Origin of the sequence: Pseudomonas sp. HOU2 (assembly GCF_040729435.1) — a bacterium.
In the GTDB taxonomy this organism is placed as follows: domain Bacteria; phylum Pseudomonadota; class Gammaproteobacteria; order Pseudomonadales; family Pseudomonadaceae; genus Aquipseudomonas.
Map to the genome: position 1 here is coordinate 2,984,727 of NZ_CP160398.1, position 112,643 is coordinate 3,097,369.

107 protein-coding genes and 1 pseudogene (1 of these 108 only partly in view) are annotated in these 112,643 nt (G+C 60.9%); 51 read left to right on the forward strand and 57 right to left on the reverse strand.

The window, feature by feature from the left end:
• Positions 1–116: 116 nt before the first annotated feature.
• Genes ABV589_RS13495 through ABV589_RS13505 form a run of 3 tightly spaced genes read left to right on the forward strand, consistent with a single transcriptional unit; the run spans position 117 to position 4,923 of the window.
• On the forward strand, positions 117–1,082 hold the full coding sequence (locus tag ABV589_RS13495; RefSeq protein ID WP_367086143.1) for an efflux RND transporter periplasmic adaptor subunit: 966 nt from the start codon (positions 117–119) through the stop codon (positions 1,080–1,082).
• Positions 1,079–3,805 (forward strand): ribosome-associated ATPase/putative transporter RbbA, encoded by a 2,727-nt coding sequence (gene rbbA / locus ABV589_RS13500; RefSeq protein WP_367086144.1) that lies wholly within the window; start codon positions 1,079–1,081, stop codon positions 3,803–3,805. Before ABV589_RS13495 ends, rbbA begins: the two co-directional genes overlap by 4 nt.
• A complete protein-coding gene (locus ABV589_RS13505) occupies positions 3,805–4,923 on the forward strand; it encodes an ABC transporter permease (protein ID WP_367086145.1) in 1,119 nt (372 codons plus the stop codon). The genes rbbA and ABV589_RS13505 overlap by 1 nt, the downstream gene beginning before the upstream one ends.
• A gap of 16 nt (positions 4,924–4,939) precedes the next feature.
• Here the strand turns inward: ABV589_RS13505 and ABV589_RS13510 are convergent, their stop codons facing one another.
• Positions 4,940–5,347, reverse strand: coding sequence for a flagellar basal body-associated protein FliL (locus tag ABV589_RS13510; RefSeq protein ID WP_027610485.1), 408 nt, complete (start codon positions 5,345–5,347; stop codon positions 4,940–4,942).
• Positions 5,348–5,497: 150 nt separating this feature from the next.
• Here ABV589_RS13510 and ABV589_RS13515 point away from each other — a divergent pair, with 150 nt between their 5' ends.
• Positions 5,498–6,475 carry an NADPH:quinone oxidoreductase family protein gene (locus tag ABV589_RS13515; protein ID WP_367086146.1) on the forward strand — a complete coding sequence of 326 codons (978 nt, stop codon included), beginning with the start codon at positions 5,498–5,500 and terminating at the stop codon, positions 6,473–6,475.
• A gap of 82 nt (positions 6,476–6,557) precedes the next feature.
• On the opposite strand, the gene ABV589_RS13520 is transcribed toward ABV589_RS13515, so the two are convergent.
• On the reverse strand, positions 6,558–7,172 hold the full coding sequence (locus ABV589_RS13520) for an energy transducer TonB (RefSeq protein ID WP_367086147.1): 615 nt from the start codon (positions 7,170–7,172) through the stop codon (positions 6,558–6,560).
• A 178-nt stretch (positions 7,173–7,350) separates the two neighbouring features.
• A complete protein-coding gene (locus ABV589_RS13525) occupies positions 7,351–7,980 on the reverse strand; it encodes a flagellar basal body-associated protein FliL (RefSeq protein WP_367086148.1) in 630 nt (209 codons plus the stop codon).
• A 225-nt stretch (positions 7,981–8,205) separates the two neighbouring features.
• On the opposite strand from ABV589_RS13525, the gene glpT reads away from it, so the two are divergent.
• Positions 8,206–9,555 (forward strand): glycerol-3-phosphate transporter, encoded by a 1,350-nt coding sequence (gene glpT / locus ABV589_RS13530; RefSeq protein ID WP_003229323.1) that lies wholly within the window; start codon positions 8,206–8,208, stop codon positions 9,553–9,555.
• On the opposite strand, the gene ABV589_RS13535 is transcribed toward glpT, so the two are convergent.
• A complete protein-coding gene (locus ABV589_RS13535) occupies positions 9,531–10,199 on the reverse strand; it encodes a gamma-glutamylcyclotransferase (protein ID WP_047596692.1) in 669 nt (222 codons plus the stop codon). The two genes, glpT and ABV589_RS13535, sit on opposite strands and share 25 nt — an antisense overlap.
• 353 nt (positions 10,200–10,552) lie before the next feature.
• On the opposite strand from ABV589_RS13535, the gene ABV589_RS13540 reads away from it, so the two are divergent.
• Positions 10,553–11,026: a sn-glycerol-3-phosphate transporter gene (locus tag ABV589_RS13540; RefSeq protein WP_367086149.1), complete on the forward strand. Its 474-nt coding sequence runs from the start codon at positions 10,553–10,555 to the stop codon at positions 11,024–11,026.
• A gap of 48 nt (positions 11,027–11,074) precedes the next feature.
• On the opposite strand, the gene ABV589_RS13545 is transcribed toward ABV589_RS13540, so the two are convergent.
• From ABV589_RS13545 to ABV589_RS13570, 6 genes are all read right to left on the reverse strand, one after another.
• Positions 11,075–12,043, reverse strand: coding sequence for a CDP-6-deoxy-delta-3,4-glucoseen reductase (locus ABV589_RS13545; protein ID WP_329697061.1), 969 nt, complete (start codon positions 12,041–12,043; stop codon positions 11,075–11,077).
• Positions 12,043–13,509, reverse strand: a complete 1,467-nt coding sequence (gene ubiD / locus ABV589_RS13550; RefSeq protein WP_003229330.1) for a 4-hydroxy-3-polyprenylbenzoate decarboxylase — start codon at positions 13,507–13,509, stop codon at positions 12,043–12,045. The genes ABV589_RS13545 and ubiD overlap by 1 nt, the downstream gene beginning before the upstream one ends.
• 69 nt (positions 13,510–13,578) lie before the next feature.
• Positions 13,579–15,579: an acyltransferase family protein gene (locus tag ABV589_RS13555; protein WP_367086150.1), complete on the reverse strand. Its 2,001-nt coding sequence runs from the start codon at positions 15,577–15,579 to the stop codon at positions 13,579–13,581.
• A gap of 194 nt (positions 15,580–15,773) precedes the next feature.
• Positions 15,774–17,033, reverse strand: coding sequence for a transcription termination factor Rho (rho, locus tag ABV589_RS13560; RefSeq protein ID WP_003229334.1), 1,260 nt, complete (start codon positions 17,031–17,033; stop codon positions 15,774–15,776).
• A gap of 248 nt (positions 17,034–17,281) precedes the next feature.
• A complete protein-coding gene (gene trxA / locus ABV589_RS13565) occupies positions 17,282–17,611 on the reverse strand; it encodes a thioredoxin TrxA (RefSeq protein ID WP_003206727.1) in 330 nt (109 codons plus the stop codon).
• Between the two features lie 120 nt (positions 17,612–17,731).
• Positions 17,732–18,439, reverse strand: a complete 708-nt coding sequence (locus tag ABV589_RS13570) for an FCD domain-containing protein (RefSeq protein ID WP_367086151.1) — start codon at positions 18,437–18,439, stop codon at positions 17,732–17,734.
• A gap of 256 nt (positions 18,440–18,695) precedes the next feature.
• Here ABV589_RS13570 and ABV589_RS13575 point away from each other — a divergent pair, with 256 nt between their 5' ends.
• The 5 genes from ABV589_RS13575 to ppx all read left to right on the forward strand — a co-directional run bounded on the left by ABV589_RS13575 (position 18,696) and on the right by ppx (position 23,288).
• Positions 18,696–19,481 carry a transporter substrate-binding domain-containing protein gene (locus tag ABV589_RS13575; RefSeq protein WP_367086152.1) on the forward strand — a complete coding sequence of 262 codons (786 nt, stop codon included), beginning with the start codon at positions 18,696–18,698 and terminating at the stop codon, positions 19,479–19,481.
• A 22-nt stretch (positions 19,482–19,503) separates the two neighbouring features.
• Positions 19,504–20,172: an amino acid ABC transporter permease gene (locus ABV589_RS13580; protein ID WP_007968436.1), complete on the forward strand. Its 669-nt coding sequence runs from the start codon at positions 19,504–19,506 to the stop codon at positions 20,170–20,172.
• Positions 20,169–20,819 (forward strand): amino acid ABC transporter permease, encoded by a 651-nt coding sequence (locus ABV589_RS13585; RefSeq protein WP_007968438.1) that lies wholly within the window; start codon positions 20,169–20,171, stop codon positions 20,817–20,819. The genes ABV589_RS13580 and ABV589_RS13585 overlap by 4 nt, the downstream gene beginning before the upstream one ends.
• The gene (locus tag ABV589_RS13590) at positions 20,806–21,543 is read left to right on the forward strand and encodes an amino acid ABC transporter ATP-binding protein (RefSeq protein WP_047596700.1); all 738 of its coding nucleotides are present in this window, start codon (positions 20,806–20,808) and stop codon (positions 21,541–21,543) included. Before ABV589_RS13585 ends, ABV589_RS13590 begins: the two co-directional genes overlap by 14 nt.
• A gap of 242 nt (positions 21,544–21,785) precedes the next feature.
• Positions 21,786–23,288 carry an exopolyphosphatase gene (gene ppx / locus ABV589_RS13595; RefSeq protein ID WP_027610472.1) on the forward strand — a complete coding sequence of 501 codons (1,503 nt, stop codon included), beginning with the start codon at positions 21,786–21,788 and terminating at the stop codon, positions 23,286–23,288.
• A gap of 171 nt (positions 23,289–23,459) precedes the next feature.
• On the opposite strand, the gene ppk1 is transcribed toward ppx, so the two are convergent.
• Both ppk1 and hemB read right to left on the reverse strand, forming a co-directional pair.
• A complete protein-coding gene (gene ppk1 / locus ABV589_RS13600) occupies positions 23,460–25,685 on the reverse strand; it encodes a polyphosphate kinase 1 (protein WP_204894057.1) in 2,226 nt (741 codons plus the stop codon).
• 18 nt (positions 25,686–25,703) lie between these two features.
• The gene (gene hemB / locus ABV589_RS13605; RefSeq protein ID WP_367086153.1) at positions 25,704–26,717 is read right to left on the reverse strand and encodes a porphobilinogen synthase; all 1,014 of its coding nucleotides are present in this window, start codon (positions 26,715–26,717) and stop codon (positions 25,704–25,706) included.
• 207 nt (positions 26,718–26,924) lie between these two features.
• On the opposite strand from hemB, the gene ABV589_RS13610 reads away from it, so the two are divergent.
• A complete protein-coding gene (locus tag ABV589_RS13610; RefSeq protein ID WP_007968447.1) occupies positions 26,925–27,575 on the forward strand; it encodes a DedA family protein in 651 nt (216 codons plus the stop codon).
• On the opposite strand, the gene ABV589_RS13615 is transcribed toward ABV589_RS13610, so the two are convergent.
• A complete protein-coding gene (locus tag ABV589_RS13615) occupies positions 27,556–28,791 on the reverse strand; it encodes a sterol desaturase family protein (protein ID WP_367086154.1) in 1,236 nt (411 codons plus the stop codon). The genes ABV589_RS13610 and ABV589_RS13615 overlap by 20 nt on opposite strands.
• 114 nt (positions 28,792–28,905) lie before the next feature.
• On the opposite strand from ABV589_RS13615, the gene elbB reads away from it, so the two are divergent.
• Entirely contained in the window at positions 28,906–29,574 is a 669-nt protein-coding gene (elbB, locus tag ABV589_RS13620; protein ID WP_367086155.1) for an isoprenoid biosynthesis glyoxalase ElbB, read from the forward strand.
• Positions 29,575–29,712: 138 nt separating this feature from the next.
• Here the strand turns inward: elbB and ABV589_RS13625 are convergent, their stop codons facing one another.
• From ABV589_RS13625 to ABV589_RS13635, 3 genes are all read right to left on the reverse strand, one after another.
• Complete coding sequence (locus ABV589_RS13625) at positions 29,713–30,168, reverse strand: YaiI/YqxD family protein (protein WP_367086156.1); 456 nt, start codon at positions 30,166–30,168, stop codon at positions 29,713–29,715.
• Positions 30,169–30,276: 108 nt separating this feature from the next.
• Complete coding sequence (locus ABV589_RS13630) at positions 30,277–32,172, reverse strand: FTR1 family protein (protein WP_367086157.1); 1,896 nt, start codon at positions 32,170–32,172, stop codon at positions 30,277–30,279.
• A gap of 86 nt (positions 32,173–32,258) precedes the next feature.
• A complete protein-coding gene (locus ABV589_RS13635) occupies positions 32,259–33,158 on the reverse strand; it encodes a LysR family transcriptional regulator (protein ID WP_367086158.1) in 900 nt (299 codons plus the stop codon).
• A gap of 182 nt (positions 33,159–33,340) precedes the next feature.
• On the opposite strand from ABV589_RS13635, the gene ABV589_RS13640 reads away from it, so the two are divergent.
• The 5 genes from ABV589_RS13640 to ABV589_RS13660 all read left to right on the forward strand — a co-directional run bounded on the left by ABV589_RS13640 (position 33,341) and on the right by ABV589_RS13660 (position 38,105).
• Positions 33,341–34,735: a hypothetical protein gene (locus ABV589_RS13640; RefSeq protein WP_367086159.1), complete on the forward strand. Its 1,395-nt coding sequence runs from the start codon at positions 33,341–33,343 to the stop codon at positions 34,733–34,735.
• A 214-nt stretch (positions 34,736–34,949) separates the two neighbouring features.
• Positions 34,950–36,344 carry a hypothetical protein gene (locus tag ABV589_RS13645; protein WP_367086160.1) on the forward strand — a complete coding sequence of 465 codons (1,395 nt, stop codon included), beginning with the start codon at positions 34,950–34,952 and terminating at the stop codon, positions 36,342–36,344.
• A 15-nt stretch (positions 36,345–36,359) separates the two neighbouring features.
• The gene (locus ABV589_RS13650) at positions 36,360–36,734 is read left to right on the forward strand and encodes a YcfL family protein (protein ID WP_367086161.1); all 375 of its coding nucleotides are present in this window, start codon (positions 36,360–36,362) and stop codon (positions 36,732–36,734) included.
• Between the two features lie 36 nt (positions 36,735–36,770).
• Complete coding sequence (lpoB, locus tag ABV589_RS13655) at positions 36,771–37,358, forward strand: penicillin-binding protein activator LpoB (RefSeq protein ID WP_003229365.1); 588 nt, start codon at positions 36,771–36,773, stop codon at positions 37,356–37,358.
• A gap of 3 nt (positions 37,359–37,361) precedes the next feature.
• On the forward strand, positions 37,362–38,105 hold the full coding sequence (locus tag ABV589_RS13660) for a hypothetical protein (RefSeq protein WP_027610462.1): 744 nt from the start codon (positions 37,362–37,364) through the stop codon (positions 38,103–38,105).
• Between the two features lie 188 nt (positions 38,106–38,293).
• Here ABV589_RS13660 and rhtB read toward each other — a convergent pair whose 3' ends face one another.
• The 3 genes from rhtB to ABV589_RS13675 form a co-directional block, all read right to left on the reverse strand.
• Positions 38,294–38,926: a homoserine/homoserine lactone efflux protein gene (rhtB, locus tag ABV589_RS13665; protein WP_007968471.1), complete on the reverse strand. Its 633-nt coding sequence runs from the start codon at positions 38,924–38,926 to the stop codon at positions 38,294–38,296.
• A gap of 167 nt (positions 38,927–39,093) precedes the next feature.
• Complete coding sequence (locus ABV589_RS13670; RefSeq protein WP_367081993.1) at positions 39,094–39,675, reverse strand: mechanosensitive ion channel family protein; 582 nt, start codon at positions 39,673–39,675, stop codon at positions 39,094–39,096.
• Positions 39,675–41,585 carry an ATP-binding cassette domain-containing protein gene (locus ABV589_RS13675; protein WP_367081994.1) on the reverse strand — a complete coding sequence of 637 codons (1,911 nt, stop codon included), beginning with the start codon at positions 41,583–41,585 and terminating at the stop codon, positions 39,675–39,677. Before ABV589_RS13675 ends, ABV589_RS13670 begins: the two co-directional genes overlap by 1 nt.
• 50 nt (positions 41,586–41,635) lie before the next feature.
• On the opposite strand from ABV589_RS13675, the gene ABV589_RS13680 reads away from it, so the two are divergent.
• Positions 41,636–42,100 carry a TIGR02444 family protein gene (locus tag ABV589_RS13680; protein WP_367081996.1) on the forward strand — a complete coding sequence of 155 codons (465 nt, stop codon included), beginning with the start codon at positions 41,636–41,638 and terminating at the stop codon, positions 42,098–42,100.
• Here the strand turns inward: ABV589_RS13680 and ABV589_RS13685 are convergent.
• The gene (locus tag ABV589_RS13685) at positions 42,097–43,245 is read right to left on the reverse strand and encodes an AlgP family protein (RefSeq protein WP_367081997.1); all 1,149 of its coding nucleotides are present in this window, start codon (positions 43,243–43,245) and stop codon (positions 42,097–42,099) included. The genes ABV589_RS13680 and ABV589_RS13685 overlap by 4 nt on opposite strands.
• Positions 43,246–43,437: 192 nt before the next feature.
• On the opposite strand from ABV589_RS13685, the gene ABV589_RS13690 reads away from it, so the two are divergent.
• On the forward strand, positions 43,438–44,103 hold the full coding sequence (locus ABV589_RS13690; RefSeq protein ID WP_367081999.1) for an FKBP-type peptidyl-prolyl cis-trans isomerase: 666 nt from the start codon (positions 43,438–43,440) through the stop codon (positions 44,101–44,103).
• 76 nt (positions 44,104–44,179) lie between these two features.
• Here ABV589_RS13690 and ABV589_RS13695 read toward each other — a convergent pair whose 3' ends face one another.
• From ABV589_RS13695 to ABV589_RS13725, 7 genes are all read right to left on the reverse strand, one after another.
• Positions 44,180–44,638, reverse strand: coding sequence for an Rsd/AlgQ family anti-sigma factor (locus ABV589_RS13695; protein ID WP_007964519.1), 459 nt, complete (start codon positions 44,636–44,638; stop codon positions 44,180–44,182).
• A gap of 186 nt (positions 44,639–44,824) precedes the next feature.
• Positions 44,825–45,376, reverse strand: coding sequence for a disulfide bond formation protein B (locus tag ABV589_RS13700; protein ID WP_367082000.1), 552 nt, complete (start codon positions 45,374–45,376; stop codon positions 44,825–44,827).
• A gap of 218 nt (positions 45,377–45,594) precedes the next feature.
• Entirely contained in the window at positions 45,595–46,833 is a 1,239-nt protein-coding gene (locus tag ABV589_RS13705) for a heme biosynthesis protein HemY (protein WP_367082001.1), read from the reverse strand.
• Positions 46,830–47,972 carry a uroporphyrinogen-III C-methyltransferase gene (locus tag ABV589_RS13710; protein ID WP_346649947.1) on the reverse strand — a complete coding sequence of 381 codons (1,143 nt, stop codon included), beginning with the start codon at positions 47,970–47,972 and terminating at the stop codon, positions 46,830–46,832. Before ABV589_RS13710 ends, ABV589_RS13705 begins: the two co-directional genes overlap by 4 nt.
• A gap of 16 nt (positions 47,973–47,988) precedes the next feature.
• Positions 47,989–48,756, reverse strand: coding sequence for a uroporphyrinogen-III synthase (locus ABV589_RS13715; RefSeq protein WP_367082002.1), 768 nt, complete (start codon positions 48,754–48,756; stop codon positions 47,989–47,991).
• On the reverse strand, positions 48,753–49,694 hold the full coding sequence (gene hemC / locus ABV589_RS13720; protein ID WP_367082003.1) for a hydroxymethylbilane synthase: 942 nt from the start codon (positions 49,692–49,694) through the stop codon (positions 48,753–48,755). The genes ABV589_RS13715 and hemC overlap by 4 nt, the downstream gene beginning before the upstream one ends.
• 137 nt (positions 49,695–49,831) lie before the next feature.
• The gene (locus ABV589_RS13725) at positions 49,832–50,578 is read right to left on the reverse strand and encodes a LytTR family DNA-binding domain-containing protein (RefSeq protein WP_003229385.1); all 747 of its coding nucleotides are present in this window, start codon (positions 50,576–50,578) and stop codon (positions 49,832–49,834) included.
• A gap of 472 nt (positions 50,579–51,050) precedes the next feature.
• Here ABV589_RS13725 and argH point away from each other — a divergent pair, with 472 nt between their 5' ends.
• A complete protein-coding gene (argH, locus tag ABV589_RS13730; RefSeq protein ID WP_027610449.1) occupies positions 51,051–52,445 on the forward strand; it encodes an argininosuccinate lyase in 1,395 nt (464 codons plus the stop codon).
• 120 nt (positions 52,446–52,565) lie between these two features.
• Here argH and ABV589_RS13735 read toward each other — a convergent pair whose 3' ends face one another.
• Entirely contained in the window at positions 52,566–53,225 is a 660-nt protein-coding gene (locus ABV589_RS13735) for a glutathione S-transferase (RefSeq protein ID WP_367082005.1), read from the reverse strand.
• Positions 53,226–53,348: 123 nt separating this feature from the next.
• On the opposite strand from ABV589_RS13735, the gene ABV589_RS13740 reads away from it, so the two are divergent.
• From ABV589_RS13740 to ABV589_RS13750, 3 genes are all read left to right on the forward strand, one after another.
• The gene (locus ABV589_RS13740) at positions 53,349–53,633 is read left to right on the forward strand and encodes a hypothetical protein (protein ID WP_367082007.1); all 285 of its coding nucleotides are present in this window, start codon (positions 53,349–53,351) and stop codon (positions 53,631–53,633) included.
• Between the two features lie 223 nt (positions 53,634–53,856).
• Positions 53,857–54,102 (forward strand): TIGR02647 family protein, encoded by a 246-nt coding sequence (locus tag ABV589_RS13745; protein ID WP_007964531.1) that lies wholly within the window; start codon positions 53,857–53,859, stop codon positions 54,100–54,102.
• Positions 54,103–54,283: 181 nt separating this feature from the next.
• Entirely contained in the window at positions 54,284–57,127 is a 2,844-nt protein-coding gene (locus tag ABV589_RS13750) for a class I adenylate cyclase (RefSeq protein WP_367082008.1), read from the forward strand.
• A gap of 7 nt (positions 57,128–57,134) precedes the next feature.
• Here ABV589_RS13750 and rnk read toward each other — a convergent pair whose 3' ends face one another.
• The 3 genes from rnk to cyaY form a co-directional block, all read right to left on the reverse strand.
• Complete coding sequence (gene rnk, locus ABV589_RS13755) at positions 57,135–57,554, reverse strand: nucleoside diphosphate kinase regulator (protein WP_003229397.1); 420 nt, start codon at positions 57,552–57,554, stop codon at positions 57,135–57,137.
• Between the two features lie 257 nt (positions 57,555–57,811).
• The gene (locus tag ABV589_RS13760) at positions 57,812–58,027 is read right to left on the reverse strand and encodes a DUF1289 domain-containing protein (RefSeq protein ID WP_367082010.1); all 216 of its coding nucleotides are present in this window, start codon (positions 58,025–58,027) and stop codon (positions 57,812–57,814) included.
• 2 nt (positions 58,028–58,029) lie between these two features.
• Positions 58,030–58,356 (reverse strand): iron donor protein CyaY, encoded by a 327-nt coding sequence (cyaY, locus tag ABV589_RS13765; RefSeq protein ID WP_007964535.1) that lies wholly within the window; start codon positions 58,354–58,356, stop codon positions 58,030–58,032.
• 317 nt (positions 58,357–58,673) lie between these two features.
• Between cyaY and ABV589_RS13770 the strand changes: the two genes are divergently transcribed.
• The 6 genes from ABV589_RS13770 to ABV589_RS13795 are packed head-to-tail and all read left to right on the forward strand — an operon-like array spanning position 58,674 to position 63,283.
• On the forward strand, positions 58,674–58,847 hold the full coding sequence (locus tag ABV589_RS13770; protein ID WP_007911098.1) for a lipoprotein: 174 nt from the start codon (positions 58,674–58,676) through the stop codon (positions 58,845–58,847).
• Between the two features lie 9 nt (positions 58,848–58,856).
• Positions 58,857–60,104 (forward strand): diaminopimelate decarboxylase, encoded by a 1,248-nt coding sequence (lysA, locus tag ABV589_RS13775; RefSeq protein ID WP_367082013.1) that lies wholly within the window; start codon positions 58,857–58,859, stop codon positions 60,102–60,104.
• Positions 60,105–60,107: 3 nt separating this feature from the next.
• Positions 60,108–60,938 carry a diaminopimelate epimerase gene (dapF, locus tag ABV589_RS13780; RefSeq protein ID WP_027610441.1) on the forward strand — a complete coding sequence of 277 codons (831 nt, stop codon included), beginning with the start codon at positions 60,108–60,110 and terminating at the stop codon, positions 60,936–60,938.
• A 13-nt stretch (positions 60,939–60,951) separates the two neighbouring features.
• Positions 60,952–61,677 carry a DUF484 family protein gene (locus ABV589_RS13785; RefSeq protein WP_097089519.1) on the forward strand — a complete coding sequence of 242 codons (726 nt, stop codon included), beginning with the start codon at positions 60,952–60,954 and terminating at the stop codon, positions 61,675–61,677.
• 2 nt (positions 61,678–61,679) lie between these two features.
• Positions 61,680–62,579 (forward strand): tyrosine recombinase XerC, encoded by a 900-nt coding sequence (gene xerC, locus ABV589_RS13790; protein ID WP_367082016.1) that lies wholly within the window; start codon positions 61,680–61,682, stop codon positions 62,577–62,579.
• A complete protein-coding gene (locus ABV589_RS13795) occupies positions 62,576–63,283 on the forward strand; it encodes an HAD-IA family hydrolase (protein ID WP_367082018.1) in 708 nt (235 codons plus the stop codon). The genes xerC and ABV589_RS13795 overlap by 4 nt, the downstream gene beginning before the upstream one ends.
• 233 nt (positions 63,284–63,516) lie before the next feature.
• Here the strand turns inward: ABV589_RS13795 and sutA are convergent, their stop codons facing one another.
• The 4 genes from sutA to glnK all read right to left on the reverse strand — a co-directional run bounded on the left by sutA (position 63,517) and on the right by glnK (position 66,301).
• A complete protein-coding gene (gene sutA, locus ABV589_RS13800) occupies positions 63,517–63,843 on the reverse strand; it encodes a transcriptional regulator SutA (RefSeq protein ID WP_007964546.1) in 327 nt (108 codons plus the stop codon).
• Positions 63,844–63,945: 102 nt separating this feature from the next.
• Positions 63,946–64,371, reverse strand: a complete 426-nt coding sequence (locus ABV589_RS13805; protein ID WP_367082020.1) for a secondary thiamine-phosphate synthase enzyme YjbQ — start codon at positions 64,369–64,371, stop codon at positions 63,946–63,948.
• A gap of 216 nt (positions 64,372–64,587) precedes the next feature.
• A complete protein-coding gene (locus tag ABV589_RS13810) occupies positions 64,588–65,925 on the reverse strand; it encodes an ammonium transporter (RefSeq protein ID WP_367082022.1) in 1,338 nt (445 codons plus the stop codon).
• Positions 65,926–65,962: 37 nt separating this feature from the next.
• Complete coding sequence (gene glnK, locus ABV589_RS13815) at positions 65,963–66,301, reverse strand: P-II family nitrogen regulator (RefSeq protein ID WP_002555808.1); 339 nt, start codon at positions 66,299–66,301, stop codon at positions 65,963–65,965.
• Positions 66,302–66,714: 413 nt separating this feature from the next.
• Here glnK and ABV589_RS13820 point away from each other — a divergent pair, with 413 nt between their 5' ends.
• Together ABV589_RS13820 and ABV589_RS13825 are read left to right on the forward strand one after the other, a co-directional pair.
• Positions 66,715–66,975 (forward strand): accessory factor UbiK family protein, encoded by a 261-nt coding sequence (locus ABV589_RS13820; RefSeq protein ID WP_011336527.1) that lies wholly within the window; start codon positions 66,715–66,717, stop codon positions 66,973–66,975.
• Positions 66,976–67,738: 763 nt separating this feature from the next.
• Positions 67,739–69,232 (forward strand): YifB family Mg chelatase-like AAA ATPase, encoded by a 1,494-nt coding sequence (locus ABV589_RS13825; protein ID WP_367082024.1) that lies wholly within the window; start codon positions 67,739–67,741, stop codon positions 69,230–69,232.
• Here ABV589_RS13825 and ABV589_RS13830 read toward each other — a convergent pair.
• The 3 genes from ABV589_RS13830 to ABV589_RS13840 all read right to left on the reverse strand — a co-directional run bounded on the left by ABV589_RS13830 (position 69,229) and on the right by ABV589_RS13840 (position 73,746).
• On the reverse strand, positions 69,229–70,443 hold the full coding sequence (locus tag ABV589_RS13830; RefSeq protein ID WP_367082026.1) for an aldose 1-epimerase family protein: 1,215 nt from the start codon (positions 70,441–70,443) through the stop codon (positions 69,229–69,231). The two genes, ABV589_RS13825 and ABV589_RS13830, sit on opposite strands and share 4 nt — an antisense overlap.
• A 219-nt stretch (positions 70,444–70,662) precedes the next feature.
• On the reverse strand, positions 70,663–72,639 hold the full coding sequence (locus tag ABV589_RS13835) for a methyl-accepting chemotaxis protein (protein ID WP_367082028.1): 1,977 nt from the start codon (positions 72,637–72,639) through the stop codon (positions 70,663–70,665).
• Positions 72,640–72,825: 186 nt separating this feature from the next.
• The gene (locus ABV589_RS13840; RefSeq protein WP_202369178.1) at positions 72,826–73,746 is read right to left on the reverse strand and encodes a LysR substrate-binding domain-containing protein; all 921 of its coding nucleotides are present in this window, start codon (positions 73,744–73,746) and stop codon (positions 72,826–72,828) included.
• A gap of 158 nt (positions 73,747–73,904) precedes the next feature.
• Between ABV589_RS13840 and ABV589_RS13845 the strand changes: the two genes are divergently transcribed.
• Positions 73,905–75,299, forward strand: coding sequence for a NorM family multidrug efflux MATE transporter (locus ABV589_RS13845; RefSeq protein ID WP_367082030.1), 1,395 nt, complete (start codon positions 73,905–73,907; stop codon positions 75,297–75,299).
• A 45-nt stretch (positions 75,300–75,344) separates the two neighbouring features.
• Here the strand turns inward: ABV589_RS13845 and ABV589_RS13850 are convergent, their stop codons facing one another.
• Positions 75,345–76,280, reverse strand: a complete 936-nt coding sequence (locus ABV589_RS13850; protein WP_367082032.1) for a transposase — start codon at positions 76,278–76,280, stop codon at positions 75,345–75,347.
• A gap of 295 nt (positions 76,281–76,575) precedes the next feature.
• Entirely contained in the window at positions 76,576–78,249 is a 1,674-nt protein-coding gene (locus ABV589_RS13855) for a bifunctional diguanylate cyclase/phosphodiesterase (protein ID WP_367082034.1), read from the reverse strand.
• Between the two features lie 262 nt (positions 78,250–78,511).
• Between ABV589_RS13855 and rep the strand changes: the two genes are divergently transcribed.
• On the forward strand, positions 78,512–80,521 hold the full coding sequence (gene rep / locus ABV589_RS13860; protein ID WP_367082036.1) for a DNA helicase Rep: 2,010 nt from the start codon (positions 78,512–78,514) through the stop codon (positions 80,519–80,521).
• A gap of 55 nt (positions 80,522–80,576) precedes the next feature.
• Positions 80,577–81,149: a xanthine phosphoribosyltransferase gene (locus tag ABV589_RS13865; protein ID WP_025113230.1), complete on the forward strand. Its 573-nt coding sequence runs from the start codon at positions 80,577–80,579 to the stop codon at positions 81,147–81,149.
• A 128-nt stretch (positions 81,150–81,277) separates the two neighbouring features.
• Here ABV589_RS13865 and ABV589_RS13870 read toward each other — a convergent pair whose 3' ends face one another.
• From ABV589_RS13870 to dadA, 6 genes are all read right to left on the reverse strand, one after another.
• On the reverse strand, positions 81,278–83,200 hold the full coding sequence (locus tag ABV589_RS13870) for an acetyl-CoA hydrolase/transferase C-terminal domain-containing protein (protein WP_367082037.1): 1,923 nt from the start codon (positions 83,198–83,200) through the stop codon (positions 81,278–81,280).
• Between the two features lie 135 nt (positions 83,201–83,335).
• Positions 83,336–83,752 carry a c-type cytochrome gene (locus tag ABV589_RS13875; protein WP_108588940.1) on the reverse strand — a complete coding sequence of 139 codons (417 nt, stop codon included), beginning with the start codon at positions 83,750–83,752 and terminating at the stop codon, positions 83,336–83,338.
• A 181-nt stretch (positions 83,753–83,933) separates the two neighbouring features.
• Positions 83,934–84,482, reverse strand: coding sequence for a cupin domain-containing protein (locus ABV589_RS13880; protein ID WP_007920393.1), 549 nt, complete (start codon positions 84,480–84,482; stop codon positions 83,934–83,936).
• Positions 84,483–84,570: 88 nt separating this feature from the next.
• The gene (gene alr, locus ABV589_RS13885) at positions 84,571–85,644 is read right to left on the reverse strand and encodes an alanine racemase (protein ID WP_367082039.1); all 1,074 of its coding nucleotides are present in this window, start codon (positions 85,642–85,644) and stop codon (positions 84,571–84,573) included.
• 96 nt (positions 85,645–85,740) lie between these two features.
• Positions 85,741–86,094, reverse strand: a complete 354-nt coding sequence (locus ABV589_RS13890) for a RidA family protein (protein ID WP_047596766.1) — start codon at positions 86,092–86,094, stop codon at positions 85,741–85,743.
• Positions 86,066–87,370, reverse strand: coding sequence for a D-amino acid dehydrogenase (dadA, locus tag ABV589_RS13895; protein WP_025112723.1), 1,305 nt, complete (start codon positions 87,368–87,370; stop codon positions 86,066–86,068). Before dadA ends, ABV589_RS13890 begins: the two co-directional genes overlap by 29 nt.
• A gap of 157 nt (positions 87,371–87,527) precedes the next feature.
• Here dadA and ABV589_RS13900 point away from each other — a divergent pair, with 157 nt between their 5' ends.
• Positions 87,528–88,016 carry an Lrp/AsnC ligand binding domain-containing protein gene (locus ABV589_RS13900; protein WP_003177284.1) on the forward strand — a complete coding sequence of 163 codons (489 nt, stop codon included), beginning with the start codon at positions 87,528–87,530 and terminating at the stop codon, positions 88,014–88,016.
• A 143-nt stretch (positions 88,017–88,159) separates the two neighbouring features.
• On the opposite strand, the gene ABV589_RS13905 is transcribed toward ABV589_RS13900, so the two are convergent.
• Entirely contained in the window at positions 88,160–88,513 is a 354-nt protein-coding gene (locus ABV589_RS13905; RefSeq protein WP_367082042.1) for a YkgJ family cysteine cluster protein, read from the reverse strand.
• A 147-nt stretch (positions 88,514–88,660) separates the two neighbouring features.
• Here ABV589_RS13905 and ABV589_RS13910 point away from each other — a divergent pair, with 147 nt between their 5' ends.
• A complete protein-coding gene (locus ABV589_RS13910; RefSeq protein ID WP_367082044.1) occupies positions 88,661–89,971 on the forward strand; it encodes an FAD-binding oxidoreductase in 1,311 nt (436 codons plus the stop codon).
• Positions 89,972–90,113: 142 nt separating this feature from the next.
• Here ABV589_RS13910 and ABV589_RS13915 read toward each other — a convergent pair whose 3' ends face one another.
• Positions 90,114–90,359 (reverse strand): DUF1127 domain-containing protein, encoded by a 246-nt coding sequence (locus tag ABV589_RS13915; protein WP_115985830.1) that lies wholly within the window; start codon positions 90,357–90,359, stop codon positions 90,114–90,116.
• Positions 90,360–90,538: 179 nt separating this feature from the next.
• Here ABV589_RS13915 and ABV589_RS13920 point away from each other — a divergent pair, with 179 nt between their 5' ends.
• Both ABV589_RS13920 and ABV589_RS13925 read left to right on the forward strand, forming a co-directional pair.
• On the forward strand, positions 90,539–91,960 hold the full coding sequence (locus tag ABV589_RS13920) for a PLP-dependent aminotransferase family protein (RefSeq protein ID WP_367082045.1): 1,422 nt from the start codon (positions 90,539–90,541) through the stop codon (positions 91,958–91,960).
• Positions 91,961–92,020: 60 nt separating this feature from the next.
• Positions 92,021–93,589 carry a phospholipase D family protein gene (locus ABV589_RS13925; RefSeq protein ID WP_367082047.1) on the forward strand — a complete coding sequence of 523 codons (1,569 nt, stop codon included), beginning with the start codon at positions 92,021–92,023 and terminating at the stop codon, positions 93,587–93,589.
• Positions 93,590–93,676: 87 nt separating this feature from the next.
• On the opposite strand, the gene ABV589_RS13930 is transcribed toward ABV589_RS13925, so the two are convergent.
• Both ABV589_RS13930 and ABV589_RS13935 read right to left on the reverse strand, forming a co-directional pair.
• Positions 93,677–94,819: an MFS transporter gene (locus ABV589_RS13930; RefSeq protein WP_367082048.1), complete on the reverse strand. Its 1,143-nt coding sequence runs from the start codon at positions 94,817–94,819 to the stop codon at positions 93,677–93,679.
• A gap of 243 nt (positions 94,820–95,062) precedes the next feature.
• Positions 95,063–96,556 (reverse strand): aldehyde dehydrogenase, encoded by a 1,494-nt coding sequence (locus tag ABV589_RS13935; protein WP_007962373.1) that lies wholly within the window; start codon positions 96,554–96,556, stop codon positions 95,063–95,065.
• A 234-nt stretch (positions 96,557–96,790) separates the two neighbouring features.
• Here ABV589_RS13935 and ABV589_RS13940 point away from each other — a divergent pair, with 234 nt between their 5' ends.
• A complete protein-coding gene (locus ABV589_RS13940) occupies positions 96,791–97,153 on the forward strand; it encodes a cupin domain-containing protein (RefSeq protein ID WP_097089496.1) in 363 nt (120 codons plus the stop codon).
• Positions 97,154–97,359: 206 nt separating this feature from the next.
• Here the strand turns inward: ABV589_RS13940 and rpmG are convergent, their stop codons facing one another.
• Both rpmG and rpmB read right to left on the reverse strand, forming a co-directional pair.
• Positions 97,360–97,515 (reverse strand): 50S ribosomal protein L33, encoded by a 156-nt coding sequence (gene rpmG / locus ABV589_RS13945; protein ID WP_003177274.1) that lies wholly within the window; start codon positions 97,513–97,515, stop codon positions 97,360–97,362.
• Between the two features lie 11 nt (positions 97,516–97,526).
• Positions 97,527–97,760, reverse strand: a complete 234-nt coding sequence (gene rpmB, locus ABV589_RS13950) for a 50S ribosomal protein L28 (protein ID WP_003229474.1) — start codon at positions 97,758–97,760, stop codon at positions 97,527–97,529.
• 445 nt (positions 97,761–98,205) lie between these two features.
• Here rpmB and ABV589_RS13955 point away from each other — a divergent pair, with 445 nt between their 5' ends.
• Positions 98,206–99,792, forward strand: a complete 1,587-nt coding sequence (locus ABV589_RS13955; protein ID WP_367082051.1) for an ABC transporter substrate-binding protein — start codon at positions 98,206–98,208, stop codon at positions 99,790–99,792.
• 138 nt (positions 99,793–99,930) lie between these two features.
• On the opposite strand, the gene radC is transcribed toward ABV589_RS13955, so the two are convergent.
• A complete protein-coding gene (radC, locus tag ABV589_RS13960; RefSeq protein ID WP_367082053.1) occupies positions 99,931–100,605 on the reverse strand; it encodes a DNA repair protein RadC in 675 nt (224 codons plus the stop codon).
• A gap of 135 nt (positions 100,606–100,740) precedes the next feature.
• On the opposite strand from radC, the gene coaBC reads away from it, so the two are divergent.
• From coaBC to ABV589_RS13995, 7 genes and pseudogenes are all read left to right on the forward strand, one after another.
• Entirely contained in the window at positions 100,741–101,949 is a 1,209-nt protein-coding gene (gene coaBC, locus ABV589_RS13965) for a bifunctional phosphopantothenoylcysteine decarboxylase/phosphopantothenate--cysteine ligase CoaBC (RefSeq protein ID WP_003229480.1), read from the forward strand.
• Between the two features lie 5 nt (positions 101,950–101,954).
• The gene (gene dut / locus ABV589_RS13970) at positions 101,955–102,410 is read left to right on the forward strand and encodes a dUTP diphosphatase (protein ID WP_047596787.1); all 456 of its coding nucleotides are present in this window, start codon (positions 101,955–101,957) and stop codon (positions 102,408–102,410) included.
• 309 nt (positions 102,411–102,719) lie between these two features.
• A pseudogene (locus ABV589_RS13975) lies at positions 102,720–104,117 on the forward strand (phosphomannomutase/phosphoglucomutase); the annotation flags it as partial.
• A 17-nt stretch (positions 104,118–104,134) separates the two neighbouring features.
• Positions 104,135–105,040, forward strand: a complete 906-nt coding sequence (argB, locus tag ABV589_RS13980; RefSeq protein WP_007962366.1) for an acetylglutamate kinase — start codon at positions 104,135–104,137, stop codon at positions 105,038–105,040.
• A 203-nt stretch (positions 105,041–105,243) separates the two neighbouring features.
• Complete coding sequence (locus tag ABV589_RS13985) at positions 105,244–105,456, forward strand: hypothetical protein (RefSeq protein ID WP_367082056.1); 213 nt, start codon at positions 105,244–105,246, stop codon at positions 105,454–105,456.
• Positions 105,386–106,045 carry a hypothetical protein gene (locus ABV589_RS13990; protein WP_367082057.1) on the forward strand — a complete coding sequence of 220 codons (660 nt, stop codon included), beginning with the start codon at positions 105,386–105,388 and terminating at the stop codon, positions 106,043–106,045. Before ABV589_RS13985 ends, ABV589_RS13990 begins: the two co-directional genes overlap by 71 nt.
• A complete protein-coding gene (locus ABV589_RS13995; RefSeq protein WP_367082059.1) occupies positions 106,032–106,415 on the forward strand; it encodes a hypothetical protein in 384 nt (127 codons plus the stop codon). The genes ABV589_RS13990 and ABV589_RS13995 overlap by 14 nt, the downstream gene beginning before the upstream one ends.
• 168 nt (positions 106,416–106,583) lie before the next feature.
• On the opposite strand, the gene pyrE is transcribed toward ABV589_RS13995, so the two are convergent.
• Positions 106,584–107,228, reverse strand: coding sequence for an orotate phosphoribosyltransferase (pyrE, locus tag ABV589_RS14000; RefSeq protein ID WP_008078597.1), 645 nt, complete (start codon positions 107,226–107,228; stop codon positions 106,584–106,586).
• Positions 107,229–107,310: 82 nt separating this feature from the next.
• Here pyrE and ABV589_RS14005 point away from each other — a divergent pair, with 82 nt between their 5' ends.
• On the forward strand, positions 107,311–108,090 hold the full coding sequence (locus tag ABV589_RS14005; protein WP_003229491.1) for an exodeoxyribonuclease III: 780 nt from the start codon (positions 107,311–107,313) through the stop codon (positions 108,088–108,090).
• A gap of 81 nt (positions 108,091–108,171) precedes the next feature.
• Here ABV589_RS14005 and gltS read toward each other — a convergent pair whose 3' ends face one another.
• From gltS to rph, 3 genes are all read right to left on the reverse strand, one after another.
• On the reverse strand, positions 108,172–109,380 hold the full coding sequence (gene gltS, locus ABV589_RS14010; RefSeq protein ID WP_367082060.1) for a sodium/glutamate symporter: 1,209 nt from the start codon (positions 109,378–109,380) through the stop codon (positions 108,172–108,174).
• Positions 109,381–109,770: 390 nt separating this feature from the next.
• Entirely contained in the window at positions 109,771–110,139 is a 369-nt protein-coding gene (locus ABV589_RS14015; protein WP_367082061.1) for a DUF4870 domain-containing protein, read from the reverse strand.
• Between the two features lie 29 nt (positions 110,140–110,168).
• Positions 110,169–110,891 carry a ribonuclease PH gene (rph, locus tag ABV589_RS14020; RefSeq protein ID WP_027610407.1) on the reverse strand — a complete coding sequence of 241 codons (723 nt, stop codon included), beginning with the start codon at positions 110,889–110,891 and terminating at the stop codon, positions 110,169–110,171.
• A 270-nt stretch (positions 110,892–111,161) separates the two neighbouring features.
• Here rph and ABV589_RS14025 point away from each other — a divergent pair, with 270 nt between their 5' ends.
• Positions 111,162–112,025, forward strand: a complete 864-nt coding sequence (locus ABV589_RS14025; protein WP_102356281.1) for a YicC/YloC family endoribonuclease — start codon at positions 111,162–111,164, stop codon at positions 112,023–112,025.
• A 10-nt stretch (positions 112,026–112,035) separates the two neighbouring features.
• On the forward strand, positions 112,036–112,643 hold the 5' portion of the coding sequence (gene gmk, locus ABV589_RS14030; protein WP_003229498.1) for a guanylate kinase. The gene runs 13 nt beyond the window's last position; 608 of the gene's 621 nt are visible here — the first part of the coding sequence; its start codon is at positions 112,036–112,038; its stop codon lies beyond the right edge, outside the window.

Here is a 112,643-nt window from a genome sequence, read left to right on the forward strand (position 1 = left end):
TGCCGGTCACGGTTTTTACCGACAAAAGGGGCTAGGCTTGACGCTCATTTGACTGACATCAAGCGAACGGAACGCTTGAACAGTCAGACTGGAAGCCACTGCCGCAGGATGCCCCCATGTCGACGCACAGCCGCTCTTCACTTCTATACGCCGGTTCGCTCCTGGTGTTACTCGCCGCCGCTGGCGGATTGGGTTACTGGATGTCCATCAGCAGCCGCCTGGTCGAAGGACTGTCGATGGGCAACGGGCGGCTGGAAGCCACTGAAGTGCAGATCGCCAGCAAGACCCCCGGGCGCCTCGCCGAGGTACTGGTCGACGAAGGCGACAAGGTCAACAAGGGCCAACTGCTGGCACGCATGGACACCCGTACCCTCGAAGCCCAGCGTCATGAGGCCGAAGCCGAAGTGTTGCGCGCCCGGGAAAATCTCAACGCCGCTCAGGCCAATGTGCAATTGCGCCAGAGTGAGCTGCTGCTGGCCCAACAGGAGCTCGGTCGCTCGCAATCACTGTTCAAGCACGGTTACGTCAGCGCGCAGATCATCGATCAGTTGCAGTCACGCATCGGCACTGGCAACGCTGCCGTTGTCGCTGCCCGGGCCCAGGTGTCTGCTGTCAGTGCGGCGATTGGCGCGGCACAGGCTCAAGTCGCACAGTTGACCAGCGAAATTGACGACAGCAGTCTGCGTGCGCCGATTGATGGTGTGATCCAGCTGCGCATGGCCGAGCCGGGGGAAGTGCTGGGCGCCGGTGGCCGGGTCTTGCTGCTGATCGATCCCAACGACCAATACATGAATCTCTATCTGTCAGCCGCAGTGGCCGGACGCCTGGCGGTGGGCGATGAGGCGCGCGTGCTGCTCGATGCCTTGCCCGATAACCCGCTGCCGGCAAAAATCAGCTTCGTCGCGGCCAAATCGCAGTTCACCCCCAAAGAGGTCGAGACCCGCGACGAGCGGCAAAAACTGGTGTTCCGCGTCAAGCTGCGCCTGGTTCAGCCCAGCGCCGTGCCGCAAGCCAAACCCGGCATGCCCGGGGCCGGCTACGTGCGGATCGCGCCCGTCGAATGGCCGGCCAATCTGCAATGAGCGGCCTTGCGGTTCAAGCGACCGGTATCGCCCACCGCTACGGTAAACAGCAAGCGCTGAGCGACATCGTCTTCAGCCTGCCCGCCGGCACCCGCTGCGGACTGATCGGCCCCGATGGCGCGGGCAAGTCGAGCCTGCTGGGATTGATTGCCGGCGTGAAGACCTTGCAGCAAGGGCAACTGGAGGTGCTCGGTGGCGCGATCGAGGATCGCCGGCATCGCGACACACTCTATGCGCGCATCGCCTTCATGCCGCAGGGGCTGGGCGGCAATCTGTACCCGGAGCTGTCGATCCGCGAGAACATCCAGTTCTTTTCGACGCTGTTCGGCCTGTCGAAGGCTGAAAGCGAGCAACGCATGCACAACCTGCTGCTCGCCACGGATCTGCTGAAGTTCGCCGAACGCCCCGCCGGCAAGCTGTCCGGCGGCATGAAACAGAAACTCGGGCTGTGTTGCGCGCTGATCCATGAACCGGATCTGCTGATCCTCGACGAGCCGACCACCGGCGTCGACCCACTCTCGCGCCGGCGCTTCTGGGAGTTGGTCGACGACGTGCGACGCCAGCGCCCGCAACTGACGCTGCTGGTCGCCACGGCCTATATGGAAGAAGCCGAGCAGTTCGAGCATTGCCTGATGCTCGACGCCGGCCAGTTGATTGCCACCGGCCTGAGCCGTGAACTGGCCACCGTCACCCCCAGCGGCAAACTCGATGACGCCTTCACCCACTTCCAGGGCGACAGCCAGCATGACGCTCAGCCGCTGGTGATTCCACCGCGCACCGGCAACAGCAGCGACATCGCCATCGAAGCCCACGACCTGACGCTGCGCTTCGGCGATTTCACCGCTGTGGATCACGTCAGTTTTGCCATTGGGCGTGGCGAGATTTTCGGCTTTCTTGGCTCCAACGGCTGCGGCAAGACCACCACCATGAAAGTCCTGACCGGGCTGATGCCGGCCAGTGAAGGCAGTGCGACGCTGCTCGGCAACCCGGTTAATGCCAAGGATCTGGCCACGCGCAAGCGGGTTGGCTTCATGTCGCAGAGTTTTTCGCTGTACGGCGAACTCAGTGTGCGGCAGAACCTCGAACTGCACGCGCGGCTGTTCGACCTGCCCAAAACCGAGAGCGCGCAACGCATCGAAGCGTTGATCGAGCGCTTCAATCTGCGCGGCGTCGCTGATCAGCCGTCAGGTGCCCTGCCCCTTGGGCTGCGCCAGCGTCTGTCATTGGCGGTGGCCGTGTTGCATCGCCCTGAAGTGCTGATTCTCGACGAGCCGACTTCCGGCGTTGATCCGGCAGCTCGCGATGACTTCTGGCGACTGTTGATCGAGTTGTCCCGCGAACAGGGCGTGACGATCTTCCTCTCCACGCATTTCATGAACGAAGCGCAGCGCTGCGACCGCATCTCGTTGATGCACGCGGGCAAGGTCCTCGCATGCGACACCCCGGCGGCGCTGCAACGCCAGTTTGCGGGGGAGACGCTGGAAGCGGCCTTTGTCACTTGCCTGGAACAGGCTCAGGGCGCTCAACCATCAGCGCCTGTGGCCGAGCCGCAAATGGCACCGCCGAGCGCTGCGGCAACACCAGTGCCCCAGCACGGTTTCAGCCTCGGTCGCCTGTTGGCCGTGGCCAGTCGCGAAGGCAAGGAGCTGCTGCGCGACAAAGTGCGCATGGCGTTCGCCTTGGCCGGGGCGATTTTCATGATGGTGATCTTCGGTTACGGCATCTCGCTGGACGTGGAAAACCTCGCGTTCGCCGTGTACGACCAGGATCAGACACCGCAAAGCCGGGCTTATCTGGAGGCGTTTCGCGGCTCCCGGTACTTCGACGAACAGCCGGCCATTCATGATCCGCAGCAACTGCACCGGCGCCTGCAACGCTCGGAAATCAAACTGGCGCTGGAGATTCCCCCCGGATTCGGCCGCGATCTGTACGCCGGGCGCCAACCCGCTGTGGCGGCGTGGCTGGATGGCGGCATGCCGTTTCGCGCCGAAACCAGCCGTAACTATGTCGAAGCCGTGCACCTGGGCAATCTGCAACAGCTGGCCGAGCAGAGCAGCCCCGCGCTGGCCCACCCGGCGGCGGCCAGTCTGGAAACCCGCTTTCGCTACAACCAGGACGTGGTCAGCGTCAACGCCATCGGCCCCGGGGTCATGGCGCTGATCCTCGCCTTCATTCCAGCGATGCTCACGGCGCTCGGCATCGTCCGCGAAAAGGAGCTGGGTTCGATCACCAACTTCTACGCCACACCCCTGACCCGTCTGGAGTTTCTGCTGGGCAAACAGACGCCGTATCTGTTGATCAGCCTGGTCAACCTGGCGCTGCTGGTGGCGATGAACCGCTGGTTGTTCGGCGTACCGTTCAAGGGCAGCCTGCTGACGCTGGCGTTCGGCGGTCTGCTGTACGTGTTGGCGACCACCAGCATGGGCCTGCTGATCTCGGCGTTCACCCGCACGCAAATCGCCGCAATCCTCGGCACCATGATCATCACCAGCCTGCCGACTATCCAGTTCTCCGGGCTGATCGTGCCGCGCTCTTCACTGGAAGGTGCGGCAGCAGTGATGGGCATGCTGTTTCCGGCGGGGCACTTCCTCGACATCGCGGTGGGTACGTTCACCAAAGCGCTGGACTTGCGTCAGCTGTGGCCACAGTGCCTGGCGCTGTTCGGGTTCTTTGTCGGGTTCACCGGGCTGAGCCTGATCATGCTGAAAAAGCAGGAGGCCTGATGCACAAGTTCGCGCACATCCTGCGCCTGGGACTCAAGGAACTGACCAGCCTGCGCCACGACAGCGTGTTGCTGCTGTTCCTGTTCTACGCCTTCACCGTGGCGATCTACATGCCCGCCGCCGGCTCGGTGATCGGCGTGCACAACGCCAGTGTGGCGATCGTCGACGAAGATCACAGCGCCCTCTCGCGCCAGTTGGCCCAGGCCCTGCAGCCGCCGGAATTCCAGACGCCGGTGCTGTTGCCTTATGCGCAACTGGATCAGGTCATGGACAGCGGTCAGTACACCTTCGTCATCAACATCCCGGCGGGCTTTCAAACCGACTTGCTCGCCGCGCGGCAACCGGCGATTCAGGTCAACGTCGATGCCACCGCCATGAGCCAGGCATTCATGGGCGCCGGCTACATCGGCCGGATCTTCCAGCGCGAATTGCTCGACTATGCCGGTCAGGGCGATGCAGCCGCCAAGGCGCCTGTGCTACTGACCACCCGCGCCCTGTTCAACACCAATCTGGAGGGTGGCTGGTTTCTGGCAGTCATTCAGATCGTCAACAACATCACCATTCTGGCGATCATCCTCACCGGCACGGCGCTGCTGCGCGAACGCGAACACGGTACGCTCGACCATTTGCTGGTGCTGCCACTGACGGCGCTGGAAATCATGCTGGCGAAAATCTGGAGCAACCTGCTGGTGGTGGTGCTGTGCACCTGGCTGTCGCTGGAAGTGGTGGTCAAAGGCCTGCTGGATGTGCCGTTGGCCGGCTCGATGAGCCTGTTTTTGCTGGTGACTGCGGTTTATCTGTTTGCCAGTACCGCGCTGGGCATCTTTCTGGCGACGCTCGCGCGTTCGACGCCGCAGTTCGGCCTGCTGGCGATTCCGGTGATCATCCCGATGTTGCTGCTGTCCGGCGGCAGCACGCCATTGGACAGCATGCCGCAGTGGCTGCAGTGGGTTATGCAGGGCTCGCCGTCCACACACTTTGTCAGCCTCAGCGCCGCGATTCTGTTTCGCGACGCCGGGCTGAGCGTAGTCTGGCCGGACTTGTTGGCGCTGACGGCCATCGGCCTGCTGTTCTTTCTCATCGCGCTGGCGCGCTTTCGCAAAAGCCTGGCGTCCTGAACAGCGGCCAGCGTGGTTACTGAATGATCAGGTTGTTGAACAACAGATCTTCCACCACCGGTTTGCCGGTCTCGTCATTCATCACTTGCTGGGTCTGCTTCAGGGCTTCCTGACGCAGTTTTTCCTTGCCTTCGATGCTGCCCATCGCCTCGGTGGTCTGCTGAGTGAACAGCGCCACCAGTTGATTGCGGATCAGCGGCTCGTTGGCCTTGACCAGTTTGGTCGCCTCTTCGCCGGTCACACGCAGCGCCACGTCGGCCTTGTAGACCTTCAGCTTCGGTGTGCCGTCCAGCCCGTAGTTGCCCACGAACGGCGGGCTCAGGGTGATGTAGTTGACCTTCGGCGCCTCGCCTTCTTTGGCTTCTTCGGCCAGCGCTGCCACAGGCAGAGACAGGGCCAGCAACAACATGATCCACGCTTTCACAATTCGCTCCTTATCCGGTTTGCGGCCTAGCATAACGACCCGCCGCGCAAGCACAAGCTTATGGCTGACTATCAGGGCCGGGCATGCTCGTTGACCCGTTGACTGACACACCTACACTTATCGGCCATCACTCCCAAAGGAATAGCCCTGATGAAAGCCGTGCTGTGCAAAGCCTTCGGCCCTGCCGAATCGCTGGTGCTGGAAGACGTCGCCAGTCCTGTCGCGAAGAAGAACGAAATCCTCCTGGAGGTGCACGCCGCCGGGGTCAACTTCCCGGACACGCTGATCATCGAGGGCAAATACCAGTTCAAGCCGCCCTTCCCGTTTTCGCCGGGGGGCGAAGCGGCCGGCGTGGTCAGCGCCGTCGGTGAGAAAGTCAGCCATCTGAAAGTCGGCGACCGGGTCATGGCCCTGACCGGCTGGGGCAGCTTCGCCGAACAGGTCGCGGTGCCGGGCTACAACGTACTGCCGATCCCGCCGTCGATGGACTTCAACAGCGCCGCCGCGTTCAGCATGACCTACGGCACTTCGATGCACGCCCTCAAACAACGGGCCAATCTGCAACCGGGCGAGACCTTGCTGGTGCTCGGCGCTTCCGGTGGCGTCGGCCTCGCGGCAGTGGAAATCGGCAAGGCCATGGGTGCCCGGGTCATCGCCGCCGCCAGCAGCGCGGAAAAACTCGCCGTGGCCAAGGCCGCCGGCGCCGATGAACTGATCAACTACAGCGAAACCAGCCTCAAGGATGAAATCAAACGCCTCACCGACGGCCAGGGCGCCGACGTGATCTACGACCCGGTCGGCGGCGACCTGTTTGACCAGGCCATCCGCGCCATCGCCTGGAACGGACGGCTGCTGGTGGTCGGCTTCGCCAGCGGACGCATCCCCGAACTGCCGGTCAACCTCGCGCTGCTCAAGGGCGCAGCGGTACTCGGCGTATTCTGGGGCTCCTTCGCCCAGCGCCAGCCGCAGGACAACGCGGCGAACTTCCAGCAGTTGTTCGGCTGGTTCGCCGAGGGCAAGTTGAAACCGCTGGTGTCGCAGGTGTACCCACTGAGCAATGCGGCGCAGGCAATCAATGATCTGGGGCAGCGCAAGGCGGTGGGCAAGGTGGTGGTGCAGGTGCGCTGAGTTTTTTCAGGCCGGTGACTCTCGGCGCCGGCCTGATCCGCGCCAGGCAGCAACGCAGTGTCACTTTCGGCGGCGCTGGTTTTCAAAGCAACTCACGAACCTCTCCCGGCAGAAAACTCATGTATCTACGCATAGGGGCTTCCCGGCAGCCTCTGACGATCATCGGTACGCGTCGGTTCATCTTGGCGATTATTGCCAGACGTTGTTCATCGGCCATTTGACTCTTGTGGATCACGTTCGAAACGTAAGCACGGGTGTAATTAAACACTTCTGCGTCGACCCAGGCGTGCTCAGGCATGTTCCTGAAACCGTCATTGATGACCCGACACTTTACTGACTTCAGCCACTGGTTGATGTCGATCGGCTGATCCCTGGCCAATCGAAAGAGCATCGGCGCCACGACAGACTGCTGCGCAGGCCGACCGTCTTCAACCGTCCAGGGTCTGAAGCGCCACTGTGTTATTGCGTCTTTGACCGCCTCAGCCAGATCGGGGTGATCACTTCGCACAATCTCGATCGCGCCGACCGATCCATCCGCCTTGACGATAAAGCTGACCCTGACCTCGCCTTCGACCCCAGCCCTGGACAACATCTTTGGGTAAATCGGCTGGGGATTGTTTTCAGGTATCAGTAAACCTTCTGCCGCCAGTGCAAGACTGAAGATCGTCAATAAAAGCCCCGCAAAAAACCACCGCATGATCGCGCCCCTTCCCGAGTGAGATGCCTTATCCGGCAACAGCACAAAGGTTACGGAGCGCGGCCTTTTAACTGAATGGCGCAGCTTCGCTTTTGGATGCAGGACATTTCCTGATCCCGACGGGAAATCTGACGAAATCGCTGGGTAAATGGGAGTAGGTACATTTTCTGACGGACGTTTAGCCGCCGCTCGGCCCGGCCGAGTCACCTGGCAACAGGTGCTCCTGCACCTTCAGGCTGCGGGACGGAATCAACCGTCCCTTGTCATCGAAGCGCAGGACGATCAGCCAGTCGAAGACCTCATCCGGCCATTTTTCCTGGCCCATCAGCGCCGTGGGGTCGCCGCCAAAGGCTTTGAGCAGTTTATTGATATGGCCGTGATGCCAGGCGATCAGCACCGTCTGCGCCTGATTGCTCTTGCGCAACAGTTTGACCAGTTGATGCAGGTCGCCATTGACGTAGGGCTGCTCGATCACAAGGTTCAGGCGCTGGGCCAGCGGGGTCAGGGTCAGGCGTGAGCGCGAACTCTCCGGGGTGTCGCCAGCAGCGATCAAACGCTGCGGGACCAGTGCCTGGCCGTCGACCTGCAGCGGATTGAAATAGTCGACATAGGCAGCGGCGCGCTGTTCGCCTCGGGCATTGAGCACCGATCCCGTATCCGGTTTTTCCGCATGTCGAATGATCAGCACCGTGGCATTGCGCAGACCGGAATGGGCGGGATGATCGGTGACAATCAATGTCAGCAACACGACGGCAAGTCCCGCTGCCACCAAAAATCTCGGCACCAACATGCGAACCTTCAGTGACATTGCTTATCTCGGCTGATCAATCGGCTGGACGGGCCGCGAGTCTAAGTCACTCCATGTTCATAAGTGGTGAAAACGCCCTGTTCTTACAGCTGAGCGACAGGTTCGTAAAAGAACGCGCGAATTCCAACATTTCCACTGTTTTGCCAATGCGAACTGGTGCTATTTTCGGTAACGAAACTGTAACATTCGCATCCGCAGTCAAAACAAGAAATCTGGAGCTCTTGAATGTTTGCTTTCTTTCGTCCTGCCGCACATCAGGCTCCATTGCCTGAAGAAAAAATAGACAGCACTTACCGACGCCTGCGCTGGCAGATCTTCGCCGGTATCTTCTTTGGCTACGCGGGTTATTACCTGCTGCGCAAAAACTTCTCGCTGGCCATGCCGTACCTGATCGACGAAGGCTACAGCCGTGGCGATCTGGGTCTGGCAATGTCGGCCATCGCCATAGCCTACGGTCTGTCGAAGTTCCTGATGGGCCTGGTGTCCGACCGTTCCAACCCGCGCTACTTCCTGCCATTCGGCCTGCTGGTGTCGGCCGGGGTGATGTTCATTTTCGGTTTCGCGCCATGGGCAACGTCCAGCGTGACCATGATGTTCATCCTGCTGTTCATCAACGGCTGGGCCCAGGGCATGGGCTGGCCGCCGAGCGGACGCACCATGGTGCACTGGTGGTCGCAGAAGGAACGTGGCGGCGTGGTCTCGGTGTGGAACGTGGCGCATAACGTCGGCGGCGGCCTGATCGGCCCGCTGTTCCTGATCGGCATGGGCCTGTTCAATGACTGGCACGCAGCCTTCTACGTTCCGGCAGCGGTGGCGCTGGGCGTGGCGGTGTTTGCCTTCATCACCATGCGCGACACCCCGCAATCGGTCGGCCTGCCGCCGATCGAAAAGTACAAGAACGACTACCCGGAAGGCTACGACGCCAGCCACGAAGACGAATTCAGTGCCAAGGAAATCTTCGTCAAATACGTGCTGCGCAACAAAATGCTCTGGTACATCGCCATGGCCAACGTCTTCGTCTACCTGCTGCGTTACGGCGTACTGGACTGGGCGCCGACCTACCTCAAAGAAGCCAAGCACTTCGACGTCGACAAGACTTCGTGGGCCTACTTCTTCTACGAATGGGCGGGCATTCCGGGCACGCTGCTGTGCGGCTGGATGTCGGACAAGATCTTCCGTGGCAACCGTGGCCTGACCGGCATGGTGTTCATGGCGCTGGTGACCGTGGCGACCCTGGTGTACTGGCTGAACCCGGCCGGCAACCCGACCGTGGACATGATCGCGCTGTTCTCCATCGGCTTCCTGATCTACGGCCCGGTGATGCTGATCGGCCTGCAGGCGCTGGAACTGGCACCGAAGAAAGCCGCCGGTACGGCAGCGGGCTTCACCGGTCTGTTCGGCTATCTGGGTGGTTCGGTCGCGGCAAGTGCGGCGATGGGCTACACCGTTGACCACTTCGGCTGGGACGGTGGTTTCGTGCTGCTGGTGGGCGCTTGTCTGCTGTCGATGGCCTTCCTGGCCCCGACGCTATGGCACAAACAAGTCGCCAGTCAGAGCCGTGAAGCCGTCGCCTGATCGGCTTTTGACTGACAGCGCTTGAGCCGCGCCTCCAGATTCCGGTCTGGCATGGCGTGGCTGCGCAGGGCGTGGGCGGTCTGCTCGACATAATCGCGAGTGGTGCCGTAGCGCCCGCAAGCGCTTTCAAACACCTGGCTCAGCACATGATCCGGCAGGTTGCCGGCGTAGCTGGGCAGGTGTCGCTCCAGAACAAACCCTAGCGCCTGAACCTGACTGCCATCTTCGAGCCGGCAGTTGAGCCAGTGCGGGCGATAGGACGGGAACGGCATCTCGCGTTTCCACAGCGCGTACAGCGCAGCGTCGAGGTTCTCTTCCGGCAGCCGATAGGCGAAGCCGCTGCATGAACCGCCGCGATCCAGACCAAATACCAGCCCGGGCATTTCCGGCGTCCCGCGATGCTCATGCGACCACAGGTACAAGCCTCGGTGGTAGCCATGGACGCGCCCGCGCACCCGCTCCACCGCCGTACATTCCGGACGCCAGATCAGCGAACCGTAGGCGAACAGCCACACCGGCCCGCCCTTGTGGCGCGCCATGGTCGATTGCATCGAGACGAGAAGTTGTTCGTGGGTCAGCTGCGGCCCCAGATCGAGCCGCGGAGGATAAGCCAGATTCACAAAAGCAGATTCAATGGCTGTCATGACGGAAGTGTTCGGCCCCGCAAGTATTACAAGATGTAAGCACAATTCGCTTGATAGAACATATAGCAGTAACTGTAAAACGAAAAGTGCTAAAGGATGTATGACCTGCCGATAGCGTTAATTGGGGATTATCAGCCCCGGCCATGCGGTTTTATATAGCCTAATACCATTGCAGAAATATCTTAAATACCCGAATGAAATATGCATAAGCCTTCGCTCGTTCAGGTTTCGTTCATGAAGGCGCGGGAAACTTCCTACTAAAATATCGGACTTTCTTTCTTCTCCGTCGCTGAACGCCTACGTATAACGGCCTTCCTCTGGCGCAAGCCATTCCGTTTAACCGAGGCTGAACAATGAAAATCCCAAAACTTCTGGCCGCATTGCTGATGACTCAGGCCGGCCATGCATTGGCCGAGGACGATGCACAGGACAAAGGCTTCTGGTATGCCCAGACCAGCGTCTACACCCGACATTATTCGCCCGACCCCGAACACAATAATCATCAGGACCTGATCGGCATCGAACGTAATCAGGCTTCCGGCTGGGTCTTTGGCGGGGCAACTTTCCGCAACTCGTTCCGCCAGCGCTCGAACTACGCCTATGTCGGCAAGCGCTATGACAGCAGCGAATATCCGCTGTATCTGAAAGTCACCGGTGGGCTGTTGCAGGGTTATCGCGGTGACTACAAGGACAAGATCCCGTTGAACCACTACGGCGTTGCGCCGGTGATCATTCCGTCCGTCGGGACTCACTATGGCCCGCTGGCTGCCGAGCTGGTATTTCTCGGCGCCAACGCAGCAATGGTGACTAGCGGCGTGCGTTTCTAGGGGCGGGACTCAAACGCGCAGCTCAAACGCACGGTTCAAACGCGCGGGTCAAGACCGAGGCGCATACGCAAATACATCAGCGCGCATCTGGTGCGCATCCATGCCGGCTTCCACCAGCGCATCCAGCGTGCCATAGACCATCGCCGGCGAGCCGCTGGCGTAGACGTGCAGGGACTTCAGATCCGGGAAGTCTTCGCACACGGCCTGGTGCAACATCCCGCAGCGCCCTTCCCAACCGCACTGGTCGCTGACGACTTTGTGCAGGAACAGGTTGGGCAGCTTCAGCCATTCGTCCCAATGCTCGATCTGGTAGAAGTCTTCCGGACGGCGCACGCCCCAGTACAGATGCACCGGGTGTTTGAAACCGTTGGCGCGGCAGTGTTCGATCAGGCTGTGGATCTGGCCCATGCCGGTGCCAGCGGCGATCAGCACCAGCGGACCGTCGGGCAGTTCGGCAAGGTGCGTGTCGCCGAACGGCAGTTCGACGCGCACCAACGGGTTGCGTTGCAGTTGCTCGATCAGGCTCAGCGCACTGGCTTCGCGGGCCAGCACGTGGATTTCCAGATCGCGCCCGCCGTGCGGCGCCGAGGCCATGGAGAACGCCGATTTTTCGCCGTTCTCGCGCTCGATCATCAGGTACTGCCCGGCGTGATAACGCGGCGGCTTGCCGGCCGGCGCCCGCAGGCGCACGCGCCAGGTGTCGCCGCCGACATCCCGGCATTCGATGACCTGACACGACAGGCTGCGCACCGGCAGTTCTCCCAGCGCGAGCACGCCATCCCACAACAGGACGCAGTCTTCCAGCGGCTCGGCTATGCAAGTGTAGAACTCGCCGTGGTCGTGCACCTTGCCGGCCTGTTCGACCCGGCCTTCCACCAGCAGCGCCGCACACACGTGGCAATTGCCATTGCGACAGCTTTGCGGGCATTCGTAGCCCAGGCGCCGCGCACCATCGAGAATCCGCTCGCCGGGCCGTATCTCGAGCACCGCTCCGGAGGGCTGCAGGGTTACACGCATCAATCTATTCCTAACTGATTCCAGATGGCATCGATCCGTTGGGTAACGGCGTCGTCCTTGACGATCACGCGGCCCCACTCGCGAGTGGTTTCGCCCGGCCATTTGTGGGTGGCATCCAGGCCCATTTTCGAGCCCAGGCCGGAGACCGGCGAGGCGAAGTCGAGGTAGTCGATCGGCGTATTGTCGATCATCACCGTGTCGCGCTTGGGATCCATGCGCGTGGTGATGGCCCAGATCACGTCGTTCCAGTCCCGAGCGTTGATATCGTCGTCAGTGACGATAACGAACTTGGTGTACATGAACTGTCGCAAAAACGACCAGACACCGAGCATCACGCGCTTGGCATGCCCCGGATACGACTTCTTCATCGTCACCACAGCCATGCGGTACGAGCAGCCTTCCGGCGGCAGGTAGAAGTCGGTGATTTCCGGGAACTGCTTCTGCAGGATCGGCACGAACACTTCGTTCAGCGCCACGCCGAGAATTGCCGGTTCATCCGGCGGACGGCCGGTGTAGGTGCTGTGGTAAATCGGCTTGATCCGGTGGGTGATGCGTTCGACGGTGAACACCGGGAAGCTGTCGACTTCGTTGTAGTAACCGGTGTGGTCGCCGTACGGGCCTTCGTCGGCCATCTCGCCCGGATGGATCACGCCTTCGAGGATGATCTCGGCAGTGGCCGGCACTTGCAGATCGTTGCCCCGGCACTTGACCAGCTCGGTACGGTTACCGCGCAGCAGACCGGCGAAAGCGTATTCGGAAAGGCTGTCCGGCACCGGCGTCACGGCACCGAGGATGGTCGCAGGGTCCGCGCCCAGCGCCACGGAGACCGGGAACGGCTGACCCGGATGCTTCTCGCACCACTCGCGGAAGTCCAGCGCACCGCCACGATGGCTGAGCCAGCGCATGATCACCTTATTGCGGCCGATCACTTGCTGACGGTAGATACCGAGGTTCTGGCGGTCCTTGTTCGGGCCTTTGGTGACAGTCAGGCCCCAGGTGATCAGCGGGCCGACGTCGCCGGGCCAGCAGGTCTGCACCGGCAGCATCGCCAGGTCGACGTCGTCGCCTTCGATGACCACTTCCTGGCACACCGCGTCTTTGACGACTTTCGGCGCCATCGAAATGATCTTGCGGAAGATCGGCAGTTTCGACCACGCATCCTTCAAGCCCTTCGGCGGCTCCGGCTCCTTGAGGAAGGCCAGCAGCTTGCCGATCTCGCGCAGTTCGCTGACCGACTCGGCGCCCATGCCCATCGCCACCCGCTCAGGGGTGCCGAACAGGTTGCCGAGCACCGGAATGTCGTAGCCGGTGGGTTTCTCGAACAGCAGCGCCGGCCCTTTGGCCCGCAGTGTGCGGTCGCACACCTCGGTCATTTCCAGCACCGGCGAGACGGGAATCTGGATGCGTTTCAACTCTCCGCGCTGCTCAAGCTGCTGCACGAAATCCCGAAGATCCTTGAATTTCATTGACGATGGCACCCTCAAAATAGGCGTACATCCTACCTGCTATGCAGCCCTGTGGCAGCCTGTCGCTGCTTACTTGGCTGCATTCGTCTGCGCTTTGCCAAGGTTTTCCCGGCCTTGCAGGCCGATAAACAGCGGCTCAAGGATCGGCGCCACAAACCGCGCACCGACTTCGGACAGGTGATTGTCATCGGTGTACAGCGAATACCCACCGAGTTCGGCGTGACACAGGCCGTTTTCATCACACAGTCGCGGCGCCGGATCGACCACGCGCACTGCCGGATCATTCTGCGCCAACTGCGCGAACAACTGACTGATGAACACCTGACGCTTGTGGTGCGCCTCAACGGCCAGACCGACGTCATCCACCGGACGATCAAGCATCGCCAGCCGCGTCAGCCGATACGGCGGGCTGAACGCCTGCAACGGTGCCTCTTTTACCAGCCATACGCGATGCCCGGCCACCCGCAATTGTGTGACCCGCGCATGCAGCCCCTCGGCAAAGCGCCGCTCGGCATCGGCACGATCATAGCGGCCATCGGGCGTTCGCAGCACATGGCCCAGATCGCCCTTGGCGTCACCGTACAGGTACAGGCTCCAGCGAGCGACCAGCACCACATCGCTGATCGCCTGGGTTTTCAGCCCCTGTTCGACCCGCTTGTTGAAGCGCGCACAGACACCGTCATGCTCCAGCCCGTCGACCGGAATACAACCCGGAGAACTGGCCAGAATCACGCTGACACCGTGGGCTTTGGCACCGTCATCGAACACCGGGATCAGCGCCGTGGCATGGCTGTCGCCCCAGACCAGCGCACGGGTCGGCAGATCCTTCACGCCGTACTGGCAGAACAGCTTGTCGTCAGGGGTCTTGTCATCCGCCAGACACGCCATCAGCTCCGGCCGCCACTCGCGGCCCTTGGCGTATTGCAGCGCTTGCTCGGACAAGCGCCATGGCAGGCCATCGGTCCAGCGCAGCGATTGCCCGGCCAGACCAAGCAGCAGAATCCCGCAGAAACCGGCCAGCAGAATCTGCCGCCGCCCGGCGAGCAAGCGCCGTTCACGAAACGGCGTTTCGACGAACTTCCACGACAGATACCCCAGCACCAGGGTCAGCAGAATCAGTCCGGCCGTGTCGAGTGCGCCCGGTTCATCGACACTGGCGTAGCTGGAGAACACGAATACCGGCCAGTGCCACAAGTACCAGGAATAGGAGATCAGCCCGAGGCCGACCATCACCCGGCTGCTCAACAATTGCCCTACCAGCGTTTCGCGATGACCGTTGGCCAGAATCAGCAGCACCACGCCCAGCACCGGCAGCAACGCCGTGACACCCGGGAACGGCGTCGACTTGTCATAGGCAAACACCGCCAGCAGGATCAACCCCATGCCGAGCAGGCTCAAGGCCTGGGCGGCCAGCGGCTTCAAGCGCCAGGCGTGTTTCGGCGCGACCGCCAGCATCGCTCCGGCGAGCAACTCCCAGGCGCGCATCGGCAGCAGGAAGAAAGCCTTTTCCGGATGATGCTGGATCGCCCACACACTCAGACCGAACGACACCAGCAGCACGCCGAACAGCGCCAGCCGCCAGTGTTTCAGGCGGCTCGAGAGCAACGTCAGCAGCAGCGGGAAGAAGATGTAGAACTGCTCCTCCACCGCCAGTGACCAGGTGTGCAGCAGCGGTTTGAGGTCAGAGGCGACGTCGAAGTAGCCGTCCTGGCGCATGAACAGGATGTTTGAGACGAACGTCACCTGATAGCGCACCGAGCGCCCGAGCTCTTCATAGTCTTTGGGCGCCAGCAGGAACCAGCCCACCGCCAGCACCGCAATGATCATCGCGAACAGCGCCGGCAGAATCCGCCGCGCACGCCGCGCCCAGAACTCGACGAAGCTGAAACGCCCGGCCTGACGCTGATTCCAGATGATCGAGGTGATGAGGTAGCCGGAAATCACGAAGAACACGTCCACGCCGACAAAACCGCCGGTAAACCCCGGGACGCCAAAATGGAACAGCACTACGGCGATCACTGCGACTGCGCGCAGGCCGTCGATATCCCTTCGATAAGCGAGTGTGCTCATAAAATCTTTAATGCCAATCAGATGGTTGTTTTTTGTACAGCACGAGCCTTATCACAGAGGCTCCGAGCGCTGTTTGTGGGTTGCCCGATCACAGACCTTACCAGATCAGGAACCTCCCATTGCCGGGGTAAATTTCATGCAAAAAAAAGGCGCCCCCCAAAGGGGCGCCCTTTTTATCGGTTCAACCGGCGATGTTACTTGCGCTTCATCGACAGGAAGAACTCGTCGTTGGTCTTGGTCGTTTTCAGCTTGTCGACCAGGAACTCGATGGCAGCCACTTCGTCCATCGGGTGCAGCAGTTTGCGCAGAATCCACATGCGCTGCAGTTCGTCGTCGGCGGTCAGCAACTCTTCGCGGCGGGTGCCGGAACGGTTGATGTTGATCGCCGGGAAGACGCGCTTTTCCGCAATCTTGCGGTCCAGCGGCAGCTCCATGTTGCCGGTACCCTTGAACTCTTCGTAGATCACTTCGTCCATCTTCGAGCCGGTTTCAACCAGCGCGGTGGCGATGATGGTCAGCGAGCCGCCTTCTTCGATGTTGCGCGCCGCACCGAAGAAACGCTTCGGTTTCTCCAGGGCGTGAGCATCGACACCACCGGTCAGCACCTTGCCGGAGCTCGGGATCACGGTGTTGTAGGCACGGGCCAGACGGGTGATGGAGTCGAGCAGGATCACCACGTCCTTCTTGTGTTCGACCAGGCGCTTGGCCTTCTCGATCACCATTTCGGCAACCTGCACGTGACGGGTTGGCGGCTCGTCGAAGGTCGAGGCAACCACTTCGCCGCGCACGGTGCGCTGCATTTCGGTCACTTCTTCCGGACGTTCGTCGATCAACAGCACGATCAGGTGAACTTCAGGATTGTTACGTGCGATGTTCGCGGCGATGTTCTGCAGCATGATCGTTTTACCGGCTTTCGGCGGTGCAACGATCAGACCACGCTGGCCTTTGCCGATCGGGGCGCACAGGTCGATCACTCGACCGGTCAGGTCTTCGGTGGAACCGTTACCGGCTTCCATCTTCATGCGCACGGTCGGGAACAGCGGGGTCAGGTTCTCGAAGAGAATCTTGTTCTTCGCGTTCTCCGGACGATCGAAGTTGATCGTGTCGACCTTGAGCAGAGCGAAGTAACGCTCGCCTTCCTTCGGAGGGCGGATCTTGCCAACGATGGTGTCACCGGTGCGCAAGTTGAAACGACGGATCTGGCTCGGCGAGACGTAGATATCGTCCGGGCCGGCCAGGTAGGAAGCGTCAGCGGAGCGCAGGAAGCCGAAGCCGTCCTGGAGAATCTCCAGCACGCCATCACCGGAGATTTCCTCGCCGCTTTTCGCGTGCTTTTTCAGCAGGGAGAAAATCACGTCCTGCTTGCGCGAACGGGCCATATTTTCTATGCCCATCTGTTCGGCCAATTCGAGCAGTTCGGTAATCGGCTTTTGCTTGAGTTCAGTCAGATTCATATAGGAATGACGTAATCATTTATGGAGGGGGGGAAATTAAGCTTTTGGCTTAATGAGGCCGCGCCGCGGAGAAGGCGACAGGATCGCGAACTTGTTCGAAAAGGAGTGCGTCGGCGACGGCTAGCAGGGGGCAGTGGAGAAACCAGTGCGGGGCCGAATGTACCACCTGAGTTTCGGAGCGTCTAGCCCTGAATACGCAAAAAGCCCCGCAAATTGCGAGGCTTTTTTTCGGCGATTTACTGCGACGCTTAGATGTTGGCGTCGAGGAAAGCAGCCAGTTGCGACTTCGACAGGGCGCCGACTTTGGTCGCTTCAACGTTGCCGTTCTTGAACAGCATCAGCGTCGGGATACCACGCACGCCATGCTTGGCCGGGGTTTCCTGGTTTTCGTCGATGTTCAGTTTGGCAACGGTCAGCTTGCCTTTGTAAGTCTCGGCAATCTCGTCCAGAACCGGAGCGATCATTTTGCAAGGGCCGCACCATTCAGCCCAGTAGTCGACCAGTACAGCGCCTTCGGCCTTGAGTACGTCGGCTTCGAAGCTGGCGTCGCTAACGTGTTTGATAAGATCGCTGCTCATGGAATTCTCCAGGTTGTAAGCAAAAAAACGTGGCCCATCATAGCCGCCCTTCCCTTGTTCAGGAAGCTGCAGTTGATTGAGTCTTGCTATGGCACTCGATGAGTTTGGGTATAGCCCAAGTCACGCCGTGGCGGGGGCAATGAAGGAAATTCCGGTGCGCAGGGCGGCGTTGCGCACGTGTTCCTGCATGGCCTTCTGGGCCGCAGCGGATGCCCGGCGTGCCAGCGCACGAAGGATCTTGCGATGCTCCTGCCAGGTTTCCAGTGCCCGTTCGGCGCGGATGAACGGTAGCTTCTGGCTCTCCAGAAAGATCTCGGCGCTGGCGGTGAGGATGCTCAGCATCGCCTGATTGCCGCTGGCCAGCAGAATGCGCCGGTGAAATTCGAAGTCGAGTTTCGCCGCCGCCTCGAAATCGCCGGCCTTCAACTGCTCGCGCATCGCCGCGACATTGTCCTCAAGCGCATCCAGGTCGAACGTGCTCAGGGTCACCGCTGCCAGCCCGGCGGCAAAACCCTCCAGCGCATAGCGCAACTGAAAGATGTCCAGCGGGGAAGCCTGCGCCGCAAACGGCCAGCCCGGCGCATTGTCACCCTGCGTGATCTCCACCGGTGTTTGCACGAATACGCCTTTGCCCGGCTGGATGCTGACCACGCCCAGCGCACTGAGCGACGACAGCGCCTCCCGCAACGACGCCCGGCTGACCCCCAGTTGCACCGCCAGATCCCGTTGCGACGGCAACGCATCACCCGCACCAAAGCCCTGTTCGGTGATCAGTTTGCGGATGGCTTGCAGCGCCACTTCGGGTACGGCGCGAGAGATCGAGTTCATGGTTTTTCAGACGAGCCAAGCCAAGGTGCGGCTAGTTGTAAAGCTATTCGCCGGATCCGGCAAGTCGTGCCCCAGCAGGGTTCGGTGCCCGCTGCCGATGCGCTATCGGAGTGCGAAAAACAACCTGACTGTTCAGACCAGTAAGACCGAAGAAACCCGGCAAACCCGCGGCCTGCCGGGGATAAATCCGGGTATTGGCACGGCGCATGCTCTATCCGATCGCAGAAATCACTTCCCGCCGATCCGGAGATTTGCCATGAGCCTGCGTTACAGCGCCCTCCTCACCGCCCTGTTTGCCAGCCTGCTGCTGAGCCAGGCCCCCGCCCACGCCGACGGTCTGGACGACGTGATCAAACGCGGCACACTGAAAGTCGCCGTGCCTCAGGACTTCCCGCCGTTCGGCTCGGTCGGCCCGGACATGAAACCCCGTGGTCTGGACATCGACACGGCAAAACTGCTGGCCGAGCAACTCAAGGTCAAACTCGAGCTGACCCCGGTCAACAGCACCAACCGCATTCCGTTCCTCACCACCGGCAAGGTCGATCTGGTGATCTCCAGCCTGGGCAAGAACCCGGAGCGCGAGAAAGTCATCGACTTCTCCCACGCCTACGCGCCGTTCTACCTCGCGGTGTTCGGCCCGCCTGACGCAGCGATCAGCAGCCTTGACGACCTCAAGGGCAAAACCATCAGCGTCACCCGTGGTGCGATCGAAGACATCGAGCTGACCAAGGTCGCCCCCGAAGGCGTGACCATCAAACGTTTCGAAGACAACAACTCGACCATCGCCGCCTACCTCGCCGGGCAAGTGGACCTGATCGCCAGCGGCAACGTGGTGATGGTGGCGATCAGCGAGAAGAACCCGAAACGCGTGCCGGCGCTGAAAGTGAAGCTCAAGGATTCGCCGGTCTACGTCGGCGTGAACAAGAACGAGCCGGCGCTGCTGGGCAAGGTCAACGAGATCCTCGCCACCGCCAAGGCTGATGGTGCGCTGGAGAAAAACTCGCAGACCTGGCTCAAGGAGCCACTGCCGGCCGATCTCTGATCGGGCGCGCGGGAGACAATCGATGGCTTATCAGTTCGATTTCATGCCGGTGCTGCAAAACACCGACCTGCTGTTGCGCGGCGCCCTGTTCACCCTGGAACTGACGGCCATTGGTGCGCTGTTCGGGGTTGGCGTGGGCATCGTCGGCGCGCTGGTGCGGGCGTGGAACATCCGCCCGTTCTCGGCACTCTTCGGCGTCTACGTCGAGTTGATCCGCAACACGCCGTTTCTGGTGCAGCTGTTCTTCATCTTCTTCGGCCTGCCGTCGCTTGGGGTGCAGATTTCCGAGTGGCAGGCAGCGGTGCTGGCGATGGTGATCAACCTCGGTGCGTACTCGACCGAGATCATTCGCGCCGGCATCCAGGCGATTCCGCGCGGCCAACTGGAAGCCGCCGCCGCACTGGCGATGAGCCGTTTCGAAGCGTTCCGCCACGTGATCCTGCTGCCGGCACTGGGCAAGGTCTGGCCGGCCCTGAGCAGCCAGATCATCATCGTCATGCTCGGCTCGGCGGTGTGTTCGCAGATCGCCACCGAAGAGCTGAGCTTCGCTGCCAACTTCATTCAATCGCGCAACTTCCGCGCCTTTGAAACCTACGCGCTGACCACGCTGATCTACCTGTGCATGGCGCTGCTGATCCGCCAGTTGCTGAACTGGGTCGGTCGCCGCTATATCGCAAGGAGCAGCCGATGAGCGACTTCACCTTCTGGGACATCCTGCGCAACCTGCTCACCGGCCTGCAATGGACGCTGGCGCTGTCGCTGGTGGCGTTCATCGGTGGCGGGATCGTCGGGCTGCTGATTCTGGTCATGCGCATCTCGAAGAACCCGTTGCCGAGCAACATCGCTCGCACCTGGATCGAGCTGTTCCAGGGCACACCGCTGCTGATGCAGCTGTTTCTGGTGTTCTTCGGCGTGGCGCTGGCCGGGATTGAAATCTCGCCGTGGATGGCGGCGGCGATTGCCCTGACATTATTCACCAGCGCCTATCTGGCGGAGATCTGGCGCGGTTGCGTCGAAGCGATCCCCAATGGCCAGTGGGAGGCCTCGTCGAGCCTGGCACTGAATCCACTGGAGCAGTTGCGCTACGTGATCCTGCCGCAGGCGCTGCGCATCGCGGTGGCGCCGACCGTGGGTTTCTCGGTGCAAGTGGTGAAAGGCACGGCGGTGACCTCGATCATCGGCTTCACCGAGCTGACCAAGACCGGCGGCATGCTCGCCAACGCCACCTTCGAACCGTTCATGGTCTACGGCCTCGTCGCCCTCGGCTACTTCCTGCTCTGCTACCCCTTGTCGCTCAGTGCGCGCTACCTGGAAAGGAGACTGCATGCCTCTGCTTAGAATTTCCGCCCTGCATAAATACTACGGCGATCACCACGTGCTCAAAGGCATCGACCTGAGCGTCGAGGAAGGCCAGGTGGTGGCGATCATCGGCCGCAGCGGCTCGGGCAAATCGACCCTGCTGCGCACCCTCAACGGCCTGGAGTCGATCAACGACGGCGTGATCGAAGTCGATGGCGAATACCTCGACGCCGCCCGCGCCGACCTGCGCAGCCTGCGGCAGAAAGTCGGCATGGTGTTCCAGCAGTTCAACCTGTTCCCGCATCTGACCGTGGGCGAAAACGTGATGCTCGCCCCGCAAGTGGTGCAGAAAGTACCGAAGGCCAAGGCGGCCGAACTGGCGCGCAAGATGTTGGAGCGCGTCGGGCTGGGGGAGAAATTCGACGCCTTCCCGGATCGTTTGTCCGGTGGGCAGCAACAGCGGGTGGCGATTGCCCGGGCGCTGGCGATGTCGCCGAAAGTGCTGCTGTGCGACGAAATCACCTCGGCGCTGGACCCGGAACTGGTCAACGAAGTGCTCGCCGTGGTGCGCCAACTGGCCAAGGAAGGCATGACCTTGATCATGGTCACCCACGAAATGCGTTTTGCCCGGGAAGTCGGCGACAAGCTGGTGTTCATGCACCATGGCAAGGTGCATGAAGTGGGGGATCCGAAGGTGTTGTTTGCCAATCCGCAGACGGCGGAGCTGGCGAATTTCATTGGCACCGTGGAAGCCGCCAACTGAGCCGGCACATCCTCTGTGGCGAGGGAGCTTGCTCCCGCTCGGCTGCGCAGCAGTCGTGAAACCTGTCGACCGCGATTTGCCTGAATCGCAAGGTGAATGGCTTCAGGACCGCTTCGCAGCCCAGCGGGAGCAAGCTCCCTCGCCACAGAAGCTGTGTTGGATCAACGGTTTGAGCCATGCGCGTTGGCGTCAGCGTTTGATCGTGGCACGATGGCGGGGTTATCGACCGAGACCCCCTGACCATGCCGCAATCCAAAGCCAAGAATCTGTCCTTGATCGCCGCAATCGACCTGGGCTCCAACAGCTTCCACATGGTCGTGGCCAAGGCCCAGAACGGTGAAATCCGCATTCTGGAGCGCCTCGGAGAGAAAGTGCAGCTCGCCGCCGGTATCGACGATGAGCGCCATCTCAACGAAGAATCGATGCAGCGCGGCCTCGACTGCCTCAAGCGCTTTGCCCAACTGATCAACGGCATGCCACTGGGCGCCGTGCGGATCGTCGGCACCAACGCCCTGCGCGAAGCGCGCAACCGCCTGGAATTTATCCACCGCGCCGAAGAAATCCTCGGCCACCCGGTGGAAGTCATCTCCGGCCGTGAAGAAGCGCGGCTGATTTATCTGGGCGTTTCGCACACCCTCGCCGACACCCCGGGCAAGCGTCTGGTGGCGGACATCGGCGGCGGCAGTACCGAATTCATCATCGGGCAGCGTTTTGAACCGCTGCTGCGCGAAAGCCTGCAAATGGGCTGCGTCAGCTTCACTCAACGCTACTTCAAGGACGGCAAGATCACCCCGGCCCGTTACGCCCAGGCGTACACCGCGGCACGGCTGGAGATCATGAGCATCGAGCACGCCCTGCACCGCCTGACTTGGGATGAGGCCATCGGCTCCTCGGGCACCATCCGCGCCATCGGCCTGGCGCTGAAGGCCGGCGGGCATGGCACCGGCGAAGTCAACGCCGAAGGCCTGGCCTGGCTCAAACGTCGTCTGTTCAAACTGGGGGATGTCGACAAGATCGACTTCGAAGGCATCAAGCCTGACCGTCGGGCGATCTTCCCGGCGGGCCTGGCGATTCTCGAAGCAATCTTCGACGCCCTCGAACTGCAACGCATGGATCATTGCGAAGGCGCGCTGCGTGAAGGCGTGCTCTACGACCTGCTCGGCCGCCATCATCACGAAGACGTGCGCGAACGCACCCTGACTTCGCTGATGGAGCGTTATCACGTTGACCTGGAACAAGCCGCGCGAGTCGAACGTAAAGCCTTGCACGCCTTCGATCAGGTCGCCGCGGACTGGGAGCTGGATGACGGCATCTGGCGTGAACTGCTGGGCTGGGCGGCGAAAGTCCACGAAGTCGGCCTCGACATCGCGCACTATCACTACCACAAGCACGGCGCCTACCTGATCGAGCACTCTGACCTCGCCGGTTTCTCCCGCGAAGACCAGCAAATGCTCGCCCTGCTGGTGCGCGGCCATCGCCGCAACATCCCCAAGGACAAGTTCGCCGAGTTCGGTGACGACGGCGACAAGCTGATCCGCCTGTGCGTGCTGCTGCGCTTCGCGATCCTGTTCCACCACATCCGTGGCACCCAGGCGATGCCGCAAGTGACGCTGCACGCCAAAGGCAACACCCTTGACGTGGAATTCCCGGAGAACTGGCTGGATGAGAATCAGCTGACCCAGGCCGACTTTGGCCTTGAGGCCGACTGGCTGACGCGGGTTGGCATCGTGCTAACAGTCCACTGATAACCTTGTGGCGAGGGAGCTTGCTCCCGCTGGGGCGCGAAGCGGCCCTTTCTTTAAAAGCATGGGCCTGCTGCACAGTCCAGCGGGAGCAAGCTCCCTCGCCACAGGTGGGTGAACGACAGCCACAAAAAAGGCGATCCGTGGGGATCGCCTTTTTTATTGGGCTGAAGGTCAGCTGCTCACCGGCAGAATCGGGCTGCCCAGCCGCTCCAGCAGCGTCGCCTGCGCACTGCGCGGGTTCTGGTTGCCGGTTGGCGTGTTGCGGATGTAACGGCCATCCGACTGCAGGCTCCAGCTATGGGTGTTGTCGGTCAGGTACAGCTCCAGCTCTTTCTTGACGCGGGTCAGCAGCTTCTTGCCTTCCACCGGGAAGCAAGTCTCGACGCGCTTGTCGAGGTTGCGCTCCATCCAGTCGGCGCTGGAGAGGAACATCTGCTCCTCGCCGCCGTTGAGGAAGTAGAACACTCGGGTGTGTTCAAGGAAGCGACCGATGATCGAGCGCACATGGATGTTGTGCGAAACCCCGGCAATCCCCGGACGCAGGCAGCACATGCCACGCACCACCAGATCGATGCGCACGCCGGACTGGCTGGCCTTGTACAGCGCGCGAATGATCTTCGGATCGGTTAGCGAGTTGAACTTGGCAATGATGTGCGCCGGTTTGCCGTCGAGGGCGAACTGGGTTTCCCGGGCAATCATGTCGAGCATGCCCTTCTTCAGGGTGAACGGCGCATGCAGCAGTTTCTTCATGCGCAGGGTTTTACCCATGCCGATCAACTGGCTGAACAGTTTGCCGACGTCTTCGCACAACGCGTCGTCGGAAGTCAGCAGGCTGTAGTCGGTGTACAGACGGGCGTTGCCGGCGTGGTAGTTACCGGTGCCGAGGTGCGCGTAACGCACGATCTCGCCGGCCTCACGCCGCAGGATCAGCATCATCTTGGCGTGGGTCTTGAAGCCGACCACACCATAAATCACCACCGCACCGGCCGCTTGCAGACGGCTGGCCAGTTGCAGGTTGGACTCTTCGTCAAAGCGTGCACGCAGTTCGATGACTGCGGTGACTTCCTTGCCGTTACGCGCGGCGTCCACCAGTGCATCGACGATCTCGGAGTTGGCGCCGGACCGGTACAGGGTCTGGCGCACCGCCAGAACATGCGGGTCTTTCGCCGCTTGGCGCAGCAGATCGACCACCGGGGTGAACGACTCGAACGGGTGCAGCAGCAGGATGTCCTGCTTGCTGACGACGCTGAAAATGTTCTCGCTGTTCTGCAGCAGTTTCGGGATCTGCGGGGTGAACGGCGTGTATTGCAGCTCCGGGTGGCTGTCCAGACCGGTGATGCTGAACAGACGGGTCAGGTTGACCGGGCCGTTGACCTGATACAGCTCGGTCTCGCTCAGGTTGAACTGCTTGAGCAGATAGTCCGAGAGGTGTTTCGGGCAGGTGTCGGCGACTTCCAGACGCACCGCATCACCGTAGCGCCGCGAGAACAGCTCGCCACGCAGGGCGCGCGCTAGGTCTTCGACATCTTCGGAATCGAGCGCCAGGTCGGCGTTTCGGGTCAGACGGAACTGATAGCAGCCTTTTACCTTCATGCCCTGGAACAGGTCATCGGCGTGGGCATGGATCATCGACGACAGGAACACGTAGTTGTCGCCCGGGCCGCCGACTTCTTCCGGAACCTTGATGATCCGCGGCAGCAGGCGCGGTGCCGGGATGATCGCCAGACCGGAATCGCGACCGAAGGCGTCGATGCCTTCCAGTTCGACGATGAAGTTCAGGCTCTTGTTCACCAGCAACGGGAACGGGTGCGTCGGGTCGAGGCCGATCGGGGTGATGATCGGCGCGATCTCGTCGCGGAAGTAGCGGCGCACCCAAGTCTTGATCTTGGTCGTCCAGTGACGGCGACGGATGAAGCGCACTTGATGCTTTTCCAGCTCCGGCAGCAGGATGTCGTTGAGGATCGCGTACTGGCGGTCAACGTGACCGTGCACCAACTCGCTGATCCGCGCCAGCGCCTGATGCGGTTGCAAACCGTCGGCACCGGCCTGTTCGCGAGCGAAGGTAATCTGCTTTTTCAGGCCGGCGACGCGGATTTCAAAGAATTCGTCGAGGTTGCTGGAGAAGATCAGCAGGAACTTCAGCCGCTCCAGCAACGGATAGGACTCGTCCAGCGCCTGTTCCAGCACGCGGATGTTGAACTGCAGTTGCGAGAGCTCGCGGTGGATGTACAGGCTGCTGTCATCCAGGCCCGGGATCGCAATCACTGGCGCCGCCGCGACGGCTTCGGTGACCGGCGCGGGTGGCGCAGGCTCGAGTTCCGGCGGAGTTTCGGTGATTTGCTCCACCACCGGTTGAGCTTCTTTTACTGCAACTTCAGTGAGTCCTTCGGTATTCATCGAATGTTCCTGGGAGGGCTATTTCTGCTCTCGTAACAATTGAGCGGCACGGACAGCAAAGTAAGTCAGGATGCCATCAGCGCCGGCACGTTTAAAGGCGGTCAGTGATTCAAGAATTACCGCCTCGCTCAACCAGCCATTCTGGATCGCCGCCATGTGCATGGCGTATTCGCCGCTAACCTGATAGACGAAGGTCGGCACTTTGAAGGCATCTTTTACCCGGAAAAGAATGTCCAGGTACGGCATGCCGGGTTTGACCATGACCATGTCCGCGCCTTCAGACAAGTCCGCGCCGACTTCGTGCAGCGCTTCGTCGCTGTTGGCCGGGTCCATCTGATAAGAGGCCTTGTTGGCCTTGCCCAGATTCGCCGCCGACCCCACCGCATCGCGGAACGGCCCGTAATAGGCGCTGGCGTACTTGGCCGAATAGGCCATGATCCGCACGTTGACGTGGCCGGCAATCTCCAGTGCTTCGCGGATCGCCTGGATACGCCCGTCCATCATGTCCGACGGCGCCACGACCTGAGCACCGGCTTCAGCGTGGGACAGTGCCTGCTTGACCAGTGCGTCGACGGTGATGTCGTTCTGCACATAGCCTTCTTCATCGAGAATGCCGTCCTGACCGTGGGTGGTGAACGGATCGAGGGCGACGTCAGTGATCACGCCCAATTCCGGGAAACGCTCACGCAAGGCGCGAGTGGCGCGCTGGGCAATGCCCTCGGGGTTCCAGGCTTCGGCAGCATCAAGGGATTTCAATTCGACAGGCGTGACCGGGAACAGCGCCAACGCCGGAATCCCCAATTCGACCCATTGCGCCGCTTCTTCAAGCAGCAGGTCGATGGTCAGGCGTTCGACACCGGGCATCGAGGCCACGGCTTCGCGACGGTTTTCACCCTCAAGCACGAACACCGGCAGGATCAGGTCATCGACCGTCAGCACATTTTCCCGCACCAGCCGACGCGAAAAATCATCACGACGGTTGCGACGCAAGCGAGTGGCGGGGAACAGACGATTGGCAGGGGTAAAGCTCACGGCGGACTCCTGAGCCCGCGCAAACGGGCGAGCGTGACAGTTATAGACGGCCATTATGACCAACAGATTACAGTTGTGCGTACCCCGTGACATGTAGCCGCATTCCATTGTTAGCGTAGGAATTGTTCACGTCGAGACACATTTGGACACTTTCATGAATGTGTCCGAAGGGTTAGGCTGCGCGTTCATTTCGCCAGCACCCAGACAATGCTCCAACAATTTCTGCATGACTTTGGCTACTTTGCCTTGTTCCTCGGCACGTTCTTCGAAGGCGAAACCATCCTGGTGCTCGCAGGCTTCCTCGCGTTCCGTGGATACATGGACATCAACCTGGTGGTGGTCGTGGCGTTCTTCGGCAGCTATGCCGGCGATCAGCTGTGGTACTTCCTGGGGCGCAAGCACGGGCGCAAATTGCTCGCGCGCAAACCGCGCTGGCAGATGATGGGCGACCGCGCGCTGGAGCACATCCGCAAGCACCCGGACATCTGGGTCCTGAGCTTCCGCTTCGTTTATGGCCTGCGCACGGTGATGCCGGTGGCGATCGGCCTGTCGGGTTATCCGCCGGGACGTTATCTGCTGCTCAACGGCATCGGCGCCGCAATCTGGGCCACCGCGCTGGCGGCCGCCGCCTACCACTTCGGCGCGGTCCTCGAGGGCATGCTCGGCAGCATCAAGAAGTACGAGCTGTGGGTGCTCGGTGCGCTGCTGATTCTAGGCGTTGGTCTGTGGCTGCGCCGCCGCTTCAAGAATGCGCGCCTGGCCAAGCAGGTCTATGCCGACGAGCAAGCCGCAAAAGCGGCGCACCTGCTTCAAGCGGAGCAAACCAAACCCGCCGAACCTAAGACGCCAGCCGAGTAACGCGCTGGCGACAGCCATACAGCCCGATGCCGCTGAGCAGGCTGTAACCGAGCAAACCAGCCCAGGCCAACGGGCTGGCCGGCCATAGCCCCACCAGCGGCGCCAGCCACACCAGCGGCAGGTTCGACCCCAGCCGCAGCAGCTCGACCGTCAACGCCCACGGGCGATTCTCCAGGGCCACGCCCAGCGCAAACAAACCCCACGCCACCGCGCCCCAACCCAGCACCAACGCTGCGACTGGCAAATGCTGCGCCTGACCCATCAGGTAACTGCCCAGCGCGATATAGACGCAGAACTGCAACGCCACATACCACTGGCGGCGGCTGTCGAGCGGGACTTCGAATTTGCGGAAGCGGCTCAGGTCCGGCTTGTTCAGCGGGTACTTCGCCGCGACGTCTGCCGGGCGCCAACCGGTGCGCATGAACCAGATTCGCAGCTTGTCCCACGGGCGTTCGGCGCGGCGCGCGTCGTCCCACAACTGCGCATAAAACTGCACATTGGCCCACAGCGGATTCCAGCTCGCCAGCGGCGTGGTCACACCGAATATCACTGGCTCGTTGTCGTCTTCTTCCTGAAACGTACCGAACAGCCGATCCCAAAGAATGAACACCCCGCCGTAGTTGCGATCCATGTAGAGAGCGTTCTGCGCATGGTGGGCACGATGATTGGATGGCGTAACGAAGAACCACTCGAACCAGCCGAGCTTGGGAATGTGCCGGGTGTGAACCCAAAACTGATACAGCAGATTCATCGCCGCGACACTGACGAACACCAGCAGCGGCACGCCGAGCACGGCCATCGGCAAATAGAAGATCCAGCCCAGCAGAAACCCGGTACTGGTCTGGCGCAACGCCGTGGAGAGGTTGTACTCCTCGCTCTGGTGATGCACCGAGTGCGCGGCCCAGAGGATGTTGCGCTCGTGCCCCAAGCGGTGCAGCCAGTAATAGCAGAAGTCATAGAAGATGAAGGCCAACACCCAGACCCAGAGGCCGTTCGCCGGCAGCCTGAGCAGCGACAGATGTTCCAGGGCAAACGCATACGTCAGCAGTCCGACGCTTTTAGTCAGCAGTCCGGTAGTGGTCGACAACACCCCGGCGCTGAGGCTGTTGACCGAGTCGGCGAGGCGATAGTGACTGACCCCGCGCCAGCGATCGGCGAGCAGTTCGGCGGCGATCAGCACGAAGAAAAATGGCACTGCGTACAGAATGAAGTCCATGGCGCGCCCCGGTCGGATTCTATGGACAGATCCTAGGTGTAGCCGCCCTTTCCCCCTATGGCAACGCGCGACAAATTAGTGGACATTTAGCGCCATGAATCTGGAGAGAAACCCATGAGCAAAAAAGTTGCAGTGATCCTGTCCGGCAGCGGCGTGTATGACGGCGCCGAGATCCACGAGAGTGTCATTACCCTGTTGCGTCTCGATCAACGCGGCGCGCAGGTACAGTGCTTCGCGCCGAACATCGCGCAATTGCATGTGATCAATCACCTGACCGGTGAAGAAATGCCCGAGACGCGCAACGTGCTGGTGGAGTCGGCGCGCATTGCCCGTGGCAATATCAAGGACATCCGCGAAGCCAACGTCGATGACTTCGACGCACTGATCGTGCCCGGCGGTTTCGGTGCGGCGAAGAACCTCTCGAACTTCGCCGTCGAAGGCGCCGGCTGCACCGTGCAGCCTGAAGTGCTGGCCTTGGCGGAAGCGTTCGCTGAAGCGGGCAAACCGGTGGGGCTGATGTGCATCTCGCCGGCGCTGGCAGCGAAAATCTACGGCCCGGGCGTGACCTGCACCATCGGCAATGACGCCGATACCGCCACTGCGATGAACAAGATGGGCGCCACCCACGAAGACTGCGCGGTGAGCGACATCATCGAAGACAAGGCGCGCAAACTGGTGACCACCCCGGCTTACATGCTGGCGCAGAACATCAGTGAGGCGGCTTCGGGGATCAACAAACTGGTTGACCGCGTTCTGGAACTGACCCACGAGAACGACGCCTGACACGACCTTTCTGAAGGGTTTTTGTGGTGAGGGGATTTATCCCCGATGGCTGCGCAGCAGCCCCTTGCATCTTGAAGCACTGGACCTGCTGCGCAGGCCATCGGGGATAAATCCCCTCACCACAGGTATACGGTTGAATCAGGGTTTGCGGGTAAGGCGCGTGAGGATCCGGTCCAGCGCATTGGCAAACGCCTGCTTCTCGCGTTCGCCGAACGGCGCCGGGCCGCCGCTGATCTGACCCTGTTCACGCAGGTCGGTGAACAGATTGCGCACCGCCAGCCGCTCACCCATGTTCTGCGCATCGAATTCCTTGCCCCGTGGGTCCAGCGCTGCCACGCCCTTCTTCACCAGGCGATCGGCCAGCGGAATATCGCTGCAGATCACCAGCTCTCCGGGCACCGCGCGCTCGACCAGATAATCGTCCGCCGCATCCGGGCCGCTGGGCACCACGATCAGTTTGACGATGGCCAGCCCCGGCTTGGTCTGCGGCTGCCCGGCCACCAGCACTACTTCGAACCGGCGCTTGAGGGCGAACTTCACCACCAGATCCTTGGCCGCCCGAGGGCAGGCATCGGCATCGATCCATACACGCATGATTTTTTCCTTTTCTTAAAAGCATCGCGGGCAAGCCCGCTCCCACAAGGTTAACGCTAAACCTGTGGGAGCGTGGCTTGCCCGCGAATGTGAGCGCAGCGAATGCTGTTAAGCAGTGACCCGCTTCTTCTCCGCGATCCGACTCCGCCCGTACAGCACAACAATCGCCAGAATCGCCACCGCTTGCGCCGTCAACGAATACGCATCGGCATGAATTCCAAGCCAGTCAAACTCGAAGAACGCCACCGGTCGCGTGCCGAAGATCCCCGCTTCCTGCAGCGCTTTCACGCCGTGCCCGGCAAACACCACCGACAAGGCACAGAGCAGCCCGGCGTTGATGCTGAAAAACAGCGCCAGCGGCAGTTTCGCCGAGCCACGCAGGATCACCCAGGCCAGACCGATCAGCAGCACCAGTGCGGTCGCACCACCGGCCAGCACCGCGTCATGCCCGGCGGGGCCGGCCTGCAGCCACAGGGTTTCGTAGAACAGGATCACTTCGAACAGCTCGCGGTACACCGAGAAGAACGCGAGGATCGCGAAGCCGAAACGCCCGCCGCCGCCCACCAGACTCTGCTTGATGTAATCCTGCCAGGCCGCCGCGTGGCGCCGGTCGTGCATCCACACGCCGAGCCACAGCACCATGACACTGGCGAACAGCGCCGTGGCGCCCTCGAGCAGTTCACGCTGCGAGCCGCTGACGTCGATCACATACGCCGCCAGCGCCCAGGTGCCAAGACCGGCGAGCAGCGCCAGACCCCAACCGATGTTGACGCTGCGCACCGCCGACTGCTGGCCGGTATTACGCAGAAACGCGAGGATCGCCGCCAGCACCAGAATCGCTTCGAGGCCTTCGCGCAGCAGAATCAGCAGGCCGGAGATAAAGCTCAGTGACCAGCTCAGGCCATCGCTGCCGAGCAGTTCGGCAGACTCTTTCAACTTGCCCTTGGCTACGTCCAGACGCTGTTCGGCCTGCTCCACCGGCAAGCCGTCCTGCAACGACTGACGGTAGGCCATCAGCGATTTTTCGGTGTCCTTGCGCACGTTGGCGTCGACGTTATCCAGCGAGCTTTCGACCAGTTCGAAACCTTCCAGATACGCCGCCACCGACAGGTCATAGGCCTGATCGTGATCACCGGCACGATACGCCGCCAGGCTCTTGTCCAGCGTGGCGGCGGTGTAATCGAGCAACTGCGCCGGGCCGCGCTTCACCTGCGGCGGCTGCGCGCGTTGGGCACGGAAGCTTGCGGCGACCTGCGGGCCTTCGGCGGCCTGCACTTCGGCCGGCGTCTGGCGCGCCAGATCGGCGATATTGAAGGTCTTGTCGGACTTTGCTGAGGCCGGGTCGGCACTGAAACCGGCGATGTAGGTCGCCAGATCCCAACGCTGACGGTCGTCCAGTTGATCGGCGAAGGCCGGCATGTCGGTGCCTTCGACGCCCTGGCCGAGGGTGCTGTAGATCGCGTACAGGCTCAGATGATCGATGCGTGCGGCATCGCGCAGATTGGCCGGTGGTGGCGTCATGCCGAGGCCTGCCGGACCGTCGCCGACACCGGTGTCGCCATGACAGACCGAACAGTTCTGCGCGTACAGCGGCGCGCCCCGGGTCGGATCGGGAGTGATGATCGGCGCCTGGCTGACTTCATACGCCACCGCCAGTTTCGCCCCCAGCTGCCGGGCCTGACGGGCGACTTCGGAACCCTCCTGCTTCGCGCTGATGGCCGCGTGCAACGCTTCGACGCCCTGCTCCAGCGCAGCCTTCTCCGGTTTGGCCGGCAGACCTGCGATCAGCCCTTGCAGCACCTGGGTGAACTCCAGTTGCTCACGGTATTCGCCGTCATCGACGACCTTGCCCGCCTCGACTGTCGGCGGGTAATCGGCGCTGATGTAATCGAGCAGGTGCAGCGCCTGCGGGGCGCCCTCCACGGTGTCGGCCAGCAGGTTGAAGCTGCTCAGGGCGCACAGAGGGAACACCAGCCAGGCCAGGAATCGGGACGCGGCAGTCATGAATGAGTCTCAAATGGAAATGCGAAGTTACATATTGTTCACTTCGAACGCCTGTCACTCAAGCTTTGTCGACGTCTCGTGGCGTTTTAGCGCAACGCTGTGGCGGTGTTGCGGTAGTGCTCAAGCATGAACTCGACGAACACCTGCACCTTCAGCGCCACATGCCGGGCATGCGGATAGAGCGCGTAATAGTGACGCTGGCCGAGGCTGTAGTTAGGCAGGATCTGCACCAGTCGGCCACTGAGCAGATCGTCCTGCACGGTGGCTCGGGTGAACGCGGCAATGCCGACTCCGGCCAACGCGGCGGCGTGCAGCGAACTGATCGAATCGGCCTTGAACCGCCCCTGCACGCGCACGCTGGTGGCGAGCCCGCGCGCGTCGGTCAGCACCCAGTCACTGCCACCGGCAAACGCCAGCAACTGCTGCTCGGCGAGTTCGCGCACCTGTCGCACCAGACCATTACGCGCCACATACACAGGCGAAGCCACCAGCAGCAAATCCGAAACGGTCAGCAACCGCGCCACCATGGACGAATCGGCCAATGGACCGCAGATGCGCAGCGCCACATCGAAGCCCTCGGCGATCAGATCGACGAAACGGTCATCGCAGGACAGGTCCACCTCGATCTCGGGATAGCGCTGCTGAAACGCCGGCAGCCAGCTTGCCAGCTCCAGCGTGCCGATGACCATCGGCGCGCTGATTCGCAGCACACCGCTGGGGCGCTCATGCGCCTGACCCACCGCCAGCGCGGCCTGATCGAGGCGTTCGAGAATGTCCACACACGCCGCATAATACTGCTGCCCCGCCGTGGTCAGGCTGAACCCACGAGTGTTGCGATTGATCAGCCGCGTGCCCAGCTCGCTTTCCAGCTGCTGCAACTGCCGGGAGATGGTCGAGTGAGTGGTGTCGAGGCGCTCGGCGGCGGCGCTGAACCCGCGACACTCGACGATGCAACGAAACGCGCGCATTGCCAGCAGTTGATTCATTGATGTTCCGCAGTGGGTTAAGTCTCAGGCCGGCAAGGCTAGCTCAATCCCGTCGCTCATCCCACCGGTCAGTCCACACTCGACGGGTGCGATTGACGACGAAAAATGACGCATCACTTAGCCACTATCGCCCCCTATAATGCGCCACCTGCCGTATTACCCGCTCAAGGATGAACCTCTTCATGCGCCATCGCTTGCTGCTGCCGCTGTTGATTGCCGCCGTTTTGCAACTCAACGGCTGTGGTGCATATCGCAATTACGACCTGGAACTGCAACAGACCACTGACCAGTTCAAGGCCGGCAACATCGACGGTGCTCTGACGCTGATCGAAGCGCACAACCCGGACCCGGAAAAAGACCTGCTCTACTACTTCGAAAAAGGCGCCGTACTCAGCGCTGGCGGCGCGCTGCCGCAGAGCCAGACAACCTGGCGCAGCGCCGAGCAGATGATCATCGAACGTCAGGACACGATCGAGACCACCGGCGACAAGTTGCTCGCGGCGATGGGCAACCAATGGGGCAGCATCATCAATGACAAGCTGCGGCGCTACGATGGCTACGACTATGAAAAAGTCATGCTGACCACGCAAATGGCTCTCAACCAGTTGGCGGTGAATGACTTCGACGGCGCCCGTGCCGACATCAAAAAAACCCACGAACGCGAAGCGTTGATCGCCCGGCAACGGGAACTGGAATACGAAAAGGTCGAGGAAGCCGCCAAGGCCCAGGGCGCGCGCGTGCACTACAAGGATCTGCAGGGTTATCCGGTGGTGATGTTCGAATCCCCGGCAGTGATCGCCCTGAAAAACGGTTACCAGAGCGCCTTCAGTCACTATCTCGCCGGCTTCACCTATGAGGCGCTCGGCGAAAAAGACCTGGCGGCGCCCGGTTATCGTCAGGCCATCGAACTGCGCCCGGACCTGCCGTTTTTCCAACAGGCATTGCGCGACCTCGACAGCCCCGGACTCAAGGCCGACGAAAGCGATGTGCTGATCATCGTGCAAAGTGGGCTGGCGCCGGCCCGCAGTTCGGTGCGGGTACCGTATCCGGTGCAACTCAAGGACGGCCAGGTGATCGTCGCCAACATTTCCTTCCCGGTGATGGTGCCGGATAACTCCACCGCGCCGTTCAATCAGGTCCGCATCGACGGTCGCGAGAAAAAGCTGATCGCGGTCAACAGCATCACCGATATGTCTTTGCGCACACTGCGTGACGACATGCCCGGGATTATCCAGCGCACCACCTACCGGGCGTTCCTCGCGGCGGACGTTCAAGGTACCGACAATCGCCGCAATCCGTCCAAGGCCTCGTACGTCACCCAGTGGGATGGTTTCGAGCAGGCCGACACCCGCACCTGGCGCACCCTGCCCAACCTGACACAGGTCGTGCGCCTGCGTCTGAAAAAGGGCGAACACCAGATCAGCCTGCCGAACACGTCAGGCGCTCCACTGAACATCCGCATCGACCAGAAGCGCCAGATGATCGGCCTGCGCGTGCTGGGCGAGCGGATTTACGCGAACGGCAGCGCATTTCAATCCGCAACGTCGCTGGGAAGTCGCGTATCCGCTCTGAAATAAGTAATGGCACCAAACTAACAAGTGCGATTAAAAAGCTATTACATGGCCAGCATCGCCTGCTTATAATGCCGCGCCCGCGCTATCGCGACGCGGCATAAAAGCTCCTCTGGTTATGAGGAATTGGCAGGAGGCCAGCGCCACTGTCGATGGGTCACACCAGCCCGACCAGCACCGGCGGCTGATGCAGTTACTAGCTCAGGGAAGAAGTACCCCCATGGCATTGCGCACTCCCACCTTGATCGCGCTCAGCGCTGTCACCCTGCTGTCCGGCTGTTCGGCGTTTCGCAACTACGATTCGGAACTGGCCCAGACCAACCAGCAACTGGCATCCGGCAACGTCGACGCCGCGCTGATCCTGCTGGAAAAGAACAACACCGGCCCCGACAAAGACCTGCTCTATTACTTCGAGAAAGGTGAGTTGCTGCGCGCCAAGGGCGACCTGTCCGGCAGCCAGAATGCCTGGACCAGCGCTGATCAGGTGGTTGGCCAGTGGGAAGATTCGGTCAAGCTCGATACCGGTAAATACCTGGCGCAGTTCGGCAGCTTCCTGGTCAACGACAAGGTGCGTCGCTACGAAGGCTACGACTACGAAAAAGTCATGCTGACCACGCAGATGGCCCTCAACCTGCTGGCCGTCAACGACTTCGACGGCGCCCGCACCGCGATCAAGAAAACTCACGAACGTGAAGCGGTGATCGCTGACCTGCGCGACAAGGAATACCTCAAGAGCGAGGAAGAGGCCGAGAAAGAAGGGATCAAGACCCAGTACAAGGATCTGCAGGGCTACCCGGTCGCCAGCCTCGACGCGCCGGAAGTGGTCGGCCTGAAAAACAGCTACCAGAGTGCGTTCAGCCATTACCTGGCCGGTTTCGTCTACGAAGCCCTGGGCGAGAAAGACCTGGCTGCACCGGGCTACCGCAAGGCGGCCGAACTGCGTCCGAACACCCCGCTGCTGGAACAGGCGCTGGTCAACCTCGACAAGCCGAGCAAGTCCGACGACAGCGACATCCTGATCGTGGTGCAAAGCGGTCTGGCACCCTCGCGTGATTCGATCCGCGTGCCGCTGCCATTGCCGATCTCCAACAATGTGGTGATCACTCCACTGTCGTTCCCGATCATCAAGCCTGACACCTCCACTGCGCCGTTCGCGCAGATTGGCGTCGATGGCCAGCAAGTCAACCTGACCGCCCTCAACAGCACCACCGCCATGTCGCGCCGCGCCCTGCGCGATGACATGCCGGGGATCATTGTGCGCACCACCGTGCGCGCAATCACCAAAGGCGTGGCGCAGAAGAAGATCAACGAAACCAACCCGCTGGCCGGCCTCGCCGTGGGTATTTCTTCAGCTGTGCTGGAAGGTGCCGATACCCGTACGTGGCGCACCCTGCCGGACAACACCCAGGTGGTGCGTCTGCGCTTGAAGAAAGGCGAGCACCAAGTCAGTCTGCCGAGCGCCGTCGGCGGTTCGCTGGTCAAGGTCACCGTCGATCAGCGTTATCAAGTGATCAGCCTGCGTGCCGTGGGCAATCAAGTGTTTGCCGGTGGCGTCGCCGCCCATGTCATCCCGAGCGCCGGCGCGACTAACGTCGCCAGCCTCAAACAACCTTAAGAACGGAGTCTTTGCATGCGCTTCAAACTCTTCGCCGTTGCCGCTCTCGCCGTGCTGGCCAGCGGCTGCGCCACCCCGCCACCACCGGAGCCGGGCAGCGCCGCGAGCAAGGTCGTGGCCATGGGCCCGCAGAAACACATTGCGGTCGGCGCCATGCGCGTCGCCCGTGAGAACAGCTTCATGACCGTCAATGTGCAGTTGACCAACACCCTCAACAGCAACAAGACGTTCTACTACCGCTTCGCCTGGCTCGGTGCGGAAGGTTTCCCGATCGCCGAGGAAGAGGTCTGGAAGAGCCAGATGATGTACGGCGCCCAGACCAGCTTTATCCAGGGCATCGCCCCGACCCCGAAAGCCGTGGATTTCCGTCTCGAACTGAAGACACCTTAAGTCCGCCACCCTTTTCCTGTTTTAGAGAGCATTCCCATGTTTGCACGCTTTTCCCTGATCGCTGTCCTCGCCCTGCTGGCTTCCGGTTGCGCCAACACCTCGCCGACCCTGGGTAGCAAGAACATCAGCTACGGCGACACCAAAGCGGTTGAAACCGTGACCAACGAATTCGGCTCGACCGACCTGCAAATGATCGCCGAATCGATGACTCGCTCGCTGGCCCAGTCCGGCATTCTGCAGGGCCGCCCGGTGGTGCAGGTTTACGACGTGAAGAACAAGACCAGCGAGTACATCGATACCCGCGAAATCACCACCAGCATCAAGACTCAGTTGATGAAGTCCGGCACCGCCCGCTTCGCCAGCGACAACACCGCGATGCAGAGCCAGGTCGACCAGCTCAAGCTGCAGAACCAGAGCGGCCTGTACAAGAAGAGCACTGTGGCCAAGACCGGCAACATGATCGCCGCCAAGTACCGTCTGGAAGGTTCGATCAGCTCGATCGTCAAGCGCAGCAGCGATTACAAGGACGTCTTCTATAAATTCAGCCTGCAACTGATCGACGTCGAAAGCGGTCTGGCCGAATGGATGGACGAAAAAGAGATCCGCAAAACCACGGAGCGTTAATTGATGCGCGCATGGATTGGCATGATGGCCCTGGCTTGCGCGTTCAGCGTGCAAGCGGCCCCGAAAGTCGCGGTGACGGATCTGGCGTATCAGGAGCGTGTGGAGCAATACATCCACATCGTTTCGGCGCAGAACAATTACCGCGAGGGTTACTACAGCTCCAGTGGTTCCTCGAACTACAACGAGCTGGAAGCGACCACCAGCTACATCGAACAGGGTGAACTGCGTAAATTCACCGGCGACATCAAGGGTGAGATTCTGCGCACCGGGATGTTCCAGCTGGTGCAGGGCACGCCCTACACCGCGTCGTCCAAGGGTGACGTCTATGACGTGATCAAGCGGATCAAGGCCGGCAACTTCAAGGGTGCCGACTATGTGCTGTTCGGCACCGTGTCGGACATCGACTTCACCCAGGACATGAACGAGCTGGCGCACACCGACAGCTATTCGGCGGTTTTGGGCCTGACGCTGGTGGCGGATTTCAGCCTGATCAACACCAAGACCTACGAGATCACTTCGGCCTTCACGGCGATGGGCGAAGCGCAGGACACCAAACTGGTGAACGGCCGCGACATCAAGATCTCGCTGAACCGCCCTCGGGTGGTGCGTGAAGTGTCAAAAGCGCTGGGTGAGGACGTGGCCGGACAACTGAGCATGCAGCTCGGTGGCGGCGGTTACGAGCAGCCGCGTGAGGCGCAGCAGCGCAACAATCTGCCGCGTGATACCGCGCCGGTGATTTTGCACTGACTCTTGGCTGAACGCGTTCTGTGGCGAGGGAGCTTGCTCCCGCTGGGCTGCGAAGCAGACCCAAAAGCTTGTGAGCGCTGCGCACTCAAGCGGGAGCAAGCTCCCTCGCCACAATTGAGCGTCACTCCAAAGTCTTGGCGGATAAAAAAGGCGACCTCATCAGGTCGCCTTTTTATTGCCTGCGGGTTTTACACCACCGCTTTACGCAACGTCGCCATGAACGCCGCCGCACCGATGAACAGCCCGGCAAATGTGCGGTTCATGCGTTTCTGCTGCTTCGGCGTACGCAACAGGCGCAGCACCTTGGACGCCAGTCCGGTGTAGCCGGCCATGACGATCAGATCAACGCAGATCATGGTCACGCCGATCACCAGGTACTGCATCAGCAGCGGTGCGTGCGGATTGATGAACTGCGGCAGCACCGCGAGCATGAACACCAGTGCCTTGGGGTTGCTGATGTTCACCAGAAAGCCACGGAACACCAGCGCCAGCGGCTTGCCGATCGGCCGTACCGCCGCGTCGTCGCTCATGTCCATGGGCAACGCACGCCACTGCTTGATCGCCAGATAGACCAGATAGGCCACGCCAAACCATTTGATCGCATAGAACGCGGTGGCCGAGGCGGTGAGGATCGCGCCAACACCGGCGCCAACGATCGCAATCTGCACTGCCAGGCCGATCTGCAGGCCGAGGGCGTTCCAGTAACCGCGCCAGAAACCGTATTGCAGACCGCTGGACATCGACGCAATGGCGCCGGCGCCCGGGGACAGACTGATCACCCAGCAGGCGGCAAAGAATGCCAGCCATGTTTGAAGCTCCATCGCACACCTCGACTCTGAATCGTGACAGACGTCAAAGCTAATGCGGTTTGGGCCTAAAAGCAAAAGATCGTCCGATCGCGGCCCGAGCCTGCGGCAGCTCCCACAGGGATCGCATTTCAATGTAGGAGCTGCCGCAGGCTGCGATCTTTTGATCTTGCTTGGAAAATCTACTTCTCGAACCCGCTGGAAGGAAACACATCACTCCCGCGCCAACGCCGCACCGAACGCTGAAAGAACAAACTGTTCGGCACCTGCACCATGGCGCTGCCAGTCCCCAGCTCCTCGGCTTCGATCAACGTGGTGTAAAGCAGATTGATCGCCACCACCCGGCCTTTGACGCCGGGCTTGTCGGTGGTATCCACCAGCTCCACCACATCGCCGAGACGGAACGGGCCGACGGTGAAGATCAGAATCGCGCAAAGCAGGTTCGACAGCACACTCCACATGGCGAAGAACGCCACCGCCGCCACCGCGACGAACCCCGACAGCGCCGTCCACAACACCGTGGCCGACACGCCTAGCCGCTCCAGCACAAAGATCACCGCGCTGCCCATGATCAGCCAGCGCAATACGCCACGCAGCGGCATCAACAGCTGCGGCGGAAACGGATAGCGCTCACCCAGGCGGGTGAGGAATCGAGCGACGACACGCTGAGCGAAATAACCGGCCAGCAGGATCAGCAGAATCTGCACACCGAGCCAGATCGGCTCGACCCACACCGCCGGCAGCGGCCACTGAAACGCATCCATCAGGACAACGCCTCCAGCTCCGCCTGCATGCTTTCCAGCGTTTCGAGTGCCTCCATCCACGCCTCTTCCAGCTCGGCTTCGCGCACCTTCAATTTGGCTTGCTCGGCCAGTAGATCGCGCAACTCGTTCTTGCGCGCCGGCTCGTAGATGTCGCTGTCAGCGAGGCTGGCGTCGACCTTGGCGAGTTTTTCGTGGAGCTTGCCCAGTTCGGCTTCGAGCTTGTCGGCTTCACGCTTGTGCGGTGCCAGTTGCTGACGCAGCGCAGCAGCGGCCTGCCGCTGGGCCTTCTTGTCGGTCTTGTCCGGGTTGACCGGGGTGTTGCTGACCGGGGCGTTGCGCTGACGGTATTCCACCAGCCAGCGCGCGTAGTCTTCGAGGTCGCCATCGAACTCTTCGACCTTGCCGTCCGCGACCAGGTAGAAGTTGTCGGTGGTGCTCTTGAGCAAGTGCCGATCGTGAGACACCACCAGTACCGCGCCGCTGAACTCCTGCAGCGCCATGGTCAGCGCCAGGCGCATTTCCAGGTCGAGGTGGTTGGTCGGTTCGTCGAGCAGCAACAGGTTCGGCCGTTCCCAGGCGATCAACGCCAGCGCCAGACGCGCTTTCTCGCCACCGGAGAAATTCAGCACCGGTTCGTCGATACGCGCGCCACGGAAGTCGAAACCACCGAGGAAGTCACGCAGCGTTTGTTCACGTTCGGTCGGTGCCAGACGCTGCAGGTGCAGCAGCGGGCTGGCCTTGGCATCCAGCGAGTCAAGCTGATGCTGGGCGAAGTAGCCAACCACCGTGTTCTCGCCACGGGTCAGACGCCCGGCCAGCGGCTCGAGCTCACCGGCGAGGTTCTTGATCAGGGTCGATTTACCGGCACCGTTCGGCCCGAGCAGACCGATTCGCGCACCCGGGGTCAGTTGCAGCTTGACCTTCTCCAGGATGGTTTTATCGCCATACCCCAGACGTGCATCGGACAGGTCGATCAGCGGGCTGGAGATCTTGGTCGACTCGCGGAAGACGAAGTCGAACGGCGAATCGACGTGGGCCGCCGACAGCTCTTCCATGCGTTCCAGGGCCTTGATCCGGCTCTGTGCCTGACGGGCCTTGGTGGCCTGGGCCTTGAAGCGGGCGATGTAGCTTTCCATGTGCGCACGTTGCGCCTGCTGCTTCTCGTAGGCCTGTTGCTGCTGGGCCAGACGTTCGGCACGGGCACGTTCGAACGCGGTGTAGCCGCCACGGTACAGGGTCAGTTTGCGCTGATCGACATGCGCCACGTGATCGACCACTTCATCGAGGAAGTCGCGGTCGTGGGAAATCAGCAGCAGGGTGCCCGGGTAGCTTTTCAGCCACTCTTCGAGCCAGATGATCGCGTCGAGATCCAGGTGGTTGGTCGGTTCGTCGAGCAGCAACAGGTCCGACGGACACATCAAGGCCTGCGCCAAATTCAGACGCATTCGCCAGCCACCGGAGAAATCGCCTACCTGACGATCCATCTGCTCATTGGTGAAACCCAGGCCGGCGAGCAACTTGCGCGCCCGCGCATCGGCGGTATAACCGTCGGCGCTGTCGAGTTCGGCGTGCAAACGGGCCAGAGCCGTGCCATCGTGGGCCGCCTCGGCCACCGCGAGATCACGTTGCACCTCGCGCAGACGCAGGTCGCCATCGAGCACATAGTCGACCGCCAGGCGCTCGAGCGTGTCGACCTCCTGGCGCATGTGCGCGATCCGCCAGTCAGCCGGCAGCAGGCAATCGCCCGAGTCCGGGTGCAACTCGCCACGCAGCAAGGCGAACAGGCTGGATTTGCCGGCGCCGTTGGCACCGATGAGGCCGGCTTTGTGGCCGGCGTGCAGGGTCAGCTCGGCGTCTTCTAGCAGACGTTGCGGGCCACGCTGTAAAGTCAGGTTCTGAAGTCGGATCATAATGGCGGCGGAGTCTACCAGCTTCGCTCACAACTGGCGCGAGTAGCACGATGTCCTCTGACCTGTGGAGCTTTTCCCTTGCCATCTACGCCCGACCTGGCGTGGAGCCTGCCTGCCTGCAACTGCAAACGGCGGGGGCCAATGTCTGCCTGCTGCTATGTGGTTTGTGGCTTGAGCAACGGGGCACTGCCTGTAACGAACAGCGCGTAGAGCAGCTGAAAAAGCTGGTGGGGCCTTGGGATCGGGAGGTGGTGCAGCCACTGCGTGCGTTACGCACTCAATGGAAAACCCTGGCCGAAGACGATCCGGTACTCAAGGGCCTGCGAGAACAAATGAAAGCGCTGGAGCTGGAAGCCGAACGGCATCTGCTGTGGCAACTGGAACAGGTTGCGCAGGATTGGCCGCGCGATGACGCATCAGCGTCGGGGGAGTGGCTGGAGAGTCTGACGGGATCGGCCGCCAGCCCGAACCGCGACGCGCTGCAAGTGCTGCGCGTCGCGGCAACCGGCACTTAGGAAGCGCTGGTCGGGTTGTTGCTGACGCTCGACGCAGCGGCTGGCGTTGGCGCAGTCGTGGTGGTCGAGGTGGAAGCGGCTGGAGCAGGCGCGGCGGCGGCCGGCGCCGGAGCGGCTGGCTTGGCGGCAGGTGCAGTCGCCGGCTTGGCGGCAGCTGGTTTGGCAACGGCCGGTTTTTTCGCGGCAGGTTTGGCAGCTGGCTTGGCGGCTGGCTTTGCGGCTGGCTTTGCGGCTACTGGTTTGGCGGCAGGCTTGGCTGCAGCGGTCGCAGGTTTTGCTGCTGCAGGTTTGGCAGCGGTTTTAGCGGCAGGCTTGGCCGCTGGTTTGGCAGCAACCTTGGCAGCAGGTTTTGCCGCGACTGGTTTGGCCGCAGTCTTGGCTACCGGTTTTGCAGCGGCGGTTTTCGCGGCAGGTTTGGCAGCCGGTTTTACCGCTACTTTGGCAGCTGGTTTAGCAGCAGCGGTTTTTGCCGGAGCGACTTTGCGCGCAGCAGGTTTTGCTGCTGGCTTGGCAGCCGGTTTGGCCGCTGCAGGTTTGGCAGCGGCAGTACGTGCGGCCGGTTTCGCAGCGCTCGCCGCAGCCGGTTTTTTCACTGCGGTTTTTGCAGCAGGTTTGGCGGCGGTTTTAGCCGGTGCCTTGGCTGCTGGTTTGGCTGCCGGTTTTGCCGCAGCGGTTTTCGCCGGGGCTTTCGCCGCAGCAGGTTTGGCTGCCGCTTTTTTCGCAGGCGCTGCTGCTGGTTTAGCGGCGCGGGAGGACAGCGCTTTGCCGGCGGCCTCTTGCACCCGGCCGACACCCTGGGCCAGTTTCAGGCTTTCCTGGGCATCGCGCTTGAGTTGCAGAATGTAGCCGCGAGTGTCGGACTGACGATCCTTCAACGCATCGAGCAGGTCTTCAAGTTCCTTGACGGCAGCCTTGGCCTTGTTCTGTGCCTTGGCTTTACCGGCAGTGGCTGCGTCCTGCAGTTTGGTGCGGGATTTGTGCAGTTTTTCTTGCGCCTTGCCGCGTTGCTTTTCCAGTTTGGCGAGCAGTTTTTCAGCATCAGCCAAGGCTTGGGAGCAAGCGTTTTCCAAATGCTCGAGCAGGCTGCCCGAGAGTTGTTGGAGTAAGTGCAACGGAGTGTTTACAGGCTTCTTGGTGGCCGACATGGTTTACCTCCTGGCTGACGTGAGTGCGGCTCATACTAGACCTCTGCAGTTACCGCCGCTAGGTCATCTTGACAGTAACGAAACCGTTGCGTTGCAACGCAGCGAAAATGTTCTGCACAAAGACAAAAGCAGTTCACCGTTGCAGACCTTCGCGCTGGCATAATCGCCCGCATCTCAGGACGGAGAGTGCCCATGTCGCGCTACCTTTTTTTATCCCTCTGGATGATTTTTTCCGTGGCCCACGCCGACGAAAAAACCACCGCGAACGATGCTCACGATCTGGCCTATAGCCTCGGCGCCAGCCTCGGTGAACGCTTGCGCCAAGAAGTGCCGCAACTGCAGATTCAAGCACTGGTCGACGGTTTGCAGCAGGCCTATCAAGGCAAGCCACTGGCACTGAGCGAAGCACGGATCGAGCAGATCCTCGCCGATCATGAATCGCAGAACGCCGAACACTCATCGCAACCGTCGAGCGATGCCGCGATGGAAAACGAACAGCGTTTTCTCACCGCCGAAAAAGCCAAGCCGGGCGTGAAGGAACTGGCCGACGGCATCCTGCTGACCGAGCTGACACCGGGCACCGGTGCCAAGGCCGGCCCCGATGGAAAAGTCCAGGTGCTGTATGTCGGTCGTCTGCCGGACGGCACAGTGTTCGATCAGAACACTGTGCCGCAATGGTTCAGCCTCGACAGCGTGATTGCCGGTTGGCGCACCGCACTGCAGAACATGCCGGTGGGTGCCAAGTGGCGACTGGTGATTCCATCGGATCAGGCCTATGGCGCCGATGGGGCTGGAGATCTGATCGCACCGTTTACCCCGCTGGTATTTGAAGTCGAGTTGCGCGGCGCAACGAGCTGACCGACGCCGACTCGCCGGCATAAAAAAACGCGGTGCGCTTTCGGCGCACCGCGTTTTTTATGCTTTCGAAAACCAATCAGGCCTGAACCGGATCTTCCTGCTTGTGTGCCGTGTGCAGCACTTCGATCAGGCAGTCTTCCAGTTCGAAGCGTTCGTGCAGCAGACCACCCAGTTCCTTGAACTTCTCGGCGACGCATTTGCCTTCATCGCAAAGGTCGTTGAACGCGAGGAGTTTTTCGGTGATGACGTCGATACGCGGGTAGAGGGTTTCGGCGAGTTCCAGACCGCGCTTGTCGTTGAAGGCCTTGGCTTCACCGGTCAGCTGTTCGTAGATCTCGAAATGCCCGGCCGAGACGTAATCGACCAGCACGCCGCAGAATTCCAGCAAGGGTTTACGGTTCTCGGACAGAGCCTGTGGTTTGTCACCCAACTTGTCGTAGGCACCGATCAGATCTTCACGCTCTTGCAACCAGCGGTCGATCAGCAGATGAACTCCACCCCAGCGTTCCTGAGCATTCTGACAACTTTCGAGCATGGCGATCTCTCTTCCCTTGTGGGTCATGCTGCTCTACACCCGCGCCCCTCTTCTGGCTTTTATCGCTTGGAGGCCGACCGGGCAGAGCGTCATCGAGCAACATAAATCCAATCACACGTGCGGGCCAGATTATGCCCGCACGCCTATGGCTTCAAGGTACGCAGGAGATAAAGTTCATACAAGTGTTTAATCCCCGACCGGCACCCGGTGCGACGCTTCGCCGCTGAGCGGTCGTTGCAGGGCGCTCCAGACCAGACGCAGCAATTGGTACACCGCCAGGATCGACATCGCCACAAAGAACAGCAGACTCCATTCCGGGATGCTCAAATCGAACAGCGTCCAGGAAATTTCCGCGCAATCGACACCACCCTTGAACATCCGCATCGTTGCACACAACCACGGCAGGTTGCTGAACAGCGCTTCGGAATCGGGCGCGCAGCGGGTCATTTGCACCAGCGGATCACTCTGCAGCAGCACCTGCCGCCAGGCCGCCGTGGTACCAGCCAGGCTCAGGCCAAGCGCGGCAGCCCAATAGAGCGACAGGCCGACACGCCGTGGGCCATGGATCGCCGCCAGCCCGCAACAGGCTGCCAGCAACGCCATGAAGAAGCGTTGGGCCAGGCACAGGCTGCAGGGCGTCAGCCCCACCGCGTATTCGAGATAATAGGAAGCTCCCAGGGCCATGGCCCCTGCAGTGAAAGCCGTGAAAAACAAGGAGCGTGAACAGGCCAACGACATGGCTTTTCCGTAACAGTGGAGACAGGCAGTTACGGTAGAGGAAAGCTTGTCAGCCTTTCAAGGCAGGTGCATGGCGACAGTTCACCAGAAGTGTAGGGAAAACCCGACAGGCGCGAGAAGAAAAGGTGTATCCCGTTGTAGGACTTTGCCCAAGACGCCCGCCACAGGTAATTTTTCGCTCACTGCACGTTGACGAGGGAGCATGCTCCCTCGCGATATCAGGCGTGAACCGGCACCGGCAACGGCGCGGCCAGCAGACGCTCATCCAGCAATCCGAGACCTTCCTGGAACAGCTGATTACTGCGCTCGGTGTCACCCAGCTGCGCAAGCAGACGCGCCAACTCGGCGCAGGCTTCCGGGTTGCGCTGCACGCGCAGACTGCTTTCCAGATAATCCCGTGCCTTGCCCCACAAGCTGGTTTGCAGACACAGCCGACCGAGGGTCAGCAACAGGCTCGGATCCGCCGGATGCTCCTTAAGCCAGCCTTCAGCGGCCTGCAACTGACGCGCCGGATCACTGCCGCGCACCAGGCCATACTGACGCGCGAGATGGCTGTCGTACTTGCGTTTGAGGGCGCTGCGCAGGACTTCCTCCGCTTCCACCTGAGCACCCAGCTGACGCAGTTGCTCGGCGTATGCCAGCACCAGCGCCGGCTCCTGACGCTGCGCAGAAGTCAGCTGTTCCCAGGCACGGGTGAGTGACTGCAGACCGACCTTGCCATCCTCGTCCCGATGCGCCGCCAGGGACAGGTTGTTACCCCAGGCACGACGTTCCAGTTCAGCCAGTTCGGCTGGCGGCAAAGCCTTGTCCTTGCGCAATTCCGGCAACAGGCGAATCACCGCCGACCAGTCGCCGCGCTGCTGATGCAGACGCTGCAACTGTCGCAAAGTCTGCACGTTATGCGGATGCCGCTCGTGCATCGCTTGCAGGGTCACCAGGGCGCCATCGGTGTCACCACGATCGGTCTGCAACTGCGCATGACTCAAGGCAATCGCCAACTCGGCCTGCGGCTGGCGCTCCAGCGCACGTTCAAGCAACTGATCGCACTCTTCGTACTTGCCTTGTTCGTTCGCCGCGCGTGCCGCGCCGAGGTAATACAACAGCGGCTGGCGCTCGGCCTCGGCGGCGCGAGACAGGTGACGTTGCGCGCTGGCCCAGCGACCCTCGGCCAGATCCAGCTGCCCGTGTTCGATGGCCACCTGCACCCGCCGGCTACGGTTACGGCGCGACCACGGATTGACCACGCCACTGGAGGCCATGACCAGCTCGACCAGGGCCTTGATGCCCCAGATCAGCAGCCACAACACTGCGATCAGCGCCAGCGCCGCCCACAGGCTCGATTCATAGCGAAAGCTCTTGTAGGCAACCAGTACGTAACCGGAATGCTCGGCAATCGCCAGGCCCAGCGCCGCTGTCGCCGCGATCACCAGAAACACGATCACATACAGGCGCTTCATGGCGTGGTCTCCTGCGCGGTGTTGGCGGCAGGTTTGGCGAACGGTTTGACCGATTCTTCAGCGTTGACGTTGCGGCGTTCCAGATAAGCCTGCACCGCGCTCAGCGTGCCAGTCAGGTCCGGGGTCTTGACCGTGACCGGTTGCTGGCTCAGCTCGGCAACCTGTTCGAGCATGATTTTGCTCTGCGGATTATCCGGATTAAAATTGCCCTTGAGCACGTCCCGCGCCTCGGTCAGTGCCTGGGTGTAGACCGGCGCCTGGCCATTGAGCGCCGCCCATTGCGCCTGCTCCAGCGCGAGGCTGAGGGCCAGACGCACCTGGCTCAGACTTTGCCCGGCAAGCAGTGGCTTCACATTCTTGTCGGCATTGAAATCGATGCGGATGTAGCGCGACACCTGATCCCACCACTGCGCCCAACGACTGGCGCCATCGCCGTCAGCGGTCAGGCCCAGCAGTGATTCGCCGCGATCCTTGTACTCCGGCGCCAGCTCGGTCAGTTCGATGACCTGATCACGCAAGGCACCGATGCGCAGGAACAGACCGGTGCGATCCGGCTGCTCGGTGCTGCGCAGGGCGACAAGGGTTTTCGCCACTTGCTCGCGGGCGGCGAACGAACCCGGGTCGTTTTGTTCACGCAGAATCTCGTCGGCGCCCTGCACCAGCGCCTGGGCGCTGCTGATGTCCTGCAAGGCCGAAAGACGCAGACTCGCCAGACGCAGCAGATGCTCGGCCTCGGCCAGACGCCAGTCCTTGCGACTGGCGCCAAGAACGGTTTCCAGACGCTGGTTGAGGCGCTGCTGATCCCCCTGCAGTTGCGTCACCAGACGCTGACGCTCGGCGAGTTCATCGGCACCAGGCAGTTGCGCGAGGCGCTCGGTCAGGCGCTGTTCGTTGAGCTTGAGGCTTTGTGCCTGATCGTTCAGTGCCTGCACCTGGCCTGACTGTTGTGCAGTGTTGCTCTGCAGGTGACGCACCTGCCAGACACCCCAGCCACCGATCGCTACGCCGGCAGCGCCGAGCAACAGGGCGACAATGGCCAGTCCGTTGCCTCGGCGCGGCTCTTTGGCCGGCGGTGGAGTTTCAACCTGGGCATCAATCACAGGCTGGACATCATCTTTAGGCAAGGCTGTTTCGCTCACGTATCCATCCTTTGCATTAGAGAACGGGCACGGGATGCTCCCGTAACGCCGTCAGCAAAGCCGCGGCACTCGCGCCGCGGCAATCCACAACTGTTCGGGCCCCGGCGGCATGTGCCAGCTCGGCGACCCTTGGGCTTGGCACAAACAACGGCAGCTGCGCAATCGCAGGCCAGGCATCGCCGGCCATCTGGCGCAGGTGCTCGAAACCCTGTCCACTGCTGACCACCAGCCCGTTCAAGCGTTCCGCAGCAATGCGCCGCGGCAGCTCTTGCGGTGGGTAAGCCGGCAGGTCACGCCGATACAACTCCAGATACTCGACACTAGCACCAAGCGCGCGCAGGCGCTCGGCGAGCAGCTCGCGACCACCCTCGCCACGCAGGATCAGCACCTGCGCGCCGGGCCCGGTGACCGCCTCGCGCAGACGCGACAATTGCAGCAGGGCTTCACTGTCATCGCCGTCGGCGGGGAAGTGTACGTCGAGACCGTGATCGCGAAGAATCTGCGCGGTCGCCGCACCGACGCTGAACCACGGCATCGACAACGACCGAAGCCCATGAGCGTCCAGCAGATCAAGCGCAATCCGCGCCGCCGATTTGCTGACCACAATGACCGCGCTGCAACCCGGCAGCTGCGCCAGCGCCTGACGTATCTTGTCAGAGACCGGCAGCGGCGCTATGTCCAGAAGCGGCAGGCAACTGCTGAAAATCCCCTGCCCGGCCAACACCGCGGCCAGCGCCGCGCAGTCATCCGCAGGGCGCGTCAGCAGCAGGCGCCAGCCAGTCACTCGTGACCTGCCTCGCCATACACCGCTTTGAGAATGTCGTCGGCACCCTGACCGAGCAAGGCTTCAGCGACCTGCACGCCCAACGCTTCGGCATTGGCACGCGGCGCACGCGCTTCGGCGCTGAGCAGCTTGCCACCGCTCGGCTCGCCCACCAGACCACGCAACCATAACTGCTCACCCTCAAGCACGGCGTAGCAGGCGATCGGCACCTGGCAGCCACCATTCAGGTGTTTGTTGAGGGCACGTTCAGCGGTCACGCGCGAAGCAGTGTCGGCGTGGTGCAACGGTGCGAGCAAGGCGTGGATTGGCGTGTCGGCGCTGCGGCATTCGATGCCGACAGCGCCCTGGCCACCGGCCGGCAGACTGTCGTCAACACTGATGGCTGAGGTGATGCGATCTTCGAAACCGAGACGGATCAGGCCGGCTGCCGCGAGGATGATCGCGTCGTACTCGCCGGCATCGAGTTTGGCCAGGCGAGTATTGACGTTGCCGCGCAGGAAGCGGATTTCCAGATCAGGACGACGGGTCAGCAGTTGCGCCTGACGCCGCAGGCTGGAAGTGCCAACGATGGCGCCGGCAGGCAGCGCATCCAGGCTTTGATAGGTATTGGAAACGAAGGCATCACGCGGGTCTTCGCGTTCGCAAATGCAGAACAGACCAAGGCCTTCGGGGAAGTCCATCGGCACGTCTTTCATCGAGTGCACGGCGATGTCGGCTTCATTTTCCAGCAGCGCGGTTTCCAGTTCCTTGACGAACAGGCCCTTGCCGCCGATTTTCGACAGTGGCGAATCGAGCAGCTTGTCGCCGCGACTGACCATGGGCACCAGCGTCACCAGCAGGCCCGGGTGGGCCGCTTCCAGACGGGCTTTGACGTATTCGGCCTGCCAGAGGGCCAGCGCACTTTTACGGGTGGCGATGCGGATTTCGCGAGAGGACATGGATCAATCCGTACTGAATAGATACGGCGGATAATAACAGCTCAGCCAAATCCACTTTGACTTGAATCAGAAACGGCGTGGCCTCCCTGGCCTGCGATGCCCGGCAAAAGAAAGTGAAACCGTGCGCGAAGACCGGGTCAGAGGCCCTGCATCATCTTGCGCACACCGGCCACATGCCGACGGCTGACGATCAGCGCATCACCATTGAGGCCTTTGAGGAACAGCTGGAAATGCCCCAGCGGTGTGCGTTGCAGACGCTCGATGCGGTCGCGGGCGACCAGCGCGTTGCGGTGGATGCGCACAAAACGCTCGCCGAATTCATCTTCGAGGGCTTTTAGCGGTTCGTCCAGCAGCACTTCGCCGCTTTCATGGCGCAAGGTCACGTACTTGTGGTCGGCAATGAAATAGACCACCTGATCCAGCGGGATCAGCTCGATCCCTTTGCGGGTACGGGCGCTAATATGACTGCGCGGGCCGTTACCGCTTTCGGCGGCGGGACGGGTCAGGGCCGAGAGTTGCGCCCGGTTGGGACGTTCAGCCCGTTTCAGGGCGTCATGCAGATGTTCGGTTCGCACGGGTTTCACCACATAGCCCACGGCGCTGGCCTGCAGGGCTTCCACGGCAAATTCATCGGGGCCGGTGCAAAACACCACGGCCGGTGGCGTTTCGCGCTCGCACAGACGGGCAGCGACCTGCAGGCCATCGAGGCCCGGCATGCGGATATCGAGCAGCACGATATCCGGCTTGTGGCTGTCGATCAGCGCCAACGCCTCTTCGCCATTCGTGGCGCTGGGCTCCAGGACTGTATAACCCTCGAGCTCGCTTACCATTCGGCTTAGGCGCTCGCGAGCCAGTGGTTCGTCATCAACGATCAGGACATTCATATTGCGCTGGATTCCTGCGTGAGTCTCGCACAAGGATAGCGTAGACAGGTGAAGTGACGTCCGTCACCGCGATCCACGCTAAGACTAGCCCGAGCGCCAAAAAGTGCCGTACGTCGGCCAGCAATATTTGCCAGTGTCCGGGTCGTACTGCTCAAAGCCCGCTGTTTCCTGCGTTTTTCACGGGGTATGCCAAAGGACAAAACCACCCACCCCCTCTTCTTATAGTCGGCGTCAAGACCTTTGCGCGATCCGCAGTCGCGCCGACCCTTATGTCCAACTGTAGACGCTTGCCGGGCCGATATTGCTCAATCGAAAAATATCCTTGCGCAAATCCCCCGCAGACAGCGCCGACTATGAATGAGCAGATGAGAAAAAAACGTATCGACCGGTGTCAGCGACAGGATTGGCAACCCTGTTATTATCCGCGCCAGCGTTTCACGCCTTCTTTCTTCAAGCCGATACGAGCGAATTCATGAGCACTGACAAGACCAATCAGTCCTGGGGCGGCCGCTTCAGTGAACCCGTCGACGCCTTCGTCGCCCGCTTCACCGCCTCCGTCACTTTCGACCAGCGCCTGTATCGCCACGACATCATGGGCTCGATCGCCCACGCCACCATGCTGGCCAAGGTCGGCGTGCTGACCGATGCCGAGCGCGACAGCATCATCGACGGCCTGAAAACCATTCAGGGCGAAATCGAGGCCGGCCAGTTCGACTGGCGCGTCGACCTCGAAGACGTGCACATGAACATCGAAGCGCGCCTGACCGATCGCATCGGCATCACCGGCAAGAAACTGCACACCGGGCGCAGCCGCAACGACCAGGTCGCCACCGACATCCGTCTGTGGCTGCGTGACGAAATCGACCTGATCCTGGCCGAGATCACCCGCCTGCAAAAAGGCCTGCTGGAGCAGGCCGAGCGCGAAGCCGCGAGCATCATGCCCGGCTTCACTCACCTGCAAACTGCTCAGCCAGTGACCTTCGGCCACCACATGCTGGCGTGGTTCGAAATGCTCAGCCGCGACTACGAGCGTCTGGTCGACTGCCGCAAGCGCACCAACCGCATGCCACTGGGCAGCGCCGCGCTGGCCGGCACCACCTACCCGATCGACCGCGAATACACCGCACAACTGCTGGGCTTCGACGCCGTCGGCGGCAACTCGCTGGACAATGTTTCCGATCGCGACTTCGCCATCGAATTCTGCTCGGCCGCGAGCATCGCGATGATGCACCTGTCGCGCTTCTCCGAAGAGCTGGTGCTGTGGACCAGCGCGCAGTTCCAGTTCATCGATCTGCCGGACCGCTTCTGCACCGGCAGCTCGATCATGCCGCAAAAGAAAAACCCGGATGTGCCGGAGCTGGTACGCGGCAAGACCGGCCGCGTATTCGGCGCACTGATGGGCCTGCTGACCCTGATGAAGGGCCAGCCACTGGCCTACAACAAGGACAACCAGGAAGACAAAGAGCCGCTGTTCGACGCCGCCGACACCCTGCGCGATTCGCTGCGGGCGTTTGCCGACATGATCCCGGCGATCAAACCGAAACACGCGATCATGCGTGAAGCGGCGCTGCGCGGTTTCTCCACCGCGACCGACCTGGCGGACTACCTGGTACGCCGTGGCCTGCCGTTCCGTGACTGCCACGAAATCGTCGGTCACGCGGTGAAATACGGCGTGGACACTGGCAAGGATCTGGCCGAGATGAGCCTGGAAGAACTGCGTCAGTTCAGCGACCAGATCGAGCAGGACGTGTTTGCCGTGCTGACCCTGGAAGGATCGGTGAACGCCCGTGACCACATCGGCGGGACTGCGCCGGCGCAGGTCAAGGCCGCTGTGGTTCGCGGTCAGGCCCTGATCGCCAGCCGCTAAAAGCATCGCTGGCAAGCCAGCTCCCACAGGGTTCTTTGTTGGAACACAATTTTGCGTTCGACCCAAAGACCTGTGGGAGCTGGCTTGCCAGCGATTACCTATTTACAAACGCCACAATACTCACTTCTTGGCAGCGATCATCGCCAAAAACGCCGGCATCGCCGCCTCTTTGTCCGCTGCAATCTTCTGCACATGCGGATTCTGCTCAAGCCGCTCCAGCAGCGCCTTGGCTTTCGGCATCTCTGCCAGCAAGTCGATCCCGAACAGCTTCTGCCCGACCGCACAGGCCAGCGGCACGCTGTACAGGAAGTACAGATCCGCGATGCTCAGGCTGTCGCCCGCCACGTACGGGGCGAATCTGCCGTGGCGACCCAGTGCCGCGAAACCCAGCAGCAGCTCGGCTTTGGTTTTCTCCTTGATCGCCTCCGGTACAGGCGAGCCAAAGAACGCTTCGCCATAACAGGCGCGCCCCGGCAGCTCAATGTACAACTCGATTTCCTTGGCAATCGCCAATACCTGCGCACGCTCGAATGGATCGCTCGGCAGCAGCGGTGTGCCTTTCTGGGTCTGTTCGAGGTATTCGAGGATGATCGCGGTTTCGTTGATGAACCCCGCTTCGACGCCCAGCACCGGCACTTTGCCGCGCGGGCTGATCGCCAGCGATTCCGGGGTCGGCGTCGGGTAGAAGGTGACCTCTTCGAACGCCAGGCCCTTCTCCAGCAGCGCGAGTTTGACCATGTTGTAGTAGTTGCTGACAGCGAATCCGTAGAGTTTGAACATCACATAGCCTCCAGGCCGTGCGGGGTGGGCAGTCACTGTTTATAGATCGCCCGCCACGATCCTGCCAGCAGCATCACGCCGCTGAATGCGGGTAAACTGGCGCCTTTCCTTGAGGAGCCTGCCATGAGCGAGCCGACAGACATCGACAACGACGAAGAAGAGTTCACCGAGGCGACGTTGATCGAAGCCATCGAGAACCAGATCGAAAGCGACAACCCGCCAGCGGCCAAGGCGACCTTCAACAAGCTGACCCTGGTGGGTGTCGAGCGTGAAGAGATCCTCAATCTGATGGCGCACGTGCTCGCCTACGAGATTGACGCGATGCTCGATGAAGACCGGGCGTTCGATACCCAGTGGTATGAAACCGCGCTGCGTGCGTTGCCTGAGTTGCCACCGGAAAAGCAGTAACGCAAATTTTCCAGACTAGACTCTGTGGCGAGGGAGCTTGCTCCCGCTCGGCTGCGTAGCAGTCGTCAAGATTTTGGGGCCGCTACGCGCCCCAACGGGAGCAAGCTCCCTCGCCACAGACAGCATTCCAAGGCAAAAGCCTGTTTCCGGCACTGGACATGCCGCAAAAGCGGGTTCACCTTAGGGGCGCTGTCGTCCAATTCCTAGAAAGTCTGGAGTCCTTATGTCGCTTACCCCTGAGTTGGTTGCCGAACTGGAAGTCCTCGCACTCTTCAACCTGGACAGTTCCCAGGAAGGTTTGAAAATTCATCAGACCGCTGCCCCGAAACATATCGCCGCCGCCAAACGCCTCTTCGAGAAAGAACTCACCGACCAGCCTGATGGCGGGTACCTGACCAGCCTGGGTCGCGATGCCGCGCAAAATGTGCAAACCGTGCTGACCATTCTGAGAGAGCAGGCAACCGCCTGATTTTTCCCGTCTTTGCCCACGGGAACTCCTGCCACGGGATTTCCGCGGGCCCACCTGGCACCACTGCTAAAAATCTGACGTCAAAAAACAAATTCAGCTTAAAAGTCCCGCTGCGCAAAGGCTAAACTGCCTCCCATTCCGAGACCTTATTCGTCCGGCCTGCGAGCCGGTTTGAGCTGACATGACGCGCACCCACGAAATCCGCCCCGACCTGGATGAAGGCATCGACCGCAAGGTACTCAGCCAGTTGCGTGCGCGTTTTCTCAAACTCAATGAAGGCCGGCTCGGCCGGGCACTTGAAGGCTTGTCGACCCGCCAGCAAGGCGTATTGACCCTGCTGCCACTGTTCTTCCACGTCAATCACCCGCTGCTGCCGGGTTATGTCTCGGGCAGCACGCCAGCCGGGCTGTCCAATTACGAACCGGACGCCAATGCGCTGGCCGAAGCGCAGCGCCTGACCCGCTCGTTCTCCTACAAGCCACGCCACGGCAGCAACCCGCCACGGCCGATTCACGGTTTGTTCCTGATGGGCAGCCTTGGCACCCTGGCTCAGGCCGATCAGAGCGACATGGACGTGTGGGTCTGCCATGCGCCAGACCTGACGGACAGCGAACTGGCGGAACTGAGCAAGAAATGTCAGCTGCTCGAGGCCTGGGCCGCGACCCAAGGCGCCGAGGCGCATTTCTTTCTGATCGACCCGGTGCGCTTCGTCAAAGGCGAACGCGACACCCAGCTCAGTTCCGAAAACTGCGGCAGCACTCAGCACTATCTGTTGCTGGACGAGTTTTATCGCACCGCGATCTGGCTGGCCGGGCGCACGCCGATCTGGTGGCTGGTGCCGGTCTACGAAGAACGCGCTTACGACCTGTACACCCACACCTTGTTGTCCAAGCGCTTCATTCGAGCCGACGAGACGCTTGATCTCGGGCATCTGGCGACGATTCCGCCGGGCGAGTTCATCGGCGCCGGCCTGTGGCAGCTGTTCAAGGGCATCGAGTCGCCCTACAAGTCGGTGCTCAAGCTGTTGCTGACCGAGGTCTACGCCAGCGAACACCCGAACGTGCAGTGCCTGAGCCTGCGCTACAAGCAGGCTGTGTTCGCCAATCAGCTGGATCTGGATGAGCTCGATCCGTACATGGTGGTGTACCGACGCATCGAGGAATACCTCAGCGCCCGCAACGAGCCGGAGCGCCTGGAGCTGGTGCGTCGCGCGCTGTACCTGAAGGTCAACCGCAAGCTCACCGGCAACAGCCGCAGCCAGGGCTGGCAGCGTTCGCTATTGGAACGTCTGGCCAGCGAATGGCATTGGGATCAGCGCCAACTGGCTTTGCTCGACAGTCGCAGTCAGTGGAAAGTCCGTCAGGTCAGTGCCGAACGCCGCGCCTTGGTCAACGAACTCAATTACAGCTATCGCTTCCTGACCCAGTTTGCCCGCAGCGAACAGACCGTCAGCCTGATCAACAAGCGTGATCTGAACGTACTCGGTCGACGGTTATACGCCGCGTTCGAGCGCAAGGCCGACAAGGTCGAATTCATCAATCCCGGCATCGCCCCGGATCTGGCCGAAGACACCCTGACCCTGGTGCAGTCGCCGAACAAGAAAGAGCCCGGGCAAACCCAGTGGGGTTTGTATAACGGCAGCCTCAACGCGCTGGAGTGGGAGCACTTCGCGCCGATCAAGCGCAGCCGCGAGCTGCTCGAACTGCTGACCTGGTGCCATCGCAACGGTGTGATCGACAGCAGCACCCGTCTGGCGCTGCATCCCGGCACCAGCGACATGAGCGAGTTCGAGCTGTTCAACCTGCTCGGCAGCCTGCAGCAATGCATCGCCCTGCCCTTGCCGACCGTCGCCGAAGAACCGCTGCTGCGCGCCGCCGTGCCGAGCGAAGTGCTGATGCTGGTCAACGTTGGCGTCGATCCGCTCAAGCATCACCGCGACCTGAATATCCTGATGACCACCGAGCGTACTGACTCGCTGAGTTACGCCGGGGTGCGCGAAAACCTTGTGCTGACCCTCGATCAGGTCACGCTCAACAGCTGGAACGAGGTGCTGGTCAACCGTTTCGATGGCCCCCACGCATTGCTCGATTGCCTGCGCGACTACCTCAACAACCTGCCGCGCGGCCCGCAGCAGCCGTCATTGAAAGTGCGCTGCTTCTGCCACAACCGCGCACAGTTCATTGCCCGGCGCGTCGAAGAAATCGTCGACACGGCGCAGAACCTGCTGCTCAGCGAGCTCAATCACCGCTACCTGATTCAGGTGCAACAGCACTATCACGTGCTGGAACTGGTGCCGGGACAGGTCAACCATGTCGCTCTCGCCACGCTGCCGGCATTGCTCGATTATCTGGGCGAAGAACAGCCGCGCTACAGTCCGCTGCACCTGGATCCGATGGCACTGGAGGATCACGATCTCGCGCTGATCCTGCCGATGGGCCAGCCGGAATCGATTCAGGTGTTCTACCGGATCAGCGAGCAGCAGGCCGAACTGTACGTGCTGGATGAGTTCAACGCGCTGTGGCAACAGCATCTGCCGTATCACGACGAACAGAGCCTGCTGGTGCCGCTGCAACGTTTCCTGCAATCGATCCAGTACCGACGTGAAGCGCTGTTGCCGATGGACGGCAGCCCGGCGGTCAGCCTCGACACCTTGTATTACCAGTTATTGCCTTCTGGCCCGGGGCGCGCGCGACGGGTCGAAGCACGGCCGGCGCCGCAGACACCGGTCAACAAACCGTTCTACGACGTGCAAGCGATCGTCGGCAAAGCGGCACCGGGCGAGGTGCAAGTCACCTTGTATTGCAATCAACGAGAATTCAGCGAGCTGGAACATGGCGATCAGCTGTTCCACGTGGTCGCCCGGGAAATCGTCGAGCAGCGCCGCGAGACCGAGCGCTATCGCTGCTACATCACCGACCTGGACCTCTCGGGCCTGCTCGGTGATGGTCAGAGTTCAAGCAATTTGTATCTGCGCTACAAGGCCGACCTGGAGCGCGCCCTGAACGAGGCGCTCGAACAGGTCTGAGGCGGGGTCACTCGCGGAATTCACCGCCGTTGGCCGGCTGCGATTCGACTTCCAGCAAGGTCAGTTTCAGGGTCTTGCCGCCGGGCGCCGGCCAGTCGATGTGCTGACCGACCTTCAGGCCCAGCAGCGCGCTGCCGACCGGTGCGAGGATCGAGATCTTGCCCTCGTCGGCGTTGGCGTCCTTGGGATAGACCAGCGTCAGGTGGTAATCCTTGCCACTGCCTTCTTCGCGGCAGTGCACGCGAGAATTCATGGTCACGACATCGGCGGGCACTTCATCGTGGCCGACCAGTGTATCGGCGCGGTCCAGTTCGGTTTGCAGCGCGATCACGCCCGGCGCAGCCTGGTCTTTCTCATTCAGGTTGTCGATCAAGCGCTCCAGACGTTGCACGTCCAGACGGGTAAGGGTGATGGAAGGTGCGGTCATGATCCGGGCAGACTCCTTTCTTCTGCACACAAAAAAAGCAAAACCCCGCCAAAAAAGACGGGGTTTTCACCAGGCCTCGATGGGTTGAGGCGTGTTCGGACACTATCACAGCTCAAAAAATATACAAGTCACCTTCCAGACCGGAGGAGACGCCTTGTGGCGAGGGAGCTTGCTCCCGCTGGGGCGCGTAGCGGCCCTGAAATTCCTACGACTGCTGCGCAGCCGAGCGGGAGCAAGCTCCCTCGCCACTAATCGGATCAGGCATGTGATTTTCGTGCGGCAGCCTGCTGGCAGATGATCCGGCGGCGTTGATCGTCCGCCGAGCGCCACTCGCGAATATCCTCGACATGCCGCGCACAACCGAGGCAGACCTTCTGCTCGTCCAGCCGACACACGCCGGTGCACGGCGACGGCACCGCGGGGCTGACGTTGCTGTAGAGCGGTTTGGGTGGGCGCGGGGCAACCTCGGTCACGATCAGATCTCTTCGAAATCCAGCTCGAGGCCGGCCTGGTCCTGGACACAACGAGCCAGCACTTCACCGAGCAACTCTTCGGACTTCTCGCAACTCCATTTGCCCGACTCTTCGTCGTAGTCGAAATGGAATCCACCGGAACGCGCTGCCAGCCACAGCTGACGCAGCGGCTCCTGGCGACTGATGATCAACTGGCTGCCGTTATCGAACTTGATGGTCATCATGCCGGCCGTGATCTCGATATCGTCGGCATGATCCTCCAGCAACTCTTCCAACGCCTGCTGGGTGGCATCGACCAGATCGTGGAAACGCGCTTCGGACAAACTCATTGTGGCAACCTCAAAAAATGTCTGATCAGGCTCAAGCGCCGCAAGATACGGACGCTGCCGGCCGATTGCAAAGGATAACGACCAAGGGCCTGCCCGCCCATCAACACCGAACCCTGTGGGAGCGAGCCTGCTCGCGAATAGCGGTGTGTCTGGCAGTAAACATATCGGATGTGCCGGCCTCTTCGCGAGCAGGCTCGCTCCCACAAGGCTCCAGGCGTATTCAGGGAGCCCCGCCGGACGGAAACCCCCTCGCATAGGCAAGCTGCCGGGTGGCCGGTATACTCCGGCGCAATTAACGCATTTTCAAGGATTTCGCCATGAAGCGCCTGATCTCTTCCCTTGCTGCGCTCGTCGCGGTTGCCTGCCTCGTTTCGGCCTGTGGTCAAAAAGGCCCGCTGTACCTGCCGGATGACGATCAGGACCCGGCCGAGCAAGCCCAGTCTTCGCAGAAGCAGCCGTCCAAAGCTCACAAGCACGACGTTTACCAATAAGGGATCGCCATGGACGCTTTTAACTACCGTGGCGGGGAGCTGTTCGCGGAAGGTGTGGCGCTGTCCGCCATCGCCGACCGCTTCGGCACGCCCACCTATGTTTATTCGCGCGCACACATCGAAGCCCAGTATCTGGCCTACGCCGATGCCCTGGCCGGCATGCCGCACCTGGTCTGCTACGCCGTCAAGGCCAACTCCAACCTCGGCGTGCTGAATGTCCTGGCCCGTCTCGGCGCCGGTTTCGATATCGTTTCCCGTGGCGAACTGGAACGTGTACTGGCCGCTGGCGGCAGTGCCGACAAGATCGTGTTCTCCGGCGTCGGCAAGACCCGTGACGACATGCGTCGCGCGCTGGAAGTCGGCGTGCACTGCTTCAACGTCGAATCCACTGACGAACTCGAGCGCCTGCAAGTCGTGGCTGCCGAGCTGGGCGTTCGCGCGCCGATCTCGTTGCGCGTGAACCCGGACGTCGACGCCGGCACCCACCCGTACATTTCCACCGGTCTCAAAGAGAACAAGTTCGGCATCGCCATTGCCGACGCCGAAGACGTGTATGTGCGTGCCGCGCACCTGCCGAACCTCGAAGTGATTGGTGTCGACTGCCACATCGGCTCGCAACTGACCAGCCTGCCACCATTCCTCGACGCCCTCGACCGTCTGCTGGATCTGGTCGACCGCCTCGGCGATTGCGGCATCCACCTGCGCCACATCGATCTCGGTGGTGGCCTGGGCGTGCGCTATCGCGATGAAGAGCCGCCATTGGCCGGCGACTACATCAAGGCCGTGCGTGAGCGTCTGAACGGGCGTGACCTGGCGCTGGTGTTCGAACCGGGCCGCTTCATCGTCGCCAACGCCGGCGTGCTGCTGACCCAGGTCGAGTACCTCAAGCACACCGAACACAAGGATTTCGCCATCGTCGACGCGGCGATGAACGACCTGATCCGCCCGGCGCTGTATCAGGCCTGGATGGACGTCACTGCGATCAAACCGCGTGACTCCGCTGCGCGCAAATACGACATCGTCGGCCCGATCTGCGAAACCGGCGATTTCCTCGCCAAGGATCGTGAGCTGGCGCTGGAAGAAGGCGACCTGCTGGCCGTGCATTCGGCCGGTGCCTACGGCTTCGTGATGAGTTCCAACTACAACACCCGTGGCCGTGCCGCTGAAGTGTTGGTAGACGGTGATCAGGTTTTTGAAGTGCGCCGCCGCGAAACCGTGGCCGAGCTGTTTGCCGGCGAAAGCCTGCTGCCGGAGTAACCCATGCTGCTGCGTTTTACCAAAATGCACGGCCTGGGCAATGACTTCATGGTTCTCGACCTGGTCAGCCAGCACGCGCATATTCAGCCCAAGCACGCCAAGCAATGGGGCGACCGGCACACCGGTATCGGTTTCGACCAGTTGCTGATTGTCGAAGCGCCGAGCAACCCGGACGTGGATTTCCGCTACCGGATCTTCAACTCCGATGGCTCGGAAGTGGAACAGTGCGGCAACGGTGCACGCTGCTTCGCCCGCTTCGTTCTGGACAAGCGCCTGACCGCCAAGCGGCAGATTCGCGTCGAGACCAAGGGCGGCATCATCGAGCTGGACGTGCGTAACGACGGCCAGATCGGGGTGAACATGGGCGCGCCGCGTCTGGTGCCGGCGGACATTCCGTTCGACGCGCCGGCGCAGGCCAGCAGCTATCAGTTGGAAGTCGACGGCACCACGGTCGAACTGGCCGCCGTGTCCATGGGCAACCCGCACGCCGTATTGCGCGTGCAGGACATCAACAACGCACCGGTGCATGAACTGGGGCCGAAAATCGAACACCACCCGCGCTTCCCGGCACGGGTCAATGTCGGTTTCATCCAGGTCATCGACCGCAACCGCGCGCAGTTGCGCGTCTGGGAACGCGGCGCCGGGGAAACCCAGGCCTGCGGCACCGGCGCTTGCGCCGCGGCTGTCGCGGCCATCAGCCAGGGGTGGATGGATTCGCCGCTGTTGATCGACCTGCCCGGCGGGCGTCTGTCCATTGAATGGGCAGGCCCTGGCCACCCGGTGCTGATGACCGGCCCGGCAGTGCGTGTATACGAAGGACAAGTGCGTCTTTGAGTGAGCAGAAGCCATGACCGATAAGCCTCAGGTACCCGCCCGACAGTCCGACGAATCCGCGTCCGAGAGCCTGGAGGCGGCAGCGGTTGCCGCATACCTGGAGGCTCATCCGGACTTCTTCGTCGAGCACGAAGAACTGCTGCCTGCCATGCGCATTCCTCATCAGCGCGGTGACACCGTATCGCTGGTCGAGCGGCAGATGAGCATCCTGCGCGACCGCAACATCGAGATGCGTCATCGTCTCTCGCAGTTGATGGACGTCGCCCGCGACAACGACCGGCTGTTCGACAAGACCCGTCGCCTGATCCTGTCCCTGATGGATGCCGCCAGTCTGGAAGATGTGGTGATCAGCGTCGAAGACAGCCTGCGCCAGGACTTTCAGGTGCCTTTTGTCAGCCTGATCCTGCTCGGCGACAACCCGGCACCGGTCGGCCGCTGGGTCACCCACGCCGACGCGCAAACCGCGATCGGCGGGCTGCTCACCGAAGGCAAGAGCGTCAGCGGCACTCTGCGTGAACATGAACTGGACTTCCTGTTCGGCGAAGAGCAGCGCAAGCAGATCGGCTCCACAGCGGTGGTCGCGGTCAGCCATCAAGGCATCCACGGCATTCTCGCAATCGCCAGCCGTGATCCGCAGCATTACAAGAGTTCGGTCGGTACGCTGTTCCTCAGCTACATCGCCGAAGTCATGGGCCGCGTGCTGCCACGGGTCAACAGCTCCCTGCGCTCGGTACGCTGAACATGGAACGGCAACTGGACGCTTACTGCGAACACTTGCGCAGTGAGCGACAGGTGTCGCCGCACACCCTGTCGGCCTACCGCCGCGACCTCGATAAAGTCCTCGGCTGGTGCATCAAGCAGAATATCGGCAGTTGGGCGGCGCTGGATATTCAGCGTCTACGCAGCCTGATCGCCCGACTGCATGCGCAGGGTCAGTCGTCACGCAGTCTCGCCCGATTGCTTTCGGCGGTGCGCGGGCTCTATCACTATCTGAATCGCGAAGGTCTGTGCGACCACGACCCGGCGACCGGTCTGGCGCCGCCAAAAGGTGAACGGCGCCTGCCAAAAACCCTCGACACTGACCGTGCGTTGCAACTGCTGGAAGGTGCGGTCGAGGACGACTTTCTCGCTCGTCGTGATCAGGCGATTCTCGAACTGTTCTATTCCTCGGGCCTGCGCCTGTCCGAGCTGACCGGGCTCAATCTCGATCAGCTGGATCTGGCCGACGGCATGGTTCAGGTGCTCGGCAAGGGCAGCAAGACCCGCCTGCTGCCGGTCGGCAAAAAGGCGCGCGAAGCACTGGAGCAATGGCTGCCGCTGCGAGCCATGACCAACCCGGCCGACGACGCCGTATTCGTCAGCCAGCGAGGTCGGCGCCTCGGCCCACGGGCGATTCAGGTGCGGGTGAAACTGGCCGGCGAGCGCGAGCTGGGGCAGAACTTGCACCCGCACATGCTGCGGCACTCTTTCGCCAGCCACTTGCTGGAGTCCTCGCAGGACCTGCGCGCGGTGCAGGAACTGCTCGGCCACTCGGACATCAAGACCACGCAGATCTACACCCACCTGGACTTCCAGCACCTGGCGGCGGTCTACGACAGCGCCCACCCACGGGCCAAACGCAGCAAAGGCGACGATTCATGAACATCCAGTTGATCACCTTCGACCTCGACGACACCCTGTGGGACACCGCCCCGGTGATCGTCAGCGCCGAAGCGGTATTGCGCCAATGGCTGAGCGAACATGCACCGAACCTGGGTGCGGTGCCGGTGGAACACTTGTGGGCGATTCGCGAGCGGGTGCTGGCGAGCGAACCGGGCCTCAAGCATCGCATCAGCGCTTTGCGCCGACGGGTGTTGTTCCACGCACTGGAAGACGCTGGCTATGCCCATGGCGAAGCTTCCGAGCTGGCGGACAAGAGTTTTGAGGTGTTTTTGCATGCACGGCATCAGATCGAAGTGTTCCCGGAGGTCGAACCGACCCTGGAAATCCTCGCCAATCATTACGCCCTCGGCGTGGTCACCAACGGCAACGCCGACGTGCGCCGGTTGGGGCTGGCGGATTACTTCAAGTTTGCGCTGTGCGCGGAAGATATCGGCATCGCCAAACCGGACGCGCGCTTGTTTCACGAGGCGTTGCAGCGTGGTGGCGTGAGTGCTGAAGCGGCCGTGCACATTGGCGATCATCCTGGCGATGACATTGCCGGGGCGCAGCAGGCGGGCATGCGCGCGGTCTGGTTCAACCCCACGGGCAAGGTCTGGGAAGCCGAGCGACTGCCGGATGCGGAGGTCCGCAGCCTGACCGATTTGCCGGCAGTGCTCGCCCGCTGGAATGCCACCTCCAGCTGACACACAACCTTTTTTTGTGGCGAGGGAGCTTGCTCCCGCTCGGCTGCGCAGCAGTCGTAAAACCAGCCAACACAATATTCCTGAAAAACTGCGCCTGCAGATTTTGGGGTCGCTTCGCGACCCAGCGGGAGCAAGCTCCCTCGCCACAATATCGCAGTGAACGAGCGCTTTTGTTTCAGGCATGAAAAAGCCCGCAGCGACGGCGGGCTTTTTCAGCAAGCAGGTAGCACGCCTCAGATAGGGCGGCTGCCGTACTTGTTGTCCGGCTTCTTGGGCGGATCGGCGACCACGTTGGCCTCCACTTCCTGCACCTTGCCGCCGCGCGCAAGGAATTCTTCCATGGCCTTGGCCAGGGCGTCACGCTCCTTGTTCTTGGCTTCGATGCTCGGCAACTCGTCTACCGACACCGCAGCCTTGGCTTTGCCTTTGGCAGCCGGGGCCGGCGTATCGTCACCGCCATCGTCGTCAGCAACGTCTTCCGCTGCTGCTTCCAGGCCTTCCTCGGCCTCGTCTTCGTCGCCTACTTCGAGGTCGTCGTTTTCCAGATCATCGTCGCTCATGTTCTACCTCATGACTTGCGAAAAGCAGATTAGTTATAGACCAGCTTTGGCGACTGTCGAAAGTCGCCGGAAAAAAATCGGTAACCGCTGGTGACCAACGGTTTACGCCCCTTCACCGTGCAGGGTGGCGAGGACTTTACGCGCACCGCCATGATCACGGTGCTCGCCCAGATAAACGCCTTGCCAGGTTCCCAGTGCCAGACGACCTGCCGAAACCGGCAGACTGATCTGGCAGCCAAGCACGCTGGCCTTGAAGTGCGCCGGGAGGTCGTCCAGGCCTTCGTCGTTATGCTCATAGCCGTCTGTTCCTTGTGGGATCAGACGATTGAAAAATCGTTCGAAGTCGCGACGGACCGCCGGATCGGCGTTCTCGTTGATGGTCAACGACGCCGAGGTATGCTGCAGCCACAAATGCAACAGACCGATCCGGCACGCCTTGAGTTCAGGCAGGCCGGCGAGTAACTCGTCCGTTACCAGATGAAAGCCCCGGGGCCGTGCCCGCAGGGTTATCAGAGTCTGTTGCCACATACAGTTCTCCGCACGTTCGGGGCGCATTCTAGCGCGCTCTGGGAAAAAACAAAGGCCCTAATATTCCTGCAATGATGTAAGCGATTGGCCGCAGAAAAACGCTTGTCGTAAACACGACCAAAGCCGTACGAAAAATCCTTTCAGCCACCACCTGAATGACAAATTCCAGACAAAAAAATGCCCGGCAAGCCGGGCAAGTTTTTTCGATGCGCGTACTTACAGGTTGTAGCCGCGTTCGTTGTGTTGTGCCAGGTCCAGACCCACTGCCTCTTCTTCCTCGGTCACACGCAGACCCATCACGGCGTCCAGGACCTTGAGGATGATGAAGGTGACGATTGCGGTGTAGATCACCGTGAAGCCGACGCCTTTGCACTGAATCCAGACTTGCGAAGCAATATCGGTCACGGTGCCGAAGCCGCCCATGGCCGGTGCCGCGAACACACCGGTGAGGATCGCGCCGAGGATACCGCCGATACCGTGCACGCCGAAGGCATCCAGGGAGTCGTCATAGCCAAGTTTGCGTTTCAGGGTGGTGGCACAGAAGAAGCACACCACGCCTGCCGCCAGACCGATCACCAGTGCGCCCATCGGGCCAACGGTGCCCGCAGCCGGAGTGATCGCCACCAGACCGGCAACCACACCCGAAGCAATGCCCAGAGCGCTTGGTTTGCCGTGAGTGATCCACTCCGCGAACATCCAGCCCAGAGCCGCTGCAGCGGTTGCAATCTGAGTGACCAGCATCGCCATGCCGGCAGTGCCGTTGGCGGCTGCGGCGGAACCGGCGTTGAAGCCGAACCAGCCGACCCACAGCATCGCCGCGCCCATCAGGGTGTAACCGAGGTTGTGCGGCGCCATCGGGGTGGTCGGGAAGCCTTTGCGCTTGCCCAGTACCAGGCACGCGACCAGACCGGCGATACCGGCGTTGATATGCACCACGGTGCCGCCCGCGAAGTCGAGTACGCCCCAGTCCCACAGCAGGCCGCCATTACCGGACCAGACCATGTGTGCGATCGGCGCATAGACGAGGGTGAACCAGACGCCCATGAAGATCAGCATCGCGGAAAATTTCATTCGCTCGGCGAACGCACCGACGATCAGTGCCGGGGTGATGATCGCGAAAGTCATCTGGAAGGTGACGAACACCGCCTCCGGGAACAGCGCCGCGGGACCGGTCAGGCTTGAAGGCGTGACCCCGGCGAGGAACGCCTTGCCCATGCCGCCGAAGAACGAGTTGAAGTTGACGACGCCCTGCTCCATGCCGGTGGTGTCGAACGCAATGCTGTAGCCATAAATGACCCACAGAACGCTGATCAGACCGGTAATGGCGAAGCACTGCATCATCACCGAAAGAATGTTTTTCGAGCGCACCATGCCGCCGTAGAACAGCGCCAGGCCTGGAATGGTCATGAACAGCACGAGGGCTGTGGACGTCAGCATCCAGGCGGTATCGCCGGAATTGAGGACTGGAGGCGCCACCGGATCTGCCGCCATAGCCAGGCCGGGCATTACGATGGACAACAGGGCGCCTAGCCCTGCGAATTTACGCAGAGTCATATTGTTTTCTCCTGGGGCGTTGGGTTTGTGGCGGCGTTTAGATCGCGTCGGTATCGGTTTCGCCGGTACGGATGCGGATCGCCTGTTCCAGATTGACCACGAAGATCTTGCCGTCACCGATCTTGCCGGTGTTGGCAGCCTTGGTTATCGCCTCGATAACCCGATCCAGATCCTTGTCGTCGATGGCAACGTCGATTTTCACCTTGGGCAGAAAATCGACCACATACTCCGCGCCGCGATACAGCTCGGTGTGACCCTTCTGCCGGCCGAAGCCTTTGACTTCAGTAACGGTAATGCCCTGCACGCCGATTTCGGACAGCGACTCGCGCACGTCGTCCAACTTGAACGGCTTGATGATGGCAGTGACTAGCTTCATGAAACTCTCTCCCGAATTGGTGGACTTGCCCCAGGAAAACAAACCCGACTCAAGTCTAAGCGCAGTGCCTGGCTTTGTAACGCATCGTCGGCCCTACCTGCCCGACTGACGCCAGCTAACCGCTGCCGACGAAACTCCCCGTCCCGCCTGCCGCACTGCATTCGTCACAGCGACTGCATCAGTGCATGGGTCACTACCGACTAAGCAGAAAGCTTGCCATCTCGCCAAATTCCTCTGATTTCAATCTCTTGGCCGCTGCCGCAGGCGCCCGCGCAAAAAAGCCCCGACGGTTACGCACAACAACGGTGCGTTGCCGTCCGTCCGCCTGCGCGAAAAGCGTGCATCCGTGCCTGCGTCAATGACTATAGACACTGCGTGATACACTGCCCGCCACTGTTTACAGGACACATTCCATGCTCGCGCCCAAAGACTTCCTCGACGCCCTGAGCGGCACCGCCTCCCGCCTGTTCAGCGGCGACACCCCGCTGCCCAAAGCCGAAATCGAAAGCCAGTTCAAGATGCTGCTGCAGAGTGCGTTCAGCAAACTCGACCTGGTCAGCCGCGAAGAATTTGACAGTCAGATGGTTGTGTTGGCCCGCACCCGCGCTCGCCTCGAAAGCCTTGAGGCGAAAGTCGCAGAGCTGGAAGCCAAGCTGACGCCGCCGGCCGAGTAAGTCTGCAGACCCTGAGCCAAATGCCTTGAAATTTGCGAAAGAAATCAAACCGCTCCTGCCGAGGCAGGAGCGGTTTCCGTCAGACCAATCCTCTACAACGAATTATTCCAACGGTCTCGCAGAAACTCGTACAGGCGAAAAGCCCATAACGCGATTCTGACGAGGCGCCACATATGTTTAAGAAACTTAGACATACTTTGGCCCTCCTTGCGTGGGGCCAAACCTCCGATGCACTTTCCGGCGTACGAACACCTTCGGGACTACACGTGAGTATGTCCGCTAAGGCGGCCGGGTGTGGGTTCCCCGAATACAGCACCGGCACGGGTCTCACACCGTGTCGAGGAACATGAAGTCTTTACGCTCCCGGCCACACTTCGCGAATACTTCATGAGTGGGCATCGTCATTGCGGATTTTATGACCGCCCTTAGAAAGCGATTTAAACAACTTGTATCAAGTCGTTAGGAGGCGCTAGCAACAGGACCGTTGCCCTCTTTCAAGCCCATCTGATACTTGCGCCAATGAGCAAACATGCATAACCTGACCCCACGTGAGTGTGTCCGCAAAGGATACGCAGGCCTTGGCCTCACCGAAGCCTGCAAACTGAAAACCGTCTACTCAAGGCGGTTTTTTTTCGCCTCGAAATTGGTTGATTACTTTCCCGCAACATTCAGTGAAAGTTCGCTCCCGCCTGATCGTCCTTCCCCAACTACCCTTCAAAAACCCGCAGGAAGCGGCCCCCCCGATTCAGCTCAAGGAACGACCATGTCCCTCTCCATCGTCCACAGTCGCGCCCAGATTGGCGTGGATGCTCCCGCTGTCACTGTCGAAGTTCATCTGGCCAACGGTCTGCCGTCGCTGACCATGGTCGGCCTGCCCGAGGCGGCGGTGAAGGAGAGCAAGGATCGGGTGCGCAGCGCGATCATCAATTCCGGGCTGCAGTTTCCGGCACGGCGGATCACTTTGAATCTGGCGCCGGCGGATCTGCCCAAGGATGGCGGGCGCTTTGATCTGGCGATTGCCCTGGGGATTCTGTCGGCGAGTGTGCAGGTGCCGTGTCTGACGCTGGATGATGTGGAATGTCTGGGTGAATTGGCGTTGTCCGGCGCTGTGCGGCCGGTGCGCGGGGTGTTGCCGGCGGCGCTGGCGGCGCGCAAGGCCGGAAGGGCGCTGGTGGTGCCGCGGGCGAATGCCGAGGAGGCTTGCCTGGCGTCGGGGTTGAAAGTGTTTGCGGTGGATCATCTGCTGGAAGCAGTGGCGCATTTCAACGGGCACACGCCGGTCGAGCCTTATGTCTCGGACGGGCTTATCCATGCGGCGAAACCTTATCCCGACCTCAATGAAGTGCAAGGACAGATGGCCGCGAAACGGGCGCTGCTGATTGCGGCGGCGGGCGCGCACAACCTGTTGTTCAGTGGGCCACCGGGAACGGGCAAGACACTGTTGGCCAGTCGATTGCCGGGGCTACTGCCACCATTGTCCGAATGCGAAGCCCTTGAGGTCGCAGCGATTCAATCGGTCGCCAGCGGCGTGCCACTGACTCATTGGCCACAGCGGCCGTTTCGCCAGCCGCACCATTCTGCATCCGGTCCAGCGCTGGTCGGTGGCAGCTCGAAACCGCAACCCGGCGAAATCACCCTCGCCCACCACGGCGTGCTGTTTCTCGACGAGCTGCCGGAGTTTGATCGCAAGGTGCTTGAAGTGCTGCGCGAGCCGCTGGAATCCGGGCACATCGTGATCGCCCGAGCTAGGGATCGCGTGCGTTTTCCGGCACGTTTCCAGTTGGTCGCAGCAATGAACCCCTGCCCCTGTGGATATCTTGGCGAGCCGAGCGGCAAGTGCTCGTGTACACCGGACATGGTGCAGCGCTACCGCAACAAGCTATCGGGGCCGTTGCTGGATCGGATCGATCTGCACCTGACGGTGGCGCGGGAAGCGACGGCGCTGAATCCGGCAGTGAAGCCAGGCGAGGACAGCGCCAGTGCGGCAGCCGTGGTGGCCGAGGCGCGGGAACGCCAGCAAAAGCGTCAGCGTTGTGCCAATGCGTTCCTCGATCTGCCAGGCCTGAAGCGGCACTGCCAGTTATCCACAGCCGATGAGAAATGGCTGGAGTCAGCGTGTGAACGGCTGACCTTGTCACTACGCTCAGCCCATCGTTTGCTCAAGGTCGCCAGAACCCTGGCAGACCTTGAGCAAGTCGATGCAATCAGCCGTAAGCATCTGGCCGAGGCGCTGCAGTACCGTCCGGCGACGCCTTAGTGCTCGGTCAAATCAACCAGCGGCGTCTGCCGCACTTCGGTTTCACGCCCGGCCTGGATTTCGCTCACGCGCTTCAACGCATTATCCACAGCACCTTTGTCTTCCAGCAGGCTGTAGCTGATCTGAAACTGTTGGCTGGCCTTTGGCGCAATGGTCGGCACCATATTCAGCGGACGCTGATAGCGGCGGTTGTAGGAAAAGCTGGTGCCTGGCTCAAGGCCCGTGACATAGCCCTGCCCTTGGGTGTCGGTGTTTTTCCACAGGGAAAACACTGGCAGCTGTTGAGTATTGAAGCCAACAGAGACACCGAGGCTGCCAGCCTTGTTGTGCAAAACAGTCAGGGTTTCACCTTTGGCGTCGGCGTAAGGCACGACGTTATAGACGGTTTCGTCGTAGTCCTTGGTTGGACCACGATATGTCTGCCAATCTGTCAACTCGGCTTTGGCCTTGTCGTTGAATGGCGAGACCTGTTTCACCGGCGCCGCGAACCGTGCACCCTGCTCGAGGAACGGCGTGCTGAAGTTGCTGTGATACAGCGCCTGGTATTCCTTCGGATAATCGCCGTTGTTGGTCAGCGTATCGTTGAGGGCAAAGCGCACGCTGCCCGGCTCGGTGACCAGCTCAGTGACGACCGAGAAGTCGACTTTCTTGAAGGCCTGCTCCTTCAGTTCGCCGCGCAGGCTGATGGCGTACGGCGGCTTCTCATCAATGTGCACGGTAACGCTGCTGGCCGGGATGTTGGCGGCGCGGCCGTGCAGGGTCAGCAACTCGCCATTGTCCATACCGGGATGGCCGACCCATTCGTAACCGCAGCGGGTCACGAGTTCATTGAAGCCTTCCAGCCAGCCCAGACCACCGCGCCCATTGAGTTCGATGAAGGCCGGGTTGACGACTTCCTTGACCGGCGAATCCCATCCCATGCGCACGTTGCCGACAGACGCCTGCAGGACATTCATGCCACGGGTCGGCACCACCGAGAGTTTCATCGTGCCGTTATCGATATCGACGATGCTGACACCTTCCTGTCGCCCTCCGTGCAAGGTGCGCAGGCTGACGGAGAAAGGTTTGGCGGTTTTCACCCCGAGCTGTTCACTGGTGATCGTCCAGTTTTGCGCGGGCTTGTTGGTATCGAGGAGGACGTAATCCCAGGCAAGGGCATGGGAAGCAGCAGAGAGTGCGCCGACGGCAACGGCGAATTTGAGCGGGGTCATGGCAGCAGCCTTTATTGGAGTTGTGCCATTTTTATAGCGCTGCGGAAACGTTTCAGCAAGTGCAATGGAGCTTGCGATCGTGTGATTTACCAAGAATTCGCGAGGATCCATTCGCGAGCAAGCTCGCTCCCACAGGGATCTCGGGTGTTCACAGAATCTGTGATTCACGTCGGAAACTGTGGGAGCGAGCTTGCTCGCGAAAGCTATATCAAGGCTGTATCAACGGAAGCGATCAACCTCAGAACGCAAATCCGCCGCCAGCTTCTCCAGCTCTTTCGCAGTCACGGCAAGGTTCGACACCACCTCACGCTGCTCACTGTTGGCCAAGGCAATGCTCTGCAAGTTACTGCTCAGCAAAGTAGCCGTACTGCTCTGCTCCTGCGTCGCCGTTGTAATCGCGGCAAACTGCTGCCCCGCCGAGCGGCTCTGCTCGTCGATCCGCGCCAGCGCCGAGGCAACATTGGCGTTACGCGACAGGCCTTCCTGCATCAGCAGGTTGCCCTGCTCCATGGTGCTGATGGCGTTGCCGGTTTCCTGCTGGATGCTGTGGATCATCCCGGAAATCTCATCGGTCGCCTGACGGGTGCGCGACGCCAGGTTGCGCACTTCATCAGCCACCACGGCAAAACCACGGCCCTGTTCGCCGGCCCGCGCCGCTTCAATCGCCGCGTTGAGCGCCAGCAGGTTGGTCTGTTCGGCAATCGAAGTGATCACACTGACGATGCCGCCAATTTCCTGAGAGCGCTGACCCAGCGTGTTGATCACGGACGCCGTGGTGTTCAACGCGCCAGCGATCTGCTCCAGCGAGGAAGACGCGTCCTCCATCGAGCTGCGACCGATCTGCGTCTGCTGAGCGTTTTCCTGGGCCAGACGCTGGGTGGCCCCCATGTTGTCGGCGATGTTCAGCGAGGTGGCGCTGAACTCTTCAACTGCGCCGGCCATGCTGGTGATTTCGCCGGACTGCTGTTCCATGCCTTCGTACGCGCCGCCGGACAAACCGGACAGCGCCTGAGCGCGGCTGTTGACCTCTTCCGAAGAACGACGGATGTGCTCGACCATGGTCGACAGCGCCTGGCTCATCTGGTTGAACGCGCGCGACAGCTGACCGATTTCGTCGTTGCTCGCTACGTTCAGGCGCACGCTCAGATCACCGGCGCCCAGCGCTTCGGCCTGACGCACCAGATCGCCCAGCGGTTGCAGCTTGCTGCGCAGCAGCCACATCGCCGCCCCCACCGCGATCAGCATCGCCAGCAGGCTGCCGATGGCGAGTTGGGTGCCGACGCTCCAGGTCACCGCGCGAATCTCGGATTTCGGCATGCTCGCCACCACCGACCACGGCCCGCCGTCGAACGGTACGGCGATGCTGTAGAAATCTTCAGCGGTGTCGCTCCAGAACTCACCTTTGCCCGGTTTCGCCGCCAGACCCTTGATCACCGGAACGGCCTGATCCAACGCTTGTACACCGGCCGGGGCGACCAGCCATTTGTTTTGCTCATCGAGCAACGCCAGCGAACCGTTCTGGCCGATACGGAAGCGCTTGAGGTTGGCGAACTGGGCGTTCTGCGCATCGGTGTAGTCGAAGCCGACGAACAGCACCGCAATCACCTTGCCGCTGCCGTCGCGCACTGGCGTGTACTGAGTCATGTAGGAGCGGTCGAACAGCAAGGCGCGACCGACATAACCTTGGCCTGCCATCAACTTCGCATAGGCCGGGTGGGCGTGGTCGAGCAAGGTGCCGATCGCACGAGTGCCGTCCTGCTTGGTCAGGGAAGTGCTGACGCGCACGAAGTCTTCGCCGCTGCGCACGAACAGGGTGGCGACCCCAGCGGTCATCTGCTTGAACTCGTCGACTTCCTTGAAGTTGTTGTTCAACACTTCGCTGCCCAGGTGCAGGCCCGGCGTCTGGGTGCCAGCGACACTCACCGGTTCATCCGGGTGAATGCTCAGGCCGGCACTGAAGCGCTTTTCGAACAACCCGCTCAGACGCTGGGTGCTTTCGCGCAGCGTGCCGTGGAAGGTACTCAACTGGTCGGCCAGCAGTCGCGCCTCACTGGCGAGGTGTTCTTCACGGGTGGCAAGGTTGGCGGTATCCAGCGAACGCAGGGCGAACACCGTACTGCCACTGATGACAATCGCAAGAATCACGGCGAGCGCAAGACCCAGCTGCGAGGCGATCCGGGCACGAGGTTGAGACATGGACAGCTCCTGGCCGAGCCACCGGATCCTCCCTGATCGCAGCAATTGCTCGGAATGTTCTAATAATGGGGGTGAATCGTGGCAACCGGCACGGCGGTTCCACATGCTCATTTTCGGCGGTGAATGCGAATACTTGAGTAAATAGCGGGGTTATGGCCCGAGGCCGGCATTGTGCGGGCTCGAACGTCAGCTCAAGCGCTTGACCACCGGCAACGCCATGGCGCGCACTTCGCCTTGCAGGAAGTCGCTGAGACGGCGCAAACGTTCACCTCCCGGACGGGTTTTTGGCCACACCAGGTAATAATTCAGTCCGCTGGCGACGGCAGTCGGCCACGGCAGACTCAAGCGTCCCTGCGCGACATCCTCGGCGACCATCAGCAGATCGCCCATCGACACACCGTAGCCTCGGGCGGCGGCGATCATGCCCAATTCCAGGGTATCGAACACCTGCCCGCCCTTGAGCGACACCTGATCGGACAGGCCCATGTGCTCCAGCCAACTGCGCCAGTCGCGCCGGTCCGGGGTCGGGTGCAGCAGTTCGGTGGAGGCCAGGCGTGCGACATCCCACGGCTGGTCATTCAGCAGATTCGGCGCACCCACTGGAATCAGCTCTTCCGGAAACAACAGGCTGGCCTCCCAGTCCGGCGGAAAATGCCCGTCACTCAGCAGCACGGCGCAGTCGAACGGTTCATTGTTGAAATCCACCGAGTCCACATCCATCCAGGCGCTGGTCAGTTGCACTTCGTTGCCCGGTTGCAGATGACGAAAGCGACTGAGCCGCGCCAGCAACCAGCGCATGGTCAGGGTCGACGGCGCTTTCATGCGCAGGATGTCGTCTTCGGCGCGCAAGGTGTTGCAAGCGCGCTCTAGGGCCGCAAAACCGTCACGGATCCCCGGCAACAGCATGCGCGCTGACTCGGTCAGTTGCAGGTTGCGTCCGCTGCGATGAAACAGCTTGCAGGCGAAATGCTCTTCAAGCGTGCGAATGTGCCGACTCACCGCACTCTGGGTAATCGACAGCTCTTCGGCGGCGCGGGTGAACGAACTGTGCCGCGCCGCCGCTTCGAATGCGCGCAGGGCATACAAGGGAGGGAGACGACGGGACATTCAGAAAGCTCCTATAGCGGGTTGTGGCCAACTTAGCAGAATCTGCTCAGGATGAGTTTTAATCATGCCACCCATCCTTTTTATCCCTTTGTGCGAAAGCGTTTAAGCGCCGAGAATCGACGGTTCCCTGTTCCCTCTTTTTATGAATGGTGATGACCATGCAGCATCCCGTGCGTACCGAACTCTGGGCCATCCTGCGGCTGGCAGGGCCGTTGATCGCTTCACAGTTGGCGCACATGCTGATGGTGCTGACCGACACCCTGATGATGGCGCGCCTGAGTCCCGAAGCGCTGGCCGGTGGCGGTCTTGGCGCGGCGAGCTATTCGTTCGTGTCGATTTTCTGCATCGGCGTGATCGCGGCGGTCGGCACCCTGGTGGCGATCCGTCAGGGCGCCGGCGACATCATCGGCGCGGCACGCCTGACCCAGGCCGGGTTGTGGCTGGCGTGGCTGATGGCGCTGGGCGCCGGGCTGCTGCTGTGGAATCTGAAACCGGTGTTGCTGCTGTTCGGCCAGACCGAAACCAACGTCAACGCCGCCGGGCAATTCCTCATCGCCCTGCCCTTCGCCCTGCCCGGCTATCTGAGTTTCATGGCCCTGCGCGGCTTCACCAGTGCGATCGGCCGGGCGACACCGGTAATGGTCATCAGCCTCGGCGGCACCGTGGCCAACTTCCTGCTCAACTACGCATTGATCACCGGCATGTTCGGTCTGCCGAAACTGGGGCTGACCGGCATCGGTCTGGTCACCGCGATCGTGGCCAATTGCATGGCGCTGGCGCTGGCCTGGCACATTCGTCGGCACCCGGCGTATGACGCTTATCCAATACGCGCCGGTCTGTCGCGGCCAAATCGTCAGTACCTGAAAGAACTGTGGCGCCTCGGCCTGCCGATTGGCGGCACCTACGCCGTGGAAGTCGGACTGTTTGCCTTCGCGGCGCTGTGCATGGGCACCATGGGCAGCACGCAACTCGGCGCACACCAGATCGCTCTGCAGATCGTTTCGGTGGCGTTCATGGTGCCGGCGGGCATGTCGTATGCGATCACCATGCGCGTCGGCCAGCATTACGGCGCCGGGCAACTGAGCGATGCGCGGATGTCCGGGCGGGTCGGCATCGTCTTTGGTGCGGTGGTGATGCTGGGTTTCGCCATGGTGTTCTGGCTGCTGCCGAATCAACTGGTCGGGCTGTTCCTCGACCATAACGACCCGGCGTTTGCCGAGGTGATTCGTCTGGCCGTAAGCCTGTTGGCGGTGGCCGCGTGGTTCGAGCTGTTCGACGGTACGCAGACCATCGCCATGGGCTGTATCCGTGGGCTCAAAGACGCGAAAACCACGTTTCTGGTCGGGCTCGGCTGCTACTGGCTGATCGGCGCGCCGGCGGCGTGGTGGATGGCGTTTCACCTGCATTGGGGGCCGACTGGCGTCTGGTGGGGGCTGGCGCTGGGGCTCGCGTGTGCGGCGGTGAGTTTGACGCTGGCGTTTGAATGGAAGATGAAGCAGATGATTCGGCTGGAGCCGCAATCTCGAGGCTTCAACATCCCTCAACCTGAATGAAGTTTCCCTGTGGGAGATTCTATGTTGCTCAGCAACCCTAGAATCTCAAACTGATCGGTATTCGCCCTGATTCTTCATCAGGGCGAATGCCACTCGGCAGAGCTTGCGAGCAAGAGCTACCAATGCCTGTGTTTTCGAGAAGCCTCTGGCCAGGTAAGACTCGTAAAAAGGCTTCCACTTGGTTGAGCGACACGCCGCCATTGCGGCGTTGTAGGCTAATCGACGGATCTCCGGATCTCCTTTTTTGCTCAGGAACCTCGGGCCGTTCTTTTTCCCCGAATCGTCCACCGTCAGATCCATACCCAAAAACGCGATGAACGCGTCGCTGTTGGCAAAGTCACCGCGCATATAGGTCGTTGCCAACCCAGTCGCAGTCAGCTCTCCCACGCCCTCGATTGCTTTGCAGCGGCCAATATTGTCATCAATACCGGCCTCTTTGCTGACTTTGCGCAGCAGGTTTTGAATGACCTTGTCGGATCGCTCGAATGCCTTTTGCTGAGCCGTACGTTCTTTCTTCAGCAAGGGTTCATCGGCCCAGCTCAACATCAGACCCGTATGGTTCTGAATCAGCGTCGCGCGTCTGTGCAGCAAGCTTTTCAGTACGGTGTAGGCTTTAGGAGGCGGGTTCCAAAGCCGCAGTTTGCTTTGTTCATTCGTCAGATAGCGTGCGAGCACGCGTGCATCGCATGGATCATTTTTGGCTCGCTGACCGACACCGCGACGATAGTGGCTGACTCGATAAGCATCCACCACATAGACCTGATGTCCCATCGCATGAGCCAGATCAACAGTCTCCAAATGGTAGATATTGGTGGCTTCGACAGCGATAGCGCTTTGCGCGGGCAGAGTTTTGAGCCAACGTTTGAGGGCGGCACGATCATTCTTGACCGCTTCAATGGTTTCCAGGTCGGCGCGATAGACAACGATTTCGGCCTTGGCGATATCGATACCAACAACCGTCTGCGAAGTAAGGATTGTCATGACGAATCCTCGGAGCTAGGGTTTAAGAGCTTGTTGGGGTCTACCGTTGCGCTGGCTTGTCTCTGTCGTCGGTTTACCGATGAATTCCTTATTGGCGCTTTGGGTAGAAGGGGCGGGACGAGAAGTCTCCCACGGTCTGTACTGGTCAGAGTCAGAATCGAGTCTGTAGTCCCGCCCACCCCTTCAAGTCTAAACATACAAGCGAGCTTGCTCGCGAAAGCGGTGTACCTGACACATGTATATTGAACGTGTGGCCGCCTTCGCGAGCAAGCTCGCTCCCACAGGGGTTATGTGTTCAGCTCACGATTTCGAGGGCTGGCTGCTGGCTGGCACCAAACGTCAGGTACTCCACCAGTTCCGCCAACGGCAACGGCCGGCTGATCAGATAACCCTGCACCTGATCACAGCCAAACCCGCGCAGCAGTTCAAGTTGCTCCGGTGTTTCGACCCCTTCCGCGACCACTTCCAGATGCAGGTTGTGCGCGAGGTTGATCATCGCGTGCACCAGTTTGCGATTCTCTTCGCGCTGTTCCATGCCGCCGACAAAGCTTTTGTCGATCTTCAGCAAGGTGATCGGCAAGCTGTTGAGGTGCACGAATGACGAGAAACCGGTGCCGAAGTCATCCAGCGAGAAACGCACGCCGAGGCGGCCGAGGGCGTCCATGGTCTGTTTGACCAGATCGCTGCGGCGCATGACGGCGGTTTCTGTGAGTTCAAATTCCAGCCACTGCGCCTCGACCCCACGCTCGGCAATCAATCGACTGAGGGTCGGTAGCAACTGGCTGTCCTGAAACTGGCGGAACGACAAATTGATCGCCATGTGCAGCGCCGGCAGCCCGCGCTCGCGCAGCGCCTGCATGTCGCGCAGGGCGCGGGAAATCACCCAGTAACCCAGCGGCACGATCAACCCGCTCTGCTCGGCCAATGGCACGAATTCGCTCGGCGGCAACAGACCGCGTTCGCCATGGCGCCAGCGCACCAGCGCTTCGAGACCGACGATTTGCCCGTCCGCCAGATTCAGCCGTGGCTGGTAGTGCAACTCCAGTTCATCGCGACGCAGGGCCCGGCGCAGTTCGCTTTCGAGGTCGGCCATGCTCCGTGCGTTGCGGTTGATGCGCTCGTTAAAAATATGGAAAGTACAGCCCTGCGTGCTCTTGGCCTGCTGCATGGCGATGTGCGCATGCCACATCAGCGGATCGGCGCCGCCCTGCGCACGGGCATGGGCGATGCCGAGACTGGAGCCGATCAACAGGCTTTCGCCATCGACCCAATACGGTTCGGACAGGGCTTCGGTGATGCGTTCGGCCATCCACTCGGCGCGTTGCGGCGCACGGCGGGTGTCGATCAGCAGGGCAAATTCGTCGCTGCCCAGCCGCGCCAGTTGATCACCGGCCTCGAGCTGGCTTTTCAACCGCGCCACGACTTGCAGGATCAGCCGGTCGCCGGCCTGATGGCCGAGGGCGTCGTTGGCGTGGCGGAAGTTGTCGAGATCGAGATGCCCGAGGGCCAGGCCGCGCCCGTCGTTTTCCGCGAGGCGCGCCGCCAGCAGGGTCTGAAAACCCTGACGGTTGGCGATGCCGGTCAGCGGATCCTGTTCGGCCAGGCGTTGCAGAGTATTTTCGAGAACGCCGCGTTCACGCACGTGGCGCAGGCAGCGGCGCAGCATATCTGCGTCGAGCGCGTCGAACACCAGCCAGTCGCTGACGCCAACCGGCGCGGTAGCCGGTTCGTGTTCCAGCAGCAGCACCGTCGGCAGGCTGCAACGACCCGGGGCCGGCTGCAACGCAGGAATGGTCAACAACACCGCGTGGCGATTGTCTTCGAACAGACTGCTGACCGACTCCCAGCTCGGCGCGCTGATCAGCACCGCCGCGCTCCCCAACGGAGCCAGACACTCGCGCAATAACGCTGTCCACGCTGGCTCTTCGGCCAGTAGCAGCAAACGCAAGGGTTCGACAGGCGTAGACAAGCTAGCTCCCTAGACTCTGCAATGATGTGGGCGGGGCATTATGCCGTTGCGCGCAACAATGACCAAATGACAACGGTTATCAAAACGTTATTTTGTGTCACGAATGAGTACATTAGCCGCAAAATCACCGCGCATCCTCCGCGAAAGTAACAAAACCGGCAAATTTGAATCGCGTGGTGCGTCACAAGTCGGAGAGAGCAGCACAAATCGCTGAGCCTGTTAAAATGCCGGCCCATTTCGTCAACGACTCCCGAATTTTCGTATGTCCCGACTCAATCCCCGGCAGCAAGAAGCCGTGAACTACGTCGGCGGCCCTCTATTGGTGCTCGCCGGCGCCGGCTCCGGCAAGACCAGCGTGATCACCCGCAAGATCGCGCACCTGATCCAGAACTGCGGCATCCGCGCCCAGTACATCGTCGCCATGACCTTTACCAACAAGGCTGCGCGCGAGATGAAAGAGCGGGTCGGCACCTTGCTGCGTGCCGGCGAAGGTCGCGGCCTGACGGTCTGCACCTTCCACAACCTGGGCCTGAACATCATCCGCAAGGAGCATGTGCGGCTGGGCTACAAACCCGGTTTCTCGATCTTCGACGAGACCGACGTCAAAGCCCTGATGACCGACATCATGCAGAAGGAATACGCAGGCGACGACGGCGTCGACGAGATCAAGAACATGATCGGCGCCTGGAAAAACGACCTGATCCTGCCGGCCCAGGCGCTGGAAAACGCGCGCAATCCGAAAGAACAGACCGCTGCCATCGTCTACACCCACTACCAGCGCACGCTGAAAGCGTTCAACGCGGTGGACTTCGACGACCTGATCCTGCTGCCGGTAAAGCTCTTCGAAGAACACGCCGACATTCTCGAAAAGTGGCAGAACAAGGTGCGTTACCTGCTGGTCGACGAATATCAGGACACCAACGCCAGCCAGTACCTGCTGGTGAAGATGCTGATCGGTAAGCGCAACCAGTTCACCGTGGTGGGCGACGACGACCAGTCGATCTACGCCTGGCGTGGTGCGCGGCCGGAAAACCTGATGCTGCTCAAGGACGATTACCCTTCGCTGAAAGTAGTAATGCTCGAGCAGAACTACCGCTCCACCAGCCGCATCCTGCGCTGCGCCAACGTGCTGATCTCGAACAACCCGCACGAATTCGAAAAGCAGCTGTGGAGCGAGATGGGTCACGGTGACGAGATCCGCGTGATCCGCTGCCGTAACGAGGACGCCGAAGCCGAGCGCGTGGCCATGGAAATCCTCAGCCTGCACTTGCGCACCGACCGTCCGTACAGCGATTTCGCGATCCTCTATCGCGGCAACTACCAGGCCAAACTGATCGAGCTGAAGTTACAGCACCACCAGGTGCCGTACCGCCTGAGCGGTGGCAACAGCTTCTTCGGCCGCCAGGAAGTGAAGGACCTGATGGCCTACTTCCGCCTGATCGTGAACCCGGACGACGACAACGCCTTCCTGCGGGTGATCAACGTGCCGCGCCGGGAAATCGGCTCCACGACCCTGGAAAAACTCGGCAACTACGCCACCGAACGCAAGATCTCGATGTACGCCGCCACCGACGAAATCGGTCTGGGCGAACATCTGGACAGCCGCTTCACCGATCGCCTGGCGCGCTTCAAGCGCTTCATGGACAAGGTGCGCGAGCAGTGCGCTGGCGAAGACCCGATCTCGGCCCTGCGCAGCATGGTCATGGACATCGACTACGAGAACTGGCTGCGCACCAACAGTTCCAGCGACAAGGCTGCGGACTACCGGATGAGCAACGTCTGGTTCCTGATCGAAGCCTTGAAGAACACCCTGGAAAAAGACGAAGACGGCGAGATGACCGTCGAGGACGCCATCGGCAAACTGGTCCTGCGCGACATGCTCGAGCGTCAGCAGGAAGAAGAGGACGGCGCCGAAGGCGTGCAGATGATGACCCTGCATGCGTCCAAGGGCCTGGAATTCCCTTACGTGTTCATCATGGGCATGGAAGAGGAAATCCTCCCGCACCGCTCCAGCATCGAAGCCGACACCATCGAGGAGGAACGCCGCCTGGCCTACGTGGGCATCACCCGCGCCCGTCAGACCCTGGCGTTCACCTTCGCCGCCAAACGCAAACAGTACGGCGAAATCATCGACTGCGCGCCCAGTCGCTTCCTCGATGAACTGCCGCCGGACGACCTGGCGTGGGAAGGCAACGACGACACACCCACCGAAGTCAAAGCCGTGCGCGGCAATAGCGCATTGGCTGATATACGCGCGATGTTAAAGCGCTAGAATTGACCACTTTTTTAAAGATTAGGGCGCACAAGCGCTGAACGAGGACAGCTTCATGGAAGCATTGCACCAGAAAATCCGCGAACAAGGCATCGTGCTTTCCGACCAGGTCCTGAAAGTCGACGCCTTTCTGAACCACCAGATCGACCCGGCCCTGATGAAGCTGATCGGCGACGAATTCGCCACGCTGTTCAAGGATTCGGGCATCACCAAGATCGTCACCATTGAAGCCTCGGGCATTGCCCCGGCGATCATGACCGGCCTGAACCTGGGCGTGCCGGTGATCTTCGCCCGCAAGCACCAGTCCCTGACCCTGACCGAAAACCTGCTGTCGGCGACCGTTTACTCGTTCACCAAGCAGACCGAAAGCACCGTGGCCATCTCGCCGCGCCACCTGACCAGCAGCGACCGTGTGCTGATCATCGACGACTTCCTGGCCAACGGTAAGGCTTCGCAGGCGCTGATCTCGATCATCAAACAGGCTGGAGCCACCGTCGCCGGCCTGGGCATCGTGATCGAGAAGTCGTTCCAGGGCGGCCGTGCCGAGCTGGATTCGCAGGGCTACCGCGTTGAATCGCTGGCGCGCGTCAAATCGCTGAAGGATGGCGTCGTCACTTTCATCGAATAAAGCCACACCGCAGCCCCCCTGTAGGAGCTGTCGAGTGCAACGAGGCTGCGATCTTTTGATCCTGATTTTTAGAATCAACCTCAACAGATCGCAGCGTGCCGCAGCGCCTACAGGTTTGCGGTAGACGATTATTGCGCGGTGGCCTTCAGGCCAGTGAGCAGCAAGCGCTGGAACAGGTCTTCCTTCAAGCCTTCCGGGTTGGTCAGTTGCATTCGTTCCAGGTGCTCGGGAAACAACGATGCATCCGGCGCATCCAGCGCAGCCTTGCCCAGCTCCAAGATCTCGCTCAGCTTGAACTTGCTCTTCAACCAGTTCAGCGCCCGCAGCAGATCCCGCTCGATCGCGCTGAAATCACAACCCAGCGGATACTCCGGAAACAGGTTCGGATGCTTCGCCGCAATCGCCTGCAAACGTTGCGGGGTGTTATCGGCAAAGCGTGGATCGAGGCGGAAATCCTTCGGCAGTTTGTCGACCTTCTGTGCTTGCTCGATCAGCCCCGGTTGGAAGCGTGAATCGCTGATATTGAGCAACGACTCGATCACCACCGCATCGGACTTGCCGCGCAGATCGGCGATGCCGTACTCGGTGACCACGATGTCGCGCAGGTGCCGTGGAATCGTGCAGTGCCCGTACTCCCAGACGATGTTCGAGCTGACCTCGCCGCCGGACTCTCGCCAGCTGCGCAGGATCAGAATCGAGCGCGCATCGTGCAGCGCGTGGCCCTGAGCGACGAAGTTGTATTGCCCGCCAACGCCGCTGAGCACCCGCCCGTCTTCCAGTTGATCAGCCACACCCGCGCCCATCAGCGTCATGGTGAACACGGTATTGATGAACCGCGCATCAAGGCGCTGCAAGCGCTTGAGCTCTTCCTGCCCGTACAGCTCGTTGATGTAGCTGATGCGGGTCATGTTGAATTCAAGGCGCTTGCTCAACGGCAGTTCACGCAGGCGCTCGTAGAAACTGCGCGGGCCGAGGAAGAAGCCGCCGTGCACAGAGATGCCATCGGTCTGCGCCGACTCATCGAGGGTGCCGGCGTTGGCCTGCTCCTGAGTGTGCACGTCGGGGTAGACCTTGCGCCGGATGATCCCGGCATCCGCCAGCACCAGCAGACCGTTGACGAACATTTCACTGCAGCCATACAGGCCTTTGGCGAATGGCGCGGTACCGCCCTCGCGCTCGATCAACTGCGCCCACTGGCTGAGATTGATGTCATTGAGCAACGCTTGGTAACCGGCGTTATCTGCCTGCCGCGCCAGCAGTGCGGCGGTTAGTGCGTCGCCCATCGAGCCGATGCCGATCTGCAAGGTGCCGCCGTCGCGCACCAGGGTGCTGGCGTGCAGGCCGATGAAATGATCCTGAAAGCCCACCGGCATGTTCGGTGTGGAAAACAGCGTGCTGCTGTCCTTCGCGTCGATCAGCAAGTCGAAGGTGTCGATATCGACTTCGGCATCGCCGGGCATGTACGGCAGATCGGTGTGCACCTGGCCGACCAGCAGAATGGTCTCCCCGGCTTCGCGGCGCTTGGTGATCATCGGCAACAGATCGAGGGTGATGTCCGGGTTGCAGCTCAGGCTCAGGCGATCGGGATGTTCGCTGCTGCTGGCGAGCAATTGCGCCACCAGATTGAGGCCGGCGGCATTGATGTCGCGGGCGGCGTGGCTGTAGTTGCTGCTGACGTAGTCCTGCTGCGCCGGTGCGCTGTTGAGCAGGCTGCCGGGCTGCATGAAGAACTGTTCGATGCGGATGTTGGCGGGCAGGCTGTCACGCTGCAGATCGGCGAGAAAGTCGAATTCGGGATAATCACCGAACACGCGTTCGACGAAGGGTTCGATGAAGCGTTTCTGCAGACCGTCACCCAGCGTCGGCCGCCCCAGGCACAGCGCGGTGTAGATCGTCAGTTGCCGCTCGGGCAGGCTCTTGATGCGCCGGTACAGCGCGTTGACGAAGTGATTGGGCTTGCCCAGCCCCAGCGGCATGCCCATGTGGATATGCGCCGGCAAGCGTGCGAGCACCTCGTCCACTGCCTGTTCGATCGAACACAACTGCACCATCTGAAGCCTCCTGCCCGTTCCGTGAATAGGGGTAGACCGAGCTTGCCTCGACTTTGCTGCAAAGGACAGCGAAAGCCGTGAATCGCAGGCACAAAAAAACCGTCCGAAGACGGTTTTTTTCGTCAGAAGCGCGGCTTATTTCAGGCCGGACATCTTCTGGATCGCGCCCTTCAACTCGTCATCCGAGCAGTCGGCGCAGGTGCCTTTAGGTGGCATCGAGTTCAGGCCGGTGATGGCTTTGGCCAGCAGGCCGTCGAGGCCGCCCTGATGGTCGGCGCGGTCTTTCCAGGCCGCTGCGTCACCGATTTTCGGTGCGCCCAGCAGGCCGGTACCGTGGCAAGCGTTGCAATGTTTTGCAATCACTTCATCAGGGGTTTTCGCCCCACCACCTCCGCCAGCGGCGGCAGCGACTTCCATGCCCTTGCATTCCTGCCCCTGAACACACACCTGGCCGACCGGCTCGAGGCGCTTGGCAATGTCGTCATTCGTCGCAGCTTGAGCGCTGACAGCCCAGAGGGCCAGTACGGTTGCTGGTGCGGCCAGCATTTTCATAATTAGGTTCACGCGTTCACCCTCAATGGTGGCTATTCACGCCTGCGGCCACGGTTCGCAGGCGGGCGCAAGTATAGCGGGTAGCCCGCCACACTGAAACAACCCCATAGTCGAAGGGGTTATACCGCGCTGTGGAAAACTCTGCGGACGCCTTTGCCGTCATGGTCTGGCGCCTCTCTGTTTAAAAATTCGCCGGCGTGGCTGCGCTGATTAGTCGCGCAGGCGCGTCGAACGGATTACGGAAACGATGCGGCTTGGTACTTTCAAAGTAGTAGCTGTCGCCGGCTTCGAGAATAAAAGTTTCCAGACCCACCACCAGTTCCAGACGCCCTTCCACCAGAATCCCGGTTTCCTCGCCTTCATGGGTGAGCATTTCTTCGCCGGTATCAGCGCCCGGCGGGTAGATTTCGTTGAGAAACGCGATAGCCCGGCTCGGGTGCGCGCGGCCAACCAGTTTCATGGTCACGGCGCCGTCGGAAATGTCGATCAGCTCGTTGGCCTTGTAGACGATCTGAGTCGGGACTTCCTGCAGGATTTCTTCGGAAAAGAACTCGACCATGGACATGGGAATCCCGCCCAGAACCTTCCTCAGCGAACTGATCGAAGGACTGACGCTGTTCTTTTCGATCATCGAAATAGTGCTGTTGGTGACGCCCGCGCGTTTGGCGAGTTCACGCTGGGAAAGCCCTTTGAGCTTGCGGATCGATTGCAGTCGTTCACCGACGTCCAAGGCGGGAGCCTCCTGATGTTGTAAGAATATTGAGCGTTATCATGGCGACAGCGTTCAGTATTTACAACACTTGGTCCCCGCAGTGGCTTCAACCCTCGGAATAGAGCCTTGGCACCCGGCGCAGGTTGCAGAAGATCTGGTACGGAATGGTGTCCGCCCACTGCGCCACTTCACTGGCGAGGATGTTTTTGCCCCACAGTTCGACGGTAGAACCGAGGTCCGCTTCCGGCACATCGGTGAGGTCGATACACAGCATGTCCATCGACACACGGCCAAGAATCCGGCTGCGCTTGCCGGCCACCAGAACCGGCGTGCCGGTCGGTGCCTGACGCGGGTAGCCGTCGGCATAACCCATGGCGACCACGCCGATGCGCATCGGCTTGTCGGTGATGAATTTGGCGCCGTAGCCGATCGGCTCGCCGGCGGGCAGTTCACGCACGCAGATGACTTTCGATTCGAGGGTCATCACTGGCTGCAGACGCTCGGCCACGGCGTTGGCTTCTTCGAACGGCGTGGCGCCGTAGAGCATGATGCCCGGGCGCACCCAGTCGCTGTGAATCTGCGGCCAACCGAGCACCGCCGGCGAGTTGCGCAGGCTGACTTCAGCCGCCAGGCCCTGACGCGCCGCCTCGAATACCGCGACCTGATCGGCACTGCTCTGCTCATGCAGTTCATCAGCACGAGCGAAGTGGCTCATCAGCACGATCTTCGCCACTTTGCCGCTGGCCAGCAGACGCTGGTAGGCCGCCGCGTAATCCTTCGGATGCAGGCCCACACGGTGCATGCCGGAATCGAGCTTGAGCCACACGGTGATCGGTTTGCTCAGGGCAGCCTGCTCGATCGCTTCGAGTTGCCACAGCGAATGCACCACGGTCCAGAAATCATGCTCGACGATCAGCGCCAGCTCATCGGCTTCGAAGATCCCTTCGAGCAGCAGCACCGGGGCCTTGATGCCGGCCGCGCGCAGCTCCAGCGCTTCTTCGATGCAGGCGACGGCAAACCCGTCGGCCTCGTTTTCCAGCGCCTGGGCGCAGCGCACCGCACCATGACCGTAGGCATCAGCCTTGATCACAGCCAGCGCCTTGGCGCCGGTGACTTCGCGGGCAATTCGGTAGTTGTGACGCAGGGCTTCTAGGTCGATCAGGGCACGGGCAGGACGCATGGCGGCAGACTTCTAGGCGGTCATGGAAATAAAAAACCGGCGCCGACTGACGACGTGAACCGCCAACAGCGCCGGGAGAGGGATCTTTACAACGGGTTACGGCAGCGCGGCGACGATAGAGATTTCTACCAGAATGCTCGGCTTGGCCATCTTCGCTTCGACGGTGGCGCGAGCCGGAGCAGCACCTTTGGGCAGCCACTGATCCCACACCGAGTTCATCCCGGCAAAGTGCGCCTCGATGTCATTCAGGTAGATCGTTGCCGACAGCAGATGCTGCTTGTCAGTCCCGGCCAGATCCAGCAAACGCTCGATGTTGGCGAGCACGTCGCGGGTCTGCTGTTCGACCCCGGCGTCGAAGTCGTCGCCGACCTGCCCGGCCAGATACACGGTGCCGTTATGGGTGACGATCTGACTCATGCGCTCATTGGTGAGCTGGCGCTGGATTGCCATGTTTTGCGGACTCCTGAGGCTTGTTGCCGTAACGGGAAATATCGAGGCCTTCGGCGCTGATCTGCGGTTTTTTCTTCGCCATCAGATCGGCCAGCAAACGACCGGAACCGCACGCCATGGTCCAACCCAGGGTGCCGTGACCGGTGTTGAGGAACAGGTTCTTGAACGGCGTGGCGCCCACGATCGGTGTGCCGTCCGGGGTAGTCGGACGCAGACCGGTCCAGAAGCTCGCCTCGGCCAGATTGCCGCCCTGAGGATAAAGGTCGTTGACAATCATCTCCAGGGTTTCGCGCCGACGCGGGTTCAGCGACAGGTCAAAACCGGCGATCTCCGCCATGCCGCCGACGCGGATGCGGTTGTCGAAACGGGTGATCGCGACCTTGTAGGTCTCGTCGAGAATGGTCGACGTCGGGGCCATGTCCGGGTTGGTGATCGGCACGGTCAGCGAGTAACCCTTGAGCGGATACACCGGCGCCTTGATGCCTAGCGGCTTGAGCAGTTGCGGTGAGTAGCTGCCGAGGGCCAGCACGTAGCGATCAGCGGTTTCCAGCTTGCCGTCGATCCATACACCGTTGATGCGGTCACCGGCGTAGTCGAGGCGCTGGATGTCCTGACCGAAGCGGAATTCCACACCGAGTTTCACGGCCATTTCCGCCAGGCGCGTGGTGAACATCTGGCAATCGCCGGTCTGGTCGTTCGGCAGACGCAGGGCGCCGGCGAGGATGTCGGTGACATTGGCCAGGGCCGGCTCGACGCGGGCAATACCGGCGCGGTCGAGGACTTCAAACGGCACGCCGGATTCTTTCAGCACGGCGATGTCCTTGGCGGCGCCATCGAGCTGTGCCTGAGTGCGGAACAGTTGCGTGGTGCCGAGGCTGCGGCCTTCGTAGGCGATGCCGGTTTCGGCGCGCAGTTCATCGAGGCAGTCGCGACTGTACTCGGACAGACGCACCATGCGCTCCTTGTTCACCGCGTAACGGCTGGCGGTGCAGTTGCGCAGCATCTGCGCCATCCACAGGTACTGATCGATGTCGGCAGTGGCCTTGATCGCCAGCGGCGCGTGGCGCTGCAACAGCCACTTGATGGCCTTGAGCGGCACGCCCGGTGCGGCCCACGGCGAGGCATAACCCGGCGACACCTGGCCGGCGTTGGCGAAACTGGTCTCCATGGCCACGGCTGGCTGCCGGTCGACCACCACCACTTCAAACCCGGCACGGGCCAGATAGTAAGCACTGGCGGTACCGATGACGCCGCTACCCAAGACCATTACGCGCATTTTTGTATCCCTCATCGCGGCAGGGGCCGCGTACGTCTGTTGTTAGAGCAATGATGCGCGCAGTGTAAAAAAGAATGGCCAGTGCATTTCACTATATAAGCGCCTATATTTGGCGACAATTCTCGGCAAAAACCCTTTTCACGGAGGCGCATCCCCTATGCGTACCAACACTCAGACCAAACGTGAGCTGGACAAGATCGACCGCAACATCTTGCGGATCCTGCAGGCGGACGGGCGCATATCGTTTACCGAACTCGGGGAAAAGGTCGGCCTGTCCACCACGCCATGTACGGAGCGGGTGCGGCGGCTGGAGCGCGAGGGGATCATCATGGGCTACAACGCCCGGCTCAATCCGCAGCATTTGAAGGGTAGCCTGCTGGTGTTCGTCGAGATCAGTCTGGATTACAAATCCGGCGACACGTTCGAGGAGTTCCGCCGCGCGGTGCTGAAACTGCCGCACGTGCTGGAATGCCACCTGGTGTCAGGGGATTTCGACTATCTGGTGAAGGCGCGGATTTCCGAGATGGCCTCGTACCGCAAGCTGCTGGGCGACATTCTGTTGAAGCTGCCGCATGTGCGTGAGTCGAAGAGCTATATCGTGATGGAAGAGGTGAAGGAGAGTCTGAGCCTGCCGATTCCGGACTGAGATTTGTGCTGCCTGATCCGGCCCCATCGCTGGCAAGCCAGCTCCCACAGGTTCAGTGGTTAGCACATATTCTGTGAGCGACAACGATCACTGTGGGAGCTGGCTTGCCAGCGATTGGGTCGACTCGGTTCACCGCAATTGCGTTAAACCAGCACCTGCCGATTCGAGGCCATGTACTCGAAGATTTGCTTTTCTACGCGCGGGTGAATCAACTCCACTGGCCCCCGCCCGTTCGGGCACGGCAGGGTTTTGGTGGTACCGAACAGGCGGCAAATCAACGGCCGCTCGCCATACACCGTGCAGCCATTCGGCCCCAGGTGCACACAGTTCAACTCATCCATCGCCGCATCCTGCTCGGCGCGGGTCTTGCGCGGCAGGCGGGCCATTTCTTCCGGCGAAGTGGTCACCGGTCCACAGCAGTCATGGCAGCCGGGCACGCACTCGAATGAGGGGATCTGCTGACGCAGGGCGCGGATTGTCTGGCGGTTGCAACTCATTGAAACGGTGACCGACGTGAAATAGGCGGCAATTGTGCCGCAAACGCCGTGATCCAGACAGCAATGGCCGACCAGTGTTGCCCGTCTTCGGGCGTGCGGCTTATGCTCCGTCAAATTTTCTCGACACTCAGCCGTTGGACGATGCCCATGAATGCCCGCGCCCGAACCTTCGCGAGCCAACCCCACGTTGCCTCTTACTATGCCGCCAGCAGCCTGCCACAGCCTGACCATCCGGTGCTGCAAGGCGAAGTGATTGCCGACGTGTGCGTGGTCGGCGGCGGCTTCTCCGGGTTGAACACCGCGCTGGAACTGGCTGAACGCGGCCTCAGCGTGGTATTGCTGGAAGCGCACCGCATCGGCTGGGGCGCCAGCGGCCGTAACGGCGGACAGTTGATTCGCGGGGTCGGTCACGGCCTCGATCAGTTCGCCAACATTATCGGTGCCGACGGCGTGCGCCAGATGAAACTGATGGGCCTGGAAGCGGTGGAAATCGTCCACCGGCGCGTCGAGCGTTTCCAGATCCAGTGCGATCTGACTTGGGGCTACTGCGATCTCGCCAACAAGCCTGCCGATCTCGAAGGCTTTGCCGAAGACGCCGAAGAGCTGCGCAGTCTTGGCTATCGCTACGAAACCCGTCTGCTCCAGGCCAACGAGATGCACACCGTGGTCGGCTCCAAGCGTTATGTCGGCGGCTTGATCGACATGGGTTCCGGGCATTTGCATCCGCTGAATCTGGCGCTGGGCGAAGCCGCCGCTGCGCAGCAACTGGGCGTGCATTTGTTCGAGCAATCAGCGGTGACGCGTATCGAGTACGGCCCCGAGGTTCGCGTCCACACCGCTCGAGGTTCAGTGCGGGCGAAAACGCTGGTGCTGGGCTGCAACGCTTATCTCAACGGTCTCAACCCGCAACTGAGCGGCAAAGTACTGCCCGCCGGCAGTTACATCATCGCGACCGAACCGCTTTCCGCAGAACTGGCGCACAGCCTGCTCCCGCAAAATATGGCGGTCTGCGACCAGCGCGTGGCGCTGGATTATTACCGGCTCTCGGCGGATCGCCGACTGCTGTTCGGCGGCGCCTGCCATTACTCGGGGCGCGATCCGAAAGACATCGGCGCCTACATGCAGCCGAAGATGCTTGAAGTGTTTCCGCAACTGGCCGGAGTGAAGATCGACTATCAATGGGGCGGGATGATCGGCATCGGCGCCAACCGTCTGCCGCAGATTGGCCGTCTCGCTGATCAGCCGAACGTGTATTACGCCCAGGCCTATTCCGGGCACGGCGTGAATGCCACGCACCTGGCGGGCAAACTGCTGGCCGAGGCGATCAGCGGGCAACACAGCGGCGGGGTCGATCTGTTTGCCAAGGTGCCGCACATCACCTTCCCCGGCGGCAAGCATCTGCGCTCGCCGCTGCTGGCGTTGGGGATGTTGTGGCATCGGCTCAAAGAGTTGGCCTGAGGTTTTTGCTGCGTCTTTGAAGCCGCCATCGCTGGCAAGCCAGCTCCCACAGGTTTTTGCGGCGAATACAAATATTGTGAACACCAAAAATACTGTGGGAGCTGGCTTGCCAGCGATGAAGCCCGCAAGAACAATACAGATCTCAGATCCGCCAGAACGGTTTCAACCCCTCCTCCTGCGCCTGCTCCCGGGTCAACCCGATATCCTTGAGCTGCTCCGGCGTCAGGTTCAACAGCGCCTTGCGCGTGTGCAGACGATGCCAGAACAGGCCCCAGCGACTCAGGCCGGACGGCGCGTTGCGCATGGCGCTATTCCATGCACTGTCCTCCTGCCCTGCCGCCAGTTCCTGACTGTGTAACGTCAGCCGCACATCGCTCAAGCCGTTCATTTTTGTCGCTCCTGTTTACTTGGGTAGCCAGAGATTCCATGATGCGCGGGACGGCAAAAGCATTACAGATTCAAAGCATCTGTATTAACTCCATACAGATTTGCCGTTTCTGCGTCTGAATCACCGATTTCTGCCGCATCTGTACTGGTTTAACGAATCACCTGCATCGAGGCAGTGCCATGACCCTGTATGTGAACCTCGCCGAGCTACTCGGCACCCGCATCGAACAAGGCTTCTACCGTCCTGGCGATCGCCTGCCTTCGGTGCGCGCCTTGAGCGTAGAACATGGGGTCAGCCTGAGCACGGTGCAGCAGGCTTATCGCATGCTTGAAGACAGTGGTCTGGCGACACCGAAACCCAAGTCCGGCTACTTCGTGCCGGTGGGCCGCGAGCTACCGGAGCTGCCTGCGGTCGGGCGCCCGGCGCAGCGGCCGGTGGAGATTTCGCAGTGGGATCAGGTACTGGAGCTGATTCGCGCGGTGCCGCGCAAGGACGTGGTGCAACTGGGTCGCGGCATGCCCGACGTGACAACGCCCACCATGAAACCACTGCTGCGCGGACTGGCGCGGATCAGCCGTCGCCAGGACATGCCCGGTCTGTATTACGACAACATCCACGGCACCCTCGAACTGCGCGAACAGATCGCCCGACTGATGCTCGATTCCGGCTGCCAGTTGAGCGCCAGCGAGCTGGTGATCACCACCGGTTGTCATGAAGCGCTGTCCACCAGCATCCACGCGATCTGCGAGCCGGGCGACATCGTCGCGGTGGATTCGCCGAGCTTTCATGGCGCCATGCAGACGCTCAAAGGGCTGGGCATGAAAGCCCTGGAAATCCCCACCGATCCACTGACCGGCATCAGCCTCGAAGCGCTGGAACTGGCGCTGGAGCAATGGCCGATCAAGGTCATCCAGATCACGCCCAACTGCAACAATCCGCTCGGCTACATCATGCCGGAGGCGCGCAAACGCGCGTTGTTGACGCTGGCGCAGCGTTTCGACGTGGCGATCATCGAGGACGATGTGTATGGCGAACTGGCCTACACCTATCCGCGTCCGCGCACGATCAAGTCCTTCGACGAGGATGATCGCGTGCTGCTGTGCAGTTCGTTTTCCAAAACCCTGGCGCCAGGACTACGCATTGGTTGGGTCGCGCCGGGACGGTATCTGGAACGGGTGCTGCACATGAAATACATCAGCACCGGCTCCACCGCGCCACAACCACAAATTGCCATTGCCGAATTTCTCAAGGGTGGCTACTTCGAACCGCACTTGCGGCGGATGCGCACTCAATATCAGCGCAATCGCGACGTCATGATCGACTGGGTCACCCGCTACTTCCCGGCCGGCACTCGCGCCAGCCGTCCACAGGGCAGCTTCATGCTCTGGGTCGAATTGCCGGAAGGTTTCGATACGCTGAAACTCAATCGTGCGTTGCATGACCAAGGCGTACAGATTGCCGTGGGCAGCATCTTTTCCGCCTCGGGCAAGTACCGCAATTGCCTGCGAATGAACTACGCTGCCAAACCGACACCGCAGATCGAAGATGCGGTGCGCAAGGTCGGCGCAGCAGCAATCAGATTGCTGGCCGAAACCGACTGACCTTTTTCCAGTGATCAGCGTCCATATGCCGACCTTAGCAGCCGACCGGAACGTTCCTACGTGAGCTTCAGACAGCCCCTACTCGCTTTGCTGATGTTCGCCTCGCTCCTGAGCGGCTGCGCCAGCCTTGATGTACCCCGTGAGCCGAGCCAGGCCTTGCCGGCGGCGAAGTCCAGCTTCGGCCGCTCGATCCAGGCCCAGGCCGCGCCCTATCAGGGCCGTTCCGGCTTCCGCTTGCTGTCCAACAGCACCGAGGCGTTCACCGCTCGCGCCGAGCTGATCCGCAATGCACAAACCAGCCTCGACTTGCAGTACTACATCGTCCATGACGGCGTCAGCACGCGGATGCTGGTGGAGGAACTGCTCAAGGCCGCCGACCGTGGCGTGCGCGTACGCATCCTGCTCGACGACACCACCAGCGATGGTCTGGACACGATCATCGCCACGCTGGCGGCGCACCCACAGATCCAGATTCGCCTGTTCAATCCGCTGCACCTGGGCCGCAGCACTGGCGTGACCCGCGCCGCCGGACGCCTGTTCAATCTGTCGCTGCAACACCGGCGCATGCACAACAAGTTGTGGCTGGCGGACAACAGCGTGGCGATCGTCGGCGGACGCAATCTGGGCGACGAATATTTCGATGCCGAGCCGAACCTGAATTTCACCGACATCGACATGCTCAGCGTGGGACCTGTGGCCGAGCAACTCGGACACAGTTTCGACCAGTACTGGAACAGCGCGCTGAGCAAGCCGATCGACGAATTCCTCTCCAGCCAGCCGAGCGCCAAGGACCTGCAGAACACCCGCACGCGCCTGGAGGAGTCGCTGGAGGAAACTCGCAAACAGAACCATGCGCTGTATCAGCAGTTGATGACTTTCAAGACCGCGCCACGCATGGATATCTGGCGCAAGGAACTGATCTGGGCCTGGAACCAGGCGCTGTGGGACGCACCGAGCAAGGTGCTGGCCAAGGACGAACCGGACCCGCAACTGCTGCTGACCACGCAACTGGCGCCGGAGCTACGTGGCGTCAGCAAAGAGCTGATCATGATCTCGGCGTACTTCGTACCCGGCCAGCCGGGACTGGTGTACCTGACCGGGCGTGCCGACGCCGGGGTCTCGGTAAGCCTGCTGACCAACTCACTGGAAGCCACCGATGTGCCGGCGGTACACGGCGGTTATGCGCCTTATCGCAAGGCGCTGCTGGAGCACGGGGTGAAACTGTATGAGCTGCGCCGTCAGCCTGGGGATAACTATGGCAGCGGCCCGCATCTGTTCTACAGCAAGTCTTTCCGTGGTTCGGATTCCAGTCTGCACAGCAAGGCGATGATTTTCGACCGGCAGAAAGCATTCATCGGCTCGTTCAATTTCGACCCGCGCTCGGTATTGTGGAACACCGAAGTCGGGGTTCTGGTGGACAGCCCGGAACTGGCCGAACATGTGCGCGAACTGGCGCTGCAAGGCATGGCGCCGGCCCTGAGTTATCAGGCGAAACTGCAGGATGGCAAGATTGTCTGGGTGACCGAGGACAACGGCCAGATGCACACGCTGACCAAGGAACCGGGGAGCTGGTGGCGGCGCTTCAATGCTTGGTTCAGCACCAGCGTCGGCCTCGAGCGGATGCTTTGAAAAAGCAAAAGATCGCAGCCTGCGGCAGCTCCTACAGGGAAAACGCATTCCAGTGTAGGAGCTGCCGCAGGCTGCGATCTTTTGACCTTAAGCCGTTTGCGCCGCCCCGAATGCACCTTGGCGCATCAGCAGAATCACCAATCCAAACGCCCCCGCCGCCATCAACAACGGCAACGCATGCCCGCTGATCCACTGACTGCCCGCCCCCGCCAGCAAAGGCCCGATCAGACAACCCACACCCCACAGCTGCGCAATGTGCGCATTGGCCCGCACCAGCGCATCGTCGCGATAACGCTCGCCGATCAGGATCAGCGACAGAGTGAACAAGCCACCGGCACTGGCCCCGAACAACACCCACAACGGCCAGATCAGCAGCGTATCGATCAGCATTGGAATCGCCAGGCTCGACAGCATCAGGATCACTGCGCAACCGGTGAACAACGTGCGTCGCGACAGATAATCCGCCAACGCGCCAATCGGCAGCTGCAGCAGCGCGTCGCCGACCACCACGGTGCTGACCATCGCCAACGCAATCTCGGCGGTGAAGCCCTGCTGCAGGCAATACACCGGCAACAACGTGAGGATCATCGCCTCGAACGCGGCGAACAGTGACACCGCCCAGGCAATCGCCGGCAGCTCGCGGGCAAAACCCCACAGATCGCTGAACGTCACGCTGCTGGACTCACTGCTCGGCGCACCGCTGCGGCCCATCAACAGCAATGGCGAAACCGTCAGCAGCCCGACCCCGACCCAGAACCCATAATCATGTTCAGTGCCCAGCGCGCCCAGCAGCAGCGGACCAGACAGTTGGCTCAATGCATAACTGCTGCCATACAGAGCGACCAGGCGCCCGCGCCAGTTCTCCACTACCAACTGGTTGATCCAGCTCTCGCCGAGGATGAATACGATGGTCAGAATCACCCCGATCATCAGGCGCAGCACCAGCCATACCGGATAACTCGGCAACAGCGCCAGCAAGCCGATCGACAACGCCCCGGCCCACAGGCACAGGCGCATGAGGTTGGCGGTGCCGAAACGTGCCGCCAGATGACTGGAAATCTTCGCCCCCAGCAACACGCCAATGGCCGGCATCGCCGCCATCACACCGATGGCAAAAGAACCGTAACCCCAGCCCTCCAGGCGCAACGACACCAGCGGCATGCTGACCCCCAGGGCCAGACCGACACTCAAGACAGACGCCAACACGGCGAAATACGTCGCCCAACGCATGGTCCACGCTCCTGTGGATATTTTTATGTGCGCCACAAAACCAAATGTGGGAGCAAACCCTGTAGTGAGGGGATTCATCCCGACAGGTCGCGCAGCGACCTCAAAACCTGCACCATCAGATGCAATGGTTTTGCGACTGCTTCGCAGCCGATCGGGGATAAATCCCCTCACCACAGAGACTTGCTCCCACAGGGAGCTCTGTTCGATTCGGGAGCCTGATTCACTCAGGCTCCCATCAACGATTTACAGCTTGATCCACGTCGCTTTCAGCTCGGTGTACTTGTCGAACGCGTGCAGCGACTTGTCGCGACCGTTGCCCGACTGCTTGAAGCCGCCGAACGGTGCGGTCATGTCGCCACCGTCGTACTGGTTGACCCACACGCTGCCGGCGCGCAGCGCTTTGGCAGTCAGGTGCGCCTTGGAGATGTCCTGAGTCCATACCGCGGCGGCCAGGCCATACGGCGTGTCGTTGGCGATCTGGATCGCTTCTTCGGCGGTATCGAAGGCGATGACCGACAGCACCGGGCCGAAGATCTCTTCCTGAGCGATCTTCATCGCGTTGCTCACACCGTCGAAAATCGTCGGCTCGACGTAAGTACCGCCGGTTTCCTGGAGGATGCGCTTGCCGCCCGCCACCAGTTTGGCGCCATCGCTGTGACCGGATTCGATGTACGACAGCACGGTGTTCATCTGCTGGGTATCGACCAGCGCACCAACGTTGGTCGCCGGATCCAGCGGGTTGCCCGGCTTCCAGGTTTTCAGCGCCTCAATCACCATCGGCAGGAATTTGTCCTTGATCGAACGCTCGACCAGCAGACGCGAACCGGCGGTGCAGACTTCGCCCTGGTTGAAGGCAATGGCACTGGCGGCGGATTCGGCAGCGGCTTGCAGGTCCGGCGCATCGGCGAAGACGATGTTCGGGCTCTTGCCGCCGGCTTCCAGCCACACGCGCTTCATGTTCGATTCGCCGGAGTAGATCATCAGCTGCTTGGCGATCTTGGTCGAACCGGTGAACACCAGGGTGTCGACATCGTTGTGCAGCGCCAGCGCCTTGCCAACGGTGTGGCCGTAGCCCGGCAGCACGTTGAGCACGCCTTTTGGAATGCCGGCCTCAACGGCCAGCGCAGCGATGCGGATGGCGGTCAGCGGGGACTTTTCCGACGGCTTGAGGATCACCGAGTTACCGGTCGACAGCGCCGGGCCGAGTTTCCAGCAGGCCATCATCAACGGGAAGTTCCACGGCACGATGGCGCCGACCACGCCCACCGGCTCGCGGGTCACCAGACCCAGTTGATCGTGCGGCGTGGCGGCGACTTCGTCGTAGATCTTGTCGATCGCCTCACCGCTCCAGCTCAGCGCTTGCGCCGCGCCCGGGACGTCGATGTACAGCGAGTCGCTGATCGGCTTGCCCATGTCGAGGGTTTCGAGCAACGCCAGCTCTTCAGCGTGCTGCTTAAGCAGGCTGGCGAAACGAATCATGGTGGCTTTGCGTTTGGTCGGCGCCAGGCGCGACCAAACGCCGGAATTGAAGGTGGCGCGGGCGTTTTCCACGGCGCGCTGGGCGTCGGCGGCATCACAGCTGGCGATCTTGCCCAGCAGACGGCCATCGACCGGACTGATGCACTCGAAAGTCTCGCCGGAGACGGCGTCGGTGTATTCGCCGTTGAGGTAGGCACGGCCTTCGATCTTCAGGTCGCGAGCACGTTGTTCCCAATCGGCACGAGTCAGGGTGGTCATTCGAGTGTCCTCCTCTTGTTGAATAGAGCGCCGCGTTCTTCGCGGTCGTCTTCAGGAATGCTGCCCGGCCAGCCTGCTTTTCGGCCCAAGGCACCCGCCACCCTAAACCAGCGGCCGGGGTTGTTTCAATATATTTGACATAAGCGCGCCATACGCCCTTGCGGTGTTCATTTTAATAAACATAGACTTTGACCCTTTCAAGCCACCGCGCCGTCATCACGGGAGAAAACAACAATGAACATCCAGAACGTCGTCGACATCAGCCTGACCAGCAGCGAAGCCGAACGCTATCGCCCGGACCCGGCCAAAGTGCTCAAGGGCGACCCAGAGCAAGCGGTGTTCAATCAGTACGACAGCCCTTGTGGGCAAATGGGTGTTGGCGTGTGGGAAGGCGCGGTCGGGCAGTGGACGGTGAACTACACCGAGCATGAATACTGCGAAATCCTGCAGGGGGTCTCGGTGTTGCGTGACAGCGATGGCAATGCCAAGACCTTGCGTGTTGGCGATCGCTTTGTGATTCCGGCCGGCTTTCGCGGCACCTGGGAAGTGCTGGAGGCTTGCCGCAAGATCTATGTGATCTTTGAACAGAAGGCCTGAGTCTTCCGCTGGCTGATCTGGCCCTATCGCTGGCAAGCCAGCTCCCACAGGTTTTGTGGTGAACACAAATTTTGTGCATACCGGCGATCATTGTGGGAGCTGGCTTGCCAGCGATGAGGCCCGACGAGACACCGCAGAAATCCGAGGCAACAAAAAAGGCCCGTATCGTGAGATACGGGCCTTTTTCGTAAGTCGGGAAAAATCAATTACTTGATTTTGCCTTCCTTGTAGATCACGTGCTTGCGAACAACCGGATCATATTTCTTGATCTCGATTTTGTCCGGAGTAGTACGCTTGTTCTTGTCGGTAGTGTAGAAGTGACCAGTACCGGCGCTCGAGATCAAACGAATCAATTCACGCATGATTAGCTCCCTTAAATCTTGCCATCGCGGCGAAGTTCGGCGAGCACGACACTGATGCCACGCTTGTCGATGATGCGCATGCCTTTGGCAGATACGCGCAGACGCACAAAACGTTTCTCTTCTTCAACCCAGAAGCGGTGATGCTGCAGGTTCGGCAGGAAACGACGACGGGTTTTGTTGTTTGCGTGGGAAATGTTATTCCCGGTTACCGGACCCTTACCGGTAACTTGACATACTCTCGACATGCCTCAGCCCTCTAAAACCACATGCCCAACCCGGCATGGGTTGGCCGCTTAATCTCTCAGTCATTTGGCGCCAGGCGCCGCGTTTCTTTAGAGGTCTTACCGGCTACACCTACAGTGAAGGAACCGGGCCCCTAGAAAAGAGCGCTGCTTTATACCAGAAAGACCGGGGTGCAACAACAATGGATGTGCAATCAACCGGCAAAAAGGCGCATTTTCCACCTGCGGACGCTTTGGATAAAGGCTGAGGCGAGTTTTGACCACTCGTCGCAGAAAACCGCCCTTACCGACGTTTCTGACTTTTCGCAGCGCGTCGCGGTCAGAAAAACGCCACTGACCTGCCCCAAAAATACAAAAAGGGGATAGTCATTTGCAATCCAGCCCTCTAGGGTAACCCTTTTCCAGACTGCACCTGCAGATGGCCTTCGATCTGTAAAGGAAGCCGACCATGCGCCTCGCTGCCCTACCCCTGTTGCTCGCCCCGCTTCTGCTGAGCCCCCTGGCCCAGGCCGCCGCCCTGAGCGTCTGCACCGAGGCCAGCCCCGAAGGGTTCGACGTGGTGCAATACAACTCGCTGACCACCACCAACGCTTCGGCCGACGTGCTGATGAACCGCCTGGTGGACTTCGACACCGCCAGCGGCAAAGTCGTGCCGAGCCTGGCCGATAGCTGGGAAGTCAGCCCCGACGGTCTCAGTTACGTGTTCAAACTGCACCCGCAGGTGAAGTTTCACAGCACTGACTATTTCAAACCAAGCCGTACGCTGACCGCTGAAGACGTCAAATTCAGCTTCGACCGCATGCTCGATCCGGCCAACCCATGGCACAAAGTCGCGCAAAGCGGCTTCCCGCACGCTCAATCCATGCAGTTGCCGGCGCTGATCAAGAAGATCGACGCGCTCGACCCGCTGACCGTGCGCTTTACCCTCGACCACCCGGATTCGACGTTCCTCGCGACCCTGAGCATGGGTTTCGCCTCCATCTATTCCGCCGAATATGCGGACAAGCTGCTCAAGGCCGATGCGACCGACAAGCTCAACAGCCAGCCGATCGGCACCGGTCCGTTTGTGTTCACGCGCTTCCAGAAAGACGCTTCGGTGCGCTACCGGGCCAACCCGGACTACTTTGGCGGCAAGCCGGCGGTCGATCCGCTGATCTTCGCCATCACCCCGGATGCCAACGTGCGCCTGCAAAAGCTGCGGCGCAACGAGTGCCAGATCGCTCTGTCGCCAAAACCGCTGGACGTGAAGGCTGCGCAGGAAGAGCCGACGCTGAAAGTAGAAAAGACTGACGCGTTCATGACCGCTTTCGTCGGCATCAACAGCCAGCACCCACCGTTGGACAAACCGGAAGTCCGCCAGGCGATCAACCTCGCTTTCGACAAGGCCAACTACGTCAAAGCCGTGTTCGAAGATACCGCCGAACCCGCCAACGGCCCTTACCCGCCGAACACCTGGAGCTACGCGAAGAACCTGCCGGGCTATCCGCACGACGTGGCCAAAGCCAAGGCGTTGCTGGCCAAGGCCGGACTCAAGGACGGCTTCCAGACCACCATCTGGACGCGTCCGTCCGGCAGTCTGCTTAATCCGAATCCGAGTCTGGGCGCCCAGTTGCTGCAATCGGACTTGGCGGAAATCGGCATTCAGGCGGAAATCCGCGTGATCGAGTGGGGCGAACTGATCCGCCGCGCCAAGGCTGGCGAGCATGACCTGCTGTTCATGGGCTGGGCCGGCGACAACGGCGACCCGGACAACTTCCTCACGCCGCAGTTTTCCTGCGCGGCGGTCAAGTCCGGCACCAACTTCGCCCGCTACTGCAATGCCGATCTGGACAAGCTGATCAGCGCCGGCAAGACCACCAGCGAACAGGGCGTGCGCACCAAGCTGTACGAACAGGCGCAGGCGCAGATTCAGCAGCAGGCGCTGTGGCTGCCACTGGCGCATCCGACCGCCTATGCACTGACGCGCAAGGATGTGCAGGGTTATTCGGTTAGTCCGTTCGGGCGGCAGGACTACTCGAAGGTCAACCTGAAATAACCCACGTTACTGTGGGAAAAACCTCTGTGGCGAGGGAGCTTGCTCCCGCTTGAGTGCGCAGCGCTCACAAGCTTTTCAGGGCCGCTGCGCAGCCCGGCGGGAGCAAGCTCCCTCGCCACAAGAGTGCACTTCTGCGTTTTACATCCAGCCGCACTCCGCCATCGACAACGGCTCACCGTCGCCGATGATGAAGTGATCCAGAACCCGCACATCAATCAGGTCCAGCGCTTTCTGCAAGCGCTTGGTCAGCTGTCGATCCGCCTGGCTCGGATCGCTGTTCCCCGACGGGTGGTTGTGGCAAAGAATCACCGCCGCCGCGTTGTTGGCCAATGCGCGTTTCACCACTTCCCGAGGATGTACGCTGGTGTTGTCGATCGAGCCGCGAAACAGCGCCTCGAACGTCAGCACTTGATGCTTGGAGTCGAGAAACAGGCAGCCAAACACCTCGTGTGGCTCGTGGCGCAGCATGGATTTCAGGTAATCGCGAACGGCTTTCGGGTTTTCCAGCGCCGTTTTTTCGCGTGAGCGCTCGGCCAGGTGCCGCCTGTTCATTTCCTGAGCGGCCTGCAATTGGGCAAATTTTGCAGGCCCCAGGCCCAACTCTCTGCTGAATGCTTCCAGATCGGCCTCAAGCAGCAAACGCAGACTGCCAAACTGATTCAACAGATGTCGCGCCAGATCTACTGCGCTTTTTCCCGCCACTCCAGTGCGCAAAAATATTGCCAGCAACTCGGCGTCCGAAAGACTCGCCGAACCTTGTTCCAATAACCGTTCCCGCGGCCGTTCCGCCGCAGGCCAATCGCGAATACTCATACACATTCCTTGTCTGTGGGCGCCGCTGTTCCGTAGCGGTCGCTGTGATATCGTAGCCCATCTTTTTTGCGGGCGAATTCACCCTGGGGAGGGGGTTTCGCCACGTATGTCACCCACGAAATGAAAGGCAGACCTATGCAGCGGCTGTATCGGAAACGCATCGTTCTGGGCGTCGGCGGCGGCATTGCGGCCTACAAGAGCGCCGATCTGGTTCGTCGCCTGATCGACCAGGGCGCCGAAGTGCGCGTGGTCATGACCCATGGCGGCGCCGAGTTCATCACCCCGCTGACCATGCAAGCGCTGTCCGGGCACCCGGTTCACCTCGACTTGCTCGACCCGGCCGCCGAAGCGGCCATGGGCCACATCGAGCTGGCCAAGTGGGCCGATCTGGTTTTGATCGCCCCCGCCACCGCCGACCTGATTGCGCGTCTGGCCCAAGGCATCGCCAACGATTTGCTGACCACCCTGGTGCTGGCCACCGACGCCGTGGTGGCGGTCGCGCCGGCGATGAACCAGGCCATGTGGCGCGACCCGGCGACCCAGGCCAACCTGCAACTTCTGGAAAGCCGTGGCCTGAAGACCTTCGGCCCGGCCTCCGGCAGCCAGGCCTGCGGCGACGTCGGCATGGGCCGGATGATGGAAGCCACCGATCTGGCGCAGTGCGCGGCGGATTGCTTCCAGCGTCAGGCGCTGACCGGCAAGCACGTGGTGATCACCGCTGGCCCGACTCAGGAAAACATCGACCCGGTGCGCTACATCACCAACCACAGCTCCGGGAAAATGGGCTTCGCCCTCGCTGAAGCCGCGGTGGAAGCCGGCGCCCGCGTCACGCTGATCAGCGGCCCGGTGCACCTGCCGACGCCGGATCGCGTCACGCGCATCGACGTGGTCAGTGCCCGCGACATGCTCGCAGCGTGCGAATCTGCGATCCCGTGTGATGTGTTCATCGCCTCGGCAGCAGTGGCGGACTACCGCCCGGAAGTGGTTGCCCCGCAAAAACTCAAGAAAGACCCTACAAGCGGCGACGGCTTCGTCCTGCAAATGGTGCGCAACCCGGACATCCTGGCCACCATCGCGACCCGCCCCGACCGTCCGTTCAGTGTCGGCTTCGCCGCCGAGACCGAACACCTGCTCGACTACGCTGCACGCAAGCTGAAAGACAAGAATCTCGATCTGATCGTCGCCAACGACGTCGCCAACCCGAGCATCGGTTTCAACAGCGAAGAAAACGCCTGCAGCGTGATCGACCGAGAGCTTCACGCCACTGTTTTCGCCCAGACCAGCAAGAGCAAGATCGCTCGCCAACTGGTCACTTTTATCGCCGAACGTCTGAACCAGGTTTAATTTACATGCACGCTTTGCAAGCCAAGATCCTCGACCCACGCATCGGCACTGAATTCCCGCTGCCGCAATACGCCACCCCGGGCTCCGCCGGCCTCGACCTGCGCGCCATGCTGGAGCAGGACATCGTGATCAAGCCGGGTGAAACCGTACTGATCCCTACCGGTCTGTCGGTCTACATCGGCGACCCGAACCTCGCCGCACTGATCCTGCCGCGCTCGGGCATGGGCCACAAGCACGGCATCGTGCTGGGCAACCTCGTCGGCCTGATCGACTCGGATTACCAGGGCCCGCTGATGGTGTCGTGCTGGAACCGTGGTCAGAACGACTTCACCATGACCGTCGGCGAGCGTCTGGCGCAACTGGTGCTAGTGCCGGTAGTGCAGGCGCACTTCGAAATGGTGGAAGAGTTCGTCGAAACCGAGCGCGGCGCGGGCGGCTTTGGCCATACCGGCACCAAATAAACGGATATACATCATTGTGGCGAGGGAGCTTGCTCCCGCTGGGCTGCGCAGCAGACCCAAAATCTTGTGGGCGCTGCGCACCCAAGCGGGAGCAAGCTCCCTCGCCACAAAAAATGCGCTACATCGGCAGCAGGTTTTAGCACCGAAAATCAAGGTTTTGCCGGCCACAAGCCACGCCAGCCGAGGCGTCATGGCCCTTTCACACCACGAACTCTCTGTGGAAAACGCCGTCATACCCTTCAGTTTGAGCCTGCCGTCGAGTGAATCGTCGGTGTGTCCCGCCACTTTCGAGATGGAGCATTTGTGCAGATGAGCACCCCCGCCAAGATCGCCCCGAAGCTTCCCGACAGCATCTTCCGCGCCTATGACATTCGCGGCACCGTGCCGGAATTCCTCAATGCCGAAACCGCCTACTGGATCGGCCGCGCCATTGGCTCGCAGAGCCTGGCCCAGGGCGAACCGAACGTCTCAGTCGGTCGTGACGGTCGCCTGTCCGGCCCGGAGCTGGTTGCAGAACTGATCCGTGGTATCGCCGAAAGCGGCTGCCACGTCAGCGACGTTGGTCTGGTGCCGACGCCGGCGCTGTATTACGCGGCCAACGTGCTGGCAGGTAAATCCGGCGTGATGCTCACCGGTAGCCACAACCCGTCGAACTACAACGGCTTCAAGATCGTCATTGCCGGCGACACCCTCGCCAACGAACAGATCCAGGTGCTGCACGAGCGCATCAAGACCAACGACCTGACCAGCGGTCAGGGCAGCGTGACTCAGGTCGAAATCCTCGACCGCTACACCACCGAAATCGTCAAGGACGTCAAACTGGCCCGACGCCTGAAAGTCGTGGTCGACTGCGGCAACGGCGCGGCCGGCGTAATCGCTCCGCAACTGATCGAAGCGCTGAACTGCGAAGTCATTCCGCTGTTCTGCGAAGTCGACGGCAACTTCCCCAACCATCACCCGGACCCGGGCAAGCCCGAGAACCTCGTCGACCTGATCGCCAAGGTCAAGGAAACCAACGCCGACATCGGTCTGGCCTTCGACGGTGATGGCGACCGCGTCGGCGTAGTGACCAACACGGGGAGCATCGTCTACCCCGACCGTCTGCTGATGCTGTTCGCCCGCGACGTGGTGGCGCGCAACCCGGACGCGGAAATCATCTTCGACGTCAAATGCACCCGCCGCCTGGTGCCGCTGATCAAGGAATACGGTGGTCGCCCGCTAATGTGGAAGACCGGTCATTCGTTGATCAAAAAGAAAATGAAACAATCCGGTGCTCTATTGGCCGGTGAGATGAGCGGGCACATCTTCTTCAAGGAGCGCTGGTTCGGTTTCGACGACGGTATCTACAGCGCCGCACGCCTGCTGGAGATCCTCAGCCAGGAAAAATCCACCGCCGAAGAGCTGTTTGCGACCTTCCCGAACGATATTTCTACGCCGGAAATCAATATCCATGTGACCGAAGAGAGCAAATTCAGCATCATTGATGCACTGCACGACGCACAGTGGGGCCCAGGCGCCGACCTGACCACCATCGACGGCGTGCGAGTCGATTACGCCAAAGGCTGGGGCCTGGTGCGCGCCTCCAACACCACACCGGTGCTGGTGCTGCGTTTCGAGGCCGATGACGAGGCAGAACTTGCGCGTATCAAGGCTGTGTTCCACGCCCAGCTGAAACGCGTCGCACCTGATCTCCAACTACCGTTCTGATTCACCCGGAGCCCTGAATGACCCTCGAACGCGAAGCCGCCGCCCACACCGCCCAGGTCCTGTCCGAAGCGTTGCCTTACATCCGACGTTATGTCGGCAAGACCCTGGTGATCAAATACGGCGGCAACGCGATGGAAAGCGAGGAGCTGAAAACCGGCTTCGCCCGCGACATCGTCTTGATGAAGGCCGTGGGCATCAACCCGGTGGTGGTTCACGGTGGCGGCCCGCAGATCGGTGATCTGCTCAAGCGCCTGTCGATCGAAAGCCACTTCGTCGATGGCATGCGCGTCACCGACGCCGCGACCATGGACGTGGTGGAGATGGTCCTCGGTGGTCAGGTCAACAAAAGCATCGTCAACCTGATCAACCGTCACGGCGGCAGCGCCATCGGCCTGACCGGTAAAGACGCCGGGCTGATTCGGGCGAAGAAACTGACCGTCACCCGCCAGACCCCGGAGATGACCCAGCCGGAAATCATCGACATCGGTCAGGTCGGTGAAGTGGTCGGGATCAACACCGAACTGCTGAACCTGCTGGTCAAAGGCAACTTCATCCCGGTGATTGCGCCGATCGGCGTCGGTGAGAACGGCGAGTCGTACAACATCAACGCCGACCTGGTGGCCGGCAAGGTCGCTGAAGCGCTGAAAGCCGAGAAGCTTATGCTGCTGACCAACATCGCCGGCCTGATGGACAAGTCCGGCACCGTGTTGACCGGCCTGAGCACCCAGCAGGTCGACGACTTGATCGCCGACGGCACCATCTACGGCGGCATGCTGCCAAAGATCCGCTGCGCACTGGAAGCGGTTCAGGGCGGCGTTGGCAGCTCGCTGATCATCGATGGCCGCGTACCCAATGCGATCCTGCTGGAAATCTTCACCGACACCGGTGTGGGCACGCTGATCAGCAATCGCAAGCGTCACTGATAGCTGAAACGCAAAAGATCGCAGCCTGCGGCAGCTCCTGCAAAAGCAAATTTCGTGTGTATGAAATTTCTGTAGGAGCTGACGAAGTCTGCGATCTTTTTTACGCCTGCAAGAAGCGTCTGACTCCACTCAGCGAAACGTCCGACATCTCCTAAGAACAAATCGCCCTAGGATCTTCCCTGAACCCACAGGAGATCTTCCCCATGCAAAAAGACCGCGTACCGTACGGCAGCGATGTTTCCGCAGGCACCTATGAATGTGCAGACTGCGGACGCGAGTATTCCAATCAGTCGAAAACTTCACTGCCGCCCTGCCCTGACTACCAACCCAGCACCCACGTGCTCAATGGCTGGAACATCCTGGCGGGCCAGGGCGACGCTGCTGCCGATCCGTATCCGGGCCAATCTTCCAAATAAACAAGGGAGACGAGCCATGCAGATATCTTTCAATATCGACGCGGACGCTTTCGAGCAGGAACAAAAGGAACCGGTCAAAAAGACCCTGCGTATCGGCGACGCGGAAATTGCCAACGCTCTTCAGCGCATCGCCAAGGCCAGTCTGACCGAATACCTGAAAATGCTGGTCGAGGGCGGAATGCCCAGCCGGGCCGATGAGGCCAAGCAGGATCGCCTGCTGTACCTGATTCAAAGCTATTTCGGACAGACCTTGCCGACGGAATCGCAAATCTCGACGATCTTCCAGCTGACTCAAAGCCAAAGCAAAACCCTGCTGAAAAACACCGTGTCGCGCTTTCGCAATCAGCTCGACGACATCCTGCAGCACAGCATGCGTGCGGTCGTCGCCTCTGCGGAGCACGCGAAAGATGTCTATCTGGTGGTCATCAGTTCGGACGTGATTCGCGATGAGCTGAACATGCTGATCACGCAAAACGAACCAACGTTCAAACCCATCATCAAGCGCAAAGGCAGCGCCGGACAGTTTGAGATCAGCGAGGACTCTCACGATTTGTTGTGCGCAACGCTGGGCCTCAATGCCGTTCAGTGACATCGTCGCGGTCAGCGGCTTGCTGCTGACCCTGACCACTTTTCTGTTCAACCTGGCTTGGCCGAAGCTGACAGAGGCCATGGCGCAGGATGAATATCAGTCAGGTCTTCAGGCCAGAAAGCGCAGCAGGGAAAAGGTCATAAGGGCGTTGTTGAGCTGTGCATTGCCGCTGACGTGCGCCTTTGCTGCGCTGTTTTACGTCAACTTGCCGGCTGCGGTGCGGATAATTCGCAGCAGCACGCTGGATCTGTGGGATTTTGATGTTGATCGCACGTTGTATGTGATGGTGGTGCTGGCGTTGCTGGCGTTTGCGCTGATCAACGTAGAGTTGACCCTTAAACTGCTGAAAAAATGGCGAAAGCTGCGTTAAACCTCAAACAAAAGACCCCGTTCAGCCTGACTGAACGGGGTCTTCCACTGTGAATCACTTGTGGCGAGGGAGCTTGCTCCCGCTGGGCTGCGAAGCGGCCCCAAAATATTGTGAGCGCTGCGCACTCAAGCGGGAGCAAGCTCCCTCGCCACAAAAGCGCCTAGGCCATCAGACGCCGAACTGCGCGCGGTACGCTTCCACGGCTGGCAGATGCTGCTTGAGCTGCGGATCGTCGGCGAGGAATTCCAGCACCTGGTTCAGCGAAACAATGCTGATCACCGGAATACCGAAGTCACGCTCAACTTCCTGGATTGCCGACAACTCGCCGTTGCCACGCTCCTGACGGTTCAGGGCGATCAGCACGCCGGCGGCCTTGGCGCCGTCCTGCGAGGCGATGATCTGCATCACTTCGCGGATCGCGGTGCCGGCGGTGATCACGTCGTCGATGATCAGCACGTCACCGGTCAGCGGTGCGCCGACCAGGCTGCCGCCTTCGCCGTGGGCCTTGGCTTCCTTGCGGTTGAAGCACCATGGCAGGTCGCGGTCGTGATGTTCGGCCAGCGCGACAGCGGTGGTCGCTGCCAGCGGGATGCCTTTGTAGGCCGGGCCAAACAGCACGTCGAAGGGAATGCCGCTTTCGGCAATGGCTGCCGCGTAGAAACGCCCCAGCTGCGCCAGGGCCGAACCCGAGTTGAACAGGCCGGCATTGAAGAAGTAAGGACTGGTGCGCCCGGACTTCAGGGTGAACTCACCGAAGCGCAAAACGCCGCGATCGATGGCAAAACGAATGAAATCGCGCTGATACGCTTGCATGAAAAAAACCCCAAATACCACGGATTTAGCTAATTAGCTTGACGCCGTGTATCATACACGCACGCGATTTTTGGGGCCATTTATGCGGATCATCAGTGTGAACGTCAATGGTATTCAGGCTGCAGTCGAGCGTGGTTTGCTCAGTTGGCTGCAAGCACAGAATGCCGACGTCATCTGCCTGCAGGACACCCGTGCCTCCGCCTTTGAACTGGATGACCCAGCCTTCCAACTGGATGGCTACTTCCTTTATGCCTGCGATGCTGAAGTCCCTGCCCAAGGCGGCGTGGCTTTGTATTCGCGGTTGCAACCGAAGGCTGTCATCAGCGGTCTCGGTTTCGAGACGGCCGACCGCTACGGGCGCTACCTGCAAGCAGATTTCGACAAAGTCAGTATTGCCACCTTGCTGCTTCCTTCGGGGATGAACGGCGATGAGGACTTGAACCAGAAGTTCAAGCTCATGGACGACTTCGGCAAGTACCTGGACAAGCAGCGGCGTAAACGTCGCGAGTACATTTATTGTGGCTCGCTGTACGTTGCGCAGCAGAAGCTCGACATCAAGAACTGGCGCGACAGTCAGCAATCCCCGGGCTTCCTGGCGCCAGAACGCGCCTGGATGGACGAGATTGTCGGCAACATGGGCTATGTCGATGCCCTGCGCGAAGTCAGCCGCGAAGGCGACCAGTACAGCTGGTGGCCGGACAACGAACAGGCCGAGATGCTCAATCTGGGCTGGCGCTTCGACTACCAGCTGCTGACCCCAGGCCTGCGTCGCTTCGTACGCAGCGCACGCCTGCCGCGGCAGCCACGGTTCTCGCAGCACGCGCCGCTGATCGTCGACTACGACTGGACGCTGACCATCTAAGCGTCGATTTGTCGTTAAAAAAATGCCCGTATCGCGAGATACGGGCATTTTTTTTATGCCGCGCCTTAAGCAGCCCAGACCTCAGACGGCGACAAAAAACGGCAAGGCCAGATAAAGCTTGATGACGATCACGTTGATGATGTCGATGAAGAATGCACCAACCATCGGCACCACCAGAAACGCAAGCTGCGAAGGCCCGAAACGCTGCGTCACCGCCTGCATGTTGGCAATGGCCGTTGGCGTTGCGCCCAGGCCAAAACCGCAATGCCCCGCCGCCAGGACCGCCGCGTCGTAGTTACTGCCCATCACTCTGAATGTCACAAAAATCGCAAACAGCGCCATGACCAACGTTTGCGCAGCCAGGATGATGAATATCGGCAGTGCCAACGCTGCCAGATCCCAGAGCTTGAGAGACATCAAGGCAATTGCCAGAAACAGCGACAGGCTGACATTGCCCAGCACCGACACTTCACGCTCGAATACCTGATACAGGCCCAGCGCCGACAGCCCGTTACGTAGCACCACTCCCACGAACAAAACGCAGACAAACGTCGGCAACTCGAATGCGGTTCCGTGCAGAAAGCCATTCAGCAGATTGCCAGCCAATAAACTGACCGCAATCAGAGCCAGGGTCTCGATAAACGAAAAGGGCGTGATCGAACGCTCCTTGTTCGGCTGCTCAAAACCCTTTGGCACCCGTGGCGTTTGTTGAGGCTGGCAACCGGGCACCGCAACGCGCTTGATGAGCAGGCGAGCCACCGGCCCACCTATCAAACCGCCCAGGACCAGGCCGAAGGTTGCCGAGGCGATTGCAAGCTCGGAGGCCGAAGCAAGGCCGTACTTTTCACTGAATACCGTGCCCCACGCCGCCCCCGTACCGTGACCGCCCGCAAGCGTGATCGAACCCGTCAGGAGCCCCATCAACGGATCAAGACCCAGCGTTTTGGCAAGGCCGATGCCCAAAGCGTTCTGAACCACCAGAAGCCCGGTAACCGCCAGTAGAAATATGCCGACTACGCGACCACCCTTTTTCAGGCTGGCAAAGTCTGCGCTCAAACCGATTGTGGCAAAGAATGCCAACATCAACGGCGTCTGCAGTGAAGTATCGAATCTGATTTCCATATCAAAAGTTCGCAATATCAATAAACCCAGCGCAACCACCAATCCACCGGCGACGGGTTCAGGAATATTGTAATTACGCAGAAATCCGACTCGTGCAGTAAGTCCGCGCCCCAGTAATAGCACCAGAGAGGCGGCCACGAGCGTTCCATAAAAATCGAGCTGGATCATTGGGGTTATTCTTGGCTATATATTCATCAGGCGCACTTTTTACCCGTGCACGCCTATTGAATCGGCTGACTGTCTCAACACTGATTGATTTGGAATTCAAGGACCTTCGATGGCTTGAATATATCGAGATATTTCTGAAGCAACGTTACGCGGAGCAACCTTAACAACCGACAAGTCCTGTTGCCAAGGACTGAGATCGTGTTAAAGCATTGCAGTTGTGACTAAAAGTGTAAGAGTTAAATATATAAAAATTATCGACTACCGCTTGTCGTAGGTAGAACTTCTCCTACACGAAAGAGTAATTATTCGAGTTGCAAAAACACAAATGCCCTGACAAGTCAGGGCATTTACATTAAAACTTTGCGAGTCACGGAGGCTTTGCATTGATCGTTATTTGACCAGTCGCCAAGTGAATGGATAACGGTAGGGAAAGCCTTCGTTCGCCTTCACCCCGGCGATGATCGTCAGCACCAATGCGCCGATGGCCAGCAGGCCGAGCAAGAAAAAGCCGATGATCAACACCATCAGCAGCAGACAGATCGCGGCAGCAATCGCCACGGTGATCTGAAAATTCAGCGCTTCCTTGCCCTGAGCGTCGATGAACGGGTCGGTTTCGCGCTTCATCTGCCACAGGATCAACGGCCCGATCAGGTTACCGAACGGAATCCAGATCCCCAGCAAGGCGGACAAGTGACAAAACATCGCCCATTGGCGAACCTCCTGGCTCGGCTTGGGCAGCAACTCTTGCTCATCACTCATCGCGTCCTCCTTGCGGGTTACGAACCTGCTCAGTCGGCCAGTGCAGCCTTTTGCAGTTCGAAGATTTCGTTCATGCCTTTCTTCGCCAGTTCCAGCATGGCGTTCAGATCTTCAGGCTGGAACGGCGCGCCTTCGGCGGTGCCCTGGACTTCGATGAAGCCACCGGTGCTGGTCATCACCACGTTGAGGTCAGTCTCGGCGGCGGAATCTTCAAGATAGTCCAGATCCAGCACCGGCTCACCCTGATACATGCCGACCGACACCGCGCCGATCATTTGCTTGAGCGGGTCGCCGCCTTTCAGGCCGCCGCGCTTCTTGATCACTTTCAGTGCATCGACCAGGGCAACCATCGCGCCGGTGATGGAGGCGGTGCGGGTGCCGCCGTCAGCCTGGATCACGTCGCAATCGACGTACAGGGTGACGTCGCCCAGCTTGGACATGTCCAGCGCAGCGCGCAGCGAACGGCCGATCAGGCGCTGGATTTCCAGGGTGCGACCGCCCTGCTTGCCACGGCTGGCTTCACGCTGGTTACGCTCGCCGGTAGCGCGCGGCAGCATGCCGTACTCGGCGGTCAACCAGCCCTGACCTTGCCCTTTCAGGAAGCGCGGCACGCCGTTTTCGACGCTGACGGTGCAGATGACTTTGGTATCACCGAATTCGACCAGTACGGATCCCTCGGCGTGTTTGGTGTAGTTGCGGGTAATGCGGATCGAGCGGAGCTGATCGGCAGCGCGACCACTTGGACGTTTCATAGGGAATACCTGTACTGGGGACGGAAAACTGCCGAGCATTATAGAGCGCTGCACCGCGCCTGGGCACGGGTTAAAAATTCCAACCGTCGACCCAGGGCCCTGAAACACGCATAACCGACGGCCTGCAGCCCTTTGTCACACCGTGTGTTTGGGCGCATCCGCCGCACTGCGCTACAATCCTGCGCCTTTGCTGCCAGTCGGCTTAAATTCATTGATATCGAGCCCGCGGAACATCCCTTCTGCGCCGATCTGCATTGCGAGGTCACCGCCATGGTGCACAGCATGACCGCCTTCGCCCGCGTCGAAAAAGCCGGCGTCCAGGGCACCCTGAGCTGGGAGCTGCGCTCGGTCAACAGCCGCTATCTGGAGCCGCACCTGCGCCTGCCGGAGTCGTTCCGCGACCTCGAAGGCGCCGTGCGTGAGGCCCTGCGCCAGGGCCTTTCACGGGGCAAACTGGAATGCACCCTGCGCTTCACTGAAGAAAGCACCGGCAAGCCGTTGCAGGTCGATCGCGAGCGCGCCGCGCAACTGGTCGCCGCCGCCGAAACCGTTGCCGGCCTGATCAAGAACCCGGCGGCACTGAACCCGCTGGAAGTGCTGGCCTGGCCAGGCGTGCTGGTGGCCGACGCGACTGACCCACAAGCCTTGAACGCCGAGGCGCTGGCCCTGTTCAATCAAGGCCTGAAAGAACTCAAGGCCGGCCGCGAGCGCGAAGGCGCAGAGCTGGCACGCCTGATCAATGAGCGCCTGACCTCCATTGAAGAGGACGTCGTGACCTTGCGTGAGCTGGTGCCGCAGATGCTCGCCACCCAACGTCAGAAAGTCCTCGATCGCTTCACCGACATGAAAGCCGAACTGGACCCGCAGCGCCTGGAACAGGAAATGGTCATGCTCGCGCAAAAGAGCGATGTGGCCGAAGAACTGGATCGCCTGAGCACCCACATCATCGAAGTTCGCCGGGTGCTCAAATCCGGCGGTGCCGCCGGCCGGCGCCTGGATTTCCTGATGCAGGAACTCAACCGCGAAGCCAACACACTGGGCTCCAAGGCCTTCGACCCGCGCAGCACCCAGGCCGCCGTCAACCTCAAGGTGTTGATCGAGCAGATGCGCGAACAAGTGCAGAATATTGAGTAAGGCAACAGACATGACCCACAGCACCGGCACCCTGTACATCATTTCCGCGCCATCGGGCGCAGGCAAGAGCAGCCTGGTCAAGGCTTTGACCGATGCCAATCCGGAGATCCGCGTCTCGATCTCCCACACCACCCGCGCCATGCGTCCGGGTGAAGTGGACGGCGTGAACTATCACTTCGTGACCCGCGAAGAGTTCGTGAAGATGGGCGAGCACGGCGATTTCCTCGAACGCGCCGAAGTCTTCGGCAACTTCTACGGCACCTCGCAAAGCCGCCTGCAGCAGACGCTGGACGAAGGTCACGACCTGATTCTGGAAATCGACTGGCAAGGCGCCGAGCAAGTGCGCAAGCTGATGCCGCAGGCACGCTCGATCTTCATCCTGCCGCCGTCGTTGCAGGCCTTGCACCAGCGCCTGACCAACCGCGGCCAGGACAGTGACGAGATCATTGACGGACGGATGCGTGAAGCCGTCAGCGAGATGAGCCACTATGTCGAATACGACTACCTGATCATCAACGACGATTTCGCCCATGCACTGGACGATCTGAAGGCGATTTTCCGCGCCAATCAGCTGCAACAGAAGCGTCAGCAGGTACGTTTCGGCAAATTACTGGCCGA

Excerpts from the sequence above, each read along its gene's own strand:
- ABV589_RS13995 (WP_367082059.1), top strand. The coding sequence starts at position 106,032 with ATGCCGTTCAGTGACATCGTCGCGGTCAGCGGCTTGCTGCTGACCCTG.
- xerC (WP_367082016.1), top strand. The coding sequence starts at position 61,680 with ATGGAACGGCAACTGGACGCTTACTGCGAACACTTGCGCAGTGAGCGA.
- radC (WP_367082053.1), bottom strand. The coding sequence starts at position 100,605 with ATGAGTATTCGCGATTGGCCTGCGGCGGAACGGCCGCGGGAACGGTTA.
- ABV589_RS13785 (WP_097089519.1), top strand. The coding sequence starts at position 60,952 with ATGACCGATAAGCCTCAGGTACCCGCCCGACAGTCCGACGAATCCGCG.
- dut (WP_047596787.1), top strand. The coding sequence starts at position 101,955 with ATGCACGCTTTGCAAGCCAAGATCCTCGACCCACGCATCGGCACTGAA.
- ABV589_RS13905 (WP_367082042.1), bottom strand. The coding sequence starts at position 88,513 with ATGAGTTGCAACCGCCAGACAATCCGCGCCCTGCGTCAGCAGATCCCC.
- rpmB (WP_003229474.1), bottom strand. The coding sequence starts at position 97,760 with ATGTCGAGAGTATGTCAAGTTACCGGTAAGGGTCCGGTAACCGGGAAT.
- ABV589_RS13580 (WP_007968436.1), top strand. The coding sequence starts at position 19,504 with ATGGCTTATCAGTTCGATTTCATGCCGGTGCTGCAAAACACCGACCTG.
- ABV589_RS13770 (WP_007911098.1), top strand. The coding sequence starts at position 58,674 with ATGAAGCGCCTGATCTCTTCCCTTGCTGCGCTCGTCGCGGTTGCCTGC.
- ABV589_RS13660 (WP_027610462.1), top strand. The coding sequence starts at position 37,362 with ATGCGCGCATGGATTGGCATGATGGCCCTGGCTTGCGCGTTCAGCGTG.
- ABV589_RS13520 (WP_367086147.1), bottom strand. The coding sequence starts at position 7,172 with ATGCGGTGGTTTTTTGCGGGGCTTTTATTGACGATCTTCAGTCTTGCA.
- ABV589_RS13840 (WP_202369178.1), bottom strand. The coding sequence starts at position 73,746 with ATGTCCCGTCGTCTCCCTCCCTTGTATGCCCTGCGCGCATTCGAAGCG.
- ABV589_RS13915 (WP_115985830.1), bottom strand. The coding sequence starts at position 90,359 with ATGAACGGCTTGAGCGATGTGCGGCTGACGTTACACAGTCAGGAACTG.
- argB (WP_007962366.1), top strand. The coding sequence starts at position 104,135 with ATGACCCTCGAACGCGAAGCCGCCGCCCACACCGCCCAGGTCCTGTCC.
- rep (WP_367082036.1), top strand. The coding sequence starts at position 78,512 with ATGTCCCGACTCAATCCCCGGCAGCAAGAAGCCGTGAACTACGTCGGC.
- ABV589_RS13505 (WP_367086145.1), top strand. The coding sequence starts at position 3,805 with ATGCACAAGTTCGCGCACATCCTGCGCCTGGGACTCAAGGAACTGACC.
- ABV589_RS13680 (WP_367081996.1), top strand. The coding sequence starts at position 41,636 with ATGTCCTCTGACCTGTGGAGCTTTTCCCTTGCCATCTACGCCCGACCT.
- ABV589_RS13805 (WP_367082020.1), bottom strand. The coding sequence starts at position 64,371 with ATGTGGCAACAGACTCTGATAACCCTGCGGGCACGGCCCCGGGGCTTT.
- ABV589_RS13590 (WP_047596700.1), top strand. The coding sequence starts at position 20,806 with ATGCCTCTGCTTAGAATTTCCGCCCTGCATAAATACTACGGCGATCAC.
- ABV589_RS13940 (WP_097089496.1), top strand. The coding sequence starts at position 96,791 with ATGAACATCCAGAACGTCGTCGACATCAGCCTGACCAGCAGCGAAGCC.
- ABV589_RS13540 (WP_367086149.1), top strand. The coding sequence starts at position 10,553 with ATGAAAATCCCAAAACTTCTGGCCGCATTGCTGATGACTCAGGCCGGC.
- ABV589_RS13990 (WP_367082057.1), top strand. The coding sequence starts at position 105,386 with ATGGCTGGAACATCCTGGCGGGCCAGGGCGACGCTGCTGCCGATCCGT.
- ABV589_RS13825 (WP_367082024.1), top strand. The coding sequence starts at position 67,739 with ATGTCCCTCTCCATCGTCCACAGTCGCGCCCAGATTGGCGTGGATGCT.
- ABV589_RS13865 (WP_025113230.1), top strand. The coding sequence starts at position 80,577 with ATGGAAGCATTGCACCAGAAAATCCGCGAACAAGGCATCGTGCTTTCC.
- pyrE (WP_008078597.1), bottom strand. The coding sequence starts at position 107,228 with ATGCAAGCGTATCAGCGCGATTTCATTCGTTTTGCCATCGATCGCGGC.
- glpT (WP_003229323.1), top strand. The coding sequence starts at position 8,206 with ATGTTTGCTTTCTTTCGTCCTGCCGCACATCAGGCTCCATTGCCTGAA.
- ABV589_RS13985 (WP_367082056.1), top strand. The coding sequence starts at position 105,244 with ATGCAAAAAGACCGCGTACCGTACGGCAGCGATGTTTCCGCAGGCACC.
- ABV589_RS13890 (WP_047596766.1), bottom strand. The coding sequence starts at position 86,094 with ATGGCAATCCAGCGCCAGCTCACCAATGAGCGCATGAGTCAGATCGTC.
- ABV589_RS13930 (WP_367082048.1), bottom strand. The coding sequence starts at position 94,819 with ATGCGTTGGGCGACGTATTTCGCCGTGTTGGCGTCTGTCTTGAGTGTC.
- ABV589_RS13875 (WP_108588940.1), bottom strand. The coding sequence starts at position 83,752 with ATGAAAATGCTGGCCGCACCAGCAACCGTACTGGCCCTCTGGGCTGTC.
- ABV589_RS13630 (WP_367086157.1), bottom strand. The coding sequence starts at position 32,172 with ATGACTGCCGCGTCCCGATTCCTGGCCTGGCTGGTGTTCCCTCTGTGC.
- elbB (WP_367086155.1), top strand. The coding sequence starts at position 28,906 with ATGAGCAAAAAAGTTGCAGTGATCCTGTCCGGCAGCGGCGTGTATGAC.
- ABV589_RS13920 (WP_367082045.1), top strand. The coding sequence starts at position 90,539 with ATGACCCTGTATGTGAACCTCGCCGAGCTACTCGGCACCCGCATCGAA.
- ABV589_RS13515 (WP_367086146.1), top strand. The coding sequence starts at position 5,498 with ATGAAAGCCGTGCTGTGCAAAGCCTTCGGCCCTGCCGAATCGCTGGTG.
- ABV589_RS13740 (WP_367082007.1), top strand. The coding sequence starts at position 53,349 with ATGAGCGAGCCGACAGACATCGACAACGACGAAGAAGAGTTCACCGAG.
- ABV589_RS13725 (WP_003229385.1), bottom strand. The coding sequence starts at position 50,578 with ATGAATGTCCTGATCGTTGATGACGAACCACTGGCTCGCGAGCGCCTA.
- ABV589_RS13735 (WP_367082005.1), bottom strand. The coding sequence starts at position 53,225 with ATGTTCAAACTCTACGGATTCGCTGTCAGCAACTACTACAACATGGTC.
- ABV589_RS13870 (WP_367082037.1), bottom strand. The coding sequence starts at position 83,200 with ATGGTGCAGTTGTGTTCGATCGAACAGGCAGTGGACGAGGTGCTCGCA.
- ABV589_RS13670 (WP_367081993.1), bottom strand. The coding sequence starts at position 39,675 with ATGGATGCGTTTCAGTGGCCGCTGCCGGCGGTGTGGGTCGAGCCGATC.
- ABV589_RS13495 (WP_367086143.1), top strand. The coding sequence starts at position 117 with ATGTCGACGCACAGCCGCTCTTCACTTCTATACGCCGGTTCGCTCCTG.
- rph (WP_027610407.1), bottom strand. The coding sequence starts at position 110,891 with ATGAAACGTCCAAGTGGTCGCGCTGCCGATCAGCTCCGCTCGATCCGC.
- ABV589_RS13575 (WP_367086152.1), top strand. The coding sequence starts at position 18,696 with ATGAGCCTGCGTTACAGCGCCCTCCTCACCGCCCTGTTTGCCAGCCTG.
- ABV589_RS13820 (WP_011336527.1), top strand. The coding sequence starts at position 66,715 with ATGCTCGCGCCCAAAGACTTCCTCGACGCCCTGAGCGGCACCGCCTCC.
- rhtB (WP_007968471.1), bottom strand. The coding sequence starts at position 38,926 with ATGGAGCTTCAAACATGGCTGGCATTCTTTGCCGCCTGCTGGGTGATC.
- ABV589_RS13585 (WP_007968438.1), top strand. The coding sequence starts at position 20,169 with ATGAGCGACTTCACCTTCTGGGACATCCTGCGCAACCTGCTCACCGGC.
- ABV589_RS13545 (WP_329697061.1), bottom strand. The coding sequence starts at position 12,043 with ATGCGTGTAACCCTGCAGCCCTCCGGAGCGGTGCTCGAGATACGGCCC.
- ABV589_RS13955 (WP_367082051.1), top strand. The coding sequence starts at position 98,206 with ATGCGCCTCGCTGCCCTACCCCTGTTGCTCGCCCCGCTTCTGCTGAGC.
- ABV589_RS14005 (WP_003229491.1), top strand. The coding sequence starts at position 107,311 with ATGCGGATCATCAGTGTGAACGTCAATGGTATTCAGGCTGCAGTCGAG.
- ABV589_RS13695 (WP_007964519.1), bottom strand. The coding sequence starts at position 44,638 with ATGCTCGAAAGTTGTCAGAATGCTCAGGAACGCTGGGGTGGAGTTCAT.
- gltS (WP_367082060.1), bottom strand. The coding sequence starts at position 109,380 with ATGATCCAGCTCGATTTTTATGGAACGCTCGTGGCCGCCTCTCTGGTG.
- ABV589_RS13645 (WP_367086160.1), top strand. The coding sequence starts at position 34,950 with ATGGCATTGCGCACTCCCACCTTGATCGCGCTCAGCGCTGTCACCCTG.
- ABV589_RS13640 (WP_367086159.1), top strand. The coding sequence starts at position 33,341 with ATGCGCCATCGCTTGCTGCTGCCGCTGTTGATTGCCGCCGTTTTGCAA.
- ABV589_RS13650 (WP_367086161.1), top strand. The coding sequence starts at position 36,360 with ATGCGCTTCAAACTCTTCGCCGTTGCCGCTCTCGCCGTGCTGGCCAGC.
- ABV589_RS13900 (WP_003177284.1), top strand. The coding sequence starts at position 87,528 with ATGCGTACCAACACTCAGACCAAACGTGAGCTGGACAAGATCGACCGC.
- ABV589_RS14015 (WP_367082061.1), bottom strand. The coding sequence starts at position 110,139 with ATGAGTGATGAGCAAGAGTTGCTGCCCAAGCCGAGCCAGGAGGTTCGC.
- ppk1 (WP_204894057.1), bottom strand. The coding sequence starts at position 25,685 with ATGAATACCGAAGGACTCACTGAAGTTGCAGTAAAAGAAGCTCAACCG.
- alr (WP_367082039.1), bottom strand. The coding sequence starts at position 85,644 with ATGCGTCCTGCCCGTGCCCTGATCGACCTAGAAGCCCTGCGTCACAAC.
- ABV589_RS13835 (WP_367082028.1), bottom strand. The coding sequence starts at position 72,639 with ATGTCTCAACCTCGTGCCCGGATCGCCTCGCAGCTGGGTCTTGCGCTC.
- glnK (WP_002555808.1), bottom strand. The coding sequence starts at position 66,301 with ATGAAGCTAGTCACTGCCATCATCAAGCCGTTCAAGTTGGACGACGTG.
- ABV589_RS13795 (WP_367082018.1), top strand. The coding sequence starts at position 62,576 with ATGAACATCCAGTTGATCACCTTCGACCTCGACGACACCCTGTGGGAC.
- ppx (WP_027610472.1), top strand. The coding sequence starts at position 21,786 with ATGCCGCAATCCAAAGCCAAGAATCTGTCCTTGATCGCCGCAATCGAC.
- rnk (WP_003229397.1), bottom strand. The coding sequence starts at position 57,554 with ATGACCGCACCTTCCATCACCCTTACCCGTCTGGACGTGCAACGTCTG.
- ABV589_RS13705 (WP_367082001.1), bottom strand. The coding sequence starts at position 46,833 with ATGAAGCGCCTGTATGTGATCGTGTTTCTGGTGATCGCGGCGACAGCG.
- trxA (WP_003206727.1), bottom strand. The coding sequence starts at position 17,611 with ATGAGCAGCGATCTTATCAAACACGTTAGCGACGCCAGCTTCGAAGCC.
- ABV589_RS13635 (WP_367086158.1), bottom strand. The coding sequence starts at position 33,158 with ATGAATCAACTGCTGGCAATGCGCGCGTTTCGTTGCATCGTCGAGTGT.
- lysA (WP_367082013.1), top strand. The coding sequence starts at position 58,857 with ATGGACGCTTTTAACTACCGTGGCGGGGAGCTGTTCGCGGAAGGTGTG.
- ABV589_RS13570 (WP_367086151.1), bottom strand. The coding sequence starts at position 18,439 with ATGAACTCGATCTCTCGCGCCGTACCCGAAGTGGCGCTGCAAGCCATC.
- ABV589_RS13610 (WP_007968447.1), top strand. The coding sequence starts at position 26,925 with ATGCTCCAACAATTTCTGCATGACTTTGGCTACTTTGCCTTGTTCCTC.
- lpoB (WP_003229365.1), top strand. The coding sequence starts at position 36,771 with ATGTTTGCACGCTTTTCCCTGATCGCTGTCCTCGCCCTGCTGGCTTCC.
- ABV589_RS13615 (WP_367086154.1), bottom strand. The coding sequence starts at position 28,791 with ATGGACTTCATTCTGTACGCAGTGCCATTTTTCTTCGTGCTGATCGCC.
- ABV589_RS13845 (WP_367082030.1), top strand. The coding sequence starts at position 73,905 with ATGCAGCATCCCGTGCGTACCGAACTCTGGGCCATCCTGCGGCTGGCA.
- ABV589_RS13750 (WP_367082008.1), top strand. The coding sequence starts at position 54,284 with ATGACGCGCACCCACGAAATCCGCCCCGACCTGGATGAAGGCATCGAC.
- ABV589_RS13830 (WP_367082026.1), bottom strand. The coding sequence starts at position 70,443 with ATGACCCCGCTCAAATTCGCCGTTGCCGTCGGCGCACTCTCTGCTGCT.
- ABV589_RS13850 (WP_367082032.1), bottom strand. The coding sequence starts at position 76,280 with ATGACAATCCTTACTTCGCAGACGGTTGTTGGTATCGATATCGCCAAG.
- ABV589_RS13535 (WP_047596692.1), bottom strand. The coding sequence starts at position 10,199 with ATGACAGCCATTGAATCTGCTTTTGTGAATCTGGCTTATCCTCCGCGG.
- ubiD (WP_003229330.1), bottom strand. The coding sequence starts at position 13,509 with ATGAAATTCAAGGATCTTCGGGATTTCGTGCAGCAGCTTGAGCAGCGC.
- ABV589_RS14025 (WP_102356281.1), top strand. The coding sequence starts at position 111,162 with ATGGTGCACAGCATGACCGCCTTCGCCCGCGTCGAAAAAGCCGGCGTC.
- ABV589_RS13690 (WP_367081999.1), top strand. The coding sequence starts at position 43,438 with ATGTCGCGCTACCTTTTTTTATCCCTCTGGATGATTTTTTCCGTGGCC.
- rbbA (WP_367086144.1), top strand. The coding sequence starts at position 1,079 with ATGAGCGGCCTTGCGGTTCAAGCGACCGGTATCGCCCACCGCTACGGT.
- ABV589_RS13685 (WP_367081997.1), bottom strand. The coding sequence starts at position 43,245 with ATGTCGGCCACCAAGAAGCCTGTAAACACTCCGTTGCACTTACTCCAA.
- rho (WP_003229334.1), bottom strand. The coding sequence starts at position 17,033 with ATGAATCTGACTGAACTCAAGCAAAAGCCGATTACCGAACTGCTCGAA.
- ABV589_RS13810 (WP_367082022.1), bottom strand. The coding sequence starts at position 65,925 with ATGACTCTGCGTAAATTCGCAGGGCTAGGCGCCCTGTTGTCCATCGTA.
- ABV589_RS13700 (WP_367082000.1), bottom strand. The coding sequence starts at position 45,376 with ATGTCGTTGGCCTGTTCACGCTCCTTGTTTTTCACGGCTTTCACTGCA.
- hemC (WP_367082003.1), bottom strand. The coding sequence starts at position 49,694 with ATGTCCTCTCGCGAAATCCGCATCGCCACCCGTAAAAGTGCGCTGGCC.
- ABV589_RS13675 (WP_367081994.1), bottom strand. The coding sequence starts at position 41,585 with ATGATCCGACTTCAGAACCTGACTTTACAGCGTGGCCCGCAACGTCTG.
- ABV589_RS13935 (WP_007962373.1), bottom strand. The coding sequence starts at position 96,556 with ATGACCACCCTGACTCGTGCCGATTGGGAACAACGTGCTCGCGACCTG.
- sutA (WP_007964546.1), bottom strand. The coding sequence starts at position 63,843 with ATGAGCGACGATGATCTGGAAAACGACGACCTCGAAGTAGGCGACGAA.
- dadA (WP_025112723.1), bottom strand. The coding sequence starts at position 87,370 with ATGCGCGTAATGGTCTTGGGTAGCGGCGTCATCGGTACCGCCAGTGCT.
- dapF (WP_027610441.1), top strand. The coding sequence starts at position 60,108 with ATGCTGCTGCGTTTTACCAAAATGCACGGCCTGGGCAATGACTTCATG.
- ABV589_RS13745 (WP_007964531.1), top strand. The coding sequence starts at position 53,857 with ATGTCGCTTACCCCTGAGTTGGTTGCCGAACTGGAAGTCCTCGCACTC.
- ABV589_RS13625 (WP_367086156.1), bottom strand. The coding sequence starts at position 30,168 with ATGCGTGTATGGATCGATGCCGATGCCTGCCCTCGGGCGGCCAAGGAT.
- argH (WP_027610449.1), top strand. The coding sequence starts at position 51,051 with ATGAGCACTGACAAGACCAATCAGTCCTGGGGCGGCCGCTTCAGTGAA.
- ABV589_RS13555 (WP_367086150.1), bottom strand. The coding sequence starts at position 15,579 with ATGAGCACACTCGCTTATCGAAGGGATATCGACGGCCTGCGCGCAGTC.
- ABV589_RS13910 (WP_367082044.1), top strand. The coding sequence starts at position 88,661 with ATGAATGCCCGCGCCCGAACCTTCGCGAGCCAACCCCACGTTGCCTCT.
- cyaY (WP_007964535.1), bottom strand. The coding sequence starts at position 58,356 with ATGAGTTTGTCCGAAGCGCGTTTCCACGATCTGGTCGATGCCACCCAG.
- rpmG (WP_003177274.1), bottom strand. The coding sequence starts at position 97,515 with ATGCGTGAATTGATTCGTTTGATCTCGAGCGCCGGTACTGGTCACTTC.
- ABV589_RS13525 (WP_367086148.1), bottom strand. The coding sequence starts at position 7,980 with ATGTCACTGAAGGTTCGCATGTTGGTGCCGAGATTTTTGGTGGCAGCG.
- coaBC (WP_003229480.1), top strand. The coding sequence starts at position 100,741 with ATGCAGCGGCTGTATCGGAAACGCATCGTTCTGGGCGTCGGCGGCGGC.